This is a genomic window from Metabacillus malikii (assembly GCF_030813355.1).
Lineage (GTDB): Bacteria > Bacillota > Bacilli > Bacillales > Bacillaceae > Metabacillus > Metabacillus malikii.
The window spans coordinates 57,672-173,014 of record NZ_JAUSUD010000006.1 but is presented as its reverse complement, the minus strand read 5'-3'; the positions used below and the strand labels follow the sequence as shown (position 1 = coordinate 173,014).

Genomic DNA, 115,343 nt, shown 5'->3' with positions numbered 1-115,343 from the left:
GAGCCTGTTTATTCCGTTAAGGGTAAATTGACTGTTAAAGGGATGAGGAAATTTGTCTCCCTAGCGCTACGGGATTACTTGGATGATATTGAAGAAATACTTCCAGACGACATATTGGCTAAATATAAACTAGTATCACGTAAAGAAGCAATCATGCTAATCCATCAGCCGAAAGAGAATGCACAATTAAAACAAGCTAGACGACGATTTGTTTATGAGGAATTTTTGTTGTTCCAATTAAAAATGCAAGCTCTTAGGAAAATACAGCGCACACAATCGGAAGGAATTGTCCATCAATTTCCAGAAAAAAGCTTAGAAGATTTTATTTTAAAGCTCCCCTTCCCGTTAACAAATGCACAACAGCGAGTAGTGAACGAAATTATCACAGATTTACAATCACCGTATCGAATGAATCGATTACTGCAAGGTGATGTAGGTTCTGGTAAAACGATAGTTGCGGCAATTGCCTTTTATGCTACTGTGTTATCAGGTTATCAAGGTGCATTAATGGTACCGACAGAAATACTTGCCGAACAGCATGAATCGTCACTGCAAGAATTATTTGCACCATTTAATATAGAAGTTGCATTATTAACAAGTTCTGTCAAAGGGAAAAAGCGGAGAGAACTTATTGAAAGAATAAAGAATAATCAAATTCATATTTTGATTGGTACACATGCCTTAATCCAAGATGATATTGACTTCCATAAATTAGGACTGGTCATTACAGACGAACAACATCGCTTTGGTGTTGAACAGCGTCGTTTGTTACGAGAAAAGGGTGAGGGTACAGATGTATTATTTATGACAGCTACTCCGATCCCGCGAACTTTGGCAATTACAGCATTTGGTGAAATGGATGTTTCGGTCATCGACGAACTGCCTGCTGGGAGGAAAACAATTGAAACATATTGGGTGAAACCAAATATGTTAGATCGTATTTTAGTATTTATTGAAAAAGAAGTAGCGAAAGGCCGACAAGCTTATGTGATTTGTCCATTAATAGAAGAATCAGATAAACTTGATGTGCAAAATGCTTTAGATGTCCATAGTATGCTTACTGAGTATTTTCGAGGAAAATTTAAGGTAGGGTTAATGCATGGAAGGCTTACATCGGTAGAGAAAGATGAGGTTATGCGTAGTTTTAGCGAAAATAAAGTAGAAATATTGGTATCAACAACTGTTGTGGAAGTTGGTGTTAATGTTCCTAATGCAACAACTATGGTTATTTATGATGCGGAAAGATTCGGATTATCGCAGCTTCATCAATTACGTGGTCGCGTTGGTAGAGGGAGTGAGCAATCATATTGTATTCTGCTTGCTGATCCTAAGTCAGAAACTGGAAAAGAAAGAATGAGAATTATGACGGAAACGAATGATGGCTTTGTGCTATCGGAACGGGACCTTGAATTGAGAGGTCCAGGGGACTTTTTTGGAAAAAAACAAAGTGGAGTACCAATATTTAAAGTAGCCGATATGGTCCATGATTACCGTGCACTAGAAGTTGCGAGACAAGATGCAGTAACCCTCATCCATTCGGACTCATTTTGGACAGACAGTCAATACGAATCGTTAAGGTTATATTTAGAAGAGAGTGGGATATTAAGTGGTGAGAAGTTAGATTAAAAACATAGTGAAATGATGTATTTCATTGATTTTCAAGCTCATAAGATAAGCTCTATAGTTTCACATATTAGTTAGGCTCGCATCCAGGTTATCTATGAGCGCCCACAATGCCTCACACAAATAGTTTATTATAAGACAAAAAGAGTGTATATTTAACTGATTTTTATAAACGGTTGGTTGGGGCGGAAAGCGATTAGTTTGCTGCAACCAATCCACCCCGCGGAAAGCGAGTACTGTAAGCGAAAAGCCACCTAAAACAACAAGAAACTATGTTTGCGAAAACAGCATTGAAAATAACAAAGATAAGCTAGTTTAAACTTAAGATTCCTATGAAATGTATTGCTTTCTTCATAGGATAATTATATACTACTATTAGTACCTAGTCTTAATAGTTCGGACGGTGTCATAGTGATATGAGAAGAAATAAAAAAGAGAGACAGAAGTTGCTTCAGGATACTATTGTTGAGACTCCATTTATTACGGATGAGGAACTAGCTGAGAAATTCAGTGTCAGTATCCAAACAATTAGGTTAGACCGCTTGGAATTATCAATCCCAGAACTAAGAGAACGAATTAAACATGTTGCTGAGAGAAAGTTAGATGATGAAGTTAAGTCACTACATATAGAAGAAGTTATCGGTGAAATTATTGATCTTCAGTTAGACCAATCGGCGATTTCAATCTTAGAAATTAATAAAGAACATGTGTTTAGCCGAAATCAAATTGCAAGGGGTCATCATATATTTGCGCAGGCAAATTCATTAGCAGTTGCAGTAATTGATGATGAGTTAGCACTAACAGCTAAAGCGAATATTCGATTCACTAGACAAGTTAAGGAAAGTGAACGTGTAATTGCTAAAGCTAAGGTAGTTAGCGGTGATTCTGAAAAGGGCCGAACAATCGTTGAAGTGAGTAGTTATGTAGGAAACGAATTAGTGTTCTCTGGTCAATTCGAAATGTATCGCTCAAATACAACACAAAGGTAGGTTACATTGATGAAGTTAGCTATCGATGCAATGGGTGGAGATCATGCCCCAGATGCTGTCGTTAAAGGTGTCATGCTTGCGGTTAACGCATTTGCTGATTTAGAAATTACTCTCGTTGGTGATGAAACGAAAATAAAACCAATTTTAACTGACAGTACTAGAATAAACATTTTACATACTGATGAATTTATTGAAGGAACGGAAGAGCCTGTTCGTGCCGTAAGAAGAAAGAAAAACTCCTCGATGGTGCTAATGGCAGCTGAGGTAAAAGAAGGTAGAGCAGATGGATGTATTTCAGCAGGGAATACAGGTGCATTAATGACAGCTGGTTTACTTCATATTGGAAGAATTGAAGGCATTGAACGACCAGCATTATCACCAACTTTACCGACTTTAGACGGGAAAGGTTTCTTATTTTTGGATGTTGGTGCAAATGTTGATGCTAAACCAGAGCATTTACAACAGTACGCATTAATGGGTTCAATTTATGCTGAGAAAGTGCGCGGCATTAAAAACCCTCGAGTTGGCTTGCTAAATGTAGGAACAGAAGATAAAAAAGGAAATGAATTGACAAAACAAGCATTTACTTTGCTTAAAAGTGCACCTGTTAATTTTATCGGAAATGTAGAATCACGGGATTTAATGGAATCAGTTGCTGATGTAGTCGTGACGGATGGTTTTACTGGAAATGTTGCGTTGAAAACGATTGAAGGTACAGCATTATCAGTGTTTTCAATGTTGAAGTCTGCCTTAACGAGTAATTTAAAGTCAAAACTTGCAGCAGGTATATTGAAGCCACAATTAAAAGTCATAAAACAGCAAATGGATTATTCTGAATATGGTGGTGCAGCGCTCTTTGGACTTAAGGCACCTGTGATTAAAGCACATGGTTCATCAGATCCAAATGCTATTTATAATGCAATTCGTCAAACGAGAGACATGGTTACGAACAACGTAACAGAAACAATCTATAAATCACTAAAACAATAGGAATTACGGGGGGAAATCGATGACAAAAATAGCGTTTGTTTTTCCAGGACAAGGCTCGCAAGCTGTTGGAATGGGGAAAGAACTTTATGACCAAGTCGAAGAAGCAAGACATATATTTATAACAGCAGATGAGCGCCTAAATGAAGATTTATCTAAGGTGATTTTTGAAGGACCACAAGAAACCTTAACGTTGACATATAATGCGCAACCAGCACTGTTAACAACTAGCATTGCTATATTAAATGAATTTGCAAAACATGGGATAAAAGCAGATTATGTAGCAGGACATAGTCTAGGTGAATATACTGCTTTAGTGGCTGCACGGGTGCTTTCATTCGAGGATGCAGTTTTTGCGGTGAAAAAACGTGGTGAATTAATGGATGAAGCTGTGCCTGCAGGTCAAGGAGCAATGGCGGCCATATTAGGCATGGATGCAGCAGAGTTGGAAAACGTAACGTCTGATATCACAAAATTAGGCTTTTCTGTTCAAATCGCAAATCTAAATTGTCCAGGACAAATTGTCATATCAGGTACTGCTGAAGGTGTAGAGAGAGCTTCAAATTTAGCGAAGGAAAAAGGGGCAAAGCGCGTTATACCACTTGTTGTAAGTGGACCTTTTCATTCGGAACTTATGAAACCTGCAGCTAGCAAATTAAAAGAAGTTCTTTCAAACATTACATTCCAGGATGCGGAAATCCCATTAATTGCAAATGTGAACGCAGAACCGGTACAAAGTCAACAACTAATAAAAAGTCTGCTAGTTGAACAATTATATTCTCCTGTTAGATGGGAACAATCAGTAAGAAAGATGTTAGATAATGGTGTGACGACGTTTATAGAGATAGGGCCAGGCAAAGTATTATCTGGACTAATAAAAAAAATAAATCGTAAAGCGAATGTTCATGCTGTTTCGGATCTAGACTCAATTCAAGAAACGGTTGTTAAGCTAAAGGGGGATGTATAATATGCTAGATAAAAAGGTAGCTCTTGTAACGGGTGCATCACGCGGTATTGGTAAAGCGATTGCTTTAGACTTAGCAAAAAATGGTGCAAGTGTTGCCATAAATTATGCAGGAAATGAAGCGAAGGCAAACGAAGTTGTGGAAGAAATCACTGCAAATGGTGGCGATGCTATTGCTATTCAAGCAGATGTATCGAATTCAGAATCAGTTACTGATATGATTAAACAAGTTATTAGTCATTTTGGTCAAATTGATATTCTCGTAAATAATGCTGGGATTACACGCGATAATTTGTTAATGCGTATGAAAGAAGCAGAATGGGATGACGTCATTAATACGAACCTTAAAGGTGTATTTTTATGTACAAAGGGCGTTACTCGTCAAATGATGAAACAAAGAAATGGTCGAATAATTAATATTACCTCTGTAGTAGGTGTTAGTGGCAATGCTGGTCAGGCAAATTATGTTGCAGCTAAAGCTGGAGTTATCGGATTAACGAAAACGACAGCAAAGGAACTTGCGTCAAGAAATATTACTGTCAATGCTGTTGCACCAGGATTTATTACAACTGATATGACAGATGAACTGACAGAGGATTTAAAAGCAGAGATGCTCAAACAAATTCCTTTGGCTAAACTAGGTGAGCCAAGTGATATTGCAAATATGGTTACATTCTTAGCTTCAGATAAAAGCAAATACATAACCGGTCAAACATTCCATATTAATGGTGGCATGGTCATGTAAGTATTAATTAATCGAAAAGAAAAACATACATTTTTAATCGTTTTCAGAATAACATCACATAGATGTAAATGGTAATGAACTTAAAAATGATTAAACGAAACCTAGTTTTTCTTTCGTTTTTCACTTATAATACTTGAGGGGAGGTGAAGGATAATGGCAGATGTATTAGAACGTGTAACAAAGATTATCGTAGACCGCTTAGGTGTGGATGAAGCAGAAGTAAAATTAGAATCTTCTTTCAAAGATGATCTTGGTGCAGATTCCCTTGATGTAGTTGAATTAGTTATGGAACTTGAAGATGAGTTCGATATGGAAATTTCTGATGAAGATGCAGAAAAAATCGGTACAGTGGGTGACGCTGTTAACTACATAAATAGCAAACAGTAATTTTAGATTAAGGAGACTGTCATTTTGGGTAGTTAAAGATGACAGTCTCTTGTCTATTACATAAAAATGAAGGTTAATGATAAAAGTAAATACAACAATTCGTTAAGTTCATAAGCCCCTCCATAATTAAAGGTCGCTACCTTTTATTATGGAGTGACTTATCGCTTTTACGAACGATCGAATGCAGGTAAGATGGAGGTTATTATGCCAAAACATATTAATTATAGAGAGAGAAGAATATTTGTAAAAAAGGCAGAAGAATTCAAAAAGTTTCAGGAGCGGATAAATCACTTTTTTGAAAATGAAAAGTTATTATATCAGGCTTTCACACATTCTTCATATGTAAATGAACATCGTAAAAAACCATATGAGGATAATGAAAGATTAGAATTCTTAGGTGATGCAGTATTAGAATTAACGATATCACAATTTTTATATAAAAAATATCCAATGATGAGTGAAGGTGAATTAACAAAGCTACGTGCTGCTATTGTTTGTGAACCTTCCCTTGTTTCATTTGCTAACTCTTTATCTTTTGGTTCATTAGTATTATTAGGTAAGGGTGAGGAAATGACGGGTGGTCGTACACGCCCTGCATTGCTTGCTGATGTATTTGAAGCATTTATCGGTGCCTTATACTTAGACCAAGGGTTAGACGCTGTTGTACAGTTTTTAGATGACTTCGTAATACCAAAAATCAACGATGGTGCATTTTCACATGTAATGGATTTCAAAAGCCAGCTGCAGGAACTAGTGCAAAGAGATTCAAAAGGCTTATTAGAATATAAAATTCTCCATGAAAGAGGCCCGGCTCATAATCGCGAATTTGTATCAACTGTATCACTTAATGGAGAGGTATTCGGTACAGGCAGTGGTAGGTCGAAAAAAGAGGCTGAACAACACGCAGCACAAGAAGCATTATCTAAACTTCAACAAATTAATAAATAATCTCATTAAGTAAGAGGCTATCATTCATTTCCTTTGTTTATTAAATAAGCATATGAAGATGGCCTTTTTTATATTTCCTTTTGGATTAGTGATAAATATTTCATTAATTAGTTCCCACATGCTTTATTAATAAAAATACTCACCTTTTACTCGACAGATTGTGATAAAATATGAAAAGATCTGTCATAGATTAATATGGATGACAATGATAATGATAAGGATTTGTATAGACAAATATATATTATATCACTGTTTAACAGAGCCTTAAATAAGAAGAAATAGTAAGGAGGATCACAATGTTCCTCAAACGATTGGATATTGTAGGATTCAAGTCCTTTGCTGAACGTGTAACCGTTGATTTTGATAAAGGTGTTACCGCTGTAGTAGGACCCAATGGAAGTGGAAAAAGTAATATTACAGATGGAATTCGCTGGGTTTTAGGCGAGCAATCTGCCAAATCATTACGTGGTACAAAAATGGAAGATATCATCTTCGCAGGTAGTGATTCTAGAAAAGGTTTAAATGTTGCAGAGGTTACACTTACGTTAGATAATGAAGATCATTTTCTTCCAATTGATTACCAGGAAGTGAGTGTAACAAGAAGAGTATACCGCTCTGGTGAGAGTGAATTTTATATTAATAAACAAAACTGCCGATTAAAGGATATTATTGATTTATTCATGGATTCAGGTCTTGGAAAAGAGGCTTTCTCTATTATAAGTCAAGGTAAAGTAGAGGAAATACTAAGCAGTAAAGCTGAAGAGCGGAGAAGTATATTTGAAGAAGCGGCGGGAGTATTAAAATATAAAACAAGAAAGAAAAAGGCAGAGTATAAGTTAGCTGAAACACAAGAGAATTTAAATCGTGTTGAAGATATTCTCCATGAGTTAGAAAGTCAAGTAGAGCCCTTAAAAATACAAGCGTCTATTGCGAAAGATTATTTAGAACAAAAAGAGGAACTTGAAAATATCGAGGTTGCACTTACAGTTTATGAGATTGAAGAGCTCCACGAAAAGTACGAAAATTTAGCTAATTCCGTTGAAGAAAGTAACGACCAAGTTCTCCAACTAACCACTAGCATACAAAAGAAAGAAGCACATGTAGAAAAAATTCGTGAACATATTATAGCATTAGACGATTCAATTAATGACCTACAGCAAGTTCTTCTATTTGCAAGTGAAGAACTAGAAAAATTAGAGGGAAGAAAAGAAGTTCTTAAAGAGCGAAAAAAAAACGCCCACCAAAATAAGGAACAACTTGAAAAATCAATTAAAGAGCTATCAGCTCGACAAAATGATTTACTACAAGAAAAAAAGGTGCAAGAGTCATTATTTGATTCCTCGAAGCAAGAATTAAAAGAGATGAAACAGGTACTTGAAGAAAAGCAGAAGCTTATGGCAACGTATAATCAAAATATTGCTGAAATGATTGAAGATTTAAAGAATGACTATTTTGATCTCTTAAACGAACAAGCGGCTGCACGAAACGAATTGCAGTATATCGAGGAACAGCTAGGGCAGCAAGAGATAAAAAAATCAAGATTGTTAGAAACGAATAAGAGATATGTAACAGAGCGTGAACAAATAGCGAATCAAAGTGAGAAGATAAAGGAAAGATATTCACAACTTGAAAAACAGCTGTCAGAGCAAATAAAAAATTTCCGAGATTCTCAAGCTAAACTTGAGAATCTAAAAAATGCTTATCAAAAGAAAGAATCAACACTTTATCAAGCATATCAAATCCTACAGCAGACTAGGTCTAGAAAAGAAGTTTTAGAATCAATGCAAGAGGATTATGCAGGATTTTTTCAAGGTGTTAAAGAAATATTAAAAGCAAGTGACCGCCTAGAAGGTATTCACGGAGCAGTTGCTGAATTAATTACGACAGATAAGCAATATGAAACAGCAATTGAGATTGCCTTAAGTAGTTCACTACAGCATGTGGTCGTTGAGAATGAGTTAGCTGCAAGAAATGCGATACAATATTTAAAACAACATTCATTTGGACGGGCTACCTTTTTACCTTTATCTGTTATGAAGGAACGGTTGCTGAATGCACATGACTTGAGAATGATTGAATCGCATCCTGCATTTGTAGGTGTTGCTAAAAACTTAGTGAATTACAATGTGAAATATAAAATGATTATTGGTAATCTTTTAGGGACAGTTATCGTTACATCTGATTTAAAAGGTGCAAATGAGATCGCAAAGCTGATGAATTATCGCTATCGTCTCGTCACGCTATCGGGAGATGTAGTGAATCCTGGTGGCTCGATGACAGGTGGAGCTGTAAAACAAAAAAACAACTCATTGTTAAGCCGCTCACGAGAGTTAGAAACGATAAATGAAAAGTTAGCTGAAATGGAAGAAAAAACGATTAAACTAGAAAATGATGTTAAAGCAACGAAAACAGCGATTACAGAACACGAGCAAAGATTAGAAGTACTTCGTTCTGAAGGTGAGAAACTGAGAATCGATGAACAACAGGTCCGGAGTGAAATGAGAGAAATCGAGTTAAATGAAAAAAATATAAATGATCATTTAAAATTATATGATGAAGAACGGATGTCTTTTGAAACAGATAAGGAAAGGTTTCAAACAAGAATAAATGAATTAAATCGTAAACTCGTTACACTAGCTGAAAAGTTAGCAAGACTCGATGAAGATATATCAGCGATGTCGAAAAAGAAAGAAACAGAACAACTATCAAAAGAAGAATTACAAAATGAGTTAACTGATTTAAAGGTCATCTTAGCAAGTAAACAACAAGTGTATGAGAATCAGCAAGAGAAGCTTGAGAGGATTAATCAAGAGCTTGATCAAGTTAGTCAAAAATATAAGGACGTAAAAGATGACTATTCGTTACTCTCTTCCGAAATGGACACTAGCTCTTCAGGAGAAGAAAAACTTGAAGAAGCAGCAAAGAAAAAACTCCAAGATAAAACGAAAACTATTGAACTCATTGCTTCTAGACGGGAAGAACGTCTTCAGTTACAAACAAACTTGGACGATGAAGAAAGAGAATTAAAGGAATTAAAACGCAGGGAAAAACAGTTTCATGATAGTTTAAAAGATGAGGAAGTTAAGTTAAACAGATTAGATGTTGAGCTCGATAATCGCTTGAATCATCTTCGTGAAGAATATATGCTTACTTTTGAGGCAGCTAAAGAGCAATATAAACTAGAAGTTGAAATAACCGAAGCTAAGAAACGTGTAAAGCTTATTAAACTGGCAATTGAAGAGCTTGGAACGGTTAATTTAGGCGCGATTGATGAATTTGAGCGTGTTTATGAACGTTATACATTTTTAACAGAACAGCGTGATGATTTAACACAAGCTAAGGATACACTTTACCAAGTTATTGATGAAATGGATGATGAGATGAAAAAACGTTTCCAAGAGACGTTTTACGAAATTAGTGCCCAATTTCAGCCCGTGTTTCAAGCACTTTTCGGTGGGGGGCGTGCGGAGTTAAAGCTAACAGACCCAAGCGATTTATTAAATACAGGGGTAGAAATTGTCGCACAACCGCCTGGTAAGAAGCTTCAAAATCTCGGGTTATTATCTGGTGGCGAACGGGCACTAACAGCAATTGCCTTGTTATTTTCCATTATTAAAGTTAGACCTGTCCCATTCTGTGTTCTTGATGAAGTTGAAGCAGCACTTGATGAGGCAAATGTCTATCGATTTGCCCAATATTTAAAGAGTTTTAGTCATGAAACTCAATTTATTGTGATTACACATCGGAAGGGTACGATGGAAGAAGCAGACGTTTTATATGGTGTAACAATGCAAGAATCTGGAGTTTCAAAGTTAGTTTCGGTAAGACTAGAAGAAACAAATGAATTAGTACAATCGAGCTGAAAGGACGTTTTAATATGAGTTTTTTCAAGAAGTTAAAAGAAAAGATTACGCAACAGACAGATGCTGTAACAGAAAAATTCAAAGAAGGCTTAACGAAAACAAGAGACTCCTTTGCGGAAAAAATGAATGACCTTGTAGCAAAATATCGTAAGGTAGATGAGGACTTCTTTGAAGAGCTTGAGGAGCTTCTCATTACAGCTGATGTTGGGGTTTCTACGGTTATGGATTTAATCGATGAACTTAAAATGGAAGTGAAACGCCGTAATATTCAGGATACGAAAGATGTTCAAGCCGTCATTTCTGAGAAGCTAGTCGAAATATACGAAGGCGATAATTCTGAAGAAGATAATAATCTTAACATTCAAGATGGTCAGTTAAATGTTGTATTATTTGTAGGTGTAAACGGTGTTGGGAAAACAACTACGATCGGTAAATTGGCACATAAATTAAAAAGTGAAGGAAAATCTGTCCTTTTGGCTGCTGGGGACACATTTAGAGCTGGTGCTATAGAACAGTTGGAAGTATGGGGAGAACGTGTAGGTGTTGATGTCATTAAACAATCTGAAGGTTCAGATCCTGCGGCTGTAATGTATGATGCTGTTCAGGCTGCAAAAGCACGTAAGGTTGATGTTTTACTTTGTGATACAGCTGGTAGACTGCAAAATAAAGTAAATCTTATGAAAGAGCTAGAAAAAGTAAAACGAGTTATTGAAAAAGAAATACCTGGGGCTCCACATGAAGTGTTACTCGTTTTAGATGCTACGACAGGACAAAATGCGATGACACAAGCAAAACAATTCTCTCAAGCTACAAATGTAACTGGAATCGTCCTGACGAAACTAGATGGTACCGCCAAAGGTGGAATCGTATTAGCGATTAAATCAGAACTAAATATTCCTGTTAAGCTCGTTGGATTAGGTGAAAAGATGGATGACCTTCAGCAGTTTAATACAGCTCAGTATGTTTATAGTTTATTTTCAAGTATCATTGAAGAGCAAGATGAACAATCTAGTTAGACACTATGAACTGAGAATTACTTTAAACGTATGATTCAGAAAATCAATTCTCTTTTCAGCGTTATGAAACATGCTTACTTTGCTTTTATAGCTAAAAGATTGCTGACCTACAAATGGGGGTCAGCCTCTTTTTCGTATTCAATTAAAACAATACTTGACAAGGCAATATTAGGATTGTAGACTATTAAAGTGTAAAGGTAATTCACTTAACAAAGGAGTGAGACGACATGATGCTTGAAAAAACGACTAGGCTTAATTATTTGTTTGATTTTTATCAATCGTTGTTAACGCCTAAGCAAAAAAGCTATATGTCGTTATATTATTTGGATGATTACTCCCTTGGTGAAATTGCGGAAGAGTATAATGTTAGCAGACAAGCTGTCTATGACAACATTAAACGTACTGAAGCAATGCTGGAGCAATATGAAGAAAAGCTATTATTATTCCAAAAATTCCAACGACGTCAAGAGATAATGACAAAATTACGCAAGTACACGGTCTCACATGAGAAAACAAACGAGATTGAAGCATTGCTAGTTGAACTTGAGAAATTGGATTAGGAGGCGGCATTTATGGCATTTGAAGGATTAGCCGACCGACTGCAAAATACGATGGCGAAAATACGCGGTAAAGGGAAAGTTTCTGAAGCTGATGTAAAAGAAATGATGAGGGAAGTTCGCCTCGCACTTTTAGAAGCAGATGTTAACTTTAAAGTTGTAAAAGACTTCATAAAACGCGTAAGTGAACGTGCTGTTGGTCAAGAGGTAATGAAAAGCTTAACCCCAGGCCAACAAGTAATTAAGGTTGTAAAAGAAGAGTTAACAGATTTAATGGGTGGCGAGCAAAGTAAAATAGCTGTTTCTAATAAACCACCTACAGTCATCATGATGGTTGGGTTACAAGGTGCCGGTAAAACAACGACATCTGGTAAACTTGCGAATTTATTACGAAAAAAATATAATCGTAAACCATTGCTTGTTGCTGCGGATATTTATCGTCCTGCTGCTATTAAGCAACTTGAGACTTTAGGAAAGCAATTAGACATGCCTGTTTTCGCATTAGGTGACCAAGTAAGTCCAGTTGAAATTGCAACGAAAGCACTTGAGTTTGCGAAAGCTGAACATCATGACTACGTCCTAATTGATACTGCTGGGCGTCTGCACATTGATGAAACGCTTATGGATGAGCTAGAAAAAGTGAAAGAAATTTCAAAACCTGATGAAATTTTCTTAGTCGTTGATGCAATGACGGGTCAGGATGCAGTGAATGTTGCGAAAAGTTTTAATGAACAGCTTGGACTAACTGGTGTTGTTTTGACAAAACTTGATGGTGATACTCGTGGCGGGGCAGCATTATCAATCCGCTCAGTTACTCAGACACCGATCAAATTTGTAGGTTTAGGTGAAAAACTAGATGCACTTGAAGCTTTTCATCCAGAACGTATGGCATCTAGAATACTCGGTATGGGGGATGTCTTAACCCTAATTGAAAAGGCTCAAACAAATGTTGATGCTGAGAAGGCTAAGGAACTCGAACAAAAAATGAGGACTGCCTCATTTACATTTGATGATTTCTTAGAACAGCTCGGACAAGTTCGTAATATGGGTCCTTTAGAAGATTTACTTGGCATGCTCCCTGGTGCAAACAAAATGAAGGGGTTAAAAAATGTCCAAGTAGACGAGAAACAAATAAGTCATGTTGAGGCAATCATCAAATCAATGACTAAAGCTGAAAAGCAAAACCCTGAAATCATGAACGCTTCACGTAAGAAACGAATTGCAAAAGGTAGCGGTACATCTGTCCAAGAGGTAAACCGTCTATTAAAACAGTTTGAAGATATGAAGAAAATGATGAAGCAAATGACGTCCATGACGAAGGGTAAGAAAAAAGGAATTAAGTTTCCATTCATGTAATGGAGAGGGTTGTTTTCGATAAAATATGCGAAAACGTACCTAATATATGTATTTTTAAAGGTAATTTTCTTCTGACAAGAAAAAAACCTTTACATCGTGAAAAAACTTTGATAATATACTATCTTGTTGAAACATTTTCGGAGGTGCTTTAAAAATGGCAGTAAAAATTCGTTTAAAACGTATGGGAGCAAAAAAATCTCCTTTTTATCGTATTGTAGTAGCAGATTCTCGTTCACCACGTGATGGACGTTATATTGAAGTAGTTGGAACTTATAATCCAGTTGCTCAACCTGCAGAAGTTAAAATCAACGAAGAACTAGCGTTGAAATGGATGCAAGATGGTGCTAAACCATCTGATACAGTGCGTAACTTGTTCTCTAAACAAGGTATCATGGAGAAATTCCATAACGCAAAAAATAGCAAGTAATGACTGTGAATGAGATGAAGGAATTAATCGAAGCAATTGTTACACCACTTGTAGATGCTCCAGATAAAATGGTGATTACTGAACTGGAAACAGATAAACAAGTTACCTATCGCCTAAGTGTTGATAAATGTGACATTGGCAAGGTAATTGGTAAACAAGGACGTATAGCAAAAGCGATTCGAACTGTTGTTTATGCAGCGAGTTCTAATTCATCTAAACGAGTTCAACTTGAAATTAATGACTAAAAAAGGGTGAGGAGGAGTCCTCCCCCTTTTTTGTATTATTTTTTAAAACTTTTCTGAAAACTGATAATTTATACAATTGTACATAGGCTGATAGGATTAGTTTGAGACTCCTGAAAGATAGGAATATGTAGGAGAGGTAAAATGTATGGGTACGTTTTATGCCAAAGGTGCTCATAATAATCCAGTAATCTACCGAACGCAAACTTCATCAATTTATAGGATACGAAGGTTCGAGAAAAGAAGCTATCGTCATAAAGTTGACTTTCACTCGTGTATGCTTAGTATGAAGTATATAAAGGGGAGGAAGAATAATGTATATACTCCACCAAGTGACCGTTAAGCAAGTTTTGACAGAGAAAAGTAAAAAAGAACTAACAACACATTTTTTAAATAAAAAGCAATTACTAGAGCAAGAGTGTGACCAGTTGTATTTTGAATATAAAAAGATCGAAAAAACTAGTAAGCAGTTAGCTAGTCAATTTTTAAAAGAAATAGATAAACGACGTGAGAAAATAAAATTGGTAGAATTTCAATTAGAGCAAATGAATACATTACCAATTGGTAGTGAGTTAAAAGAGAAAGAAGTTCAAGCTGTAGTGGATATAAATATAGGAGACAATTGGGATGAGTTAATGGGTGAGAAGACGATTGTCATACGTGATGGAATTGTTGAACAAATACGATTGAGGTGAAGAAAATGACCGAAAAATGGTTTAATGTTGGGAAGATTGTAAATACACATGGGATTAGAGGAGAAGTCCGTGTTATCTCAAAAACTGATTTTGCTGATGAAAGGTATGAACCGGGTAATATACTATACATATTCAAGGATGATGATAACCAACCGATCGAAGTAAAAGTTGAAAGTCATCGTGTACATAAAAACTTTGATCTTCTAACGTTCGAAGGATTGAATTCAATACAAGACGTTGAACAGTTTAAAGGGTCATTGCTTAAAGTCTCAGAAGAGCAATTGTCAGAATTAGATGACGGTGAATATTACTTTCATGAAATTATTGGTTGTAAAATGATAACAGATCAAGGCGAAGAAATTGGTACAATTCGTGAAATTTTATCTACTGGAGCAAACGACGTCTGGGTAGTTAAGCGTAGAGTAGGTAAGGATTTATTGGTCCCTTATATTGATGAAATTGTTAAAGAAATTAGCATTGAAAATAAACAAGTAATCATTAGCCCAATGGAAGGATTATTGGATTTATGAGAATTGACTTTTTAACATTGTTTCCGAGTATGTTTGAAGGAATATTAAATGAATCAATCTTAAAAAAGGCTCAAGAAAAGGATGCTGTACAATTTCGTGTCATTAACTTCAGGGAATTCTCAGATAATAAGCATAAAACGGTCGATGATTACCCATACGGTGGCGGGGCTGGGATGGTCTTAAAACCACAACCTATCTTTAGTGCAGTAGAATCAATTAAAAAGGAAACGAAAACAGCACCAAAAGTGATTCTTGTTTGTCCACAAGGTGAAAGATATACACAAAAAAAAGCAGAGGAATTATCAAAAGAGGAGCATCTGTTATTTATTTGTGGACATTATGAGGGATACGATGAGCGAATAAGGGAACATCTCGTGACAGAGGAGATTTCCATTGGGGATTTTGTTCTAACTGGTGGGGAACTTGCGTCTATGGTTATCGCTGATAGTGTTGTCCGACTGTTACCAGGCGTGTTAGGTAATGAGGATTCACCGATACTAGATTCTTATAGCTCGGGTCTTCTAGAGCACCCTCATTATACAAGACCTGCTGACTTTAATGGATATAAAGTGCCTGATGTGCTTGTTTCAGGGGATCATAAAAAAATAGCGGAATGGCGCGAAACAGAATCTTTACGAAGAACCTATTTTAGAAGACCAGATTTATTAGAGACATATCCTTTAACAGAAAAACAAAAATCTTTAATAAAACAATGGAAAAATCAGAACTAGCTATTGTTTTCAATGATTCATTATGGTAAGATAAATCTCGTGACTTACTAACCCACTGTTAGTAGTCTGTAAAACGATGTTCCGCTGCAATGAGTAATATTGGAATGAGCATCTGTTGGAAGGAGTTGAAAACGATGCAAAAACTAATTGAAGAAATCACAAAAGAACAATTAAAAACAGATTTACCTTCTTTCCGTCCTGGAGATACAGTACGTGTACACGTTAAAGTTGTTGAGGGTACTCGTGAGCGTATTCAGATATTTGAAGGTGTTGTGATTAAGCGTCGTGGTGGTGGAATTAGCGAAACTTTCACTGTTCGTAAGATTTCTTACGGAGTTGGTGTTGAGCGTACATTCCCTGTACACACACCTAAAATCGCGAAATTAGAAGTTATGCGTCGCGGTAAAGTTCGCCGTGCGAAACTTTATTACCTACGTAAATTACGTGGTAAAGCTGCACGTATTAAAGAAATTCGATAAGATAGCTTAGTTCTTACTAAGTCAAAAATATATGGCAGTAGCAGGCTGCTGTCCGTATAATGAAAAGGAGCTTGTTTATATACAAGCTCCTTTTTATCTTTGACTCGTTTCTTTAGGCCTTTTTAAAAGAAAGCATGTCGGATCAATACCAAATGATTATAGAGGTAATATTTTAAAAATAACGATAGTTTTGATTAGCTAGTATTTCGGCTTGATAAGGGGAATAGTAGGAATAGACTGAGGTCATAATTATTGACTAGAGTAGGTGTATATATGACAAAAAAGAAAAATGAAATCTTTGACTGGCTCAAAGCTCTTGTGATAGCCATGCTGTTAGCTGCTATAATAAGATACTTCTTTTTTGCTCCGATTGTAGTAGATGGCTATTCAATGATGCCAACATTACACTCTCAGGACCGAATGATTGTTAATAAATTTGCATATAAAGTGGGTAAACCAAAACGTTTTGATATTATCGTTTTCCATGCAACAGCTGAAAAGGATTATATTAAACGTGTCATAGGTTTGCCTGGTGATGATGTTGAATACATAGATGATACACTCTATATTAATGGAAAAGAATATGATGAACCTTATCTAGACCAATATAAAAAGCAATTAATAGATGGCCCTTTAACAGAACCATTCAAATTAGAAAGAATAACTGGTAAAGAAACAGTTCCAGAAGGGCATATTTTTGTCATGGGTGATAACCGCAGACAAAGTAAAGATAGCAGACATATCGGAACAGTACCAATGAATCAAGTGATGGGTAAGGCAAGCATCGTGTATTGGCCAGTTTCAAGCTTTAGATTCGAATAGTGAAAAGAAGGTGTAAACATGACAATTCAATGGTTTCCTGGTCATATGGCAAAAGCGCGGAGGCAAGTAACAGAAAAACTAAAACTAATTGATATTGTTTTTGAACTTGTTGATGCTAGAATACCAATGTCCTCAAGAAATCCGATGATTGACGAAATTGTATCTTCAAAGCCTCGAATTGTTTTATTAAATAAAGCGGACAAGGCAGATGAAGCAACAACTAAGAAATGGTTAAATTATTTTAAAGATAAGGATATAGCTGCAATTGCAATTGACGCTCAAAATGGAACAGGATTAAAACAAATAACATCCTTATCAAAAGAGTTATTAAAAGAAAAATTTGATAAAATGGCTGCAAAAGGAATTAAACCAAGAGCGATACGAGCGCTTATCATTGGTATACCAAATGTAGGAAAATCAACATTGATTAACCGGCTAGCTAAGCGAAATATTACGAAAACTGGTGACAGACCAGGTGTAACGACTGCTCAGCAATGGGTAAAAGTCGGTAAAGAACTTGAACTGCTTGATACACCTGGGATATTATGGCCGAAGTTTGAGGATGAGATGGTTGGTTTTAAGCTAGCAACAACGGGTGCAATTAAAGATACAATTTTAAATTTACAAGAAATTACTGTATTTGCTCTGAATTTTTTAAAGGAACACTATCCAAAGCGGCTATTGGAACGGTATGGCTTAGAGGAGCTTCCTGAAGATATTGTAGAACTCTTCGATGAAATCGCCAAGAAACGCGGCTGTGTGATGTCTGGGGGCTATATTGATTATGATAAGACTTCAGAACTCGTTCTTAGAGAAATTCGTGCTGATAAATTAGGCAGACTTTCTTTCGAAACACCTACAGAGTATCAAGAAATATAAAGATTAAGACTCGCAATTAAATGCGGGTTTTTTATTTGGGACGCAACTGGAAAGTGGAAAAAATATATACGAAATGAATGACTTAGTAAGTTGGAATATGAATCTACATATATAAAAATTAATACCGATAATAGATATATAAGGATATGTAAGGTGATGAAATAATGCAATTAACGACAAAAGAAATCCAGATAAAATTAGCTAACACAAAAACGATTGAGGACCCATTTATTGAGGAATGCAAGGCTGACAGTCGAAAAGGGGTTCAACAACTTGTAACTAAATGGATAAAACAATACGAACATGAAAAGAGATTGCACGAGCAATTTCACCAAATGCTTCACTATGAACAACAAGCAAAGCAAAAAGGACATCGTTTAATAGCGGGAATTGATGAGGTAGGCCGTGGCCCATTAGCTGGTCCAGTTGTTGCTGCAGCTGTTATTTTAAATGATAATTGCTATTTACCTGGATTAACAGACTCTAAAAAACTATCAATTTCTGCTAGAGAAACATTTTTTGAGTTAATTAAGGAAAACGCTGTTTCAATCGGAATTGGTATTGTCTCTGCTCCTAAAATTGATGAATTAAATATATACGAGGCGACTAAACATGCAATGAAATTGGCTATTGAGGACTTACAATTTGCTCCAGACTACTTGTTAATAGACGCGATGAAATTAGATGTACCAATTACACAACAATCAATCATTAAAGGAGACCAAAAAAGCATTTCGATTGCAGCTAGCTCTGTTATTGCAAAGGTGACACGTGACAGGATTATGGTAGATATCGCTAAGAAATATAAAGAATATGGATTTGACCAAAATATGGGCTACGGAACAAAAATCCACCTTGAAGCCTTAAAACAATTTGGAGTGACAAAGCATCATCGGAAATCTTTTGCTCCAGTACGTGATAGTCTCTAATTTTTAGTTATAGGAGGAAAGAATGGAACAAACAACGGTATTAAGTGCTCTTTTTAAACAAGCAATGTCACAAATTCCAAATGCAGAGAACCAGTTAACGTTGAAAGAAAACCAAGTTGTGTTAGGAAATGTTCTTAAGTTGTTTCCTAATCAAAAGGCACTAATACAAGTAGGACAGACCTCGCTAATCGCACAACTTGAAACTGCGATTGAAGCAAATGAAAATTATTGGTTTACAGTTAAAGGTTCAACCGATACTGGATTACAGCTTAAAATGATGAAGAAATTGCATGGTGAGACTAATAATGAAATGAATACGGCGAAACAATTATTAAGTATGTTCCAAATCCGTGCTACAAAACAAAATTTGGCATTCATAAATCAGGTCATGGACGAGAATGTACCGATTACGAAAAAGCAAATTCAAGCTAGTACAGATATATTAACTGTTCTTCCAAAGGATATGACGGATGATGCAATTGATGCGATCGTGACAGCAGTAAAAAAAGATTATCCTCTTACAGAAAACATTATTAAGTCAATATTGGCAAGTCAGTCATCAAAACCTTTAGTAGAACAAATTGAGTCACTGTTAAGTGAGTTACAACATGTCAAGAACAAGACGGCTATCCAAAATATATTAACAAATCAATTGAAAAATGTAACACAACAGCAATCAGAATTACTTGTCAAAACCATAATTGAATTATTAAACAACCCGATTGAAATGAAAACTATAACAACTTCAGAACAACAGTTAATAACGCAAATTAATACAAAACTTAGCAAACTTGATAATAATCAAGTACAACAAGTATTATTTGATACAATTCAGTTTAACCTTGGAGAAAAGCATAAAAATGTTACCCCTCATTTTTTTACCTTTGAAGAAATGGAAACGATAGGTAAAATAGCAACTAATGCATCGTTATTTACTAACAAAGATGAGGTCATACAATTATTTAAAGCAATTGAGGCAAATATAGGATTGAAAGATGAACTATTATTATGGAAAAAACTATCAACGGGTGAGAATATTGATGATTTACATTCATTAAAAAATAACTTGATTACTGTCAGTGGAGATACAGTCCCACCGCTTTTAAAAGAACAGATCGATCAATTAATTCTGAGACTTAACGGTCAACCTTTATTGCAAAATGAGAATGGGCCAATTCAACAATTTATTACACAAATCCCGTTGTTTATGCTTAATCATCAAACTGACCTAACGATTCAATGGACTGGTAAGAAACGAGCAGATGGTAAAATTGACCCAGATTATTGCCGAATTGTTTTTTATTTACAATTACCGAAACTTAACGATATTATGATTGATGTTCAAAATCAAAATCGTATTATGTCAATTACGATAAAAAATGACCATCCTACATTATCTACTTTAGTTAATCGCGCGAGTACAGATTTAAAAGAAGCCTTAAAAACTATGAACTATCACGTCTCATCTATTCAAGTAAAACCATTCGTAGAAACACCGATGATAGATGAACAGCGAGTATTAAAATCAGGTACTAAAGAATATCCATTTTCATATATGGGAGTAGACTTAAAAATATGAACAATTCGAAAGATATTATAAAACGAGCAATTGCATTAAGATATGATACAAGTAAAGAAACAGCTCCAAGAATCATTGCGAAAGGCAATGGTCTTGCAGCTGACAAAATAGTAGAAAAGGCAAAGCAAAATAATATTCATATACAAGAGGACCCAGCCTTAATTGAATTATTATCAAAATTAGACATACACCAGCAAATCCCTGATGAGCTATACGAAGCAGTCGCTGAAATATTTGCATTTATTTATAAATTGGATAAAGTTCTTGATTGATATTATCTTAAAATTATGTTTTTTAATAAAATAAAATATTTTTAGTTAGATGACTAGATGAATTTATACGGAATGGTAGACAATGTATCGAAGATTAATATAAAATGAAAGCGCAGTATATTTTTATTCTTGTAAATTTGTTAGGAGGATGGCAAATGAATATCCATGAGTACCAAGGGAAGGAACTCCTTAGAAAATATGGAGTATCAGTCCCAAACGGACGAGTGGCTTTCACTGTTGAAGAAGCAGTAGAAGCTGCAAAAGAACTCGGAACTAGTGTAGTAGTTGTGAAAGCGCAAATTCATGCAGGTGGACGCGGTAAAGCTGGTGGGGTAAAAGTTGCTAAAAACCTTGATGAAACTCGTACATATGCCGAAGAAATTCTCGGAAAAACGTTAGTAACACACCAAACAGGTCCTGAAGGTAAGGAAGTAAAACGCTTACTTATTGAAGAAGGCTGTGATATTAAAAAAGAATATTATGTAGGACTAGTGTTAGATCGCGCAACATCACGTGTTGTTCTAATGGCTTCTGAAGAAGGTGGAACAGAGATTGAAGAAGTTGCAGAGAAGACACCTGAAAAAATATTTAAAGAAGTGATCGATCCTGCTGTTGGTCTCCAAGGCTATCAAGCTAGAAGAATAGCTTTTAATATTAATATACCAAAAGAGTTAGTTGGGAAAGCTGTTAAATTTATGATGGGCTTATACCAAGTATTTGTTGAGAAAGACTGCTCCATAGCTGAAATTAACCCATTAGTTGTGACAGGCGATGGAAATGTAATGGCGCTTGATGCTAAATTAAATTTTGATTCAAATGCATTATATCGTCATAAAGATATTGTTGAATACCGTGACTTAGAGGAAGAGGACCCTAAGGAAATTGAAGCATCTAAATTTGACCTAAGCTATATTTCATTAGATGGAAATATCGGTTGTATGGTAAATGGTGCCGGGCTTGCAATGTCTACAATGGATATTATTAAATACTATGGCGGAGAACCTGCTAACTTCCTTGACGTTGGGGGCGGTGCAACTGCTGAAAAGGTAACTGAAGCATTTAAAATCATTTTATCTGATGAAAATGTTAAAGGGATTTTTGTCAATATCTTTGGCGGAATCATGAAATGTGATGTTATTGCAGAAGGTGTCGTAGAAGCTACAAAGCAAGTAGGCTTAGAAATTCCTTTAGTAGTTCGTTTAGAAGGTACAAATGTAGAGCTAGGTAAGCAGATATTGAATGAGTCTGGACTTAACATAACTTCTGCAGAATCTATGGCTGACGGCGCACAAAAAATCGTATCATTAGTAGGGTAAGAAAGGCAGGGGACAAAAATGAGTGTATTTATAAACAAAGATACGAAAGTTATCGTTCAAGGTATCACTGGTTCAACAGCACTTTTTCATACTAAGCAAATGTTAGAATATGGTACGAATATTGTCGGTGGAGTAACTCCGGGTAAAGGTGGTACTGAAGTAGAAGGTGTACCTGTATTTAATACAGTAGAAGAAGCAGTGAAAACGACAGGTGCAAATGCTTCTGTTATTTATGTTCCTGCTCCATTTGCAGCAGATGCAATTATGGAAGGTGTAGATGCTGAACTAGATATAGTTATTTGTATAACTGAACATATTCCTGTAATGGATATGGTAAAAGTGAAACGCTATATGGAAGGGAAAAATACTAGACTTGTAGGTCCTAACTGTCCTGGTGTTATTACACCTGAAGAATGTAAAATTGGTATTATGCCAGGCTACATTCACAAGAAAGGTCATGTTGGTGTCGTATCACGTTCTGGTACACTTACATATGAAGCAGTTCATCAATTGTCACAAGAAGGCATCGGTCAATCGACTGCAGTAGGTATCGGCGGGGACCCTGTTAATGGTACAAACTTTATTGATGTATTGAAAGCTTTCAATGATGATGAAGAAACATATGCAGTTATTATGATCGGTGAAATCGGTGGTACCGCTGAGGAAGAAGCAGCAGAGTGGGTAAAAGCGAATATGACTAAACCGGTTGTCGGTTTTATCGGTGGCCAAACCGCACCTCCAGGTAAACGCATGGGGCATGCTGGTGCGATTATTTCAGGAGGAAAAGGTACTGCTGAAGAAAAAATTAAAACAATGAATGCTTGTGGTATTAAAGTAGCAGAAACTCCATCAGTAATGGGTGAAACATTAATTAGCGTTCTTAAAGAGCAAGGGTTATTTGATAAATGTAAAACACACTAAAACCATATTGAGGGTGACTTAATACATAGAAATCTGACACCTAAAACACGAATCTAGTATAAAAGTAATGTATTTGTTTTATATTGTTTTGTGTCTGTTTTTGGGGTCAGATTTCTTTTGGTCACCCCTATTAAATTCCTTTAATTCTTCAATTACTAAGGAGGATAAGATGAATTTAGTAACAAAGAAACTTTTTTTATTATCGCATTGTAAAAGTTTAAACCAACGTTTGCTTCTTGAGATAATAAAGAAAGACCCGACATTACAATTTATTGATTCAGAGCATATATGGCCTAATATTGGCTTGAGTAATAAGCAGTTACATTTAATAAGAAACGAATATCTCACATTGTCCTTCAATTCATTATATAATTACTATAAGCAAGAAAAAATCTCGTTCCTGCCTATATTTGATGCTAACTATCCTCCATTGTTAAAAGAAATTCCAGACCCCCCGCCATTTTTATATTACAAAGGAAATATAAACATCCTTAACACGAAATTAATGATCAGTGTTGTTGGGACTAGATATCCTACAGCTTACGGACGGAGAGCTCTAGAATTTATCCTAAAGCCACTTGTGTATGAGAGGTGGGTGATAGTAAGTGGGATGGCTAAGGGAATCGATACATTGGCACACAAAGCTTCAATAAATGACGGTGGTAAAACAGTTGCTGTTATTGCAGGTGGTTTAAATAACGTATATCCTAAAGAAAATATTGAACTTGCGAGTGAGTTAGCAGCCAACCATTTAATTCTTTCAGAACATACCCCTTCAACCGAACCCCAAAAATGGCACTTTCCTATGAGAAACCGGATTATAAGTGGGCTGTCCCTCGGAACAATTATTATCCAAGCAAAGAAGAGGAGTGGTTCATTAATTACAGCGAATCAAGCATTAGAGCAAAATCGCGAGGTATTTGCAATACCTGGATCAATATTTGATGAATGTAGTGCAGGTACTAATGAACTGATTAAATCCGGTGCTAAGTTAGTTCAACATCCTTTGGACATCATTGAGGAATTTGTTTCATTATAATTTTTACTTATTAGTCTCTTTTTCGAATAATTCTAAAACAGAAAATACAAAATGAGACAACAGGTTTATAGTTGTTATTTAATGACTGAGTCTTGTACGTGATGAAACTAAGTTAACTAAGTTGTCAACAATATAAAAAGAACATAATAAGTTAATTAGTCAGAAATCATTCGAATTTGCTTTATTTATATAGTAAAAATTCATGAAATAGTCATAAATACCAGAAAATTATCGTATGAAATACAATAATCTATTATATTAATGTTTGACAAAACATATAAGAATATTTAATAATAGTGGAGATTTATAACAACAATTAGTTGGTTATTTTTACTAATTTGTAAAAGCTACCTTTTTTCTACTTATATGAATGTCATATTCTAATAATAGAATTTAATTGTAAATATTGTGATGCTGTTGTGAAACAATTTATCCCATAAAAAAATAACCATTCAATACAAAATTAATAATTTTAAAAGACACTTTTGGCTCTTAAAGAGATTGTGAATATAGCTGTAGAGGATATTAGCTATCATCACTTCGAGTCAGCAATAGGAAACGAATAATTAAAGAGAGAATACCTCTTAAGGAGGATATATGCATGGCGGATTATTTAGTCATCGTTGAATCACCTGCGAAAGCAAAAACGATTGAACGTTACTTAGGAAAAAAATATAAAGTAAAAGCTTCAATGGGACATGTACGTGACTTACCAAAGAGTCAAATAGGTGTGAATGTTGAGGAGAATTTCGAACCGAAATATATTACGATTCGTGGTAAAGGTTCTGTACTTAAAGAGCTAAAAACAGCAGCAAAAAAAGCAAAAAAAGTCTTTCTCGCAGCTGACCCGGATCGCGAAGGGGAAGCGATTGCTTGGCATTTAGCTCATAGTTTAGATTTAGATGTACATTCTGACTGTCGGGTCGTTTTTAATGAAATAACTAAAGATGCGATAAAAGAATCTTTTAAATCACCACGATCAATAAATATGGATTTGGTGGATGCACAACAAGCGCGCAGAATTCTTGATCGACTTGTCGGATATAAGATTAGTCCTATACTATGGAAGAAAGTCAAAAAAGGATTAAGTGCAGGTCGAGTTCAATCGGTTGCAGTACGATTAATTATCGATAGAGAAAAAGAAATAAATGATTTTGTACCCGAAGAATATTGGTCTATTGATAGTCAATTTTTAAAAGGGCAGAAAGAATTTGATGCTTCCTTTTATGGTATTGGCGGTGAAAAACGGGAATTAAAATCAGAGGCTGATGTGAAATCTATCTTAAATGAAATAAAAGGCAACACCTTTCATGTTGATAAAGTAACGAAAAAGGAACGTAAACGAAATCCAGCTGTTCCTTTTACAACATCAACTCTACAACAAGAAGCAGCAAGGAAACTTAATTTTCGGGCTAAAAAGACAATGATGATTGCTCAGCAGCTATATGAAGGTATCGAATTAGGAAAAGATGGTACTGTTGGTTTAATCACTTACATGAGAACGGATTCGACACGTATTTCAGAAACGGCTCAAGTCGAGGCAGCTAGTTATATTGAAGATAAATTTGGTAAAGAATTTCATGGTGCTCAAGCAAAATCTGCAAAGAAGAACACAAATGCGCAAGATGCACATGAAGCCATTCGACCAACATCAACATTACGTGAGCCAGCATCTTTAAAGACGTTTTTAAGCAGAGATCAATTAAGATTATATAAATTAATCTGGGAACGTTTCGTAGCTAGTCAAATGGCTTCAGCTATCTTAGATACTATGAGTGTTGATTTATCAAATAATGGTGTAATCTTTAGAGCGACAGGGTCGAAAGTGAAATTCCCAGGGTTTATGAAAGTGTATGTAGAAGGGAACGACGACCAAACAGAGGAAAAGGACCGGATGTTACCAGATTTAGAAGAAGGAGACGAGGTCTTTTCTAAGGATATTGAGCCAACTCAGCACTTTACCCAGCCTCCTCCACGGTATACAGAGGCAAGATTGGTTAAAACTCTTGAAGAATTAGGGATTGGTCGTCCATCAACATACGCTCCAACATTAGATACCATTCAAAAAAGGGGCTATGTATCCCTAGACAATAAACGGTTTATCCCGACTGAGTTAGGAGAAATTGTTGCAGAATTAATCATGGAATTCTTCCCGGAAATAATAAATGTAGAGTTTACTGCTAATATGGAACAAAATCTTGATAAAGTAGAAGAAGGCAATATCGAGTGGAAAAAAATTATTGATAACTTTTATAAAGATTTTTTACCTAGACTTGAAAAAGCAGAAAACGAGATGGAAAAGATTGAAATAAAGGATGAACCGGCAGGTATTGATTGTGAAGAATGCGGCCATCCAATGGTCTATAAAATGGGAAGATACGGGAAATTTATGGCTTGTTCAAACTTTCCAGATTGTCGAAATACAAAACCTATCGTGAAAGATATTGGTGTGGAATGTCCAAGCTGTAAAGACGGTTCAATCGTTGAACGAAAATCGAAGAAACGTAGAATTTTCTATGGCTGTAGTAATTATCCGGAATGTGAATTTCTATCGTGGGATAAACCTGTAGCGAGAAGTTGTCCAAAATGTAATCAAATGCTAGTAGAGAAGAAGTTGAAAAAAGGTGTTCAAGTTCAATGTGTTGAGTGTGATTATAAGGAAGAACAACAAAAGTAGGTGAGCCACTTTCAGCTCACCTCTTTCACATCATAGGAATTTAGATTGTAAAATGATCAGATTTTTAATGCACATGAAAAGTTGAACTGGTGCATTTTTAACAGCATGGAGGGTATAAAAATAAATGAATAATGAAGTTGTAGTAAATGTAATTGGTGCTGGTTTAGCGGGTAGTGAGGCTGCATGGCAATTAGCAAAAAGAGGTATTAAAGTAAATTTATACGAGATGAGACCCGTGAAGCAAACACCTGCTCATCACACAGATAAATTTGCAGAATTAGTGTGTAGTAATTCATTACGAGCTAACCAACTGACAAATGCGGTAGGTGTTCTTAAAGAAGAGATGAGATATCTTGATTCTGTCATCATTAAAGCAGCAGATGAATGTGCGGTTCCAGCAGGTGGAGCATTAGCTGTAGACCGCCACGAATTTGCTGCAAAGGTAACAGAAATGGTAAAAGGGCACCCAAATGTAAAAGTTTTTAATGAAGAGGTTGCAGAAATTCCATCAGGACCAACGATTATTTCAACTGGTCCATTAACTTCAAAAAAGTTATCTGAACAATTAGCTTCATTAACTGGTGAAGAGTATTTATATTTTTACGATGCAGCAGCTCCAATCATTGAAAAAGATAGTATTGACATGAATAAGGTATATCTAAAGTCCCGTTACGATAAAGGGGAAGCAGCTTACTTAAATTGTCCGATGACAGAAGAAGAATTTGATCGGTTTTATGAAGCATTAATTTCAGCAGAAACCGTCCCATTGAAAGAATTCGAGAAGGAAATCTTCTTCGAAGGCTGCATGCCCATTGAAGTAATGGCACAAAGAGGTAAAAAAACAATGTTATTCGGACCTCTTAAGCCAGTAGGTTTAGAAGATCCAAAAACGGGGAAAAGACCTTATGCAGTCGTACAACTACGGCAGGATGATGCAGCAGGTACACTTTATAACATTGTAGGTTTTCAAACTCATTTAAAGTGGGGGCCTCAAAAAGAGGTATTATCGTTAATACCAGGACTTGAGAATGCGGAAATTGTAAGGTATGGTGTCATGCATCGAAATACTTTTATAAATTCTCCAAAACTTTTAAAGCCGACGTATCAATATAAAGAGCGTGAAGATTTGTTTTTTGCTGGTCAAATGACTGGAGTAGAAGGATATGTAGAATCGGCGGCATCAGGATTAGTTGCTGGTATTAATGCAGCAAGACTTGTCCAGGGGAAAGAACTTGTTGAATTTACAAATGAAACAGCGATCGGAAGTATGGCACATTATATTACAAATACGAACGCAAAAACATTCCAACCAATGAATGCTAACTTCGGTATTTTTGCTGATTTACCTGTTCGGATAAAAGGGAAAAAAGAGAGAAATGAGATGCATGCAAATCGTGCGCTAGAAACAATTCAAAAAATTTCGAAAACTTTATAGAAATCATTTGCAAGGGCTACTAAAGGTATGATAACATTTAGTAGCCCTTGTGAGGTGTATATATTGGAAAATGTTAAGGTTTATTTACATTTGTTTGTTGAATATTTACAAATAGAGAAAAATTACTCACAATATACAGTTGTGAGCTATGTATCTGATATTGAAGATTTTTTTTTATTTATGAATGAGCAAGTAATTCATCAGCTTAAAGACATTACATATCATGATATTCGTCTATACTTAACAACGTTACATACTAAAAAATATTCTAGAAGGACAATATCTAAGAAAATATCCTCTCTTAGGAGTTTTTTTAAGTTTCTTGTGAGGGAAAATGCACTGAGCGATAATCCTTTTTTACTCGTATCCTTGCCGAAAAGAGAATTGATTATACCGAACTTCCTCTATGAAGAAGAAATAAATAAGCTATTTACGATCTCCGACTGTGAGAAACCGCTGGGGCAAAGAAACCAAGCGTTAATAGAAGTCTTATATGGTACAGGAATTCGTGTGAGTGAATGCTGTCAAATTCAATTAACAGATATTGATATGTCAATCGGTACTATACTCATCAATGGAAAAGGTGGAAAGCAGCGCTATGTCCCAATTGGTAGTTACGCACATGATGCAATTTCATTGTACATAAGACAAGGACGAGATAAACTATTGGGGAAGCTAAATCAAGCTAAACATCATTCTTACTTATTTGTTAATAATAGAGGAGAACCATTATCAGATCGAGGAATCCGTTACATCCTTAATGATATGATAAAAAGAACATCTTTAACATTGCAGATACATCCTCATATGTTTAGACATACATTTGCAACACATTTATTGAATGAAGGTGCAGATATGAGGAGTGTACAAGAATTACTTGGTCATGCTCATTTATCATCAACACAAGTATATACTCACGTTACGAAGGACCATTTAAAAAGAACGTACATGAGGCATCATCCCCGTGCATAATGAAGATCTTAGGAGGTATAAAAATTGACTCAATTTCATGCAACGACTATATTTGCTATTCATCATAAAGGAAAAGCTGCAATGGCTGGTGATGGTCAAGTGACTTTTGGAAATGCAGTTGTAATGAAACATACAGCTAAAAAGGTTCGTAAAATCTTCAACGGAAAAGTGATTGCCGGATTTGCCGGTTCAGTAGCAGATGCCTTCACACTATTTGAGTTATTTGAAAGCAGACTTGAAGAATATAATGGTAATCTGCAACGGGCTGCAGTAGAACTAGCAAAAGAATGGCGTAGTGACAAAGTATTAAGAAGGCTTGAAGCGATGTTAATAGTTATGAATGAAGAGCATTTATTACTAGTATCGGGTACTGGAGAAGTAATTGAACCAGATGATGGAATATTAGCAATTGGATCTGGCGGTAACTATGCTTTATCAGCAGGTAGAGCATTGAAAAGGTTTTCAGGTGAAAGTTTAACTGCGAAAGAAATTGCTAAAAATGCCTTAACGATCGCAGGCGAAATTTGTGTATATACCAATCAAAATATTATTGTTGAAGAACTTTAATAGAGGAGGCTATTGCATTGAGTAAAGAACTTACACCGAAACAAATTGTTGAGCGCTTAGATCAATTTATTGTTGGACAGAAGGCAGCTAAAAAAGCTGTTGCTGTCGCATTGCGAAATCGTTATCGAAGAAGTTTATTGAATGACAAATTACGTGATGAAGTTGTTCCAAAAAATATTCTCATGATTGGTCCAACGGGTGTTGGGAAAACAGAAATAGCAAGAAGGATTGCTAAGTTAACTCGAGCACCATTTATAAAAGTAGAAGCAACTAAATTTACTGAGGTTGGTTATGTAGGCCGAGACGTTGAATCTATGGTAAGAGACTTAGTTGAAACAGCCGTTCGTCTTGTCAAGGAAGAGAAAATATCTGATGTAAAAGCAGTAGCAGAAGAAAATGCAAACAAACGACTAGTAGAATTACTAGTTCCTGGTAAAAAGAAGCAAGCAACAGCGAAAAATCCATTAGAAATGCTATTTGGCGGTGCTACAAACCAGACGAGCGAGCAAGACGATGTGAACGATGATGAAACTAGTATTAAAGAAAAACGGAGACGCACAGCTCATCAGCTAGCTCTAGGTGAATTAGAGGATTATTATGTAACAATTGAGGTTGATGAACAACAGCCTTCAATGTTTGACATGCTTCAAGGTTCTGGTATGGAACAAATGGGAATGAATATGCAAGATGCACTCGGAAGTTTAATGCCAAAACGTAAGAAAAAACGCAAACTCACTGTCCGTGAGGCTAGGAAAGTTTTAACTAATGAAGAAGCTAGTAAGTTAATTGATATGGATGAAGTGACACAAGAAGCGATCATTCGTGCAGAACAGACTGGTATGATTTTTATAGATGAAATTGATAAAATTGCTGGAAAATCGAAAGGTGGATCTGCGGATGTCTCTCGAGAAGGTGTCCAACGTGATATTTTACCAATCGTTGAAGGTTCCACTGTTGTAACAAAATACGGCTCTGTAAAAACAGACCATGTCTTATTCATTGCCGCAGGGGCATTCCATATTGCGAAACCATCGGACTTAATACCTGAACTACAAGGTCGATTTCCAATTCGTGTCGAGTTAACAAAATTAAGTGTGGACGATTTTGTTAAAATCTTAGTTGAACCCGATAATGCTCTATTAAAGCAGTACGAGGCATTAATTGAGACAGAAGGTATACAATTAGAATTTTCTGACGATGCTATACGTAAGATTGCTGAAGTAGCACACGATGTCAATCAAAACACGGATAATATTGGTGCGAGAAGATTACATACAATTCTTGAACGTTTATTAGAAGATTTATCATTTGAAGCACCAGATATAAATTTAGAGAAAATTGTAATTACCCCACAATACGTAGAAGACAAATTAGGGGAAATATCAAAAAATAAAGACTTAAGTCAATTTATATTATAACAACTTAATACAAGAGGAACCATTCATGGCTCTATTACAAAAAACCCGTAAAATTAATGCGATGCTTCAAAGAGCTGCGGGTAAACCAGTTAACTTTAAAGAAATGTCAGAAACACTTAGCGAAGTAATTACAGCAAATATCTTTGTTGTTAGTCGCAGGGGTAAGTTATTAGGATTTGCAGTTAATCAACAAATTGAAAATGATCGTATGAAAAAGATGTTAGAAGATCGTCAATTTCCAGAAGAATATACAAACAATCTATTTAATATTACAGAAACATCTTCAAATATTGATGTGAATAGTGAGTATACAGCATTCCCGGTAGAAAATCGTGAATTATTTAAAGATGGATTGACAACAATTGTACCAATTATTGGTGGCGGAGAACGTCTAGGTACATTAATTCTAGCACGTGTTCAAGAAAAGTTTTTAGATGAGGACTTAATTCTTGCAGAATACGGTGCTACTGTTGTTGGGATGGAGATACTTCGTGAGAAATCAGAAGAAATTGAAGAAGAGGCACGAAGTAAGGCTGTTGTTCAAATGGCAATTAGTTCATTATCTTATAGTGAGTTAGAAGCGATTGAACATATATTTGAAGAATTAAATGGTAATGAAGGTTTGTTAGTTGCTAGTAAGATAGCTGACAGAGTTGGTATTACCCGTTCTGTCATCGTCAATGCACTTCGAAAACTAGAAAGTGCTGGTGTTATTGAATCACGTTCTCTAGGTATGAAAGGGACATATATTAAAGTGCTGAATGACAAATTTCTTATTGAGTTAGAAAAGCTTAAAACGAACTAATAATTATGGAACAACTTGTGAATATAAGGTGACTGTCTGAGTTAATACACTCGGGCAGTCTTTTTTTATTTACCGTTTAGTTAGTAAGATAGTATGAAAAATATACTCTAAATTGAAATATTTTGAGTCATAATCGAAAATTGGAAAAAAATTTTCATCTATATTTGTCGAAATATGTGTTATTTTGTATATAGAGTTTAAAACCCCGCAACATATGAAATCCTTCTTTGCCAATATACTAAGATTCTAGTGAATATATATAGGACTATTTTACTTATTTTATCTAAAAAGTGTAATTTCGACTTTTTTTTATAAGAGTTCATAGACTTTATTACTATAATTTCATACAATAAAACTTACGTACTACATGATTCGACACAATGATTTAAGCTATTTACGATAGAGGTGAAACCTATGAATCTATTTTCAAATTCAATTAGTACTTTAGAACGTGCGATCGGCCAATCTGTAACTAAGCAAAAAGTAATATCTAACAATATTGCAAATGTTGACACTCCAAATTATAAAGCGCAAGAAGTTCGCTTTCAAAATACATTAAATGGTGAAATTGATAGGCTACATGCGTTTAAGACAAATGAGAAACATATTGAGTTTAGCGGCACAACACGAGGATATCAAATTAAAACGAGCAATCAAACAGCATATCAACAAAATGGCAATAGTGTTGATATTGATAAAGAAATGACTGAAATGGCAAAGAATCAAATTCAATATAATGCCCTAATTGACCGTTTAAGTAGTAAATTCAACTCGTTAAAAACTGTTATAAAAGGTGGAAATTAAGAATGTCTATATTTCAATCTATTAATACATCTGCGTCAGCCCTAACGGCACAAAGGCTTAGAATGGACGTTATTTCATCAAACATGGCGAATATGGATACGACACGTGGTGAATTCGTTGATGGTGAATGGCAGCCTTATCGTAGGAAAATGGTTGTGACTCAACCACAGGGGAATCAATTCTCATCTTACTTAAATAAGGCTATGGGCACGGGTGATAAATCAAATGGTGTAAAAGTCACGAATGTTGTAGAGGATGAAACGCCTTTTGAACTAATTTATGATCCGGAACATCCGGATGCTAATGAAGAAGGTTACGTGGCAATGCCGAACGTCGATCCCTTAAAGGAAATGGTGGATTTAATTAGTAGTACAAGGTCATATGAGGCAAACGTAACTGCAATGAATGCAACAAAAGGTATGCTAATGAAAGCATTAGAAATTGGGAAATAGGTGAAATGACATGATAAATGGTTTAAATGGTATAAGCCCTTTTCAAATAAACACTAATAGTATACAAACTGAACAGAAAGCGAAGCTTAGTTCTCAGTTAACAAATAAAACAAGTTTCTCTGATTCATTGAAACTAGCAATTGACCAAGTAAATAAATCACAAGTTGAATCTGATAAAATGACGGAAGCTCTTGCTTCAGGAAAAAATGTTGAACTTCATGATGTAATGATAACTGCACAAAAAGCAAGTGTAACAATGACACTTGCTGTAGAGGTGCGTAATAAAGCAATTGAAGCATACCAAGAAATGATGAGGATGCAAGTGTAGCACCAACCTTTAATCTTAACGGTTTATAGGTTAAGGTTACTACATTCAATGACATCTAGACCGGGGGACTTTATGGAATGAATGAGAAATTACAGAAATCGTGGCAAAAGTTTACGGAAATGTGGCAACGTAATTCTACATTGAAAAAATCGTTAATTCTATCTGGTCTCCTATTATTTTTCGTTGTTGCTGGGGTTTTTACTTACTTTATTTCAAAGCCTAATTTGGTTCCGTTATATTCTAATTTAACTCCAGCTGAAACAGGGCAAATAAAGGAAACATTAGATAGTAAAGGAATACAATCTGAAATAACAAACAACGGTACAACTATTACAGTTCCTAAAGAGCAGGTTGACACCTTAATGGTTGAGTTAGCAGCTGAAGGTGTTCCTGATTCAGGTACAATTGATTATTCCTTCTTTGGACAAAATTCTGGTTTTGGAATGTCTGATAAAGAATTTGATGTTATCAAGTTAAAGGCGACGCAAACAGAATTAGCGAATTTAATGAAGGGAATTGATGGGGTTAATGATGCGAAAGTAATGATTAACCTGCCAGCGGAGTCTGTATTTGTTGGAGAACAGGTAGAAGGTTCATCAGCATCTGTTGTATTAGATTTAAAACCTGGTGCACAACTTGACCAAGATAAAGTCAATGCACTTTTTCACTTAGTATCAAAAAGTGTGCCAAGTCTTTCTACTGATAATATCGTCATTATGGATCAAAACTTTAATTATTACGACCTTAATAATGGAAATAATTCGAGTGTTGGAGGCAACTATGCTTCCCAACAGGAGATTAAAGCACAAATTGAACAAGATATACAAAGAGATGTTCAAAAGCTATTAGGAACTATGATGGGTCAAGATAAAGTTGTAGTGGCTGTAACAACGGATATTGATTTCACTCAAGAAACCAGAGAAGAAAGTCTTGTTTCACCAGTTACTGAAGATAGTGATGAAGGAATAGCGGTTAGTGTAGAAAGAATTACCGAAGCTTATACCGGAAATGGAGCACAAGCAGCTGGTGGAGTAAATGGTACAGGACAAGAAGACGTACCTGGTTATGAAGCAACGACAGAAACTTCTGGTGATGGAGATTATGAACGAATTGAAGAACGTATTAATAATGAGGTAAATCGAATTAACAAACAAATCGTTGAAAGTCCTTATAAAATCCGTGATCTTGGCATTCAAGTAATGGTAGAACCGCCGAATCCTGAGGATCCAGGTTCATTTACAGCACAACGGGAAGAGGATATTCAGCAAATATTATCTACAGTTATTCGTACATCGATAAACAAAGACCAAAACGAGGCACCTTTAACAGAGGAAGAGGTTGCTGAGAAAGTAGTAGTGTCTGTCCAACAATTTGCTGGAAAATTACAAGAGACTGAAGCAGAGACTACACAGACTATCCCATTATGGGTTTATATTGTTGCCGGAGTGTTAGTTTTAGCAATTATCGCTTTAATAATTCTTTTAATAAGAAAGAAAAAACAAGCAGATGATGAGTTAGTTGAAGAACTTGAGGAATCAATTCAAACACCTATTAATCTTCAAGATATAAATGATGAGGTAGAAACAGAGGGAACAGTTCGTAAAAAACAACTTGAAAAGATGGCAAAAGAAAAACCTGAAGATTTTGCAAAATTACTACGTAGTTGGATTTCAGAGGAATAGGAGGTTAAGATTACATGGCTAGAAAAGAAAATCAAACATTAACAGGTAAGCAGAAGGCTGCCATTCTCTTAATCTCTTTAGGCCCAGAAGTTTCTGCCTCGATTTATAAACATTTGTCAGAAGAAGAAATTGAGAAACTTACATTAGAGATTTCTGGAGTTAGGAAAGTGGAATCAAATAAAAAGGAAGAAATTATTGAAGAATTTCACGAAATCGCAATGGCTCAAGATTATATCTCACAAGGTGGTATCGGCTACGCAAAACAGGTGTTAGAAAAAGCATTAGGTGAAGAAAAAGCATCGAGCATCATTCATAGACTTACTTCATCTTTACAGGTGAAACCTTTTGACTTTGCTAGAAAAGCTGATCCATCACAAATTTTGAACTTTATTCAAAATGAACATCCGCAAACTATTGCATTAGTTCTCTCCTATTTAGAACCAAGTCAATCAGGACAGATACTATCTGAATTACCGCAAGAGCTCCAAGCGGATGTTGCAAGAAGAATTGCGATGATGGACCGTACATCACCTGAAATCATTAACGAGATTGAACAAGTACTCGAACGGAAGCTATCATCGACTGTTACTCAAGATTACACACAAACAGGTGGTATTGAAGCAGTTGTCGAGGTTTTAAATGGTGTTGACCGATCAACTGAAAGAACGATTCTTGATTCACTAGAAATTCAAGATCCAGTACTCGCGGAAGAAATTAAGAAGCGAATGTTTGTCTTTGAAGACATTGTTACGCTTGATAATCGAGCAATTCAAAGAGTAATACGCGATGTCGAAAATGATGATTTAATGCTATCACTTAAAGTAGCAAGTGAAGAAGTTCGCGATGTCGTGTTTAAAAACATGTCCAATCGTATGGTGGATACATTTAAAGAAGAAATGGAATTTATGGGACCAGTACGTTTACGAGATGTTGAAGAAGCACAATCAAGAATTGTCGGTGTGATAAGAAGACTTGAAGAAGCTGGTGAAATCGTCATTGCTCGTGGTGGAGGAGATGATATTATTGTCTAGGCTAATAAAGTCTCAATTTGCTTTTAAAGATGAAGAGAAAAAGCAAACAATTTCCGTACTTCCTACTGAAAAGCTATTCTTACAAAAATTTAATGATGCTGAACAAATAGACCCGGAAATTGCAAAACAGAATAATTATCTAATTGAAACCGCAAAGAAAGAGGCTGAACAAATCATTGCATCTGCTCAAACTGAGTATCAAACCATTCTAAACAATCTCGAGGAAGAACGTTCAAATTGGCATTTGGAAAGAGAACAAATGCTAGAACAAGCTCGGCAAGAAGGATATGCGGAAGGCCTTGAGCTAGGTCGAAGGGATGCGATCACACAATTTGAGGATTTAATTTCTGAATCTCAAAGAATTGTAGAATTATCAAAACGTGAGTTTGATGAAAAAATTCAAGCTGCAGAAAGTGTCATTTTATCTTTAGCAATAAATATTGCAGAGAAGGTAATCGCGCAAAAAATTGATGATTCAGCAGATAACTTCCTTTCATTAGTAAAACAAGGTCTTCAAGAAGTAAAGGACTATAAGAATATAAAAATCTTTGTTCATCCAGCCCTATATGAATTCGTGTTAAGTCAAAAGAATGAGCTAGAGCAGCTTCTAACTAATGATACTGATTTGAGCTTTTATGCAAATGTAGAGTTAGAAGAGGATGCATGTTACATTGAGTCTTCGTTTGGTCGAATTGATGTAAGTGTAGATACACAATTACAGCAACTTAAACAACAGCTATTGCAAATCCTTGATGAGGGGTGAGAACCAATTGAGAGCCTATGACTTGCTTGGAACAATTAACAACTTAGATTCCTATAAACGTTACGGAAAAGTGAACAAAGTAGTCGGTTTGATGATTGAGTCAAGAGGACCTAATAGCTCAATTGGTGATTTATGCTACATCTATACAGGTGTGAATAAACAGGAAAAGATACCGGCAGAAGTAGTCGGTTTTAAAGATGAAAATGTACTTCTAATGCCATATTACCAAGTTACTGATATTGCTCCAGGGAGTATTGTGGAAGCGACTGATGCTCCGTTAAAAGTCAAGGTTGGAGCAGGATTGGTTGGTAAAGTTGTCGATGCGTTTGGACAGACATTAGATGATTCTGCATTGCCAAGAGGGTTAACGTACGTCCCTACTGACCAATCACCGCCAAATCCAATGAAGAGACCACCTATTCATGAAAAAATAGAAGTGGGTGTTCGAGTGATCGATAGTCTCTTGACGGTAGGCAAGGGACAGCGTGTCGGTATATTCGCTGGTAGTGGTGTTGGTAAGAGTACTCTTATGGGAATGATTGCAAGGAATACTAATGCAGATATAAATGTTATTGCATTAATTGGTGAACGTGGTCGAGAAGTAAGGGAATTTATCGACCGTGATTTAGGCCCTGAAGGATTAAAAAGGTCGATAGTAATCGTTGCAACGTCTGACCAGCCTGCATTAATGAGATTAAAAGCATCATACACTGCGACTGCAATAGCAGAATACTTTCGTGACAAAGGATTAAGCGTCATGTTCATGATGGATTCAGTAACACGTGTAGCAATGGCGCAACGTGAAATAGGATTAGCTGTCGGTGAACCACCAACTACAAAAGGTTATACTCCTTCAGTATTCGCAATCTTACCAAAGTTGCTGGAAAGGACAGGAACGAATGAACTAGGTTCAATAACTGCCTTTTATACTGTACTAGTAGATGGTGATGATATGAACGAGCCAATTTCCGATACCGTGCGTGGAATACTTGATGGTCATATCGTATTAGACAGGGACCTTGCAAACAAAGGGCAATTTCCTGCAATTAATGTTTTAAAAAGCATAAGTCGTGTCATGAACAACATTGTTGATAGTGAACATAAAGTCTCTGCAACAAAATTGCGAGATTTATTATCAACCTATTTAAATTCAGAGGACTTAATTAATATTGGTGCTTATAAACGTGGTTCATCACGAGAAATTGATGAGGCAATAAAATACTATCCGAAAATTGTCTCGTTTTTAAAACAAAATGTCGAAGATAAGGTGACAATCGAGCAAAGTATTCATGCGCTTGTACAATTAGTAGAAAAAGGTGAGTTTTAATGTCATATCAATTTCGCTTTCAAAAAATCATGGACATAAAAGAAAACGAAAAGGAAAAATCTTTAGCAGAATACAATCAGTCTGTAAACGACTTTGAAAATGTTGCACATAAGCTCTTTGATTCACTGAAACAAAAGGAAGAATTAGAGGAAAATACAATATCGAAGTTAAATGGTGGTATGTCTGTACAAGAAATTAGACATTATCAACAATTTGTCACAAACCTTGAGAAAACAATATCACATTACCAAAAGCTTGTTCAAGTAACACGAACCCGTATGAATGAAAAACAAGTAAAACTTATGCAGCACAACATAGAAGTGAAAAAGTATGAGAAATTAAAAGAAAAACAAAAACAGAAATATACGTTTTCAATAAATCATTCAGAAAATAAGCATATGGATGATCTTTCAATTCAATCTTACATGTTTAGAGGAAATTAGGTGAAAAGAACAAATGGAGAACGAAAAGCAAGAATTCGGCAAATTCCAGTGGTTTTTCTTCGTAATATTTATACCTATAATCTTCACATTTACATTGGTCGTCATTATCCTGTCAGTTGCCGGTTTTGATGTACTTGGAAAGACAAAGGCTGTTCTTGCAGAAGTACCTATAGTTGAAAAACTGATTGTAGATGAAAAAGAGAAAAAACAGGCTGATGAGGCAGAGTTAGAGGCGAAAAAAGAAGTCAGACATAATGAAGAAAAGAAAAAACTCGAAGAAACGATCAATGAACAAACAAGTATTATAAGTGGGCTTGAATCAGATGTAGCAAATAAAGATAGTGAAATTCAAAATTTACAACAAGAAATTAAATCTTTAGAAGCACAGTTAGAGGAAATAACGAATTCTGAATCTGAAACAAATGCAAAAGATATATCAAAATTATACAACAATATGTCTAGTAAAAAAGCGGCTGAAATCATTCCGAATTTAAATGAGAATGATGCAATGTTAATCTTAACTTCTTTAAACGATAAACAAGTTGGTGACATATTGTCTAAAATGGCTGTTGAAGATGCAGTTAAGTTTACAAATTTATTAGCATCTACATCTGAATAGGAAAGGAGGTGAATAAGTGAATATAGCAGCACTTTCTCAATTAATGAACCAGCCTAGTGATGGTCAATTAAATAAGAAAGCTCAAGCCAATCATAACTCGTTTAATCAACTCTTATTAAAAACTTCTAATCTATTAACGAACTCAACTAAAGAAACGACGCAAGTGGACCTCAATCCAAAACAAGTTGAGCAAACTAATATAGATTTAGATAGTGTAATGAATAAATTAAAAAAGCTTATATCTAACGATACCCAAAATGGAGTAGATTTAAACATAAATTTTTCAACTATTCATCAAAATATAAAAAATATGAATAGTGACAAAGATAGTGAGATTCGACAATTACTTTTAACCAATATAAACGATCAGTCGTCAAAGATACACAATGTTGATGAATTAATGGAGAACATTGAAGACAATCCTAGTCTAATTAATGTGCTTACAATGATGATTGCACTAGAGGACAATTCGGAAAGTATGAAAGGGCCTTTGTTACATGACATTAATCATATGTTAAACAAGGAGTTCTCAAGTTACCAGGTAATTGATTCATCGAGTGTAGATGATATCATATCAGGATTAGAACAATTAAATCAATCTGACCGAACTAAATTAGAGGGTCAAATTATACTAAATAATTGGTTTTACGAAGATGTGAATAACAGGTTCGACAAACTAGATGTAATGTTATCTACATCCTCACTTATATCCGAATCAAAACAAGTAGTTAATAAAAGTGATATCATATCCAAGCTTGATACGGTTGATCCTATGTTACCTAAGGATGTGAAGATGATAATCAACAAACTTGATTTGTCAGCCTTAAGTGAACTATTTAACCAACTGACAAGTCAATATATTGATGACAATGAAACATCTCACTTAAATAAATTCGAGCAACATAATCAAGATATGTCTGTCGTTAATAAATTGAATTTCACTAAAATAAATGAGGGTATAGCAAGTTTATTAGCGTTCTTTCGGGATGTAAGTGGAACTATTGAAGGTGAGAATCTAACACTTGTTAATGAATTGTCTTCCTTTATGACTGAGGAGATTAAGAAACGAGACTATCAACAAACAAGTTCATTTGGGAAGATAGAGGAAAATTTCTTACAAATAACTTCATTATTAACTAATCTAAAAGATTCATTGCTGAATACATCACATAGTAGAATCGACCAAATGACGTTGACATTTTCAAATAATACGCTGTCAACAGTTATGAATAATGATATAAGTTCTGTGAATTACAAACAGGTAAACCAAGAAAATGGTTATGAGAAATTGATATCTGTACTAACAGAACTAAAACAATTAGTTAATAAGATTAAACCAACTGATTATCTTGCTAAAGGGGTTTTGGCTAGTTCTATTGCTAATGCTGAACCCAATTTATTGTTGAAGATTTCAGATTTAAAGAAAATAATCAACGATTTTTCCAACAATTATCATGGCACATCTGAAGAAGAATTGGTCAATTCCGATAGTAGTCAAGGACTGATTTCAAAAGAGGCGGGACAGCAAGGTTTTACTAGCATTAGTCAAAGTAATCAATCGATTCCTTTAACTAATGCTTCAGGAGAGATTATTTCATCAAATCTAAAAGAACAACAGTTTACAATAGAGTTAAGCCAATTTAATCAAACAGATAGTTCTAAAACAGGAGAAGCTAAATTTGAACAACCACAGAGACAAGAATTTAGTCATCAGCTCGTACAAGCTTTTAGGACAAGTAGATTTGCACAGATGCCAAATGGAGCAAATCGCTTAGTGATTAGATTAAATCCTGATCACCTTGGCTCATTAACAGTAAAGCTAGTGCAAAGAAATGGTGAAATGGTTGCGAAAATTATCACATCTACAAATTCGGCAAAAGAACTGTTAGATCATAGTGTACATCAGTTAAAGCAAGTACTACCTAACGTACAAATAGAAATTGAGAGATTTGAGGTACCTACCCAACAGCAACAAAATGCTAGTAAAGAGCAATCTGAACAAAAGGAACAAAAACAACAACACTTAGATAAGTCCCAAACTGACGATGATGTTGAGGAAAACACAAGCTTTATCGATTCGTTAAATGAGGTACTTAATACATCCGTTTAAGGAGGGACGATAATGACAACGATTGATCCAAATTTATTGTTAACAAATGTTCAAAACAGGAAAACAACAGGTAACTCAAGCTTGGGAAAAGATGAGTTTTTAAAAATACTAATGACTCAATTACAAAATCAAGACCCTTTAAATCCGATGGAAGATAAAGAATTCATCGCACAGATGGCACAGTTTTCAACCCTTGAACAAACGACTAATATGGCAAGTACGCTAGAGAAATTCATTAATCTCCAATCAGGAGATTCGTTACTAAAATATTCCGAAATGATTGGGAAAAACATTGAATGGAAAAGTGATGCAGAATCAGGTTCTGGCATTATAAAATCCATTAAGAAAACTGAAGCTGGAATTATGTTGGAGCTTGAAAGTGGCAAAGAAATTAATAGCAGTCTTGTAACTAAAGTTAGTAAATTAGAAGAATAATAGGTTTAACAGTGTTATGAAAATAAATATAAATCACATAAATCAATATCAGCCACATAATGACTTCACTAAATGTGGACAGCAAAAAATATCATTTAAACATTTACTGAGCGATAATCTTCACGATACGAATATCCAGCTGAAGATTAGCAAACACGCTCAAGAGAGATTAACTCAAAGAGACATTGTCCTCTCTGATGATGATTGGGCCTCTATTAAAGAAAAAGTTAACGAGGCACGATTAAAAGGGGTTAATGATTCACTTGTTTTGGTCAATGATGCAGCACTAATTATAAATGCGCAAAATAGTACAGTTATTACTGCGCTTGATAGGGAAGAAGCTAAATCTCAATTATTCACGAACATTACAGGTGCTATTATTATGGATTAACCGGCTGGACCGCAATGCGGAAGCTGCTAGTTGTGAACTGACAGAAGCAACTAAAAAATATTATTTATTTAAAGGGAGAGAAATATATATGTTACGTTCATTATATTCAGGAATCAGTGGGATGAAAAATTTCCAAACAAAATTAGATGTAATTGGTAATAATATTGCTAACGTAAATACGTATGGCTTTAAGAAATCACGTACAACTTTTTCTGATATATTTAGTCAGCAGGTAACAGGTGCTAACGGTGCAAATGGCGGGAGAGCTGGAACAAATGCCAAAGAAGTCGGCTTAGGTTCTCAATTAGCTTCAATTGATACGATTCATACGACGGGTTCCACACAGATGACTTCAAGAACTTTGGACCTTTCACTTAATGGTGATGGAATGTTTGTAGTTGGTACTATCAAAAACGCTGCTGCAGTCAACATTGATACAGATGGACAAACTGGAAATAATAAAATAACAGGAAATAATATAGATGATGCAATCGATTTAAATTATACAAGAGCAGGTAACTTTTACTTAGATGATAAAGGGTATTTAGTTACTGCAGAAGGGATGTATGTAATAGGTGCTGCAGCTGAAAAGACTGCTACAGGTTTTGGAACAGCTCCTAGTAATGACGCTGGTCTAATCCAAGTTCCATTAGATGCACAAAGTTTTAGCATTGGACCAAATGGAACTGTCGAATTTGTCAACGCTGCTGGTGAATTAAATGTTGCAGGTCAAATTAGAGTTGTTAACTTTGCTAATGAAGGTGGATTAGTTAAGGCGGGGGGAAATCTTTATAGAGAATCCAATAACTCTGGAACTGTTGATAAAAATAATGATGGTGTTCAACTAGGCGAACTATCTATTGCGGGTCAAGACGGAACAGCTTCAATCATTTCAGGTGCACTTGAAATGTCCAACGTTGATTTAGCAGAAGAATTCACAGACATGATTGTAGCACAACGTGGATTCCAGTCTAATACAAAAATTATTACAACATCAGATGAAGTATTACAAGAATTAATGGGACTAAAACGTTAATAAGGGGGCATGAGGCTGGCTGAATGAAGATCATTCAGACAGTCAGTCTCACTAGTTAAATGATACAGCTAACGAAATTAAATGGAAAAGTGTTCTCATTGAATGCACTTTATATCGAAGTTATTGAGTCATTTCCAGATACTACAATTACCTTAACGAATGGTCATAAATATGTTGTTAAAGAGCCAGAGCAAGAAGTTATTGATAAGATGACTTTATTTTATAGAAATATAAATGTTCTGTCCGTAAGTAAAGGCTCGGAGGTTTTGGAACATGAATAAGAAATTACTTAGTATTATGCTTGTCATTATTGTATCAATAACACTAATTGGTGTTACTGCACTCGTCGTTGTTATGAAATTTATGGGAGAAGATGAACCGAAAGTACCTACTGCGAAAGAGATTGTAGAGGCATCAGTAGACATTCCTGAGATAACTACAAATATATCCAGTGGAAATATAGTACGGTTGTCATTTAAAATTGAAACAGATTCAACGAAAGCAAAAGAAGAGTTAGCGCAACGGGAATTTCAAGTTCGTGACTTAATTATTGCTGAGTTAGCAAACATGACAGCGGATGAGTTAAATGGTAATGAAGGTATGAATAAACTGAAAGAATCAATTAAAGAGAAGACTAATAAATTAATGCAAGAAGGCAAGGTCAATAAGGTATATACCACTTCCTATATCCTTCAATAACATAGAAAATAGCTAGGAGGTGAGAACTTTGGCTGGTGATATATTATCACAAAATGAAATTGATGCCTTGCTGTCTGCGATATCAACTGGTGAGATGGACGCGGACGAGCTGAAAAAAGAAGAGTCTAGTAAAAAAGTGAAGGTTTATGATTTTAAACGGGCACTTCGATTTTCTAAAGACCAAATCCGAAGTTTAACGCGGATACATGATAATTTTGCAAGATTATTGACAACTTATTTTTCTGCTCAGTTAAGAACCTATATACAAATTACATTAGGATCAGTCGATCAATTACCATATGAAGAATTTATTCGTTCAATCCCAAAAATGACTGTTCTTAATGTGTTTGAAATGAGACCATTAGAAGGCAGAGTATTAATGGAAGTAAACCCTAATATAGCATACGCTATGATGGATCGAATTATGGGTGGAATAGGTTCAAATATGAATAAAATTGATAACTTGACAGAGATCGAAACGAAGATTATTTCCAATATTTTTGAAAAATCACTCGATAATTATCAGGAAGCATGGGATTCAATTGTTGAGATTGAACCATTCATGGAAGAGTTTGAAGTTAATCCCCAGTTTTTACAAATGGTATCACCTAATGAAACAGTTGTTGTTATTTCATTAAATATACAAGTTGGTGAAACAAGTGGGATGATTAACCTATGTATTCCACATGTTGTCTTAGAACCAATTATTCCAAGACTATCTGTTCATTATTGGATGCAATCAGACCGAAAAGAGCCAAAGCCTGATGAGATTGATGCTCTTAAGAAACATATTAAGTTAGCAGACATCCCAATTTCTGCTGAACTAGGATCCTCTGAGTTGTCGATTCAAGAGTTCCTTCAGTTGCAAATTGGTGACGTCATTCAATTAGAACGCTCCATCGATCAACCATTAGTGGTTAAAATAGGTGATAAGCCAAAGTTTACTGGACAACCAGGAAAATTAAACAAAAAATTAGCGGTTCAAATTATTGACCACTTATCAAGAGGTGACGAGGATGGTGAGTAATGACATGTTATCTCAGGATGAAATAGATGCTCTATTAAAAGGAGCAGGAAGTGATGACAGCGATACTCCTGAAGGAAAAACGGAAGATGAAAAGTTAAATATTAGAGATTATTTCAGTGAAATGGAAGAAGATGCAATAGGAGAGATAGGAAATATCTCCTTTGGTAGTTCGGCTACAGCTTTATCCACACTATTGCAGCAAAAGGTAGAGATTACGACTCCTAGTGTATCTGTTGTACAAAAGAGTAAGCTTGGTGACCAGTTTCAGCATCCATATGTTGCGATTGAAGTCAATTATACAGAAGGTTTCTCAGGTAGCAATCTATTAGTGATTAAACAAAGCGATGCAGCAATTATTGCTGATTTGATGATTGGTGGTGACGGAACAAATCCTGATGAAATGCTCGGTGAGATTCAAGTAAGTGCTGTTCAAGAAGCAATGAATCAAATGATGGGTTCTGCAGCAACATCAATGTCGACAGTATTTAATAAGAAAGTTGATATTTCACCTCCGAGCGTTGAATTACTAGATGCCAATGATATGGAAGATGCAAAAACAATTCCTGATGAGGATTTGTTCGTTCAAGTTTCATTTCGATTAAAAATTGGGATACTCATCGACTCAAATATCATGCAACTACTACCACTACACTTTGCGAAAAAATTAATTGATGAGTTGATAAATCCACAAGAAGAAGTTGCCGTTACAGCTGAAGCGGTTAAAGAGGTTGTTCCAGAACATGTTGAAAATGTTGTACAGCAGCATTATCAAGAGCCTTCACAAATGCACGGTGGCCAACAACAATCACAACAATATGCTCAGCAACCAAGTAATTCATCTTATCATGGTCAAACTCAACAACAAGCTAATTATGGTAGACAACAATCACAACCAACTGTAAATGTTAAACCTGCAGATTTTGCAGCATTTGAGCCAGTACAATATCAGCAACAGGATATTCAAAATCTCGATATGCTACTTGATATACCTTTAAAAGTAACCGTAGAACTTGGTAGAACAAAGCGTTCTGTTAAAGAAATATTAGAACTATCATCAGGTTCAATTATTGAACTGGATAAACTTGCCGGTGAGCCTGTTGATATCCTAGTTAATAGCAAAATTGTTGCAAAAGGTGAAGTAGTCGTTATAGATGAGAACTTTGGTGTTCGAGTGACAGATATTGTTAGTCAAACAGAGCGGTTAAATAAGTTAAAATAAATATAGATAAATAAATTATTATAAGTATTAGGAGTGGGAAACTATGGCACACAAGATTATGATCGTTGACGATGCGGCATTTATGAGAATGATGATTAAAGACATTTTAACAAAGAATGGTTATGAAGTAGTAGCAGAAGCAGCAGATGGTGCACAAGCAGTTGAGAAATACAAAGAGCACCAACCAGATTTAGTGACAATGGACATTACAATGCCTGAAATGGACGGGATTGCTGCACTTAAGGAAATAAAAAATATTAACCCTAATGCAAAAATCATCATGTGTTCAGCAATGGGGCAGCAGGCTATGGTTATTGATGCTATCCAAGCTGGTGCTAAAGATTTTATCGTGAAACCTTTCCAAGCTGACCGTGTATTAGAGGCGATTGGGAAAACATTAAGTTAAAAGGTGGAGTGAAATTGCTTCTAAGAAGATATTCCTTCATAATTGTATCCTTTTTATTCATATTCCTTTCTCCGCAAGCTTCTCAAGTAGTACTTGCGGAGGAATCAATGAACGATAGTGTTTGGCAAAATTTGAATAAAGAAGAGCAATCAAATATACAAAAGGAAAATGATAATATAGAAAACAGCGCTGAAACCGAAACTGAGGAAGATAAACAAAATCATGTAGAAAATGAGTCATTAGGTGTCACTGTTTTTGACTTCATGAAGATGTTTGTAGCCTTGGCATTTGTTCTTGCTTTAGTTTATTTCTTATTAAAGTTTGTGACTAAGAGGAATCGCTTCATTAATCAGGGACAAGCAATTGTGAATCTAGGTGGAACAAGCCTTGGACAAAACAAGTCTATCCAAATGGTGAAAGTTGGAGAACGAGTTTTAGTTGTTGGGGTTGGCGAGTCCATTTCTCTACTAAAGGAAATTGACGATGAGCATGAAAGAATTGAATTTATCAAATCCCATGAACTAAAACAGGAACAAATGGTCGCTCCAAAGGATTTAATGAAAAAAGTTACAACAATGCTTAACGCAAATCATAATAGACAAAATCATTCCCAAAAAACGAAAAGTATTCCCTTTTCAAAAGCTTTTAATGAGCAGTTAGAAAATCTCAAGAAAGAGAGAACAAAACAGTTAGATGATGTGAAAAGAAGGGGTTTAGACAAGAATGAATGAATTTATGGAGTTTTTTAATAATAGTGACGCAGAGAGTGTAAGTACTTCTGTAAGATTGCTATTATTACTTACAGTGCTATCCATTGCCCCTAGTATATTAATATTAATGACTAGTTTCACCCGAATTATTATCGTTCTTTCTTTCGTTAGAACTTCACTTGCAACTCAATCAATGCCGCCAAACCAAGTGCTAATCGGCATTGCAATGTTCTTAACGTTCTTTATTATGGCACCAACATTTTCTGAAGTTAATGAACAGGCATTAACGCCTTTATTTAATGAGGAAATAAACTTAGAAGAGGCATATGACCGTGCAGCAGTTCCATTTAAAGAATTTATGAGCAAACATACAAGGCATAAAGACTTGGCCTTATTTTTAAATTATGCAGGAATTGAGAATCCGTCTTCGATTGAAGACATTCCATTAACTGCACTTGTTCCAGCGTTTGCGATTAGTGAAATTAAGACTGCTTTTCAAATAGGTTTTATGATTTTTATTCCTTTTTTAGTTATCGATATGGTTGTAGCAAGTGTCCTCATGTCGATGGGGATGATGATGCTACCTCCTGTTATGATCTCGTTACCATTTAAAATACTACTATTTGTATTAGTTGATGGTTGGTATTTAATTATAAAGTCATTATTACAAAGTTTTTAGAATGGGTGTGAATAATGAGTTCAGAATTTGTTATATCACTAGCAGAAAAAGCAGTTTATACTGTATTAATTATATGTGGTCCATTATTACTGTTAGCATTAGTCATCGGGCTGGTCGTTAGTATTTTTCAAGCGACAACTCAAATTCAAGAACAAACATTAGCATTTATACCAAAAATAGTTGCTGTTTTACTTGGTTTGATTTTCTTTGGTCCATGGATGCTTACAACATTAGTTTCTTATGCACAAGATATTTTTGGGAATTTGAATAGGTTTGTTGGATAAATATGACGATACTAGATAATTTTCCTGCATTTTTGTTAGTTTTCATGAGGGTAAGTGCCTTTTTTGTAACATTACCTTTATTTTCATACCGAAATATTCCAAATATCTTCAAAATTGGTTTTTCATTTTTTTTAGCATGGATTATGCTATTAACATTGGATCCTCCAGTCATTCCTATCGATGGTAACTTCTTTTTACTCATTTTAAAAGAGGCATTCATCGGTTTAGCGATCGGATTTATAGCATATCTCATTCTGGCTGCTGTACAAATCGCAGGTAGTTTTATTGATTTCCAAATGGGTTTTGCGATTGCAAATGTAATTGACCCTCAAACAGGAACGCAAAGTCCATTAATTGGTCAATTTTTATATACATTCGCTTTATTCTTAATGATTAGTCTTAATGCGCATCATCTATTACTTGATGGTGTTTATTATAGCTATCAATTTATGCCTATAGATGCCTTTTTATCGTTAGAAAATGAGAACATTGCGAAATTTATTATACAGTCTTTTAATTCTATGTTTATTATTGCTTTCCAAATGTCGATTCCTGTCGTCGGGTCGCTATTTTTAGTTGATATAGCACTAGGCATTGTTGCAAGAACTGTACCTCAGTTAAATATCTTTGTAGTTGGTTTACCATTAAAAATTGGTGTTAGTTTCATCATGCTCATCTTCGTGATGGGTGGTTTATTCGTGTTGATGCAACACCTGTTTGAAACGATGACAATTACAATGAGGGGCCTTATGGAATTGTTTGGAGGGGTAGGTAATGGAATGGATTAAATTAGATTTACAGTTTTTCTCCGGTGAAAAAACGGAGAAAGCAACACCGAAGAAAAAACAAGATTCCAGGAAAAAGGGTCAGGTCGCTAAAAGTGCAGATGTAAATACCGCATTATCACTTTTAACTATTTTCCTTTCCTTTTTATTTATCGGTGCATTTATGAAAGATAAACTCCTGCTCTTAATGACTGGTATGTTTCAAGATTATTTATTAATGGATATTACGGACGAGAACATTCAAGATTTATTTATCACTTTAGCATATCAAGCAGGTATGATTCTTGCTCCGATTATGGGTGTTGCCTTAGTGGCAGGTGTTGTTAGCAATTATATGCAGGTAGGTTTTTTATTCTCCACAGAGGCAATCCAAATGAAGTTAAATAAACTTGACCCGATAAAGGGCTTTAAAAGAATTTATTCTATGAGAGCAATTGTGGAATTGTTAAAATCACTTTTAAAAATATCTTTTGTAGGTTTTGTCACCTTTTTTGTCCTATGGCTAGATATTGATAGTATTTTACGTTTATCGCAACTGACAGTAGAGCAATCTTTTCGCTTTATTGCTTCACTTACTGTTAAAATGGGGCTATTTGCTTCAGGGGCTTTACTTTTTCTATCTTTATTAGACTATCTTTATCAACGATACGATTATGAAAAAAACTTAAGAATGTCAAAGCAAGATATTAAAGATGAACATAAGAAGTCCGAAGGGGACCCTTTAATAAAATCGAAAATCAAGCAAAAGCAAAGAGAGATGGCGATGCGTAGAATGATGCAAGATGTTCCAACTGCTGATGTTGTCATAACAAATCCAACTCACTATGCGATTGCTTTAAAATATGATGAAACAAAAATGGATGCACCCTTTGTTGTTGCAATGGGTGTTGACTTAGTTGCCCAAAAAATTAAACAAATAGCAAAAGATAATGAAGTGATGACGGTAGAAAACCGGCCACTAGCAAGGGCACTTTATGCGCAAGTTGATATTGGACAAGCAGTACCAGAGGAGTTCTTTCAAGCAGTGGCGGAGATTATTGCATATGTCTATCAATCTAAATCGATTATTTAGTACGAATGATTGAATATCTTAAGTGTTAATAGAAATAAGTGCGGACTTGATTTTAAGGAGAGGTAAAAATATGAAAGCAAGAGATTTATCAGTTTTACTTAGTGTTATTTTAATTATTGCCATGCTTATCATTCCATTTCCAGGATGGTTGCTAAGCTTTTTGATTATTATCAATATTTCTCTTGCATTGTTAGTAATCCTTACATCAATGAATATGAGTGAACCGTTACAATTTTCAATTTTTCCTTCCTTAATATTATTATTAACATTATTTAGATTAGGGCTAAATGTATCAACAACACGTGCAATATTAGCTGAAGGTGATGCAGGAAAGGTTGTTGAAACGTTCGGTACATTCGTAACCGGTGGAAATGTATTAGTAGGTATGGTTGTATTTATCATATTAATTATCATTCAATTCGTTGTTATAACAAAAGGTTCTGAGCGTGTTTCTGAAGTAGCTGCGAGGTTCACTCTAGATGCGATGCCAGGGAAACAGATGAGTATTGATGCGGATTTGAATGCAGGTATGATTTCTGAGCAACAAGCTAGAGAACGCCGTGAAAAGGTAGCGAACGAAGCGGATTTTTATGGTGCAATGGACGGAGCTAGTAAATTCGTTAAAGGTGACGCGATTGCAGGGATTATTATGGTATTAATTAATATCATATTTGGAATCATAATTGGGATGATGCAAAAAGGACTTTCAATTGGTGAGGCTGCTTCACTTTACACAACACTTACAGTTGGGGATGGGATAGTGAGCCAAATACCAGCCCTATTAATTTCTACAGCAACAGGTATTGTTGTGACAAGAGCGGCTTCCGAAGGAAATTTAGGATCAGATATTACATCACAGTTGTTTGCTTTCCCAAAGATGCTGTACGTAGCAGGTGGTACGATCTTTTTGCTAGGAATATTCACACCAATTGGACTATTATTAACTTTACCAATTGCTGGGTTATTAGCATTTGGAGGGTACATGATTTCTAAATCTAAGGATACACCTGCACAAGACGAGGAAGAAGTTGAACAAGAAATTGAAATGGATGAGATGAAGAGTCCGGAAAGTGTTGTCAACTTATTAAATATTGACCCAATCGAATTTGAATTTGGATATGGATTAATTCCGTTAGCAGATACAAATCAAGGTGGAGACCTTCTCGATCGCGTTGTCATGATTAGACGACAACTTGCAATTGAATTTGGTATCGTCATTCCAGTTGTGAGAATACGTGATAACATTCAACTACAGCCAAATGAGTACCGCTTAAAAATAAAAGGTAATGAAGTAGCAAAAGGTGAAATCTTACTAGACCATTATTTAGCAATGGCACCAGGAATAGAGGAAGATTCAATAGAAGGTATTGATACTGTAGAACCATCTTTCGGTCTCCCTGCAAAATGGATAACAGAGGAAACGAAAGATACAGCTGAAATGTTTGGCTATACAGTTGTTGATCCACCTTCTGTTGTCTCGACACATATTACAGAAGTGATAAAACAAAATGCACATGAATTATTGGGAAGACAAGAAACGAAACAATTAATTGATCACTTGAAGGAATCATATCCAATTCTTGTGGAAGAAGTTACTCCAACACCATTAAGTATCGGTGATATTCAAAAGGTTCTTGCAAAACTTTTACGTGAAAAAGTTTCGATTCGTAATTTACCGATTATTTTTGAAACATTAGCTGACTTTGGAAAAATGACAGCTGATACAGAGCTCTTAGGGGAATATGTAAGACAAGCTTTGGCAAAACAAATAACAACACAATACGTTGATCAAGACCAGCTATTGAAGGTCGTAACATTATCCGGGAAAGTAGAAAAAATGATTGCAGAAGGTGTTCAACAAACTGAGCATGGAAATTACTTGTCATTGAGCCCGGAGATATCTCAAGCTATTATTGAAGCGATAGCAAAAGAAGTAGAGAGTCTGTCCTTACAACAGCAAACACCGATTTTATTATGTTCACCTGCTGTTCGCATGTATGTAAGACAACTAACAGATAGGTATTTCCCACAAGTACCGATATTATCTTATAATGAACTAGAAGCAAATGTTGAAGTACAGAGTGTTGGAGTGGTGAATGTAGAATGAAGGTAAAAAAATTTGTCGCACCATCTATGCAAGAAGCAATGAAAAAAATCAGAACTGAGATGGGAAATGACGCAGTTATATTAAATTCTAAGGTAATTAATACTGGAGGATTTCTAGGTTTATTTACGAAGAAAAAAATTGAAGTTATTGCTGCAATTGACCCAGATATGCCAGTAGATGATAAAAAAATGTCTAGACCTTCTTATACTAGTAAAGCCAAACAACACGAACTAGAGAGAATAGATGCAACACAATCAAAAGGGTCAATTCAGACGAACGAAATAAATCCATATTTATTAGCAGAAGTGAAAGAACTAAAAAGCTTAATTCAATCAATGTCAAATCAGGAACAAATTAGTTTATATCCTGAACCATTAAAAAGATTATTAGAAAAGATGACGAAGCAGGAAATCAATGTATCTCTAAGAAATCAGGCAATGTCAGAACTTTTAGCTTTTTGGTATCAACAAAATGAAAATCCTAGTACGGAACAACTAGAGGATAAACAAAGAGAATACTTTGAATCCCAGCTTAGCGATTTATCCTTCGGAGGAATTACTTATCAAAAAAAATATATAAATGTTATTGGTCCTACAGGAGTAGGTAAAACAACAACATTAGCAAAGCTAGCAGCTGAATGCGTTATTCAAAAAAAGAAAAAGGTAGCTTTTATTACAACTGACACATACCGAATTGCTGCAATAGACCAATTAAAAACGTATGCAAAAATATTAAATATCCCAATAGAGGTTTGTTATAATCTTGAAGATTTTAAACAAGCGAAGCAAAAATTGCATTCTTACGATTATATCTTAATTGACACTGCTGGAAGAAACTTTTTAGAGTCCCAATATGTAACAGACTTGCAAAAAATCATCGATTTCAATGAGGATATGGAAACATTTCTTGTGTTAGCAGCAACTGCGAAGTCAACTGATATGTTAGCTGTTTATAAGCAGTTTTCCATTATCCCTATAGATAAGTTAATCATAACAAAGCTAGATGAAACGGCTACGAGAGGTCCTTTATTTGATGTGATGATTCAAACGAAAAAAGGCATCGCTTATACAACACATGGTCAAAATGTTCCAGATGACATCGAGGAATCTACGAGAAAACATATTGTCGAACAGATATTGAGGTAGTGATATGATGAATGATCAAGCAGCACGTTTAAGAGAGCGACTAAAATCATTAAAATCACAAGCGAAGTCAGTAGCGGTAATGAGCGGCAAGGGCGGTGTAGGTAAATCTAACTTTTCGTTAAATTTTGCTATAGCTCTTGGAAAAGCTCATAAACGAGTTTTGTTATTCGATTTAGATATCGGCATGGGGAATATTGATATATTAATCGGTGAAAGTTCAAAATACTCGATTGTGGATTATTTTGAACAAAAAATCCCTTTAACCGACCTTATAACTAATGACCCTAAAACAGACCTCGACTATATATCAGGAGGCACTGGGTTAGGTTCTATCTTTAAGATAAATGACGACCAGTTTCAGAGGTTTACAGCAGAACTGGAATATTTATTTAAAGCATATGATTATATCATTTTTGACATGGGAGCAGGAATTTCAGAAGAAAGCTTAAGATTTATTTTGTCAGTTGATGAAATTATTGTCATTACTACACCAGAACCAACTGCAATGACAGATGCATATGCTGCGATGAAACAAGTTTCAATACACGATTCTACGATACCGCTTACGCTTGTGATTAACCGAGTTTATAATCGCAAAATAGGTGAAATTACGTTTAAAAGATTATCAAATACAATGATTAACTTTATGAAACGAGAGGTTACTTATTTAGGAACAATTCCTGACGATTCAACGATTATGAAGGCAGTTATTAACCAGCAGCCTTTCATCAATTTTCAGCCAAACTGTCCGGCAAGTAGAGCAATAGTAAATATATCTGAAGAATTTATAAATAAAAGTAGTATGAATGAAACAGTCGAACAATCAACGACACCTTTTATTACGAAATTTAAGCATTTCTTCATGAAAGGTAGGTAACAAAATGAATAAAGTTAGAGTTCTTGTCGTAGATGATTCTGCTTTCATGAGGAAATTAATTTCTGATTTTCTACAGGAAGATGAACAAATTGAAGTGATAGGTATTGCTAGAAATGGAAAGGATGCTCTTGCTAAGGTAGAACTTCTAAATCCAGACGTTATTACATTAGATGTAGAAATGCCTCTTATGAATGGCTTAGAAGCTTTAAAGACAATTATGGAACGCTTTCCTAGACCTGTTATCATGCTATCAAGTACAACTAAAGAAGGTACAGAAAATACAATCAAGTCATTACAGTACGGTGCATTTGATTTTATATCAAAACCTTCAGGAGCTATATCTTTAGACCTATACAAAATAAAAGAGCAATTAATTAGTATAGTAAAAACTGCTGTAAAAGCAAACTTGAAAAATATACATGTTAAAAATACAAAAATTTATCCCCAACAAAAGGTTAGATATAGTAAAATAGACACATATAGAGAAGAAAGTACTATTTCTTCTGTCAAAAGCAAACTAAACAAAACAATTGTATGTATTGGCACCTCAACGGGCGGCCCCAGAGCATTACAGCATGTATTACCAAAGTTACCTGCAGAAATAGAAGCACCTATATTAATTGTTCAGCATATGCCTCCGGGCTTTACACACTCTTTAGCAAATAGGTTAAATACATTATGTGCAATTACTGTTAAAGAAGCTGAGGAAGGCGAAATTGTCCAAAACGGGACAGCTTATATTGCACCTGGTGGTTCTCATTTAAAAGTGTTGAAATCAAGTAATTCGTTAGTAATAAAAATAGATAAATCAGAAATTCGAAATGGTCATCGTCCTTCTGTAGATGTTATGTTTGAATCTTTAAGTATGATTCAAGATTATCGTAAAGTAGCGGTCATTATGACTGGTATGGGTACTGATGGGACAGAAGGATTAAAACGTTTAAAATCAACAGGAGAGGTCAGTGCCATTTCTGAGTCAGAACAAACAGCTGTTGTATATGGCATGCCTAAATCAGCAGTCGGAACAAATCTTGTTGATAAAGTGGAAGTTGTCGATGAAATAGCGACTTCTATAATGAAATATATCCGAAATTAAGGGGTGTAACCTTATGGAAATGAATCAATACTTAGAAGTCTTTATTGAAGAAAGTAAGGAACATTTACAATCTTGTAATGAAAAAATATTAGAATTAGAAAAAAATCCAAGTGACTTATCGATTGTTAATGAGATATTCCGTTCTGCACATACATTGAAAGGTATGAGTGCAACAATGGGATATGAGGACTTAGCAAATCTAACACATCAAATGGAAAATGTATTAGACGCGATTCGTAACGGAAAACTTCATGTGACATCAGAAATTTTTGATGCGGTTTTCGCTGCCATTGACGACTTAGAAGAAATGGTCTTGTCAATTGCTGATGGTGGAGATGGAAAGAAAGATGTTACAACAGTAGTTGAGATGCTTAAAGCGATTGAAAGTGGAGACACAAGTAATCTAGTAAAAACTCAAACAGCTGCTACGCTTGAGAAAACGAATCTAGCAAGTCAAGAGTATGATGACTTCGAATTTACCGTTATTCAACAATCTAGTGAACAAGGTTTTTCTGCATATGAATTAACAGTATCCTTACGTGAAGATTGTTTATTAAAAGCTGCTCGTGTATATATGGTTTTTGAAATTCTTGAACAGCTTGGTGAAGTGATTAAATCAGTACCAGCTGTTGATTTATTAGAAGAAGAGAAGTTTGATTCTCAATTTACAGTATCTATTGTTTCAAAGGAATCTGCTGATGATATAAAGCAAAAAGTAATGAAAGTTTCTGAAATTGATGAAGCAACAGTTGTCCTTCTTGACCCGTCATCCTTATCTGTCTCAGGTAAAACGCAAAAGAATCTACCTCAACAAGAAGCTACCGGACAGGTAAATGAAGTAGTAGATTCAGATAAGACACCAAACAGTAATAGTCAGGAACAAGCTTCTAAAGTCACAGCTAAGTCAAGTTCTAAAACAATTCGAGTAAACATTGAACGATTAGACATTTTAATGAATCTATTTGAAGAACTTGTTATCGATAGAGGTAGACTCGAGCAAATATCAAAGGATCTAAATAATAGTGAACTAGATGAAACAGTAGAGAGAATGTCAAGAATTTCAGGAGACTTGCAAAATATAATTCTAAACATGCGAATGGTTCCAGTGGAGACTGTTTTCAACAGATTTCCACGTATGATTCGTCAATTAGCTAAAGATTTAAACAAAAAAATCAACTTAGATATTTCGGGTGCAGAAACAGAGTTAGATAGAACAGTTATTGATGAGATTGGTGACCCGTTGGTGCATCTGTTAAGAAATGCAATTGACCATGGTGTTGAAATGCCAGCTGAGCGTTTAAAAAATGGCAAACCGGAAACAGGAAATGTTTATTTAAGAGCTTACCATAGTGGAAACCATGTCTTTATTGAAATTGAAGATGATGGAGCTGGGATAAGTCGAGAAAGAGTCTTAAAAAAGGCGCTTGACAGAGGTGTAGTAACTGAACAAATAGCTGCTACTCTTACGGACAAACAAGTATATGAGCTAATCTTTTCTTCAGGCTTTTCAACGGCTGATAAAATATCAGATATTTCTGGCCGTGGTGTTGGGTTAGATGTAGTTAAAAGCACAATTGAGTCACTTGGTGGAACAGTTTCTATTGATGCAGAAGAAGGAAAGGGTTCACTATTTTCGATTCAATTGCCATTAACTCTTTCAATTATTTCTGTCATGCTTGTAGAATTACAAAAAGAGAAATATGCAATTCCATTATCTTCAATAATTGAAACTGCAGTTATTAAAAAAGAAGATATATTACAAGCACATAATCAAAAAGTAATTGACTTCCGTGGGAAGATTGTCCCACTCGTTGATTTAAATGAAATTTTTGAAGTCCCTCAAGAAAATGAAAATGATGATTTTGTATCGCTTATCATTGTAAGAAAGGGAGAAAAAATGGCGGCCCTTGTCGTGGACTCGTTTATAGGCCAACAAGAGATCGTTCTAAAGTCATTAGGTAATTACTTAGATTCTGTGTTTGCAATCTCAGGTGCAACCATTTTAGGTGACGGTCAAGTCGCATTAATTGTAGATTGCAATTCTTTAATTAAATAATTTTTTAGTCTACATGAAATGATTAGTTTAATAGAAATAGATTTAAAAGGTTTACTGAATCTGTAATAAGGCTAAACGTGTAGAAAGGGGCCTAACCAATGAGTGAGAATTTATCGGATAATATGAAAGTGATTGTTTTTCAACTGCAAGACGAGGAATATGGATTACCTGTACAGCAGGTACAGTCTATAGAGAAAGTGGAACATATTACACGTGTCCCAAAAACTGCACCATATTTAAAAGGAGTCATTAACCTTCGCGGTGTTGTGACCCCAGTTATTGATTTAAGAATCCGTTTTGGCTTAAAAAGCGATGAGATAACAGAGCATACTCGGATGATTATTGTCACAAAAGATGATATCGATGTTGGCTTCATTGTCGATGCTGCTAACGATGTTCTCGATATACCTTCAGATGTTATTGAACCAGCACCAGAAGTAGTTGGTTCTATAGAAGTGGAATATATTAAAGGTGTTGCAAAGTTAGATAAGCGACTAATTGTGATGATTGATTTAAATGAGGTTTTAAAGGTGAAAGAAAGAGGAACATTGCTAAGTGTATAGGTGGTTTAGCTAATGGACTACATGAATCGTATTTCTTCTAAACATTTGGACGTCTTAAAAGAGATTGGGAATATTGGAGCAGGTCACTCAGCAACTGCACTTTCGAAATTACTAGATAAAAAAATTGACATGAATGTCCCGAATGTCAAAATCGTATCATTCAATGAGTTAATGGAGTGGGTTGGCGGACCTGAGGTTGTTATAGCTGGTGTGTTTTTAAGAATTGAGGGAGAAATCCCGGGCTCTTTATTCTTTGTTCTAAGCATAGAACAAGCAGAACGATTTATAAAACAACTATTAAACGATGACCTTTTTTCCTTTCATAAAACTGATTACGATGAAATTGGATTTTCTGCTTTGCAAGAACTTGGGAATATTCTTACTGGTTCATACTTATCATCTTTATCGGATTTAACAGATTTATCAATCTACCCCTCAGTTCCAGCATTATCAATTGATATGTTTGGCGCTGTCATTAGCCATGGCTTAATTGAATTATCGCACGTCAGTGACTTTGCGATAGTCATTGATACAATTATTAAAGAAGATGACCCATGTGAAGAACATGTAGATTCTGTTAAAGGACATTTCTTCTTACTCCCTGATCCTGATTCATTTAAAAAGCTTTTTGATGCTTTAGGTGTAAGTGATGAAACCTGAATCAGTTGAAATTATTAAAGTTGGAATTGCTGATCTTAATATTGTAAGGTCACCTAATCTGATAAGAACATCTGGACTAGGCTCATGTGTCGGGTTAATTATCTATGACAAAGTGCAAGAGATTGCTGGACTAGCTCATATTATGTTACCTGATTCATCGCTAGCAAATAAGGATACGATAAAACTTGCTAAATATGCCGATACAGCTATTCCTGAATTAATATCGAAACTTTCAGAATCAGGTGCAAGAAAATGTCATTTATCAGCAAAAATGGCCGGGGGGGCACAAATGTTTCACTTTCAAGCATCGACTGACATGATGAGAATTGGACCTAGGAATGTAGAAGCAATTAAACTACATCTTGCAAACTACAATATTAAGATAGTAAGTGAGGATGTCGGGGGAAACAGTGGCAGAACGATAGAATTTAATCCTAAAACATCTGAATTGATGATAAGAACGGTTAATCAAGGTACAAAAATGATATGAAATTATTAGGTAAGTTTGTAGCTTTTTGTGAGGGGGATTATTTTGAGTCAATTAACATTAAATGAAGAACAGGCGATATGGCAAAAATGGATAGATGTACGTGACACACATGCAGGCGATGTTCTCATCAAAAGATACATGCCCCTTGTTTCTTATCATGTACAGCGAATTTCTGTTGGTTTACCTAAAAGTGTTAGCAAAGATGATTTAATGAGTCTCGGACTTTTTGGTTTGTATGATGCCCTTGAGAAATTCGATCCGAATCGTGATTTGAAATTTGATACGTATGCTTCGTTCCGTGTGCGTGGAGCGATAATCGATGGTCTCAGAAAAGAGGATTGGTTACCACGTAGTTCAAGGGAAAAGGCTAAACGTGTAGAAGCGATGATTGATAGATTAGAACAAAAGCATTTAAGAAATGTGACATCTAAAGAAATCGCAAGTGAATTAGGTTTATCTGAAGGCGAAGTTGTGAATGTTATGAATGAGGGATTTTTTGCGAATGTCCTCTCAATTGATGAACAATTGTTTGACCAAGAAGATGGCGAAGGTATTGGCTTCACAATTAAAGATGATAATCAACAAACACCTGAAGAAAAAATGCTGAAAGATGAATTAATTGCCCAATTATCTGAAGTAATTACACAACTAAGTGAAAAAGAACAGCTTGTAATTAGTTTTTTCTACAAGGAAGAATTAACATTAACAGAAATCGGACAAGTTATGAATTTATCAACATCTAGAATTTCACAAATTCATTCAAAGGCCTTATTTAAATTAAGAAAAATTTTAGAAAATGTCGTACATTAATATTCGATAGAAAAGTAGCGCCTTATTAGGGCGCTCTATTTTTATATAAGACAGCTCGTTCGTTGCCGCCTGAGCTATGAGGCTCACCACCCACCCTGCTATTGCTGTGTACTGAAGTGGAGATAAACAGTAAACAACAGCTTAGTTAAAAGCAAATCTTTACGAAAACAGCCTAACAAATAAAGAAGCTCAAGTAGATTGGAGTTTTAGCACATGAGTTTAAAAAGTATTGAATTGCAAATAGCTATACCGAGAACCCATGATGCAGGTAAATTACAAGAGCAGTTTAATCAAAGAGGACAACTGATTCATGACCAACTAGCAGATACGATTAAAAAAGAAGATGACATAAAAAAAACGCAAGTACCAGAAAATAATGATAGTGAAAAAATAAAGCTAAAACAGGAGAATTCTAATCAAAACCAGCAACAACAAAAAAAGCAAAAGAAAGAAGAAGAACAAAACGAGCAATCTGAGCATCCTTACAAAGGAAAATCGATTGACTTTTTTGGTTAAGTGAGGCGTTGTATGAATACTTTTTTATTTATGATTAGTTTACTATTACATATTGTTGCATTTTATTTTATCGTTGTCTTATTTACACGATATTCCGCAATGAAAAATGTTGCTGAAACACAAAGTACAATGCTCGAGGAGGCTGAGAATTCTTTAACTAATTTTCTTATTGAAATGAAAGATGAGAATAATCGGCTAATTCAGCAATTAACAAGTAATTCTGCAGCTAGTGTGCAAGAAAACAGTTCCGAGCATGTTGGAAAACACAGTAAAAATACAGATGAGAAAAACAGTGAGTTAGAGTTAGATAGTAATAATGGTGCAAATGACTTATTGGATTTGCCAAATTATCTTCAAGATTTATCCGATATTAAAGATGTTGTAGAGATTAAGACAGAACAAGTTGAAGATAAACCATTACCATTTGAAAAAAAGGTAATTGACCTCTATGAAAAAGGGTATAGTATAGAGAAAATTGCCAAACAGCTAAATAAAGGAAAAACCGAGATTGAATTACTACTGAAATTTCAACAAAAGCATTAAAAGTAAAATTTTAAAGCAGAGTACTGAACAATTTATTTATAGAAGTTTTACTTTAATCTTGATTGTCGGATTTTGTTATGGTATATTAATTTTTGGTGTTATTACACACGTTTATAGATTTAAGCATTGGTGCTGTTAATACAGTTATGTTTAAAGATGATATAAGCGGAGGATTATCAAAACCATTAGGAGGAAATTACACATGTCAGTTATCTCAATGAAGCAATTGCTTGAAGCTGGTGTTCACTTCGGTCATCAAACTCGCCGTTGGAACCCAAAAATGAAACGTTACATCTTTACAGAGCGTAACGGAATTTATATCATCGACCTTCAAAAAACAGTTAAAAAGGTTGAAGAAGCTTACAAATTCGTAAAAGAACTTGGAGCAGAAGGCGGTACAATCCTATTTGTAGGAACTAAAAAACAAGCACAGGATTCAGTTAAAGAAGAAGCTGAACGTTCTGGAATGTACTATGTTAACCAACGTTGGTTAGGTGGTACATTAACAAACTTTGAAACAATCCAAAAGCGTATTAAACGTTTAAAAGATATTCAAAGAATGCAGGAAGATGGTACTTTTGAAGTTCTTCCTAAAAAAGAAGTTGTTCAACTTAATAAGGAACTTGAAAGACTTGAAAAATTCCTTGGTGGAATTAAAGATATGAAGCAATTACCAGATGCATTATTTATTATCGATCCTCGTAAAGAGCGTATCGCTGTAGCAGAAGCACGTAAACTTAACATCCCGATCGTTGGTATTGTTGATACTAACTGTGATCCAGATGAAATTGATTATGTAATCCCTGCAAATGATGATGCAATTCGCGCTGTTAAGCTTCTAACTGCAAAAATTGCGGATGCAATTTTAGAATCTAAACAAGGTGAAGAAACAACACCTGCTTAATGTGCAAAAAGGTGATAAGGGGATTTGGCCTTTTATCACCTTTTTTTAAGCAAATTACATAGACAATACAAACAAGTACTTAGAATCTATGAAGTACAACTAGTAGATAGAACTCATAAATATAATAGATGCCACTACTAATGACATCTTATAGTAAGTTATGATGTTTGATGTACTAGCAAAATGATAATGATAACATTATACGACTTTCAAGGAGGAATACCGTTATGGCAGTAACCGCTCAAATGGTAAAAGAACTACGTGAAAAAACAGGCGCTGGAATGATGGATTGTAAAAAGGCGTTAACTGAAACAAATGGAGATATGGATCAAGCGATTGATTATCTTCGTGAAAAAGGTATTGCTAAGGCTGCAAAAAAATCAGACCGTATTGCTGCAGAAGGTTCTGCTTCAGTTAAAGTAAGTGGAAATGAAGCTGTCATTTTAGAAGTGAACTCTGAAACTGACTTCGTTGCAAAAAATGAAGGTTTTAAAGAGTTAATTAATGGATTAGCGGATTTCCTTTTAGCTAAAAAACCAGCTGATGTTGATGCTGCTTTAGCTGAAACTATGGATAATGGCTCAACTGTTGCGGATTACATCAATGCTGCAATTGCTAAAATCGGAGAAAAAATTACGCTTCGTCGTTTTACAATTGTAGAGAAATCAGATAATGATGCATTTGGTGCATATCTTCATATGGGAGGCCGAATCGGTGTATTAACACTATTAGAAGGTACTACTGATGAAGATGCTGCTAAAGATGTTGCGATGCATGTTGCTGCTGTTAATCCTAAATACATTTCACGTGACCAAGTTTCTGCTGAAGAAGCTGAGCATGAACGTAAAATTTTAACTGAACAAGCATTAAACGAAGGAAAACCAGAAAACATCGTTGCTAAAATGGTTGAAGGCCGCCTTGGTAAATATTTTGAAGAAATTTGTTTACTAGATCAAAGCTTTGTTAAAAACCCTGATCAAAAAGTAAAACAATTTGTTGAGTCAAAAGGTGGAACTGTTAAAACGTTTATCCGTTATGAAGTTGGCGAAGGAATTGAAAAACGTCAAGATAACTTCGCAGAAGAAGTTATGAACCAAGTGAAAAAATAAATTCCTATCTAAGTAGTGGTATCGTGACACTGCTACTTATCATACATGACTTGAAATCAAAGAGGGAACACTTGTTGTGTTCCCTTCTTTAAAAGATAAACGTTTTTTTTAGAAAAAAGTTATTTTTATAACTAGAGTAATTGCTTGTACTATATAGAATGCTTTTTTCTAAAATTAGGTATTTAGTGAAATTAGTTGGAGGTAGTTATGAGTAATCCAAAATATCAACGAATTGTTTTAAAATTAAGTGGTGAAGCACTTGCAGGTGATAATGGCTTTGGAATTAATCCTTCAGTTATTCAATCGATTGCAAAGCAAGTTAAAGAAATTGCAGAATTAGATGTTGAAGTTGCCGTTGTTGTTGGAGGCGGAAATATTTGGCGTGGTAAAATCGGTAGTGAAATGGGAATGGACCGTGCAACAGCTGACTATATGGGTATGCTAGCAACTGTCATGAATTCATTGGCACTTCAAGATAGTTTAGAAACACAAGGGATCCAAACACGTGTACAAACATCGATTGAAATGAGACAGGTTGCAGAACCTTACATACGAAGAAAAGCAATTCGCCACTTAGAGAAAAAGCGTGTAGTCATTTTTGCTGCAGGTACAGGTAATCCATATTTTTCTACTGATACAACGGCTGCTTTACGTGCTGCAGAAATAGAAGCAGATGTTATTTTAATGGCAAAAAATAATGTTGATGGAGTATATAGTGCAGACCCACGTGTTGATAAAAATGCGGTTAAATATGATACATTATCTTATTTAGATGTACTTAAAGAAGGTTTAGCTGTAATGGATTCGACTGCATCCTCATTATGTATGGATAATGATATACCACTTATCGTTTTTTCTATTATGGAAGAAGGAAATATCAAGCGTGCCGTAACAGGCGAAAATATCGGAACAATCGTTAGGGGGAAATAACCTTGGCAAAACAAGTATTAGATCATACTAAAGAGAAAATGGAAAAAGCAGTTTCAGCTTTAAGTCGTGAATTAGCTACCGTTCGTGCAGGTAGAGCCAGTGCAAACTTATTAGACAAAATATCTGTAGATTATTATGGTGCACCAACACCAATAAATCAACTTGCATCTATAAGTATTCCTGAAGCACGTTTACTAGTTATTCAACCATATGATAAGTCAATTCTTAGTGAAATTGAAAAAGCGATTCAAAGATCAGATTTAGGACTTACACCTTCAAATGACGGTTCACTTATTCGCTTATCTATACCAGCATTAACAGAAGAGCGAAGAAAAGAACTTGTTAAGCTTGTGAAAAAATATGCTGAAGAAGCAAAAGTTGCTGTTCGAAATATTCGACGTGATGGAAATGATGAGTTGAAAAAGCTGGAGAAAAACGGTGAAATTACTGAAGATGAATTAAGAAGCAATACAGATAGCGTTCAAAAGTTAACAGATGATTTTATCGTCAAAGTTGACCAAGTTGCAAAAGATAAAGAAAAAGAAATCATGGAAGTTTAAGTCGAAAATAGGTACAATAGATCATGTTAAGACCCTCTAATGTTTACAGGGGGTTTTTTTGTTAATACTGTTAACATCGTCATAATAGAATGAAAATCATGAATTTATTGGGTGATGGAGGAATCACATGCTCAACTTATTTAAAAAGTGGAAAGGTCATCCTCAATCAGGAGCACAGCAACATGTAATGAAAGAGGATATCTTAAAGGGTGAAATTCCTGAACATATTGCAATTATTATGGACGGTAATGGAAGATGGGCTAAGAAACGAGCGCTTCCAAGAATTGCAGGACATCATGAAGGAATGAAAGTAGTTCGTAAAATTACGAAACAGGCAAATAATTTAGGGGTTAAGGCTTTAACTTTATACGCCTTTTCTACAGAAAATTGGAAACGGCCAAAAACAGAGGTCGAATATATAATGAAACTTCCTGAAGAGTTTTTAAATACCTATTTGCCTGAACTTATTAAAGAAAATGTTCAAGTTAGGATTATCGGTGATAGGCAAAAATTGCCAGAACATACTTTGAGGGCTGTGAATAGAGCGATAAATGATACAAAAAATAATACTGGTTTAATTTTAAATTTTGCATTGAATTATGGTAGTCGTGCGGAAATACTAAATGCGGTTCAAAGTATGATTAAAGACGTTAAAACAGGTAAGTTAGCTGAAACTGATATTGATGAAAAGCTTTTTTCTGACTATTTAATGACCCATTTCTTACAGGATCCTGATTTGTTAATTAGAACTAGTGGAGAGATAAGGTTAAGTAATTTTATGCTATGGCAATTAGCTTATACAGAATTTTGGTTTACTGATGTGTTATGGCCAGATTTTAGTGAGCAGGATCTATTAAAAGCTATCTATACATATCAACAAAGAGGACGCAGATTTGGCGGCATATAAATAAAGGTGATGAAGTCAACGATGAAACAACGTATTTTAACTGCAGTTTTAGCTGCAGCTGTTTTTCTACCATTCGTAATTTATGGAGAATTACCATTTACTATAATGGTCTATTTATTAGGGTCAATAGCATTATATGAATTATTAAAAATGAAAAAAATCTCGTTAGTAAGCATTCCAGGTATCGTAAGTTTAATAATATTATGGGTACTTTTATTACCAACAAATTACCTCTCAATATTAGGTGATAAGTTTTCCAAAGATGAGTTTGCTTTACTTGCCTTGCTACTGTTATTAACATATACAGTAGTTACGAAGAATAAATTTACATTTGAAGATGTTGGGTTCCTCGTCATTGCGATATTTTACTTAGGTATCGGGTTTTATTTTTTAATAGAAACAAGAAATATTCCTGTTCATGGTCTAGAACTTGTCTTTTTTGCATTATTATTGATATGGGTAACAGATTCTGGTGCTTATTTCGTCGGGCGAGCAATGGGGAAAAAGAAACTGTGGCCTGAAATAAGTCCGAATAAAACAGTTGAAGGTGCAGTTGGTGGAGTCTTATTTGCGGTGCTTTTCGCATGTATATACCATTATTTTACAGGAGTTCTTGATAATTACGTAACAGTAACCTTTATAACGATATTGTTATCTATTTTTGGACAAATTGGTGATTTAGTCGAATCAGCACTTAAACGTCATTATCAAGTGAAAGACTCAGGGAACATTCTGCCCGGGCATGGTGGTATATTAGACCGATTTGACAGCTTATTATTCGTTTTACCATTGCTGCATTTTTTAATTCGTCTGTTTGTCTAATCTTCAAAAAAGGGTTGTTAAGGTAGAATTTAAATTATCGATGTTTACTATGTTTAAACTGATTTCATCTTCAGTAAAAGCTTTGTTTAAGGCTCTTTTCTAAGAGATTGTGGATTTATGCATTAACTTTTTTAATGGTTTGTTGGTGCTTAAAGTGCGAGACTCCTGAGACGTGAGCAGGCGTTTACGCTGAGGAATACGAAAAGCGTAGGCGGCTTGCCCATCGACGTACAAACTGGAGGGGCATCGACTGAAATAAAGGAATCACGATGAGCCGAATGGCGAATCGACGATGACTTATCGTAGGGAGATGACAGGCTCACCACCCACCCCGCGGAAAGCGAGTACTGTAGCGGAGACCAACCCTAAACGACAACTGAGTTAAAAGCAACAAAGTTTACGAAAACAGCCTTGTTTAAAGATAGGTTGTGAAATAAAGACATGGGAATATCATTATCAAGCCTACAACCAGTACAGAAGCGATTAGTTACAACTACAAGTTATTAAGGATTATTTTTTGATTGGACGTGAGTGTTTACGTGAAAAAGATAAGTTTGTTAGGTGCTACAGGCTCTATTGGAATACAAACGTTAGATGTTATCGCATCACATCCGAATGAGTTTAATCTTGTGTCCATGTCTTTTGGTTCAAATGTAAAATCAGGTATTGATATTATTAAAAAATTCAAGCCGAAGTTTGTTGCTGTAAAAGATAAGGACACATATTCATTATTAATCGACACTTTTGGAAGCGGAGATATTACTTTTCATTATGGTCAAGATGGATTAATTGAAGCTGCAGTATTTGATGATGTAGACATTTTAGTGAATGCCGTTGTTGGTAGTGTTGGATTAGTTCCTACTTTAAAAGCGATTGAACACGGTATTACAATTGCCCTAGCAAATAAAGAAACATTAGTAACTGCCGGTCATATTGTGATGGAGCTCGCTAATCAATATAATGTGCCAATATTGCCTGTGGATAGTGAGCATTCCGCTATTTATCAATGCTTGCAAGGAGAAGATACAAAAGCAATTGATAAACTCATTATAACTGCATCTGGAGGAAGCTTTCGGGATAAAACGAGAGACGAATTAAAAGGAGTTACTGTTGAACAAGCATTAAATCATCCAAATTGGTCAATGGGTGCAAAAATAACTATTGATTCAGCAACGATGATGAATAAAGGACTAGAAGTGATTGAGGCACATTGGCTGTTTCAAATGCCTTATGAGAAAATTGAAGTTCTGCTTCATAAGGAAAGTATCATTCATTCGATGGTACAATTTGAAGATTATAGTGTAATTGCCCAGCTAGGTACACCTGATATGAGGGTTCCGATCCAGTATGCACTTTCATATCCTAATAGATTGCCCATTCATAATGGCAATAGGTTAAACCTTAGTGAAATTGGTCTACTGCATTTCGAACAAATGGATTTTGATAGATTTCGTTCTTTATATTTAGCGTTTGAATCAGGTAAGAGCGGCGGGACAATGCCGACTGTTTTAAATGCTTCAAATGAAGTAGCTGTTGCAGCTTTTTTAAAAGGGCAAATTTCATTTTTGAAAATTGATGAGATAATTGAAAAAGCTTTGGACAGTCATGCTAATATTACACATCCAACCTTGGAGCAAATTCAAGAAGTTGATAAGCTAACACGTACATATGTACAATCATTAATCTCATAAAGGTGGTCATACAAGAATGAATACGGTGATAGCGTTTATCCTGATTTTCGGTGCTCTTGTATTCTTCCATGAGCTTGGACATTTAATGCTTGCAAAGCGTGCAGGAATCTTATGTCGTGAGTTTGCAATTGGGTTTGGGCCGAAAATCTTATCTTTCAAAAAGAACGAAACGGTATATACAATAAGATTGTTACCTATAGGTGGTTTTGTTAGAATGGCCGGTGAAGATCCTGAAGTTATAGAGGTTAAACCAGGTCATAATGTTGGATTGCTATTCAATAGTGAAAACAAAGTAGAAAAAATCATATTAAATAACAAAGAAAAATATCCTCAAGCACGAATCATTGAGGTGGAAAATGTAGATTTAGAACATAACATGTTTCTTTCGGGATATGAGCATGGAGAAGAAGATTTCTTGAAACGTTTTGATGTTAGTGAAACTTCTTACTTTGTGATGGATGGGCAGGAGATTCAAATTGCCCCATATAATCGCCAATTCCAATCAAAAAAGGTTGGCGAAAGAATTGCTGCTATCTTTGCAGGTCCGTTAATGAATTTTATTTTAGCTTTTGTTATATTAGTTGCATTAGGATTTATTCAAGGGGCGCCAGTTAATGACCCGAGACTTGGAGAACTTACAAACGATGGTTCTGCAAAAGAGGCCGGGTTACAAGAAGGGGATGTTATCCATTCAATTGAAGGCCAAGCTACCGCTTCATGGCAAGAGGTTGTGGAAATAATTAAAGATAATCCTGATACTGAATTAACATTTGAAGTAGAGCGTGGCGGTGAAGTTCTATCTATCGAAGTTGTACCTGACTCGGCGACAGTTGGAGATGAAACGATCGGTCGGATTGGAGCATATAACCCTGTCGATAAATCCTTTGTAAGCTCATTTAAATATGGTTTTACTGAAACATATACTTGGACTAAAGAAATATTGATTGGATTTGGTAAACTTGTAACTGGCCAGTTTTCAATTGATATGTTATCAGGTCCAGTAGGTATATATGATATAACCGACCAGGTTGCTGAATCTGGTACAATCAATTTATTAAGATGGGCAGCATTATTGAGTATTAATTTAGGAATTGTAAACTTATTACCGATTCCAGCTCTTGATGGAGGCAGATTATTGTTTCTATTTGTAGAAGCATTACGAGGTAAGCCGATTGATAGGCAAAAAGAAGGGATTGTCCATTTCATTGGTTTTTCACTATTAATGCTATTAATGCTTGTTGTAACATGGAATGATATTCAACGATTATTCCTTTAAGAAAGGATTCTAAAGAGGGTTTATCTAAATTATTTATAGTTTTATTACAATGATAAAGGCTCTTTTCTAAAAGATTGTGGCTTTTTGCACGAACCTTTTTAATGGTTTGTTGGAGCTGGCCTAAGAGACTCCTGCGGGATGCGTGGGAGAGGTGAGACGTGAGCAAGCGTTAACGCTGAGGAGTACGAAAAGCGTAGGCGCTTGCCCAAGGATGTATAAACTCAGACGGGCATCGACTAAGGCCAAAGGAATCACGATGAGCCGAATGGCGAATCGTTCTGATTTATCCTAGGGAGCTGACCTGAAGCTTGATAGCAGGTAGCCGCAAGGAGCTATGAGGCTCACCACCCACCCCGCTACCCGTGAGTACTGCAAGAGGAGACAAACCCTAAACGACAACTCAGTTAAAAGCAACAATGTTTACGAAAATAGCCTTGATTTAATAGTGTATACAATTATTCATATCCTAGGTAACCCTTAACTAAAGATAGAGGTGCGCGTTATGAAACAAAGTATGACATTTATTCCAACTCTTAGAGAAGTACCTGCTGATGCCGAAGTGAAAAGTCATCAGTTAATGTTACGAGCTGGTTTTATTAGACAAAATACTAGTGGAGTTTACAGTTATTTACCGTTAGCACATAAAGTATTAAAAAAAATAGAACAAATTGTTCGAGAAGAAATGGACAAGGCAGGTGCAAGTGAATTATTTATGCCTGCTTTGCAACAAGCTGAATTATGGCAGGAATCAGGCCGTTGGTATTCTTATGGACCTGAATTAATGAGATTAAAAGACCGACATGGTCGAGAGTTTGCGCTAGGGGCTACACATGAAGAGGTCATTACAAGCTTAGTAAGAGATGAAGTGAAATCGTACAAACGTCTACCACTTAGCCTATATCAGATTCAAACGAAATTCCGTGATGAAAAGCGCCCACGTTTTGGTATTTTGCGGGGAAGAGAATTCATTATGAAAGATGCATATTCATTCCATGCAACTTCTGAGAGTTTAGATGAAGGCTACCAGAAAATGTTTAATGCATATCAAAATATATTTTCACGTTGTGGATTAGATTTTAGAGCAGTTATAGCTGATTCTGGCGCAATGGGTGGTAAAGATACACATGAGTTCATGGTACTTTCAGATATTGGAGAAGACACAATTGCCTATTCTGATACATCTCAATATGCTGCAAACATCGAAATGGCACCAGTTATCGATTCTTATGAAGAAAGCATTGGAGAAATGGAACAACTTGAAAAAATTGAAACACCAAACCAAAAAACGATTGAAGAAATCTCAGCTTATTTGACAGTAGAACGTGAAAAATGTATTAAATCAATTTTGTTTAAAGTAGATGACCGGTTTGTGTTAGTACTTGTACGTGGTGACCACGAGGTAAATGATATAAAAGTTAAAAATTTATACGGTGCAACAGTAGTTGATATTGCAACAGCAGAAGAAGTTATCGAAAATGTAAAATGTGTGGCAGGATTTATTGGCCCAATTAATGTAAAATCAGATATTGAAATAATTGCTGACAATGCAGTTAAGTCCATTAGCAATGGAGTTTGTGGAGCAAATGAGGAAGGTTTCCACTATAAAGGTGTAAATTTAAAACGTGATGCCAAAATTGACAAATATGCGGATCTTCGCTTTATTCAAGAAGGTGACAAATCACCTGATGGAGAAGGTACAATTAAATTTGCAAAAGGAATCGAGGTTGGACATGTTTTCAAACTTGGTACTAGATATAGTGAGGCAATGGGTGCCACTTTCTTAGATGAAAACGGACGTACCCAACCAATGATTATGGGATGCTATGGAATTGGTGTATCTAGAACATTAGCGGCGATCATTGAACAACATAATGATGAAAATGGAATTGTATGGCCTACGACAATTGCGCCTTACCAAATCCATATTATCCCAGTTAATGTTAAAAATGATTCCCAAAAGAATTTAGCAGAGTCACTATATAATCAATTTATCCAATCAGGTTTTGAAGTATTACTAGATGACCGCCAGGAACGTGTCGGAGTGAAATTTGCGGACGCGGATTTAATAGGACTTCCTGTACGAATTACTGTTGGAAAAAAGGCAGAAGAGGGTATAGTTGAAGTGAAAGTCCGTAAAACAGGGGAAGCTTTTGAATTGGCAGTTACAGAGTTACAGAGCAAAGTAAAGCAAATACTTGGTAACGAAAAGTAGTATCGACAGGTTCAAAACCATGTTAAAATAGATGTAGATCGAAAGAGAGGCTGACTCGAAAAAAGTAAACAAATCTTACTTAGATTTTGTTTATTAATGAGGCAGCCTTTTCTATTTCACGGTTCGCTTAATATAAGGGAAAAGCAACATGTCTATTAAAATAGCCTTGAATTTAGGTAGAAGAATAGGTAGAAATAATGGAGAGAGGGGATACTATGGATACACAATTTAATCAGAGAGAACGATTGCAACTCCTGCTCCAACAAATACAACTAACAGAAGATGCTGCAATCGGACATTTTCGAAATGGAGTCATTTCAAAATTAACAGTGCATAAGCAAAGTAAAAAATGGCATTTCCATTTCCATTTCGAGAAAATTTTACCCTTTGATGTATTTCAATTATTTCATGCAAAACTAGTTAAAGCTTTTTCACATATTGCAGAGACTACTTTTTCAATAGAAACCGCAGATACTAGTTTTGATGAAAAACTTATCCAAGACTATTGGTCTATTTGCATTCAACAAATGGACGGGATTTCACCACCAATGCTCGCATTATTGAATGAACAAAGACCTTCAGTTCATGGATTAAAGGTTATTGTTAAAACAAAAAATGATACTGAAGCAATGACTATTAAACGTAAATATGCAGGACTTATCCAGGATAGTTTTACACAGTTTGGCTTTCCGACGATACAATTAGATACGACTGTTGCCGTATCTGCAGATGAAATAAAAAAATTCCAAGAGATGAAGCTGCAGGAAGATAAAGAAAGAGGACTTCAAGCACTAACGGATATGGTGAATGCAGAGAAAGAGGATGCGAGTCAACCTCAATTTTCTGGTCCTTTAACAATTGGTTATACAATTAAAAACGATGAAGAAATTCGAACACTGGCATCGATAGAAGATGAAGAACGTAGAACGACGATACAAGGGTATGTGTTTGATGCTGAAACAAAAGAACTAAGAAGCGGTCGAACATTACTAACATTTAAAATCACTGATTATACAAGCTCAATACTAGTTAAAATGTTTGCTAGAGATAAAGAAGATGCTGCCTTAGTCCAAGCTGTCAAAAAAGGTATGTGGCTAAAGGTTAGAGGTAGTATTCAAAATGATACATTTGTTAGGGATCTAGTCATGATAGCAAATGATATCAATGAAGTAGCACCAAGGGAAAGAGTAGATAAATCCCCTGAGAATGAGAAAAGAGTAGAGCTTCATTTACACTCTCCAATGAGTCAGATGGATGCTGTCACATCAGTTAGTAAGTATGTAGAGCAGGCAAGTAAGTGGGGGCATAAAGCGATCGCGTTAACAGACCATGCGGTTGTTCAATCTTTCCCTGAAGCTTATGCTGCCGGTAAAAAGAACGGTGTGAAAATCTTATATGGGGTAGAAATAAATTTGGTTGATGATGGGGTGCCGATTGCCTACAATGAATCTGATCGCAATCTTGAAGATGAGACGTTTGTTGTATTTGACGTAGAAACAACAGGTCTTTCTGCAGTTTATGATTCAATAATTGAATTAGCCGCTGTAAAAGTACGCGGCGGTGAAGTGATAGATAAGTTTGAAGCATTTGCTAATCCACATCATCCCTTATCGGCAACAACTATTGAATTAACTGGAATTACAGATGATATGGTAAAAAATGCTCCAGACATCGATGAAGTTTTAGCGAAGTTTAAACAGTGGGTTGGCGATGATACTCTAGTAGCTCATAATGCAAGCTTTGACATGGGCTTTTTAAATGTCGGGTATAAAAAACATTTAAAAGAGGAAAAAGCGAAAAATCCTGTTATCGATACACTAGAATTAGGTCGATTTTTATATCCTGAATTAAAGAACCATCGCTTAAATACGCTATGTAAAAGATTTGATATTGAATTAACACAGCATCACCGTGCAATTTATGATGCAGAAGCGACTGGTTACCTACTCATTAAGATGCTCAAAGATGCTAGTGAAAAGGGAATCGAAAACCATAACCAACTAAATGAAAATATGGGAAAAGGTAATGCTTATCAGAGGTCACGTCCATATCATGCGACGATTTTAGCTAAAAATGAAGTGGGTCTAAAAAACTTATTTAAGTTAGTATCAATAGCTCATCTTAATTACTTTTATCGAGTACCACGAATTCCACGTTCCTTATTAACGAAATATCGTGAAGGCTTACTTGTCGGTTCAGGTTGTGACAAGGGTGAGGTTTTTGAAGGAATGATGCAGAAATCTCCTGAAGAGGTTGAAGAAACTGCAACATTTTATGACTATTTAGAAGTGCACCCGTTAGAAGTATATAACCACCTTATCCACTTAGACTATATAAAGGATGAGGCTTCCCTAAAAGAAATTGTTGCTAACATTGTAAAATTAGGAGAAAAACTTGAAAAACCAGTCGTTGCTACTGGTAATGTTCATTATTTAAATCCGATAGATAAAATTTACCGTAAAATTCTAATAAGTTCTCAAGGTGGAGCAAATCCGCTTAATCGACATGAACTTCCGAACGTACACTTTCGTACGACCGATGAAATGTTGGATGGATTTTCATTCTTAGGCAGTGATAGGGCGAAGGAAATCGTAGTCGAAAACACTAACAAAATTGCTGACATGATTGAAGAAATTAAGCCCATTAAGGATGACTTGTACACTCCAAAAATCGAAGGTGCTGACGAAGAAGTAAGGGCAATGAGCTATTCTCGTGCACGAAGTATCTACGGAGAAGAACTTCCGGAATTAGTAGAAGCTAGGTTAGAAAAAGAGTTGAAAAGTATCATTGGTCATGGTTTCGCCGTAATATATCTCATTTCACATAAGCTTGTTAAAAAATCGCTAGATGATGGTTATCTCGTAGGTTCTCGTGGGTCAGTAGGATCTTCTTTTGTAGCAACAATGACAGAAATAACTGAAGTAAATCCTTTGCCACCTCATTATGTATGTCCGGAATGTCAACATTCTGAGTTTTTTAATGATGGATCTGTCGGATCTGGCTTTGACTTACCAAACAAAGAATGTCCACAATGTGGTGCGCAATATGAGAAAGATGGTCATGATATTCCATTTGAAACATTCCTAGGATTTAAAGGTGATAAAGTTCCTGATATTGATTTAAACTTCTCGGGAGAGTATCAACCCGTAGCCCATAACTATACGAAGGTTCTCTTTGGTGAGGACAATGTATATCGGGCAGGTACGATTGGTACTGTAGCAGAAAAAACAGCCTATGGATATGTAAAGGGCTATGCAAATGACCATAACTTAGTTTTACGTGGTGCTGAAGTAGATAGACTTGTACAAGGTTGTACAGGAGTTAAACGTACGACTGGTCAGCACCCTGGTGGTATTATCGTTGTACCTGATTATATGGATATTTTTGATTTTTCACCGATACAATTTCCTGCAGATGCGACAGGGTCTGAATGGAGAACGACACATTTTGACTTCCATTCAATCCATGATAACCTTCTAAAACTAGATATACTTGGTCATGATGATCCAACCGTGATTCGGATGCTTCAAGATTTAAGCGGGATCGACCCGAAAACGATACCGACCGATGACCCAGAAGTAATGAAAATATTTAGCGGTACAGAATCGTTAGGTGTAACTGAGGAACAAATAATGTGTAAAACGGGTACATTAGGTATTCCGGAATTTGGGACAAGGTTCGTTCGCCAAATGCTTGAGGATACGAAACCTACAACATTCTCTGAACTAGTGCAAATTTCTGGTTTATCACATGGTACAGATGTTTGGTTAGGAAATGCTCAAGAGCTAATTCATAACAACATATGCACACTTAGTGAAGTAATTGGATGTCGTGATGATATTATGGTTTATTTAATATATCAAGGATTAGACCCGTCATTTGCATTTAAAATTATGGAATCAGTCCGTAAAGGTAAAGGCTTGACGGATGAAATGGAAGAAGAAATGAAAAAACAAAATGTCCCAGATTGGTATATTGACTCATGCCTTAAAATTAAATATATGTTCCCGAAGGCACATGCTGCGGCCTATGTATTAATGGCTGTTCGTATAGCCTGGTTTAAGGTGCATCTCCCACTATTATATTATGCAGCTTACTTTACGGTTCGCGCAGATGATTTTGATATCGATACAATGGTGAAGGGGTCAACGCCAATTAAAGCTAAGATAGAGGAAATTAACGCCAAAGGCTTAGATGCATCTCCAAAAGAAAAAAATCTACTTACTGTTTTAGAACTCGCTCTTGAAATGTGTGAGAGAGGATTCTCTTTCCAAAAAGTAGATTTATACCGTTCAAGTGCAGATGAATTTATAATTGATGGGAACACATTGATTCCACCATTTAATTCAATTCCAGGTCTTGGTACAAATGCTGCCATTAATATTGTTAAGGCAAGAGAAGATGGTGAATTCTTATCTAAAGAAGACCTACAACGCCGTGGTAAAGTATCTAAAACAATTATTGAGTATTTAAATACACATGGCTGTCTTGATGAACTACCTGATCAAAATCAATTATCGTTGTTCTAGGTACCTATTAACGTATTTGCAATAAAAGTATGGTTATGTTATGCTTTTAATGGAAATGCTAACGATAAGCAGAGGAAAAGAGAGTGGGGAAACCCACTCTTTCGTATTGTAATCAACCTCGTGTCATTCCAATTTGTTGTACTTACCACCCCCTGCTATAGAAAAGGCAGGGTTTTTCAGCAACTATATGGTAAAGTACTTTGGAATCAAACTAATAATGGGTATGTAAAGGGTATTGAGTCATTAGATATTGCTATTATTTAATGCTGTTTATGAATATGGCTCATTTAAATAAATATGGCTGTTTTTTGTGAAATGATACAAGTAAATGAATCCAGCTAATAATTAACAGTAACGCAGCTTACATTGCCCTAAAGCTTTCTTAGCAAGGAGGAAGAGAATGAGTAAGAAAGTAACTGAAATTGTTGAACAACTAACGACACCAATCGTCAATGAAATGGGATTAGAGTTAATCGATATTGAATATGTAAAAGAAGGCTCTAATTGGTTCCTACGGGTTTTTATTGACTCAGAGTCTGGGGTAGATATCGAAGAATGTGGGATTGTCAGTGAAAAATTAAGTGAAAAGTTAGATGAGCTTGATCCTATCCAACATAATTATTTCTTAGAAGTTTCATCTCCTGGTGCTGAAAGACCATTAAAAAAACCGGAAGATATAAAGAAAGCGATTGGTAAGCAAGTTCATATAAAAACATATGAACCAATTAATGGTGAAAAGGTATTCGAAGGGTTACTCTCAGATTTTGACGGTCAACTTATTACTGTTACTGTTACCGTAAAAACTAGAAAGAAGAATATTGAAATACCATATAATAAGGTGGCGAAAGCTCGCCTAGCAGTTACATTTAATTAATATTTGAAGATATTACATAGTTTTGCAAAAAAGTAGAGAATACTTTCCTAAAGATATATCTATGAATATTGCGAATTATTTCCTCTTACTTCTTATGGGTTTGTTAGATATCCAATTAATCGAAGAAGAAGGACCAAACTTTAGCTTATATTTAAGGGGGAAGTCGTTAAAATGAGTAGTGAATTATTAGATGCTTTAACAATATTAGAAAAGGAAAAGGGCATCAGTAAAGAAATCATTATCGAGGCAATTGAAGCAGCTCTAATTTCAGCATATAAAAGAAATTTCAATCAAGCACAAAATGTTCGCGTTGACTTAAATCGCGAGACTGGTACTATGAAAGTTTTTGCGCGAAAAGATGTTGTTGATGAGGTTTACGACCCGCGCTTAGAGATATCGTTAAGTGAAGCACAAGGGATTAATCCAAATTATGTGCTAAATGATGTTATCGAAATGGAAGTAACGCCAAAAGATTTCGGAAGAATTGCGGCCCAAACCGCAAAGCAAGTGGTTACACAGCGTGTTAGAGAAGCAGAACGTGGTGTAATATACAGTGAATTTATTGACCGTGAAGAGGATATTATGACAGGAATCGTGCAAAGAATTGATTCTAAGTTCATTTATGTAAGCTTAGGAAAGATTGAAGCGCTTCTGCCGGTTAGTGAACAAATGCCCAATGAAACATATCAGCCTCATGATAGAATTAAAGTTTTTATCACAAAAGTTGAAAAAACGACTAAAGGACCACAAATCTTTGTTTCTAGGACACATCCTGGCTTATTAAAGCGACTATTTGAGATTGAAGTTCCAGAAATTTTTGATGGGACTGTAGAAATCAAATCGGTTTCACGAGAAGCTGGTGATCGTTCTAAAATATCTGTTCATTCAGAAAATCCTGAAGTAGATCCTGTCGGTTCTTGTGTAGGACCAAAGGGACAACGAGTACAAGCCATTGTTAATGAATTAAAAGGTGAAAAAATTGATATTGTAAGATGGTCACAAGACCCAATTGAATTTGTAGCGAATGCATTAAGTCCTTCAAAAGTAGTTGAGGTTTTAGTAAATGAAGACGATAAGGCAACGACGGTTATAGTACCTGATTATCAATTATCATTAGCAATAGGTAAACGTGGACAGAACGCACGCTTAGCGGCAAAGTTAACAGGTTGGAAAATTGATATTAAAAGTGAAACAGATGCTAAAAAAGCAGGGATTTTTCCAAATCAATCCTCAGCTGACCTTGAAGAAGAGTATGTTGATGAACCTTTATTAACAAGTATCCACGAGTCAGAGGTTAGTGAATAAGAGGTGAACCATATGAATAATCGCAAAATTCCTTTACGTAAATGTGTTGCAACAGGAGAAATGAAGTCAAAGAAAGACCTCATTCGTGTTGTCCGTTCTAAGGAAGGCGATGTTTCAGTCGACTTAACTGGTAAAAAGAACGGGCGAGGTGCTTATATTACTCTTGATAAAGAGTGTATTCTTTTAGCAAAGAAGAAGAACATTCTTGCCAATCACTTAAAGACAACTATAGATGAATCATTATATGATGAACTTTTAGTGTTGGCTGAGAAGGAGAAATAAATGAACAATGAGCAACAATGGACGTCTTTATTAGGCTTAGCAAATCGAGCACGGAAAGTTATCTCTGGAGAGGAACTTGTTGTTAAAGAAGTGAGACAGAGACGTGCAAAACTAGTTTTACTCTCACAGGATGCATCTGCAAATACGATGAAAAAGGTAACAGATAAATGTAATTTTTATCAGGTCCCCTTTAGAAAAGTTGATAATCGCTATATATTAGGACAATCAATCGGCAAGGAAGCAAGAGTTGTCGTAGCGGTTAATGATGCAGGCTTTGCTGCAAAGCTTAAAAACTTGCTCGATTAATATTTTTGGGGGTGAACGTATGACAAAAATGAGAGTATATGAATACGCAAAACAAACAAATGTTTCGAGTAAAGATATAATTAATGCTCTAAAGGAAATTAATATTGAAGTAAATAATCACATGTCTACGATTGAGGCTGATGTGATTGTCAAGTTAGATCAAAAATTTAAAAAATCTCAATCAGAATCATTAAAGAAACCGGGGAATCAAGTGAATAATACAAATCAAAACACAAACAAACCAGAAAATAACAAACAATCTCAAGGCAACAAGCCTTCAAATTCAAATAATAAATCACCAAAACCAGGTAATAACCAAAATAAAGACAATAAAAAAAATCAACAGTTTAATAATAGACCAAATCAAAACAAAGGCAAAAAAGGGAATCAAAATAAGAAGCATAAAGGTAATGCAGTACAACAACAAGTCCAACCGAAACCAAAGAAAGAACTACCAAGTAAAATTACATTTTCAGGTAGTTTAACTGTAGGTGAACTTGCAGCAAAACTTGGTAAAGAACCTTCTGAAATTATCAAAAAGCTTCTACTTCTCGGAACTATGGCGACAATTAATCAAGAACTTGACAAAGATTCAATTGAATTAATAGCAGGTGAGTATGGTGTAGAAGTAGAAGAGGAAATCATTTTTGAGAAAACGGAATTCGAAAAATATGAAGAAGAAGATAAAGAAGAAGACTTACTCATTCGTCCAGCTGTTGTAACAATCATGGGGCATGTTGACCACGGTAAAACAACTTTACTTGATTCGATTCGTAATACAAAAGTTACGGCTGGTGAAGCTGGTGGAATTACACAACATATTGGAGCGTATCAAATTGTTGCTAATGACCAAAAGATCACTTTCTTAGATACACCAGGACATGCAGCCTTTACGACAATGCGTGCACGTGGAGCGCAAGTGACGGATATAACAATCCTAGTTGTTGCTGCTGATGATGGTGTAATGCCTCAAACGGTTGAAGCAATTAATCATGCGAAAGCTGCTGAAGTACCGATTATTGTTGCGGTAAATAAGGTTGATAAACCAACTGCAAATCCAGATCGCGTGATGCAAGAATTAACAGAACATGGATTAGTACCAGAGGCATGGGGTGGAGATACTATTTTTGTACCTGTCTCAGCTTTAACAGGGCAAGGTATCGATGAATTACTTGAAATGATTTTATTAGTTACTGAAGTAGAGGAATTGAAAGCAAACCCTAATCGTCGCGCTACAGGTACTGTTATCGAAGCACAACTTGATAAAGGCCGTGGTTCTGTTGCTACGCTATTAGTTCAAAACGGAACATTACGTGTAGGAGACCCTATCGTTGTCGGTAATACATTTGGTCGTGTCCGCGCAATGGTCAATGATGTCGGTCGTCGTGTAAAAGAAGCTGAACCTTCAACACCAGTAGAAATCACTGGTTTAAATGAAGTTCCTCAAGCTGGAGATCAATTTATGGTGTTCGAAGATGAGAAACAAGCTCGTCAAGTAGGTGAAGCTAGAGCGCAAAAACAACTTGATGAACAACGTAGTGAGGGCTCTAAACTTAGCCTTGATGATTTATTTGAACAAATTAAACAAGGTGAAATTAAAGATATCAATCTAATTGTGAAAGCTGATGTTCAAGGTTCTGTTGAAGCATTAGCAGCAGCACTCCAAAAGATTGATGTTGAAGGTGTAAGAGTTAAAATTATTCATACTGGTGTTGGGGCAATCACTGAGTCAGATATCATACTTGCAGCAGCTTCAAATGCAATCGTTATTGGATTTAATGTTCGCCCTGATAGTGGAGCTAAGAAAACAGCTGCTGATGAGGAAGTAGATATTCGTTTACACCGGATTATATATAAAGTTATCGAAGAAATTGAGTCAGCAATGAAAGGGATGCTTGACCCAGAATTTGAAGAAAAAGTTATTGGTCAAGTTGAAGTAAGACAAACATTTAAAGTTTCCAAAATCGGTACGATAGCAGGTTGTTATGTTACGGAAGGAAAAATCACACGTGATAGCGGTATTCGATTGATTCGTGATGGAATTGTCATTTTTGAAGGTGAAATTGATACATTAAAACGATTCAAAGATGATGTGAAAGAAGTCGCTCGAAACTACGAATGTGGTATCACAATTAAGAACTATAATGACCTTAAAGAGGGAGACATTATTGAGGCTTATGTGATGGAGGAAATCGAACGTAAATGATTGGATATGTAGATTGTGAGTGCATAATATATGACGCACAGTCTTTGAAGGATAAAAGAGCTGTTTTACAAAGAGTTCTTACAAGAATCAAACAAAGGTTTAATATTTCAATATCAGAGGTGGAGTTTCAAGATTCATGGCAGCATACGAAACTTGCAATTGTTTCGATTAGCTCATCAAAAGTGCAGACAGAAAGAGAACTGCACAATGTCTTGAATTTCATTGACTCATTTCCTGAAATTGAACGTACAGTAACGCAGTTTGAATGGTTGTAAATAAAGAGGTGGATGACATGAGCTTAAGAGCGAACCGTGTCGGTGAACAGATGAAAAAAGAATTAGGCGATATTATAGGGAGAAAAATAAAAGACCCACGTATCGGCTTTGTAACTGTGACAGATGTTAGTGTTTCAGGAGATCTGCAAATAGCAAAGGTGTATATCTCTGTCTTAGGTGATGAAGAACAAAGACAGAATACGTTAAAAGGCCTTGCAAAGGCAAAAGGGTTTATCCGTTCTGAAATTGGGCAAAGAATTCGGTTAAGAAAAACACCAGAAATACAATTTGAATTCGATGAGTCAATTGATTACGGAAATAGAATTGAAACATTACTGCATGAGTTAAACTCTCAACCTAAAGAGGGAGAATAACTCCTTTAAGGGATAGACACCTCGTCTATCCCTTAATTATTCTTTAGAATTGTATGTGTATGGCAAGGATGTCGCATTTCAATTACATACGGTTCTACAAACAAATGCATCGTTTAAGTACTAACTTTTTCCAAAGTGAAAATCCTAATAACAATCCGGGTTTTTATATATATTATTTTAAATAACGGCTGTTTTCGTAAACATTGTTGCTTTTTAATGAGTTATCGGTTTAGGGTTGGTCTGCCGCTAAAGTACTCGCTTTCTGCGGGGTGATAGGTGAGCCTCCTCAGCGTAAACGCCTGCGGGGTCTCACTTCTCCCACGCATCTCGCAGGAGTCTCGCACTTACGCTCCAACCAACCGTTAAAAAATTCCGTGCAAAAACCACAATTTTTTAGAAAAGAGCCTTAATAAATAAAATTAGGGGGATATGAATGGAAGGAGTATTATTTCTAAACAAACCAGCTGGTATGACTTCTCATGATTGTGTGGCAAAAATGAGAAGGCTAGCTAGAACAAAAAAGATAGGTCATACGGGAACATTAGACCCAGATGTAACAGGTGTCTTACCGATTTGTATTGGGCGGGCAACAAAAATTGTTGAATATTTAACAGCTTCCTCTAAGACATATGAAGCAGAAGTAACAATTGGTATTGCTACAACGACAGAGGATGCAAGTGGTGACGTAGTAAATCGTAAGGCAGTTACAAAACCAATCACGAAAAATGAAATAGATGAAGTATTTCATTCAATGGTAGGAACAATTGAACAAATACCACCAATGTACTCGGCTGTAAAAGTAAATGGAAAAAAACTTTATGAATATGCAAGAGCAGGAATTGAAATCGAAAGACCTGTCCGTAAGATTACAATAACAGAATTATGTCAACTAGACGAAATTGTACATGAAGAAAATATTGCTCGCTTTCGCTTTCGTGTTACTTGTTCGAAAGGTACATACGTCCGTACATTAGCAGTGATGATTGGAGAAAAATTAGGTTATCCTGCACATATGTCACATTTGATTCGTACTAAATCAGGTCGGTTTCATATAGATGATTGTTTTACATTTGAAGAAATTGAAGAAAAAGTTACAAAAGGAATATTACAGGAAGTACTTCTTCCGATTGGGGAAGCGTTAAAAGATTTGCCGAAAATTTATATACATGATAATCTTACAGAGAAAGTGAAGAATGGTGCTGTTCTTGATTTACCAAAAGAATTTCTCGATTATGAGGTTGGTTCGCCAATTGTTATTTACGATAATTCTATGCGTTGTTTAGCTATTTATGCAAAACATCCAACTAAACCGCATTTAATGAAGCCAACCAAGGTATTAATGAACGTTTGAAACGAGCTGTTTCATCCTAGAAAAAGGTGAAGTTGACTGTGAAAATTATTAAACTTTCTCATCCACATCATTTTACAAGAGATGACTTTGATGAAATGACGTTAGCATTAGGATATTTCGATGGAGTCCATAAAGGCCATCAACGGGTAATATTAAAGGCTAAAGAAATAGCAAGTGCAAATGGAATGAAAAGTGCTGTTATGACATTCCATCCACACCCGCTTGTTGTACTTCGAAAACAAAAGCAATTAGATTCCCTTACCACTTTATCTGAGAAGATAAAACTAATTGAGGAACTTGGTATTGATATTTTATTCATTGTTGAATTTACAAACGAATTTGCTTCATTACTGCCACAACAATTTGTTGACGATTATATCATTAGTTTTAATGTGAAACATGTAGTTGCAGGATTTGACTTTACATATGGACACTTAGGGAAAGGGACGATGGAAACTTTGCCATTTCATTCAAGAAAAGAGTTTCTACATACGACTGTAGAAAAACAGACAGATGATGATAAAAAAATTAGTTCATCCTTGATTCGAAACGTTATAAAGACTGGCGAGATGGAATACGCACACAAGCTATTAGGACGTCCTTATACAGTTAATGGTGTAGTTATACACGGGGATAAGCGTGGTCGAACAATCGGTTTTCCAACAGCAAATATTGATGTCGATGATAGCATTCTTGTTCCAGAAACAGGAGTGTACGCAGTAACATTCTCCCTAAACGAAAAAGAGTATAAAGGTGTTTGTAATATAGGGTATAAACCTACTTTCGAACAGGAACAAAAACCGAAGCCAAGTATCGAAGTTAACATTTTTGAGTTTAATGATGAGATTTATGGTGAAAAAGCATCTATTTCGTTTTATAAGCGATTAAGAAGTGAACAAAAGTTTTCAAGTATCGAGGCACTAATTAATCAAATTACAAAAGATAAAGAAGAAGCATTAAAATATTTTGAGAAAAACTAGACAAATCCTTGCAATACTATAAAAAAAATAGTATTCTTATTGATGTAACTTAAAACCATTGCTTGGCAAATCGATTCACCACCGATTGCTCGGTAATTGGGGTTTTTGAAAATTAAGGAGGTGAAAAGGATGGCTATCACACAAGAGCGTAAAAATGAACTTATTGCTGAGTACAAAACACATGAATCTGATACAGGTTCACCAGAGGTTCAAATTGCTATCCTTACTGAGGACATCAATAACTTAAATGAACATTTACGAGTTCACAAAAAAGACCACCATTCACGTCGCGGTCTATTAAAAATGGTAGGTAAACGTCGTAATTTATTAACATACCTACGTAATAAAGACGTAACTCGTTATCGCGAGTTAATCAACAAGCTTGGTTTACGTCGATAATACTTTTAAAAGCGGGAATTTTCCCGCTTTTTTAGTGTAAACTTTTTTGTTTTGAAAATAGTCTACGCTAAAAAAGACTTTTATCTACCTATAATAGTCTCAACTATTCAATTACCTTATAACTTGGTTGGAGCTGATTGCGAGACTCCTTGAGGGGATAGGGAATCAGCCAATATTTCATACATACATATCTAAATCTTTTCATTCAAGATAAATAGAGGTAGTCTTTATTTTTATGAAATGATATGATTATAAATTGAACAACAGTCGTGTTTTAGAATTTTAGTTTCATACTTGTTGGAATAGGCAAGACTAATAATGAACAATCACCATCATATTATGAAAGTTTACTAAATAGGTTAAGAAGAAATATAAGACGTCAAGAAAACATAGTGATATGTTGGAATTACATTGTTCATACTAATACATAACGTTGACATTTTAGGGAGGAGTTTTACATATATGGGACAAGACAAGCAAATATTTTCCATAGATTGGGCTGGAAGAAATCTAACTGTAGAAATAGGGCAGCTCGCTAAACAAGCAAATGGTGCTGTATTAATACGCTATGGTGATACAGCTGTTTTAAGTACTGCAACAGCATCGAAGGAACCAAAACCATTAGACTTTTTTCCGTTAACAGTTAATTATGAGGAACGCTTATATGCTGTTGGGAAAATTCCAGGTGGTTTTATCAAAAGAGAGGGTCGTCCGAGCGAAAAAGCGATTTTAGCAAGTCGTCTTATTGACCGCCCGATCAGACCATTATTTGCAGACGGATTTAGAAATGAAGTACAGGTTATCAGCATTGTAATGAGTGTTGACCAAGACTGCTCATCAGAGATGGCTGCAATGTTTGGTTCGTCATTATCACTATGTGTTTCAGACATTCCGTTTGAAGGTCCTATCGCTGGTGTTACCGTAGGTCGGATTAATAATGAGTTCGTTATTAACCCAACAGTTGAGCAGGCCGAAAAAAGTGACATCCATTTAGTTGTAGCAGGAACGAAAAATGCAATAAATATGGTTGAAGCTGGAGCAAAAGAAGTCTCTGAAGAAACAATGCTTGAAGCGATTATGTATGGCCATGAAGAAATAAAAAGGCTTATTGCGTTCCAAGAAGAAATAGCAGCTGCTGTTGGAAAAGAAAAAATGGAAATCCAACTTTTTGAACTAGACGAGCAGATTGAGAAAGAAATTAAGGAAATGGCTGAAAAGGATTTACTTAATGCGATTCAAGTTCAAGAGAAGCATGCGAGAGAAGATGCCATTTCAGCAGTTAAAAATTCAGTTATTGAGAAGTTTGTTGAAAAAGAAGCAGACGAAGATACATTAAAACAAGTAAAGCAAATCTTAAGTAAGCTTGTTAAAGCAGAGGTTCGTCGATTAATTACGGAAGAAAAGGTTAGACCTGATGGACGTGGAGTTGATGAAATAAGACCACTTTCTTCAGAGGTTAATTTATTGTCTAGAACACATGGTTCAGGTCTATTTACAAGAGGACAAACACAAGCATTAAGTATTTGTACGTTAGGTGCACTTGGGGATGTACAAATATTAGATGGTTTAGGAATAGAAGAGTCAAAAAGATTTATGCACCATTATAACTTCCCACAATTTAGTGTAGGTGAAACAGGTCCAATGAGAGGGCCAGGCCGTCGTGAAATTGGCCACGGTGCACTTGGTGAACGAGCACTTGAACCGATTATTCCATCGGAAAAAGATTTCCCTTATACGATAAGACTCGTATCAGAAGTTCTTGAATCGAATGGATCTACTTCTCAAGCTAGTATTTGCGCAAGTACATTAGCTATGATGGATGCAGGTGTTCCAATTAAAGCTCCAGTAGCTGGTATCGCAATGGGTCTCGTTATGTCTGGTGAACATTATACTGTTCTAACTGATATCCAGGGTATGGAAGATGCTCTTGGTGATATGGACTTTAAGGTGGCTGGAACAGAGAATGGTGTTACTGCTTTACAAATGGATATAAAAATTGCAGGATTATCTCGTGAAATCCTTGAAGAAGCATTGCAACAGGCGAAAAAGGGCCGAATTGAAATCTTGAAATCAATGCTAGCGACAATTTCTACTCCAAAACACGAGCTTTCTCAATATGCTCCAAAAATCTTAACAATGGCGATTAATCCTGATAAGATTAGGGATGTTATTGGACCGAGCGGCAAGCAAATTAATAAGATTATTGAAGAAACAGGCGTTAAGATTGATATAGAACAAGATGGAACAGTGTTTATCTCTTCTGTGCATGAAGACATGAATCAAAAGGCTAAGAAAATCATTGAAGATATCGTTAGAGAAGTTGTCGTTGGACAAATGTATTTAGGTAAAGTAAAACGTATCGAGAAATTTGGTGCTTTTGTAGAAATCTTTAATGGTAAAGACGGATTAGTACACATTTCTGAATTAGCTGAAGAACGAGTTGGAAAAGTCGAAGATGTGCTATCTTTAGGTGATGAAATTCTTGTGAAGGTTACTGAGATTGATAAACAAGGTCGAGTGAACCTATCTAGAAAGGCAGTCTTGAAAGAACAAAAAGAAAAAGAGATCCAAGAAGGATAAAAATAGAGGCCGGGAAACCAGGCTTCTTTTCCATTTTTAGAGAAGGTAGCTTTCAAAGGTGTTCATTTTTACTAGCTTGAATTGTGTTGTTATTTTGCATTAGCATGAGGAATCTGTGTAACAGTTACCATTAAAGAAAGGCTATTTAATCGGCATGCTTTAAAAACGTTTTCTTGTTCTACCTTGTCCCTTTTATACATAATTTTTAGTATAAAGGGGGATAAATAATGCAAAGGAAGCTACTTCAGGTTGTAGGGTTTTTATTTATCTTAACGATTACTATAGGCTTTTTTAAAAATCCTTATACGACTACTTTTACTCAAGATATTAAACAAGTAAATCAAACTGTTATGAAGCAACAAAATCATTTGTATAACGAAATTGTTTCAAAGGCTAAAGAATATAATATACCTCCACAAAATGCAGAGATACATAAAGTTTGGAAAGCAACTCCTGGATATAATGGATTAGAAGTTGATATAGAACAATCATATAAACGAATGAAAGATAAAGGCGAATTTGATGAGAAGATGTTAATTTATCGTCAGGTGAAGCCTAAAGTACATCTTGAAGATTTACCTGCTGAACCCATTTATCGTGGAAATCCAGAAAAGCCGATGGTTTCATTTATTGTAAATGTTGCTTGGGGAAATGAGTTCATACCAGATATGCTAGATACACTGAATAAATATCATGTCAAATCTACATTTTTTCTTGAAGGTAGATGGGTTAAAGAAAATCCTGAAATGGCTAAAATGATAGTTGATGCAGGTCATGAAATAGGTAATCATTCATATACACATCCTGATATGAGTAAATTATCTTCTGCAAATATTCGGGAACAATTATTAAAGACAAATGAAGTGATTAAATCAGTTACGGAAGTTACACCGTCTTGGTTTGCACCTCCTAGTGGCAGCATTCGGGAAGAGGTAGTAAGTATAGCGGATGAATATAAGATGAAAACGGTTATGTGGAGTGTTGATACGATAGATTGGCAACGACCAGAGCCACATGTTATTGTGGATCGTGTACTAAACAAAGTTCATAATGGTGCAATTATTTTAATGCATCCAACATCGTCAACTTCAGATAGTTTAGAAACATTAATTGTATCTATTAAAAGAAAAGGTTATTCATTTGGTTCATTATCAATGCTTATGGATGAGGAGAGACTTTTACAAGGGAAGTCTACTCAAGATAAGAAACTAGAGTGAACAACATAGAAGGAGGAACTCAATTGATTAAAAAATATACTTGTCAAAATGGAGTAAGAATTGTACTAGAAAATATACCAACTGTCCGTTCAGTTGCAATTGGAGTTTGGATTGGGACTGGGTCAAGGAATGAAAATGCAGAAAATAATGGAGTTTCTCACTTTTTGGAGCATATGTTTTTTAAAGGGACAAAGACGAGAACTGCCAGAGAAATTGCTGAATCCTTTGATAGTATTGGCGGTCAAGTAAATGCATTTACTTCAAAAGAATACACTTGCTATTATGCAAAAGTATTAGACGACCATGCCAGCTATGCATTAGATGTATTAGCAGACATGTTTTTTCATTCAACTTTTGATGAAGAGGAATTAAAAAAGGAAAAAAATGTTGTTGGTGAAGAAATTAAAATGTATGAGGATACACCAGATGATATTGTCCATGACTTGCTAAGTAGAGCTGTATACGGGAACCATCCGCTCGGTTATCCTATTCTCGGAACAGAAGAAACATTAGAATCTTTTAATGGCGATACGTTAAGAGGCTATATGGAGGAGTACTATACTCCGGATAATGTCGTGATTTCAATTGCGGGTAACGTTACTGAAGACTTTATCAAACAAGTTGAAAAGCATTTTGGCTCTTATGAAACTGCGTACTCAAAAAAAGATATCGAAAAACCTGGCTTTATGACCCAAAATATAGCTAGAAAAAAAGATACTGAACAAGCACATTTATGTATCGGTTTTAATGGATTAAAAGCAGGTCATGATGATATATATAATTTAATTGTCTTAAATAATATTCTAGGGGGCAGTATGAGTTCAAGATTGTTCCAAGATGTTAGGGAACAACGGGGCTTGGCCTACTCGGTATTTTCATATCATTCTTCATATATGGATAACGGAATGTTAACGATTTATGGAGGAACTGGTAAGAATCAATTAAATTTGTTATTCGATACCATTCAAGAAACGTTGGCAACACTTAAGTCTGAAGGAATATCCGATAAGGAATTAGCTAATAGTAAAGAACAAATGAAGGGCAGCTTAATGTTAAGTCTAGAAAGTACAAATAGTCGTATGAGTCGAAACGGGAAAAATGAATTAATGCTTGGTCGTCATCGCTCATTAGATTCAATTATTGAATTAGTGAATGCCGTAACTGTGGACAGCGTTAATTCACTTGCGAATGAAATTTTCACAGATACATATTCTGTTTCATTAATTAGTCCTGATGGAAAGCTTCCTGATAACATAAAGCAATAGCATATATCATCGCTTAACTGCCTACAAATTTAATTTTGTAGGCATTTTTTTCTCCTATTGAACGATATGATATATAAAGGGGGGAAGGACATGAGGTTAAGTGAATTAAGCGGTAAGGAGATTGTTGATGTGAAAAGAGCAGAACGCTTAGGTGTTCTTGGTCAAACAGACCTTGAGATAAATGAACAAGGTCAAATTACAACACTAATAATTCCTTCATTAAAGTGGTTTGGATTAAGGAAGCAAGGTCAGGAAATACGCGTACCTTGGCAACATATTAAAAAAATCGGAACGGATATGATTATTTTAGACATTCCTGACGAACAAATCGAACATATCGAGTAATTATCAAAGATTGGCATATAGCCAATCTTTTTTTTATCTTATCAATAGGCTCCTTTCTAAAAGATTATTGCTTTTAGGACAAACTTTATGAAGTGTTGGTTGGAGCTTAGAGTGCGAGAATCCTGCGGGATGCGTGCTGAGACGTGAGCAGGGGCGTTTACGCTGAGGAGAACGAAAAACGTAGGCGGCTTGCCCATCGACGTACAAACTAGAGACTGGCATCGACTAAGACCAAAGGAATCACGATGAGCCGAATGGCGAATCGATGATGACCTATCGTAGGGAGATGACCTGATGTTTGATAGGCAGATAGCCGCAAGGGCTATGAGGCTTATCACCCACCCCGCTACCTGTGAGTACTGCACGAGGAGACCAACCCAAAACGCCAACTATGCATAAAGCAACAATGTCTACAAATTCAGCCTATCAATATAAAAAAACACTTTAACAAATTCCCCCCTAAAATTACCTGAGTAAATTAACCGCTGATACATTTGTAACAAATGCTCCTATATACCATATACGTAATAAGAAATGTACTAATTTAAATCTGTGCCAAGTGTCCACTAAGTAAATTTCCCTAACTTATTCACCCAATCAGATATATTTACATAGTATGTTGAAGTAAGATATCCAAAAAAATGTTGAAATGAAAACAGATAACAAGCCAAAAAAGAAGGTGAACATTCAACATGTTAACAGGATTAAACGTAGCTGTTATCGGTGGAGATGCAAGACAGCTGGAAGTTATACGAAAACTAACTGAATTAGATGCCAAACTATTTCTTATTGGTTTTGACCAACTAGATCATGGTTTTACTGGTGCAAATAAAGTGAAGATAGATGAGATTCAATTTGAAGAATTGGATGCGATTATCTTACCTATCCCTGGAACAAATCAGGAAGGGTTAGTTGATACAGTATTTTCAAATGAAAAAATAAAATTAACTGAGCAACAATTAAAAAAGACACCTTCACATTGTGTCGTTTATTCTGGAATTTCGAACTCTTACTTAAATACCATTATAGAATCATCAAATCGGAAGTTAGTGCAACTCTTTGAACGTGATGATGTAGCCATCTATAATTCAATTCCTACAGTTGAAGGGACGATTATGATGGTCATCCAACACACTGACATTACGATTCACGGCTCTAAAGTAGCTGTGCTTGGTCTAGGTAGGGTCGGCATGAGCGTTGCCAGAGCATTTTCAGCACTAGGTGCAGATGTGAAGGTTGGTGCGAGAGACTCTGCGCATTTAGCACGAGTTACTGAAATGGGCTTACACCCATTTCCATTAGAGCAATTAAAAGATGAAGTGATGGATATTGACGTTTGTATTAACACCATACCACATCAAATTATTACCGCTAGTGTACTTTCAAGAATGCCTGCTCACACATTGATCGTTGATTTAGCATCTAAACCAGGTGGTACTGATTTTCGGTATGCAGAAAAACGAGGAATAAAAGCATTGTTAGCACCAGGATTACCTGGAATTGTCGCTCCTAAATCTGCAGGTCAAATTATTGCTAATGTTCTTTCCCAACTTTTAAACGAATTATTAATAGATGGAAAGGGGTTATCATCATGAAGTTAACTGGAAAACGTATAGGTTTTGGAATTACTGGCTCCCACTGCACTTATGAAGAAATATACCCGCAAATTAAGGTATTATTAGATGAGGGAGCAGATGTAATCCCTGTTGTCACATTTACAGTTAAAAACACAAGTACTAGATTTGGAGCAGCAGGTGAATGGGTAGAAAAAGTTGAAAAACTAACAGGAAATAAAGTAATTGATTCAATTGTCGCAGCTGAACCACTAGGACCTAAACTCCCGTTAGATTGTATGGTAATCGCTCCTTTAACTGGTAATTCGATGAGTAAATTAGCAAATGCACTTACAGATTCCCCGGTGCTTATGGCAGCTAAAGCAACACTTAGAACACATCGTCCAGTTGTTCTAGGAATTTCTACAAATGATGCACTCGGTTTAAACGGAATAAATTTAATGAGACTAATGGCAACTAAAGATATTTATTTCATCCCATTTGGTCAAGATGCGCCAAATAGCAAGCCAAATTCAATGGTAGCAAGAATGGAATCGTTGCTAGAAACTGTATTGGCAGCATTGGAAGGAAGACAATTTCAACCAGTTGTTGTCGAAAAATTCCGTGATTTAGAAAAATAATTAAAAAATTCAATATAATTATATGAAAATGTAAAGACCATTTGATAACTAATATGATAGAATAGTACGTAAAAGATTTAGCGCTATTTTATTGTGAAATAGCTGGAAGGAGCTAGTAATAATGGAAGCAAGAGGTTATCATGTAGCATTAGTCGGAGCAACAGGAGCTGTGGGGCAGCAAATGCTTCTTACTTTAGAAAAACGTAATTTTCCTATTTCTAAACTTACTTTGCTTTCTTCTGAACGTTCAGCAGGAAAAAAAATCACGTTCAGAAACGAAGAATATACTGTAGAAGCAACAACTCCAGAAAGTTTTGAAGGAGTACAAATCGCATTATTCAGTGCAGGTGGCAGTGTTTCAAAACAATTTGCACCCGAGGCAGTAAAACGAGGTGCAATTGTTATCGATAATACAAGTGCATACCGTATGGACGAAAATGTTCCATTAGTTGTACCTGAAGTTAATGAAGGTGCATTAAAAAATCATAACGGAATCATCGCGAACCCTAACTGTTCAACAATACAAATGGTTGTTGCATTAGAACCATTACGTAAAGAATATGGACTAAATAAAGTGATCGTTTCTACTTACCAGGCTGTTTCAGGTGCAGGTGCTGCTGCGATCAATGAATTAAAAGAGCAATCACAGGCAATTTTAAATGGTGAAGTATTCACACCAGAAATTCTCCCGGTAAAAGGTGATGAAAAACATTATCAAATTGCTTTTAATGCAATTCCTCAAATTGATAAATTCCAAGATAACGGGTTTACATTTGAAGAAATGAAAATGATTAATGAAACAAAAAAAATCATGAGTATGCCTGATTTGCAAGTAGCAGCAACTTGTGTCCGTCTGCCAGTGGAAACAGGTCACTCTGAATCTGTCTATGTAGAAATTGAAAAGACAGATGTTACAGCTGAGAATATTAAAGATTTGTTAAAAAATTCAGATGGTATTACATTGCAAGATGACCCTGCAAATCAAATCTATCCGATGCCTGCATATAGTGTTGGTAAAAATGATGTATTTGTGGGAAGAATCCGTAAAGATTTAGATTGTCAAACTGGCTTCCATATGTGGATCGTTTCTGATAACCTATTAAAAGGTGCTGCATGGAATTCGGTACAAATTGCGGAAAGTCTTGTAAAATTAAAATTAGTTTAATCTTATTTTAGAAGAGAGCAGGCTTAAACTAGCTCTCTTCTCTCACGTCTATAGTTGAGGTGCTTTCGATGAAAATTATTGTTCAAAAGTTTGGCGGTACTTCTGTTAAAGATAACCAAGGGCGCGAAATGGCACTTTACCATGTCAAAGAAGCAATAGAACAAGGCTATAAAGTAGTTGTTGTTGTGTCTGCAATGGGAAGAAAAGGCGCCCCATATGCAACAGATACATTGTTAGATTTATTGTACGGTGGTACCGAAATGGTATCTAATCGTGAACAGGATATGCTTTTATCTTGTGGAGAAGTAATATCTTCAATTGTTTTTTCTAGTATGTTAAATGAAGCAGGAATAAAGTCTACAGCACTAAATGGTGCGCAAGCTGGTTTTATTACGAGCAATGAACATACGAATGCAAAAATTCTTGAGATGAAATGTGAAAGATTGCAGCAGGAATTAGAGTCATGTGATGTTGTTGTTGTGGCAGGATTTCAAGGCGCCTCGATTTCAAATGGAGATATTACAACCATTGGTAGAGGCGGAAGTGATACTTCTGCAGCAGCTTTAGGAGCTGCACTCGGAGCTGAATTTGTTGATATTTTCACAGATGTTGAAGGTGTGATGACAGCTGATCCAAACATAGTCGAAAATGCACAACCGCTTTCGAATGTAACTTATACTGAAATTGTGAATCTTGCATATCAAGGTGCTAAAGTTATCCATCCAAGAGCTATTGAAATTGCGATGCAATCAGAAGTTCCGATGCGTGTTAGATCAACTTATTCTAAATCTCCTGGTACGTTAGTTAAAGCAAAACAATCCTCTAAAAGAGGTAGTGATGTACGTGAGCGTCTAATAACAGGGATCGCTCAAGTATCGAATGTAACTCAATTGAAAGTTTCTGCAAAAGAAGGGCAATACAACGTCCAATCAGAAGTTTTTAAAGCGATGGCAAACGCTGGAATAAGTGTTGACTTTTTTAATATCACACCAATGGGTGTTGTCTATACAGTGACAGAGAATGTTACTGAGCGTGCAGTAACAATATTGAAAGATTTAGGTTATGAGCCGACAATAACTAGAAATTGCGCTAAAGTATCAACTGTAGGTGCTGGAATTATGGGTGTTCCAGGTGTGACAGCAAAAATTGTTACGACATTGTCGGAAAATGGGATACAAATCCTACAATCTGCAGACAGTCATACAACAATTTGGGTATTAGTTAAAGAAGAAGATATGACAAGGGCTGTTAATGCACTACATGATGCTTTTAATTTATCGCAGATTAATGGAAATGATTAATATTTAGCTAATTGTATGGCTATATGACGTTGGGGCAGTAAAAGGAGTGAGAGGAATATGAGTCATTTTGGAAAACTTTCTACAGCGATGGTGACTCCGTTTGATAAAAACGGAAATATTGATTTTCAAAAAACATCGACACTTATTGATTATTTAATCAACCAAGGAACAGATTCACTGGTTGTTGCAGGTACTACTGGCGAATCCCCTACTTTAAGTAATGAGGAAAAAATTGCACTAATTAAGCATACAGTTAAGGAAGTTAATGGTAGAATACCTGTCATTGCAGGGACCGGCAGTAACAATACTGCAGCTTCAATTTCCTTAACTAAGCAAGCTGAAGCTGCTGGAGCTGATGCGGTGATGCTTGTTGTTCCATATTACAATAAGCCAAATCAAGAAGGATTATATCATCATTTTAAAGCTATTGCTGAATCAACAAAACTACCGGTAATGCTTTATAATATTCCAAGTCGAAGCGTTATTAATATGAATATTGATACAATAGTGAGATTATCTGAAATACCGAATATTGTGGCGATTAAAGAAGCAAGTGGTAATTTAGATGCAATGGCAGAAATTATCACAAAAACAAATGATGCTTTCTCACTTTATTCAGGGGATGACGGATTAACTTTACCTACCTTATCTATCGGTGGAGCAGGTGTAGTATCTGTAGCTTCTCACATTATCGGACCAGAAATGAAAGAAATGATCTCTCTCTTTTTGAATGGGGACCATGAAGCTGCTGCCAAACAACACCGTTCACTATTACCAATAATGAAACAGTTATTTACATCACCAAACCCTGTACCAGTAAAAACTGCTTTACAACTCAAAGGTTTGGATGTAGGAACTGTAAGACTACCTCTAATTCCATTAACAAATGATGAAAGATTACAATTACAAGATATACTAGAAAATAAATAAAATAGAAGGGCTTGATACTTGTTATCAAGCTTTTTTAGATCCATTAATAACAAATAGATTTCAGCCTAAACATATATTAAGCTCACAATCCGAATCACGGAAGAACTTTTATGAAGACCAAACGATTACCTACATAGTATAAGCAATTTCGATGATAACTTATCGTATGAGAGGAGCTGAAGTTTGTTCGCGGGTAGCCGCAGGAGCTAAACAGGCTCACTCCCACCCGTACCGTAGCCCGTGAGTACTGCAAGAGCAGATAAACCCTAAACGACAACTCAGTTAAAAGCAACAATGTTTACAAAAACAGCCTAATGTTTAAATTCATACCGCTTAATCGGGGTATTTCTGCTCATAAATTGTAGAGTGGAATACAAGGATGTTAAAAATTCAAGTTTACGGTTACTTTTTATTATACAAATAAAATTACCTTGTATTCCAATTCTTTCATCAGGTATAATGTTTCTAAGTGACGTTGAACGGGTACTTCAGTGGGGAGGATTAATGTAATCATGGAAAAGACAGAGAATATAAAAATCATCGCTTTAGGTGGTGTAGGAGAAGTCGGCAAGAATATGTTCATTGTTGAAATTAATTCAAGCATATTCGTTATTGATGCCGGACTAATGTATCCAGAAGGAGAAATGTTAGGGATCGATATGGTAATCCCTGATATAAGCTATTTAAAAGACAATAAAGACCGGGTAAAAGGGATATTTTTAACTCATGGGCATGATGAAAGCATAGGTAGTATATTTTATTTATTAAATTACATACAAGTTCCGATTTACGGAACAAAACTAACCCTTGCCTTAGTTGGTGAAAAACTTAAAGAAAATCGTATGAAGGATAACGTATTAGTTAAAGAAGTAGATGCTAATACAGTTCTGTCTTTTAAAGATACTAATATTACGTTTTTCCAAACAAATCATAGTATCCCTGATTCGGTCGGAATCAGTTTTTCTACTACAATGGGGTCAATTGTACATACAGGTGATTTTAAATTTGATCAAACACCAGTTTCATCGCGTTATATGGATATCGGAAAAATCGCCAAAATAGGTGATGAAGGAGTACTATGCCTCCTGTCTGATAGTGTAAATGCAGAGAAACCAGGTTATTCCGGTTCTGAAGCCATTGTGAGTAATGAAATTTTAGATGTTATTTATAATGCGAAAAATAGGGTTATCGTCTCTGTCTTTGCTTCTAATTTATTACGTATACAGCAAATCATGGATGCTACTGCTAAAAATAAGCGGAAACTAGCTATAGTAGGAAAAAATATGAGGAACATTCTTAACTTAGCAATAAGTTTAGGCTATATTAGGGTCGATGAGGACATGCTAATATCAGTAAATGATATTAATAAATATCCTTTAAATGAGGTTGTTATTTTAACGACGAGTAATCAAGGAGACCCTTTATCTGTATTATCAAGAATGGCTAAACAATCACATAAGCAAATTAATGTAATCGAGGGTGATACAGTTCTTATTGCTGCTACTCCAATACCTGGGCATGAGCTTGTATTTTCTAAGACAATTGACCTTTTATTCCGTGCAGGTGCCAATGTCATCTTTGGAAAGATTCATGTCTCTGGACATGGGCATCAAGAAGAATTAAAGATGATGATTAATCTTACTAAACCAAAGTACTTCATTCCAATCCATGGAGAGTACAAAATGCAAAAGGCACATGCGAACATTGCGGTCGAAGTTGGCGTTCATAAAGATAATGTCTTTATTATAGAAAAAGGCGATGTAATTGAATTTAAAGGAACTAACATTATAACAAGTGGGAAAGTACCTTCAGGGAATGTGTTAATTGATGGTCTTGGTGTCGGCGACGTTGGAAATATTGTTCTTCGTGACCGTCGTTTATTATCACAAGATGGTATATTAATTGTTGTCGTAACATTAGATAAACAGAAAAAGCAAATTATCTCTGGTCCTGAAGTAATCACTAGAGGTTTTGTATATGTCAGAGAATCAGAGGAATTAATTGTTAAAGCGACTGGGATTGTCTCAGACATAGTAAATCGCAGTATGCGTGACCAAACGCTCGAATGGTCTTCATTGAAATTAAGTATTAGGGAATCACTGAATCAGTTCCTATATGAAAAGACAAAAAGAAGACCAATGATATTACCTATTATCATGGAAATATAAAAATAAAGTGATTAGAATGACATAGAATATATCTATGTCATTTTTCTGTTTGCGCTCTACTTTATAATCTAATTTGTAGTAAGTTCACGTAATATGGATATATAAGTTTAACAACGCTTGAGAGGCTTCATCCTTATGCAGCTCATGAGTCTAACAAAGTCTAGAACATTTCTCTATGCGAATACCATTCTAATTTCCACTAAAACGACTTCAAATTAAGTAACGATATTCATTCGCATGAAATCAGACTCGATGTAAATACTACAAAGAGAATGATAGAGAAAGGATGAAAATAATGACGAATGAAGGTAACTACATAAATGGAAAAAATCAAAATGAGGGTGGGGATAAAGTAGAAGGAAAGGAAAGTTCAATCGTTGAAAAAATTCAACAACTTGGGCAAACGAACGTTCCTCAAATGGGGCAAGATTCTAAAATCCATTGTTTAACAATTGTAGGTCAAATTGAAGGTCATATCCAACTACCACCACAAAATAAAACGACTAAATATGAGCATGTCATTCCTCAAATCGTCGCAATAGAACAAAATCCAAATATCGAAGGTTTGTTAGTTATACTAAATACAGTTGGTGGAGATGTTGAGGCAGGTTTAGCAATTGCTGAAATGTTAGCATCTATTTCGAAGCCGACTGTTTCGATTGTATTAGGTGGAGGCCATTCAATTGGTGTTCCAATTGCCGTGTCATGTGACCACTCTTTTATCGTAGAGACTGCAACAATGACGATACATCCTGTTCGTTTAACCGGCTTAGTTATTGGGGTTCCCCAAACTTTTGAATATTTGGATAAAATGCAAGATCGGGTAGTTAATTTTGTTACGAAACATTCAAATATTACTGAGGAAAAATTTAAAGAACTGATGTTTTCAAAAGGGAATTTAACAAGGGATATTGGAACAAATGTTGTCGGTAAGGATGCTGTTGCATACGGGTTAATTGATGATGTCGGTGGTGTAGGACAAGCAATACAAAAGCTCAATAGTATGTTAGACAGTCAACATGATAACAAGCAGGTGTTACAATGATTTATTATACAATGATGCCAGAAGAGCTAATGTTTCCTACTCATGAAGAAGAATATAAAAAGCAAACAATAATTGAAAAAAATGGCGTTCAACTTTTAGTTCAACAAGCAAGCCATTCTCAATATGAAATCTTAAGAGTATTGAGTAGTAACCCAAGTCATTATCTTGATGAACAATATTGTCCTGGGCAAAAAATAATCATGGGCGTTACCGAACAATGAACTAATTATGATATAATTAAATAACAAAGTCTAGGCAGCCCATTTTCAGGCTGCCTTCTTCACATGTATATGTGATACATAAATAAATTTAAGTCGAACGATAACGAGTAATAGGTGATTTTATGGCAAAACAAAAAAGAAAACAAAGAAAAACAAAAGATGACTGGAAAAGAACTGTAAAGTATGAACTTTCAGGTTTGGCGATATTAGCAATCGTGCTCATTGCGATGTCAAAACTTGGATTTGTAGGAATGACATTTGTTCACATGTTTCGGTTTTTTAGTGGTGAATGGTATATGTTGTTTTTATTTGAAATACTTATCTTTTCATTTTATCTTATTTGGAAACGTGAAGTACCATCACTATTAAGTCGGAAGATGGTTGGTTTACATTTTATTACCGCAGCTATTCTATTATTAAGTCATGTAAAGCTTTTTGAATTACTTTCAAACAATGGAACTTTCGTTACACCAAGTGTCATTAGCAATACTTTTTCACTTTTTTGGCTAGATGTAAATGGTGATGTATCTTCTCAAGATTTAGGTGGAGGCATGCTAGGAGCTATTTTGTATGCAGCATCCTTTTATCTATTTGCCGAGGCGGGTTCGAAAATTATCGCGTTTTTCTTAATTGTAATCGGGATTATTTTAATTACAGGCCGTTCACTACAAGCAACATTAGAAAAAATGAGTAGCCCGTTAGGTGCGTTTATGAAAAAACAAACTACAGGATTTTTTGAAGATATAAAAGAAATACCGAGTGCTATTAAACAAAAAAGAGCTGCACACAAACAAAAAAGACAGGAATTAGCAGAAGCAAGGGAAGCTGAGAAAGCAAAAATTGAAGAAGAAGAAGAGACTCCACCAATTATTTCAAGCTTCTCAGACAAAGGAGAGGTGAAGGAAGAAGAGGAAATGATTATTCACACGATGGAGGATACGATTCTTCATAACCGAAATGATAGTTATGTGAATAATGATAAGCAAGAACTAGAAGATAATCATGTTGAAAAAAGTCAAGATGATTTGCAACCAATTACGTTTGTTGAATTAGAAAACAAGGATTATGAATTACCACCAATTGACTTATTGCATCCACCTAAACATAATTCTCAACAGACAGATAAGAAAAATATATATGAAAATGCTCGAAAATTAGAAAAAACATTTCAAAGCTTTGGAGTGAAAGCGAAAGTTACTCAGGTTCATTTAGGACCAGCTGTTACTAAATATGAAGTTTATCCTGATGTCGGTGTGAAGGTTAGTAAAATTGTAAATTTAAGTGATGACATTGCTTTAGCATTAGCTGCAAAGGATATTCGAATTGAAGCACCTATACCTGGGAAATCAGCTGTTGGTATAGAGGTTCCAAACTCAGAGATCGCCATGGTTTCGCTTAGAGAGGTACTTGAATCAAAAGCAAATGACAAACCAGATGCCAAGCTACTAATAGGATTAGGCCGGGATATTTCAGGTGATGCAGTATTGGCAGAGCTTAATAAAATGCCACACTTGCTAGTAGCAGGCTCAACCGGTAGTGGAAAAAGTGTTTGTATAAATGGTATTATTACAAGTATTTTAATGAGGGCTAAGCCACATGAAGTGAAACTGATGATGATTGATCCGAAGATGGTAGAGCTAAATGTTTACAACGGAGTTCCACACCTGTTGGCCCCGGTAGTAACTAATCCGAAAAAAGCATCACAGGCATTAAAGAAAGTAGTCAATGAAATGGAACGCCGATATGAGCTATTCTCTCATACGGGTACTCGTAATATCGAAGGGTATAATGAAATTATTAAGAAAAATAATATCGACAGCGATGCTAAACAGCCAGAATTACCGTATATTGTTGTCATTGTGGACGAGCTTGCAGATTTAATGATGGTTGCATCATCAGATGTAGAGGATTCTATTACAAGATTATCCCAGATGGCACGTGCAGCTGGGATACACCTTATTATTGCTACTCAACGGCCTTCAGTTGATGTCATAACAGGTGTTATTAAAGCTAATATACCTTCAAGAATTGCATTTAGTGTATCTTCACAAACGGATTCGCGCACAATTCTTGATATGGGTGGGGCAGAAAAGCTATTAGGTCGCGGTGACATGCTCTTTTTACCAGTGGGTGCTTCAAAGCCAGTTCGAGTACAAGGAGCATTTTTATCAGATGATGAAGTTGAAAAAACTGTTGATTTTGTTATCTCACAACAAAAAGCACAATATCAAGAGGAAATGATGCCGACAGAAATTACAGAGGATTCGCCGAGTGAGGTTCAAGATGACCTATATGACGACGCAGTACAATTAGTTATTGACATGCAAACAGCATCAGTATCATTACTTCAGAGAAGATTCAGAGTGGGTTACACGAGAGCAGCAAGGTTAATTGATGCAATGGAGGAACGAGGAGTAGTTGGACCTTACGAAGGAAGTAAACCTCGTGAAGTATTAATTGCTAAAAATAGTCAGGATGAACTAACATCATAACCAAGAGAAATAAGATGAAAGACTGCTGCATTGACGGCAGTCTTTTATGACAGTGTATTTTGAATTTAGGTAAATTTGTTCAAATTTGTCTTAATGAGTGTCCTTTATTGCTGTTTAAAGTTACTATTGTAGTTTACTTTTACTAGGGCTTCTCTTCATAGCCCAAAACGTCGATAAGAAGTATACTTCTACTGTTTTCGACAAATTGGAATGATTCTATTTATTTATAAGTTGAAACATGATATAGTAATTTCGATTAGAATGGTGTAAAACATCAGGTGTCTGATCTCTTATATTTCTTGAAAAAAGCGGAGGCAACTTATGAGCATAAAGGCTGATAATCGGCATTTATATTTACAAGTAATTGATAAAATTAAAGAAGATATAGAACGTGGAAAATATAAAGAAAAGGAAAAACTACCTTCAGAATTTGAACTATCCAATGAATTAGGAGTCAGTAGAGCAACGCTTAGAGAAGCCTTAAGAATTCTCGAAGAAGAGAATGTCATTATTAGGAGGCATGGAGTCGGAACCTTTGTTAATGCAACTCCGAGGTTTTCATCAGGTATTGAGCAATTAAATAGTGTAACGGATATGATAAAAAATGCCAATCTTACACCAGGAACCGTCTTTCTCTCTTCTTCAATCACAGGTGCAACTGATGACGATGTTAAAAGGTTTAAATGCAATAAAGAAGAAGAAATCTTCTTACTTGAACGAGTTCGTACCTCAAACAATGAACCTGTTGTATATTGTGTCGATAAAATTCCTACTAATGTTTTACCTAATACATTTGACCACAAACAAGAGTCTTTATTTAAATTATTAGAAGAGAAGGCTAATATTTATATAAGTTCAGCTATTACGAATATTGAACCAATCGGTTACCATGAAAAGATTTCACCTATTTTAGAATGTGATCCTGAAACAGCATTACTCCTTTTAAAACAAATTCATTATGATGCTAATGATAAACCAGTACTTTATTCCTTAAATTATTTTAGAGCAGATCATTTTAGTTTTCATGTCGTTAGAAAACGCTTATAAAAATTTTTGAACTTATTATTTTTTTACTTAATATATTTTGAATATTCCAAAAAGGGTAGACGAAATACGGTCTCACCCTTTTTTATGTGCGAAAGTATAAATTATTACCTATATTTCTTCAGTACTTAGGAGGTCATTTGACATATTAGAAAATGAACGGTTTCATTTTTAAATCTTTATATGCTTGCCCGGTTGTACATGGAGCTTGCGCTTTCGTTCTGTTACATACTACCAGTATATGTTTTACTCGAACAACACATAATGAGATTGTGTTAAAAATAATGTAAATAAAAGGTGAAGCAAAGATGAATGGAAAAAAGAAGCTTGATTTATTAGCACTATCATCTGTTCCACTTGTGATGACATTAGGAAATTCAATGTTAATTCCAGTTCTACCTATGATAGCAAAACAATTGAATATTAACTCATTTCAAGTATCACTTATTATTACGGTATACTCAATCGTTGCAATTGTGTTAATCCCAATTGCAGGTTACTTATCAGATCGTTATGGTAGAAAGATGGTAATGGTACCGTGCTTAATAATTGCTGGTATTGGTGGAGCAGTTTGTGGTTGGGCTTCTTGGAAAATGGATAATGCATTTCTATTCATAATAATTGGTAGGGTATTACAAGGGATAGGATCCGCTGGGGCAGCACCTGTTGTTATCCCGTTAGTCGGTGATATGTTTAAAGACGATGAAGAAGTTAGTGCAGGCTTAGGAATAACGGAAACAGCAAATACTGCTGGTAAAGTACTTAGTCCAATAATTGGTGCTACGTTAGCATCATTTATTTGGTTTCTTCCGTTTTGGTTTATACCATTTTTTAGTCTTATCAGTGTGCTATTAGTGTTTTTCTTGGTGAAAGTGCCAAAACATAAAAATGAAGAAAAACAATCAGTCGGCGAATTTTTTCAAGGTATAAAAAAAGTCTTTAAGCACAATGGTAGATGGATATTTGCTGTTTTTTCAGTGGGTTGTATTATCTTTTTTGTTTTATTTGGTATATTGTTTTATTTATCGGACATGTTGGAAAAGCAATATCATATCGACGGGATAAAAAAAGGTTTAGTACTAGCTATTCCTTTACTGGCACTTTCATTAAGTTCATTTATAGCTGGGAAGAAAATTGGCAAGAGTAAAAGCTTAATGAAAACTGTGACAGTTATCGGAATGGGATTAGTGACCATATCGTTTATTGCCTTACGAGTCCAACATTCATTGTACTATTTAATTGCCTTCTTAGTTATAACAGGGATTGGTATTGGTATGACATTACCTAGCTTAGATGCGATTATAACTGAAGGTATTAAAAAAGAACAACGAGGAACGATAACATCTATCTATAGCTCAATGCGGTTTATAGGAGTCGCAATTGGTCCTCCAGTTTATTCTTATATTATGGGGAAATCAGAACATCTTGTTTATTATTTTTCGGGTGGTATTAGTCTATTAGCGGTGCTCATTGTGTTACTATTTATCAAACCGAAAAAAGATACACAGAAAGAAGCGAAGACAAAAAGAATGCCTAAGCTTGCATAAAATGAGGTTATCTCATGCTAGGTTTTTCCTAAGCCGGAGATAGCCTCATATTTCTTTTCTCGTGAATATAGAAGGTTTTTTATAGAAAGAATAGAAATATAAAAGGGTAACATTATTTTTATTGGCTCTTTTCTAAAAGATTGTGGCTTTTTGTACTAACCTTTTTAAGGGTTTGTTGGAGCTTAATGTGCGAGACTCCTGCGGGATGCGTGGGAGAGGTGAGGCGTGAGAAGGGCGTTTACGCTGAGGAGTATGAAAAGCGAAGGCGGCTTGCCCGTCGACGTTCAAACTGGAGGGGCATCGACTAAGACCAAAGAAATCACGACTAGCTGAATGGCGAATCGATGATGAGTTATCGTAGGGAGATGAACCTGAAGTTTGCTTTTTCGTGCCGCAAGGAGATATGAGGCTCACCACCCACCCCGCTACCCGTGAGTACTGCAAGAGGAGACAAACCCTAAACGACAATTCAGTTAAAAGCAACAATGTTTACGAAAACAGCCTTTTTATTTTATTGAATATGTTGACTAAGCTAAGGCTAAGGAAAAGAAAAAAAGGAGGGTGTACATGTCATATATTAATGAGAAGATAAACCAATTAAACGGTTTATCACTGCATACAATTACTACCTCGAAATTTAAAACGAACACGATTGTTTTAAAATTATTATCTCCTTTAAATGAAAAGGATGTTACATATCGTGCTTTACTTCCATATGTACTACAAAGAGGCACACAAAGCTTTCCGAGTAGTACAAGATTAAGATCGTATTTAGATGAACTATATGGAGCAACTTTACATGTTGACTTAGCTAAAAAAGGTGAAAATCATATCATCTCAATTCGGATGGAAATAGCAAATGAAAAGTTTTTGTCGAATAAAGAACCATTGTTAGAAAAAGGAATAAAGCTTCTGGCAGAAATATTACTTCACCCAATTGTTGAAGGAGATTCATTTAACGAAGAAATCGTAACTCAGGAAAAGCGTACATTAAAGCAACGAATACAAGCGGTTTATGACGATAAGATGAGGTATTCTAATTTGCGTCTAGTGCAAGAAATGTGTAAGGATGAATCTTACGCTCTTCATGTCAATGGTGAAATCGACGATATCGAGCAAATTACCGCACAATCACTTTATAAATATTATCAGAATGCGATTGAGAACGACAAAATTGATTTATATGTTGTTGGTGACTTAGCCCAACAAGATGTTGAGACATATGTGGGTAAATACTTCACATTGAATAATCAGAGTGCGTTTACACCTGTAACAGCTAAAAACGTACAAGTAAAAGAAAAAGAAGTAATTGAAAAACAAGATGTTAAGCAGGGTAAATTAAATATTGGGTACCGTACAAATTCTACTTACAAAGACAATGATTATTATGCACTTCAAGTATTTAATGGTATATTCGGTGGATTTTCTCATTCTAAACTTTTTATTAACGTCCGTGAGAAAGCAAGCCTAGCTTATTACGCAGCATCAAGAGTAGAAAGTCACAAAGGTCTGTTAATGGTCATGTCTGGAATAGAAGAGCAAAATTACAACCAAGCAGTAACAATCATTAAAGACCAAATGGCAGCTATGAAAAATGGAGACTTCACTGAGCAGGAAATGAGCCAAACAAAGGCCGTTTTGCGTAATCAACTTTTAGAAACGATAGATACCCCATATGGGTTAGTAGAAATTGTTTATCACAATGTCGTTGCCCAAATTGACCGTTCATTTGATGATTATTTAAATGGAATTGAAAAAGTAACAAAGCAAGAAATATTAGATATTGCAGGAAAGGTCGAGTTAGATACGATTTACTTTTTAAAAGGATTGGGGGGAAATGTATGACAAATCCGATTCAATTTGAACAATTACAAGAAGAACTTTACTATGAAAAAATGGAAAATGGACTTGATGTTTACGTATTACCGAAGAAGGGTTTTAATAAGACATATGCTACATTTACAACGAAATATGGCTCAATTGACAATCGGTTTGTTCCGTTAAATAGTAATGAAATGAAAACTGTTCCTGATGGGATTGCTCACTTTTTAGAGCATAAACTTTTTGAAAAAGAAGATGGCGATGTATTTCAACAATTTAGTCAACAAGGAGCATCTGCCAATGCCTTTACATCTTTTACTAGAACAGCATATTTGTTTTCAAGTACAAGCAATGTAGAGAGAAATCTTGAAACACTAATTGACTTTGTACAAACGCCATATTTCTCCGAAAAAACTGTAGAAAAAGAAAAGGGGATTATTGGTCAAGAAATTAATATGTATGACGATAACCCGGACTGGCGCCTTTATTTTGGCTTAATTCAAAATTTGTATGAAAACCATCCAGTTCGAATTGATATTGCAGGGACGATTGAATCAATTGCGAAAATTACAAAAGATTCACTATACGAATGTTATCATACCTTCTATCACCCAAGTAATATGCTACTATTTATTGTAGGTGCAGTTGAACCAAAAGCTATCTTAGACCAAGTTAGAGAAAATCAACAAAAAAAGGATTTTACACCACAATCTGAAATAAAGCGGGAATTTCCAAAAGAACCAGCTACAGTGCATAAAAAAATTGAAAAATTAAAAATGAATGTTCAAAGTTCTAAGTGTCTAGTTGGGTTAAAAGCAAGAAACCCGCAGCGTACGGGGAAAGAGTTATTAAAATATGAACTTTCAATGAATATTGTTCTTGATATATTATTTAGTAAAAGTTCTAATAATTATGATAAGCTATATAGTCAAGGATTAATTGATGACACATTCAGTTACGATTATACTGAGGAGAGTGGATTTGGTTTTGCGATGATAGGCGGTGACACAGATAATCCTGATGAATTAGCAACACAAATTCAGGAAATTTTGTTAAATGCAAAACGTGACGGTATTGATTTGTCTACCTTTGATGCGGCTAAAAACAAAAAAATCGGTTCATTTTTACGTTCAATTAATTCTCCAGAATATATTGCAAATCAGTTTACAAGGTACGCTTTTAATGAGATGAATTTATTCGATGTCGTACCGATGCTTGAATCATTAACAAAAGATGATATGAAGCATGTCATAAATGAAGCAGTAGATGAGGAATTATTTACTGTATGTCAAGTAGTACCAAAATAATCATTGAAACTGAGGTTGTCTAATAAAAATAGGGTCCGGCCCCTCATTAATTAATGAGTATTAGGATTACTGCTTGAAAGTAATCTGAAGCTCATTATTAGGGGTCTGACCCCTTTGATGTTTATGGCAACTTTCTTATTAGGAGTATTAGTATGGAAAAGTATGCAGTTGTGACAGGGGCTAGCGGTGGAATTGGCCAAGCAATCGTAAAGAAACTAGTAGATGATGGATTTCATGTGTATGCCCATTATAATAAGAATAAATTGATGATCGATAGGCTAATCGATGCAAATATAATAAATGAAAAATTAATTATACCAATACATGCAGACTTAACAACAGAGGAAGGGGTGAACCAGTTAATTAGTCAAATCCATCATCCGATTGATTTAATCGTACTAAACAGTGGTATAAGTTTTTATGGATTAATTACAGATATGACAACGACCGATATTAATGACATGATCGCATTACATATAAATAGTCCGTTTCAAATTACACAGAAGCTCATACCGCCAATGGTTACTAAAAAGAAAGGCAATATTATCGTCATATCATCTATATGGGGGATAACAGGTGCATCATGTGAAGTGTTATATTCTATGGTGAAAGGGGGGCAAAATTCGTTTGTAAAGGCTTTAGCTAAAGAACTTGCCCCAAGTCAAATTCGTGTTAATGCAATTGCTCCAGGGGCAATCGACACGAAGATGCTATCACATTTCTCAGCTGAAGAACTAAATCAATTAAAAGAAGAAATTCCGTTGGGGCGATTAGGGAAACCAGAGGACGTTGCGAATAGTGTATCTTATTTAGCTTCAGACGAGGCTTCTTATATTACGGGGCAAATTATTTCAGTAAATGGTGGTTGGGTGTAAGGCAGATTTAAAATTAAATGTTAGTGTACTTCTTTGCGAAGAATTATCATGTTCATGAATAATCAACATCTGTATTTGGAACAATATGATTGTAACAATTATAAAGGAGGTACTCCTATGTCTGTTTTAGAAAATTGGAATGAATGGAAAGATTTTTTAGGTGACCGTTTACACCATGCCCAAAACGAAGGTATGGATGAACAAGTTATCAATAATTTAGCATTTGAAGTTGGGGACTACTTAGCTAAGCAAGTAGATCCGAAAAACACTCAAGAACGTGTTCTAGCTGATTTATGGAGTGTTGCAAGTGAAGAAGAGCAAAAAGCAATTGCGAGTATGATGGTTAAGCTTGTTCAAAATAATGGTTCCCATTAAGTGAAAAGAGAGGAGAGATTCCTCTCTTTTTAAATATACAAATTTATATGTTCTAATTATTAAGACTTTCCACTTTTCGTAAAATCATTTATTATTAGTAATAGTGATTATAAAGGGGGCTTACTTATGCCTTATGAGTGGTACCTTGAATACAAAATTCAAAAAAACCGGCCAGGTCTTTTAGGTGATATTTCTTCCTTATTGGGAATGTTGGCAATAAACATTATGACAATTAATGGTGTAGATGACTCCAGACGCGGTTTGTTAATGAAATGTGATAGCAACGACCAAGTCAGAAGACTTGAATCGATTCTCAATACAATGGATAATATAACTATAACAAAGTTAAGAATTCCCAAGCTTAGGGACCGTCTAGCTGTTCGCCACGGAAGATACATACAAAGAGATGCTGATGATAAAAAAACTTTCCGTTTTGTTCGTGATGAGCTTGGACTATTGGTTGACTTTATGGCAGAATTATATAAACAGGAAGGTCATAAGCTAATCGGTATAAGAGGGATGCCTAGAGTAGGGAAAACAGAATCAATTGTTGCCTCAAGTGTTTGCGCAAATAAAAAGTGGTTGTTTGTTTCGTCGACACTGCTAAAACAAACAATTCGAAGTCAATTAATTGCAGATGAGTATAATGAGGATAATGTTTTTATTATCGATGGAATTGTGTCAACACGTCGAGGCTCAGAACAACATTTGCAGCTAGTCAGAGAAATTATGAGGCTACCTGCAACAAAGGTTGTTGAACATCCAGATGTGTTCGTTCAAAATACGGAATATACGCTTGACGACTTTGATTATATAATCGAAATTCGCAACGATCCTGATGAAGAAATTACATATAGAGACTTTGAAGAAAAGCAAATGTTTATGAATTCACAAAGTCTAACAGGTTTTGAATTTTAATTATGGGGTGTTACGGTTGAGTGAATTAGGAAATCGACTGAAACTAGCTAGAGAGGAAAAAAATCTAAGCTTAAATGATCTTCAGGAAATGACGAAAATTCAGAAACGCTATCTTTTAGCATTAGAAGAAGGCAATTATGCAATTATTCCTGGGAAATTTTATGTGCGAGCATTTATTAAGCAGTATGCAGAAGCAGTAAACTTAGATCCAGATACTTTATTTGAAGAGTATAAAAGTGAAATACCAAGCACTAAAAACGATGAACTTCCTGAGAATTTGTCGAGAGTAAAAACACATAGGGAGTTACCGAAGAATGCATCCAAGTTTTTGGAAGTTATGCCAAAAATTTTAACTGTCGTTGTGATACTAGGGATTTTTGTCGCAATTTGGCTATGGAAACAAAATTCGGTTGAAACTGACCCTAAAAAGGATTCGATTACAAACCAAAGTGAAAATGAATACTCTACAAATGTGAAGAATATCTCAACGAATGATGAAAATGTAGATAATTCAACAGATGAGAATAAAGTGGAGGAAGATAAAGTTACCGAAGAAAGGCCTCCTGAACAAGAAACTCCAAAAACTGTCTTGACTAAGAAAGAAGTGGCAGGTTCAACGACAACTTTTGAACTTACCGGGGCAGAAAAACTAGAACTAGAAGTCAATGCAAAGAGTAGAACATGGGTTAGCATAAAAAATGATAAAGGTAAAACATTTTTTGCAAATTCAATAGACGAAGGAAAGTCAGAAATAGGCGATTATACTCAAGAGGCCGAACTAACTATTAGAGTTGGGAATGTTCCTGGAACAGATGTGAAAATTAATGGTGAATTAGTACCGATTGAGAACCCTAAAATAACACCACAGAACATAAAAATCATCAATAAGAAAGAGTAGGACTGAGACAAGAATATTCTTCAGCAAATTAGACGAGTATATCTGATTTGCTAAGGATATTGCTTGTGTCGTCCTTTTCTTATTGATTATAAATGGAGGAATAAAACAATGAATTTACCAAATAAAATAACAATTTCAAGAATCTTTTTAATTCCAATTTTTATGGTTATTATGCTTGCACCATTTAATTGGGGAGAATTATCTTTTGGTGCTGAGTCAATCCTCGTTACTCATTTTGTAGGGGCAATTATCTTTATCGTTGCATCAACAACAGATTGGATTGATGGCTACTATGCGCGTAAGTTAAATCAAGTAACAAACCTTGGGAAGTTTTTAGATCCGCTCGCTGACAAGCTTTTAGTATCGGCAGCATTAATTATTTTAGTACAACTTGGGCTTGCTCCTGCTTGGATGGTTATTTTAATCATAAGTCGTGAGTTCGCTGTTACTGGTCTTAGAGCAATACTTGCTGGACAAGGTGAGGTAGTTGCTGCAAATATGTTAGGGAAAATTAAAACTTGGACTCAAATTATTGCAATCTCGGCATTGCTTCTTCATAACCTGCCTTTTGAGTTTATCAATCTACCTTTTGCGAATATTGCATTATGGGTTGCTACCTTCTTTACGGTGATTTCTGGCTATGACTACTTTAATAAAAACAAGCAAATATTTATTAATTCGAAATAAGTGGGGGTACTTTCATGGATGTGCGTACAGAAATCATTGCGGTAGGTTCTGAACTGTTACTTGGACAAATTGTAAATAGTAACGCGCAATTTTTATCACAGCAATTTGCACAATTAGGAATGGGTGTTTATTATCATACGGTCGTTGGAGATAATTCAACTAGGCTTGAACACGCCATAAAAATTGCACAAAATCGCTCGAACGTGATCGTATTCACCGGAGGGTTAGGTCCGACAAAGGATGATTTAACGAAAGAAACAATTGCAACGATGCTAGGGAAAAAATTAGTTTTTGATTATGAAGCATTAGCGAGCATTGAGCAATATTTTACTAAAACAAAGCGGAAAATGTCAGAAAATAATAAGAAACAGGCGCTTGTACTTGAAGATGCTGTCATCTTGAAAAATGACCATGGGATGGCACCGGGGATGGGAATTAAAGTTGATGATATTATTTATATATTATTACCTGGACCACCAAGCGAGATGCGGCCGATGTTTCAAAACTATTGTCGAGGTTACCTTCAGCAAACACTTGGATTGCAAGAAAAAATTATCTCTCGTGTGTTACGCTACTTCGGAATTGGAGAATCTCAACTTGAAACAGATATTGAAGATTTAATTAATGAACAAACGAACCCTACAATTGCCCCACTTGCTGCTGAAGGTGAAGTTACTTTACGGCTGACAGCAAAACATATTGATGAAGCTGTTGCGAACGAAATGCTTGATGAGTTAGAATCGAAAATCAATCAAAGAGTAGGAGAATTCTTTTACGGTTATAATGATACAACGCTTATTAGCGAACTATCCAAACAGCTATCAAATAAGAAAAGAACAGTTGCTGCTGCAGAAAGTTTAACAGGAGGAATGTTCTCAGAATATATAACAGCAATTGATGGAGCCTCTAACATATTTAAAGGTAGTCTGATTACGTATACGAATGAAATGAAGGTAAACATCCTACGCGTATCTAAACAAACACTGAGCGAACATGGAGCAGTGAGTGAACAATGTGCAATCGAAATGGCAGAACAAGTTAGGGACATTGTTGGTAGTGATATTGGAATTAGTTTTACAGGTGCTGCTGGTCCAAAACCGCATGAAGGACAACCTGTCGGTACTGTGTACATAGGTGTCGCTGTTAAGGGAAAAGAAACATCAACATATAAGTTGCATTTGTCAGGTACACGACAAGGAATTCGAATTAAAACAGTAAAATATGGATGTCACTATATAGTCAAACATTTGAAGGACTTATAATGATATAATTTAATTCCATGCAATATTTCATTTAAAGGCTGTCTCAAGGTAGAGGCAGCCTTTACCTGTTCGCAGTTGAAAAATTGCCTATTTTTTAATTTTGAACAGATAGATGAAATGCCAATCTATGACCAAACGTTGATTCACTTAACTGAATAATCTTTACTATAAGATTGTTATTTTTGACTTAATAAATGGTTGGTTTTAAAACGACAACTTAAGAACAGTACAATATGGTTGTTCATCTTGTGTCACCTACCTTCGTTTTTTCTACGCGAGCGTCAGAGGTCTCTGAACACGTTAGGACCAGTTCAGGAAGTCTACCCAATATACTAGAAATAATTAGCATATCAAAAAAATCAAAGTGTTTAAAAATGAAAAGTTTGCTAGTTTTTCTATGTGATATTTCAAGTATTATTATGAGGAATTTCAACTTTGCTAAGATTTCCCTAAGTAAAAAAACGAATAAACGTTCGACTTTTTGCTTGGCAAATAGAAAGAAAAGCGTTATATTAAGTATAGAGATAATTTAAAGGAGGAAATTTAGTGAGCGACCGTCAAGCTGCCTTAGATATGGCGTTAAAACAAATAGAAAAACAATTTGGTAAAGGTTCCATTATGAAATTAGGGGAACAAACGGATAGAAAAGTCTCAACAATTTCAAGTGGTTCTCTTGCTCTTGATACAGCGTTAGGAGTAGGTGGATATCCACGTGGTAGAATTATAGAAATATATGGACCTGAAAGTTCTGGTAAAACAACAGTTGCTCTTCATGCAATTGCAGAGGTTCAGCAACAGGGCGGACAAGCTGCATTTATCGATGCAGAGCACGCACTTGACCCAGAGTATGCTCAAAAATTAGGTGTAGATATTGATGAATTATTATTATCACAACCTGATACAGGAGAACAAGCACTTGAAATAGCTGAGGCGCTTGTTCGTAGTGGAGCAGTCGATATTCTTGTCGTTGACTCAGTAGCAGCTTTAGTTCCAAAGGCAGAGATTGAGGGAGAAATGGGTGACGCGCATGTCGGCTTGCAAGCTCGATTAATGTCACAGGCTTTACGTAAATTATCAGGTGCCATAAATAAATCAAAAACAATTGCAATTTTCATCAACCAAATCCGTGAAAAGGTTGGTATCATGTTTGGAAATCCGGAAACTACACCTGGTGGTCGAGCTTTAAAGTTTTATTCAACTGTTCGTTTAGAAGTACGTCGTGCAGAAACGTTGAAACAAGGAAATGATATGGTCGGTAATAAGACAAAAATAAAAGTTGTTAAGAACAAAGTTGCCCCACCATTTAAAGTAGCCGAAGTAGATATTATGTATGGTGAAGGAATATCTAAAGAAGGGGAAATTATTGATATTGGTTCAGATCTCGACATTGTTCTAAAAAGTGGTGCATGGTATTCATATAATGAAGAGCGCTTAGGTCAAGGAAGAGAAAATGCTAAGCAATTCTTAAAAGAAAACCCTGCGCTCCGCTTAGAAATCCAAGGAAAAATCCGTCAACATTATGGATTGGATGCCGAGGTATCTGTCCCAGAGGAAAATTTAGACGAATTGAATTTATTAGAAGATTAAATGCAAAAAGGGCTGATTTAGCCCTTTTTTTGTTTATAAAAATAGGCTCTCTTCTAAAAGATTGTGGCTTTTTGCACTAACCTTTTTAAGGGTTTGTTGGAGCTTAAAGTGCGAGACTCCTGCGGGATGCGTGGGAGAGGTGAGACGTGAGCAGGCGTTTACGCTGAGGAGAAAGAAAAGCGTAGGCGGCTTGCAATCGACGTACAAACTGGAGGGGCATCGACTGAGATAAAGGAATCACGATGAGCCGAATGGCGAATCGATGATGACTTATCGTAGGGAGAAGACCTGAAGTTTGCTTGTTCGTGCCGCCGGAGCTAGACAAGCTCACCACCCACCCCGCGGAAAGCGAATACTGTAGCGGAGACAAACCCTAAACGACTACTCAGTTAAAAGCAATAATGATTACGAAAACAGTCTAAAAATATTACGCTATTATAAAATTCATTAATCAGTATAATCATGTAAAAGATTGTTCCTTTTCTATACGATGAAAGCTTAAATATATGTATGGATATAGAGGAAAATATATGTATAGAATTTGAACAATTTAGGGTATAATAATTCTATCTTACTAATTGCTATTTTCTGAATGCTCTTTTTTTAAGAGATTGTTGTTTTTTTAACTTGCATTATAGTAGCTGATTGATAATGCTGCGTACAATAGTATGTACAATCTACACTTCTTTGTGAAAACGACTATATTCAAAAATAGCACACATTTTTAGCACTAAATTCTAAATTTTGTTAAGTAAGAGATACTTAATCTTAATTACGGCCCTTTCATCGTAATGTTCACAGGCTTGACAAGAAAAATTCACACATTTACAATTAAGATGTATATTTTACAATTTTGTAGAATACTGATTGAAGCATTTTGAAAGCAAAAATGTTGGTACTTGAGTTTGTCTTTCTAACCTAATAATTCATAAGACGTAAAGTTCAACATGAAACGTAAGCTTTGAGCTGTATGTTGACAACTTAAAATTGAACAATGTACATGCCGACACTTTAATCTAGAAAAACAAGTTCATAGCAAGAGGAGGTGTAATGATGGAAATTGTATCAATACTCATCTCCATTTTGCTTGGCCTAATCGTCGGTGCAGTTGTTGGCTATTTTGTTCGTAAATCTATTGCTGAAGCAAAAATTGCTGGAGCAAACCATGCTGCTGAGCAGATAATTGAAGACGCAAAGCGTGATGCAGAGGCAACGAAAAAAGAAGCACTTCTTGAAGCGAAAGATGAAATTCATAAGTTGCGAACAGATGCAGAGAAGGAAGTTCGTGAAAGACGAAATGAGCTTCAAAAACAAGAAAATCGCTTATTACAAAAAGAAGAGAATCTAGACCGTAAGGATGAGTCTTTAGATAAACGTGAAGTTATACTAGAGAAAAAAGAAGATTCTCTAACTCAAAGACAACAGCATATTGAAGAGATGGAAAGCAAAGTGGACGAGATGGTGCGTAAGCA

Annotated in this window: 111 protein-coding genes (2 of these 111 cut by a window edge); all 111 read left to right on the top strand. The window is 35.4% G+C overall.

Annotated elements, in window-relative coordinates; genetic code table 11:
- Positions 1-1,626: the 3' portion of an ATP-dependent DNA helicase RecG gene (gene recG, locus J2S19_RS08535; RefSeq protein ID WP_307340069.1), read on the top strand. It extends 420 nt beyond the left edge of the window; 1,626 of the gene's 2,046 nt are visible here — the last part of the coding sequence; the start codon falls outside the window, past its left edge; the stop codon is at positions 1,624-1,626.
- Positions 1,627-2,039: 413 nt separating this feature from the next.
- Positions 2,040-2,612 (top strand): transcription factor FapR, encoded by a 573-nt coding sequence (gene fapR, locus J2S19_RS08530; protein WP_307340066.1) that lies wholly within the window; start codon positions 2,040-2,042, stop codon positions 2,610-2,612.
- Positions 2,613-2,621: 9 nt separating this feature from the next.
- On the top strand, positions 2,622-3,602 hold the full coding sequence (plsX, locus tag J2S19_RS08525) for a phosphate acyltransferase PlsX (protein ID WP_307340063.1): 981 nt from the start codon (positions 2,622-2,624) through the stop codon (positions 3,600-3,602).
- A gap of 19 nt (positions 3,603-3,621) precedes the next feature.
- Positions 3,622-4,566 (top strand): ACP S-malonyltransferase, encoded by a 945-nt coding sequence (gene fabD, locus J2S19_RS08520; protein WP_307340062.1) that lies wholly within the window; start codon positions 3,622-3,624, stop codon positions 4,564-4,566.
- A 1-nt stretch (position 4,567) separates the two neighbouring features.
- Positions 4,568-5,308: a 3-oxoacyl-[acyl-carrier-protein] reductase gene (gene fabG, locus J2S19_RS08515; protein WP_307340059.1), complete on the top strand. Its 741-nt coding sequence runs from the start codon at positions 4,568-4,570 to the stop codon at positions 5,306-5,308.
- Positions 5,309-5,461: 153 nt separating this feature from the next.
- Positions 5,462-5,695: an acyl carrier protein gene (gene acpP / locus J2S19_RS08510; RefSeq protein ID WP_095298738.1), complete on the top strand. Its 234-nt coding sequence runs from the start codon at positions 5,462-5,464 to the stop codon at positions 5,693-5,695.
- A gap of 204 nt (positions 5,696-5,899) precedes the next feature.
- Positions 5,900-6,643: a ribonuclease III gene (gene rnc, locus J2S19_RS08505; RefSeq protein ID WP_307340056.1), complete on the top strand. Its 744-nt coding sequence runs from the start codon at positions 5,900-5,902 to the stop codon at positions 6,641-6,643.
- 296 nt (positions 6,644-6,939) lie between these two features.
- Positions 6,940-10,506: a chromosome segregation protein SMC gene (smc, locus tag J2S19_RS08500; RefSeq protein WP_307340053.1), complete on the top strand. Its 3,567-nt coding sequence runs from the start codon at positions 6,940-6,942 to the stop codon at positions 10,504-10,506.
- A 14-nt stretch (positions 10,507-10,520) separates the two neighbouring features.
- On the top strand, positions 10,521-11,522 hold the full coding sequence (ftsY, locus tag J2S19_RS08495) for a signal recognition particle-docking protein FtsY (RefSeq protein WP_307340051.1): 1,002 nt from the start codon (positions 10,521-10,523) through the stop codon (positions 11,520-11,522).
- A 227-nt stretch (positions 11,523-11,749) separates the two neighbouring features.
- A complete protein-coding gene (locus J2S19_RS08490; protein ID WP_307340049.1) occupies positions 11,750-12,082 on the top strand; it encodes a putative DNA-binding protein in 333 nt (110 codons plus the stop codon).
- Between the two features lie 12 nt (positions 12,083-12,094).
- On the top strand, positions 12,095-13,435 hold the full coding sequence (gene ffh, locus J2S19_RS08485) for a signal recognition particle protein (protein WP_307340046.1): 1,341 nt from the start codon (positions 12,095-12,097) through the stop codon (positions 13,433-13,435).
- Positions 13,436-13,589: 154 nt separating this feature from the next.
- Positions 13,590-13,862 carry a 30S ribosomal protein S16 gene (gene rpsP, locus J2S19_RS08480; RefSeq protein WP_307340043.1) on the top strand — a complete coding sequence of 91 codons (273 nt, stop codon included), beginning with the start codon at positions 13,590-13,592 and terminating at the stop codon, positions 13,860-13,862.
- Positions 13,863-13,876: 14 nt separating this feature from the next.
- Positions 13,877-14,107, top strand: coding sequence for a KH domain-containing protein (locus J2S19_RS08475; RefSeq protein ID WP_307340040.1), 231 nt, complete (start codon positions 13,877-13,879; stop codon positions 14,105-14,107).
- A 311-nt stretch (positions 14,108-14,418) separates the two neighbouring features.
- Positions 14,419-14,799, top strand: a complete 381-nt coding sequence (locus J2S19_RS08470; RefSeq protein WP_307340037.1) for a YlqD family protein — start codon at positions 14,419-14,421, stop codon at positions 14,797-14,799.
- 5 nt (positions 14,800-14,804) lie between these two features.
- On the top strand, positions 14,805-15,329 hold the full coding sequence (gene rimM, locus J2S19_RS08465; RefSeq protein WP_307340034.1) for a ribosome maturation factor RimM: 525 nt from the start codon (positions 14,805-14,807) through the stop codon (positions 15,327-15,329).
- Positions 15,326-16,060, top strand: a complete 735-nt coding sequence (trmD, locus tag J2S19_RS08460) for a tRNA (guanosine(37)-N1)-methyltransferase TrmD (RefSeq protein WP_307340031.1) — start codon at positions 15,326-15,328, stop codon at positions 16,058-16,060. The genes rimM and trmD overlap by 4 nt, the downstream gene beginning before the upstream one ends.
- Before the next feature lie 134 nt (positions 16,061-16,194).
- Complete coding sequence (rplS, locus tag J2S19_RS08455; protein ID WP_307340029.1) at positions 16,195-16,539, top strand: 50S ribosomal protein L19; 345 nt, start codon at positions 16,195-16,197, stop codon at positions 16,537-16,539.
- Between the two features lie 273 nt (positions 16,540-16,812).
- Positions 16,813-17,361, top strand: coding sequence for a signal peptidase I (lepB, locus tag J2S19_RS08450; protein WP_307340027.1), 549 nt, complete (start codon positions 16,813-16,815; stop codon positions 17,359-17,361).
- 18 nt (positions 17,362-17,379) lie between these two features.
- Positions 17,380-18,240 (top strand): ribosome biogenesis GTPase YlqF, encoded by an 861-nt coding sequence (gene ylqF / locus J2S19_RS08445; protein ID WP_307340024.1) that lies wholly within the window; start codon positions 17,380-17,382, stop codon positions 18,238-18,240.
- Positions 18,241-18,404: 164 nt separating this feature from the next.
- A complete protein-coding gene (gene rnhB, locus J2S19_RS08440; protein ID WP_370875099.1) occupies positions 18,405-19,169 on the top strand; it encodes a ribonuclease HII in 765 nt (254 codons plus the stop codon).
- A 22-nt stretch (positions 19,170-19,191) separates the two neighbouring features.
- Positions 19,192-20,748: a hypothetical protein gene (locus J2S19_RS08435; RefSeq protein ID WP_307340021.1), complete on the top strand. Its 1,557-nt coding sequence runs from the start codon at positions 19,192-19,194 to the stop codon at positions 20,746-20,748.
- A complete protein-coding gene (locus J2S19_RS08430; protein WP_307340018.1) occupies positions 20,745-21,020 on the top strand; it encodes an EscU/YscU/HrcU family type III secretion system export apparatus switch protein in 276 nt (91 codons plus the stop codon). Before J2S19_RS08435 ends, J2S19_RS08430 begins: the two co-directional genes overlap by 4 nt.
- A 155-nt stretch (positions 21,021-21,175) precedes the next feature.
- Positions 21,176-22,336 (top strand): ADP-forming succinate--CoA ligase subunit beta, encoded by a 1,161-nt coding sequence (gene sucC, locus J2S19_RS08425; protein ID WP_307340015.1) that lies wholly within the window; start codon positions 21,176-21,178, stop codon positions 22,334-22,336.
- An 18-nt stretch (positions 22,337-22,354) separates the two neighbouring features.
- Complete coding sequence (gene sucD, locus J2S19_RS08420) at positions 22,355-23,257, top strand: succinate--CoA ligase subunit alpha (protein WP_307340012.1); 903 nt, start codon at positions 22,355-22,357, stop codon at positions 23,255-23,257.
- Positions 23,258-23,426: 169 nt separating this feature from the next.
- Positions 23,427-24,296 carry a DNA-processing protein DprA gene (gene dprA, locus J2S19_RS08415; RefSeq protein WP_307340009.1) on the top strand — a complete coding sequence of 290 codons (870 nt, stop codon included), beginning with the start codon at positions 23,427-23,429 and terminating at the stop codon, positions 24,294-24,296.
- Positions 24,297-24,897: 601 nt separating this feature from the next.
- Positions 24,898-26,973, top strand: a complete 2,076-nt coding sequence (gene topA, locus J2S19_RS08410) for a type I DNA topoisomerase (RefSeq protein ID WP_307340006.1) — start codon at positions 24,898-24,900, stop codon at positions 26,971-26,973.
- A gap of 124 nt (positions 26,974-27,097) precedes the next feature.
- Positions 27,098-28,408 carry an FADH(2)-oxidizing methylenetetrahydrofolate--tRNA-(uracil(54)-C(5))-methyltransferase TrmFO gene (gene trmFO / locus J2S19_RS08405; RefSeq protein WP_307340003.1) on the top strand — a complete coding sequence of 437 codons (1,311 nt, stop codon included), beginning with the start codon at positions 27,098-27,100 and terminating at the stop codon, positions 28,406-28,408.
- Positions 28,409-28,468: 60 nt separating this feature from the next.
- The gene (gene xerC / locus J2S19_RS08400; RefSeq protein WP_307340153.1) at positions 28,469-29,380 is read left to right on the top strand and encodes a tyrosine recombinase XerC; all 912 of its coding nucleotides are present in this window, start codon (positions 28,469-28,471) and stop codon (positions 29,378-29,380) included.
- Between the two features lie 24 nt (positions 29,381-29,404).
- Positions 29,405-29,947 (top strand): ATP-dependent protease subunit HslV, encoded by a 543-nt coding sequence (gene hslV / locus J2S19_RS08395; RefSeq protein WP_307340000.1) that lies wholly within the window; start codon positions 29,405-29,407, stop codon positions 29,945-29,947.
- 17 nt (positions 29,948-29,964) lie between these two features.
- Complete coding sequence (gene hslU, locus J2S19_RS08390; protein ID WP_307339998.1) at positions 29,965-31,365, top strand: ATP-dependent protease ATPase subunit HslU; 1,401 nt, start codon at positions 29,965-29,967, stop codon at positions 31,363-31,365.
- A 25-nt stretch (positions 31,366-31,390) separates the two neighbouring features.
- The gene (gene codY, locus J2S19_RS08385) at positions 31,391-32,170 is read left to right on the top strand and encodes a GTP-sensing pleiotropic transcriptional regulator CodY (protein ID WP_307339995.1); all 780 of its coding nucleotides are present in this window, start codon (positions 31,391-31,393) and stop codon (positions 32,168-32,170) included.
- A 414-nt stretch (positions 32,171-32,584) separates the two neighbouring features.
- Positions 32,585-32,974: a flagellar basal body rod protein FlgB gene (flgB, locus tag J2S19_RS08380; protein WP_307339992.1), complete on the top strand. Its 390-nt coding sequence runs from the start codon at positions 32,585-32,587 to the stop codon at positions 32,972-32,974.
- A gap of 2 nt (positions 32,975-32,976) precedes the next feature.
- On the top strand, positions 32,977-33,426 hold the full coding sequence (gene flgC, locus J2S19_RS08375) for a flagellar basal body rod protein FlgC (protein WP_307339988.1): 450 nt from the start codon (positions 32,977-32,979) through the stop codon (positions 33,424-33,426).
- Between the two features lie 10 nt (positions 33,427-33,436).
- Complete coding sequence (gene fliE, locus J2S19_RS08370) at positions 33,437-33,754, top strand: flagellar hook-basal body complex protein FliE (protein WP_307339985.1); 318 nt, start codon at positions 33,437-33,439, stop codon at positions 33,752-33,754.
- 77 nt (positions 33,755-33,831) lie between these two features.
- The gene (gene fliF / locus J2S19_RS08365; protein WP_307339982.1) at positions 33,832-35,436 is read left to right on the top strand and encodes a flagellar basal-body MS-ring/collar protein FliF; all 1,605 of its coding nucleotides are present in this window, start codon (positions 33,832-33,834) and stop codon (positions 35,434-35,436) included.
- Between the two features lie 14 nt (positions 35,437-35,450).
- Positions 35,451-36,467, top strand: a complete 1,017-nt coding sequence (gene fliG, locus J2S19_RS08360) for a flagellar motor switch protein FliG (protein WP_307339980.1) — start codon at positions 35,451-35,453, stop codon at positions 36,465-36,467.
- The gene (gene fliH / locus J2S19_RS08355; protein ID WP_307339977.1) at positions 36,460-37,230 is read left to right on the top strand and encodes a flagellar assembly protein FliH; all 771 of its coding nucleotides are present in this window, start codon (positions 36,460-36,462) and stop codon (positions 37,228-37,230) included. Before fliG ends, fliH begins: the two co-directional genes overlap by 8 nt.
- 7 nt (positions 37,231-37,237) lie before the next feature.
- Complete coding sequence (fliI, locus tag J2S19_RS08350) at positions 37,238-38,557, top strand: flagellar protein export ATPase FliI (protein ID WP_307339974.1); 1,320 nt, start codon at positions 37,238-37,240, stop codon at positions 38,555-38,557.
- On the top strand, positions 38,557-39,000 hold the full coding sequence (gene fliJ / locus J2S19_RS08345; RefSeq protein WP_307339971.1) for a flagellar export protein FliJ: 444 nt from the start codon (positions 38,557-38,559) through the stop codon (positions 38,998-39,000). The genes fliI and fliJ overlap by 1 nt, the downstream gene beginning before the upstream one ends.
- 13 nt (positions 39,001-39,013) lie before the next feature.
- Positions 39,014-39,619 carry a MotE family protein gene (locus J2S19_RS08340; RefSeq protein ID WP_307339968.1) on the top strand — a complete coding sequence of 202 codons (606 nt, stop codon included), beginning with the start codon at positions 39,014-39,016 and terminating at the stop codon, positions 39,617-39,619.
- 16 nt (positions 39,620-39,635) lie between these two features.
- On the top strand, positions 39,636-41,729 hold the full coding sequence (locus tag J2S19_RS08335) for a flagellar hook-length control protein FliK (RefSeq protein WP_307339966.1): 2,094 nt from the start codon (positions 39,636-39,638) through the stop codon (positions 41,727-41,729).
- A 12-nt stretch (positions 41,730-41,741) separates the two neighbouring features.
- A complete protein-coding gene (gene flgD / locus J2S19_RS08330; protein ID WP_307339963.1) occupies positions 41,742-42,164 on the top strand; it encodes a flagellar hook assembly protein FlgD in 423 nt (140 codons plus the stop codon).
- Between the two features lie 16 nt (positions 42,165-42,180).
- Positions 42,181-42,555, top strand: coding sequence for a TIGR02530 family flagellar biosynthesis protein (locus J2S19_RS08325; RefSeq protein WP_307339960.1), 375 nt, complete (start codon positions 42,181-42,183; stop codon positions 42,553-42,555).
- An 88-nt stretch (positions 42,556-42,643) separates the two neighbouring features.
- Complete coding sequence (flgG, locus tag J2S19_RS08320) at positions 42,644-43,591, top strand: flagellar basal body rod protein FlgG (RefSeq protein WP_307339957.1); 948 nt, start codon at positions 42,644-42,646, stop codon at positions 43,589-43,591.
- A 59-nt stretch (positions 43,592-43,650) separates the two neighbouring features.
- The gene (locus tag J2S19_RS08315; RefSeq protein ID WP_307339955.1) at positions 43,651-43,872 is read left to right on the top strand and encodes a flagellar FlbD family protein; all 222 of its coding nucleotides are present in this window, start codon (positions 43,651-43,653) and stop codon (positions 43,870-43,872) included.
- Complete coding sequence (gene fliL / locus J2S19_RS08310; protein WP_307339952.1) at positions 43,865-44,290, top strand: flagellar basal body-associated protein FliL; 426 nt, start codon at positions 43,865-43,867, stop codon at positions 44,288-44,290. The genes J2S19_RS08315 and fliL overlap by 8 nt, the downstream gene beginning before the upstream one ends.
- Before the next feature lie 28 nt (positions 44,291-44,318).
- Positions 44,319-45,317: a flagellar motor switch protein FliM gene (gene fliM, locus J2S19_RS08305; RefSeq protein ID WP_307339949.1), complete on the top strand. Its 999-nt coding sequence runs from the start codon at positions 44,319-44,321 to the stop codon at positions 45,315-45,317.
- A complete protein-coding gene (fliY, locus tag J2S19_RS08300; protein WP_307339946.1) occupies positions 45,307-46,536 on the top strand; it encodes a flagellar motor switch phosphatase FliY in 1,230 nt (409 codons plus the stop codon). Before fliM ends, fliY begins: the two co-directional genes overlap by 11 nt.
- A gap of 43 nt (positions 46,537-46,579) precedes the next feature.
- Positions 46,580-46,942 carry a chemotaxis protein CheY gene (gene cheY / locus J2S19_RS08295; RefSeq protein WP_307339943.1) on the top strand — a complete coding sequence of 121 codons (363 nt, stop codon included), beginning with the start codon at positions 46,580-46,582 and terminating at the stop codon, positions 46,940-46,942.
- A gap of 107 nt (positions 46,943-47,049) precedes the next feature.
- Positions 47,050-47,673 carry a flagellar biosynthetic protein FliO gene (locus tag J2S19_RS08290; protein ID WP_307339940.1) on the top strand — a complete coding sequence of 208 codons (624 nt, stop codon included), beginning with the start codon at positions 47,050-47,052 and terminating at the stop codon, positions 47,671-47,673.
- A complete protein-coding gene (gene fliP, locus J2S19_RS08285; RefSeq protein ID WP_307339938.1) occupies positions 47,666-48,331 on the top strand; it encodes a flagellar type III secretion system pore protein FliP in 666 nt (221 codons plus the stop codon). The genes J2S19_RS08290 and fliP overlap by 8 nt, the downstream gene beginning before the upstream one ends.
- Positions 48,332-48,345: 14 nt before the next feature.
- Positions 48,346-48,615: a flagellar biosynthesis protein FliQ gene (gene fliQ / locus J2S19_RS08280; RefSeq protein WP_307339933.1), complete on the top strand. Its 270-nt coding sequence runs from the start codon at positions 48,346-48,348 to the stop codon at positions 48,613-48,615.
- Between the two features lie 2 nt (positions 48,616-48,617).
- Positions 48,618-49,403 (top strand): flagellar biosynthetic protein FliR, encoded by a 786-nt coding sequence (fliR, locus tag J2S19_RS08275; protein ID WP_307339930.1) that lies wholly within the window; start codon positions 48,618-48,620, stop codon positions 49,401-49,403.
- Positions 49,390-50,472 carry a flagellar biosynthesis protein FlhB gene (gene flhB / locus J2S19_RS08270; protein ID WP_307339929.1) on the top strand — a complete coding sequence of 361 codons (1,083 nt, stop codon included), beginning with the start codon at positions 49,390-49,392 and terminating at the stop codon, positions 50,470-50,472. Before fliR ends, flhB begins: the two co-directional genes overlap by 14 nt.
- A 70-nt stretch (positions 50,473-50,542) precedes the next feature.
- Positions 50,543-52,579 (top strand): flagellar biosynthesis protein FlhA, encoded by a 2,037-nt coding sequence (gene flhA, locus J2S19_RS08265; protein ID WP_307339926.1) that lies wholly within the window; start codon positions 50,543-50,545, stop codon positions 52,577-52,579.
- The gene (flhF, locus tag J2S19_RS08260) at positions 52,576-53,724 is read left to right on the top strand and encodes a flagellar biosynthesis GTPase FlhF (protein ID WP_307339922.1); all 1,149 of its coding nucleotides are present in this window, start codon (positions 52,576-52,578) and stop codon (positions 53,722-53,724) included. The genes flhA and flhF overlap by 4 nt, the downstream gene beginning before the upstream one ends.
- Positions 53,725-53,728: 4 nt before the next feature.
- Positions 53,729-54,601 carry a MinD/ParA family protein gene (locus J2S19_RS08255; RefSeq protein WP_307339920.1) on the top strand — a complete coding sequence of 291 codons (873 nt, stop codon included), beginning with the start codon at positions 53,729-53,731 and terminating at the stop codon, positions 54,599-54,601.
- A 4-nt stretch (positions 54,602-54,605) separates the two neighbouring features.
- Positions 54,606-55,697, top strand: coding sequence for a protein-glutamate methylesterase/protein-glutamine glutaminase (locus J2S19_RS08250; RefSeq protein ID WP_307339917.1), 1,092 nt, complete (start codon positions 54,606-54,608; stop codon positions 55,695-55,697).
- A gap of 13 nt (positions 55,698-55,710) precedes the next feature.
- Entirely contained in the window at positions 55,711-57,753 is a 2,043-nt protein-coding gene (locus J2S19_RS08245; protein ID WP_307339914.1) for a chemotaxis protein CheA, read from the top strand.
- 98 nt (positions 57,754-57,851) lie between these two features.
- Positions 57,852-58,316 carry a chemotaxis protein CheW gene (locus tag J2S19_RS08240; protein ID WP_307339911.1) on the top strand — a complete coding sequence of 155 codons (465 nt, stop codon included), beginning with the start codon at positions 57,852-57,854 and terminating at the stop codon, positions 58,314-58,316.
- A gap of 12 nt (positions 58,317-58,328) precedes the next feature.
- A complete protein-coding gene (locus J2S19_RS08235; protein ID WP_307339908.1) occupies positions 58,329-58,976 on the top strand; it encodes a chemotaxis protein CheC in 648 nt (215 codons plus the stop codon).
- A complete protein-coding gene (locus J2S19_RS08230) occupies positions 58,966-59,466 on the top strand; it encodes a chemotaxis protein CheD (RefSeq protein ID WP_307339905.1) in 501 nt (166 codons plus the stop codon). Before J2S19_RS08235 ends, J2S19_RS08230 begins: the two co-directional genes overlap by 11 nt.
- A gap of 42 nt (positions 59,467-59,508) precedes the next feature.
- Complete coding sequence (locus tag J2S19_RS08225) at positions 59,509-60,276, top strand: FliA/WhiG family RNA polymerase sigma factor (RefSeq protein ID WP_307339901.1); 768 nt, start codon at positions 59,509-59,511, stop codon at positions 60,274-60,276.
- A gap of 213 nt (positions 60,277-60,489) precedes the next feature.
- A complete protein-coding gene (locus J2S19_RS08220; RefSeq protein WP_307339899.1) occupies positions 60,490-60,792 on the top strand; it encodes a hypothetical protein in 303 nt (100 codons plus the stop codon).
- A 12-nt stretch (positions 60,793-60,804) separates the two neighbouring features.
- Positions 60,805-61,335, top strand: a complete 531-nt coding sequence (locus tag J2S19_RS08215) for a hypothetical protein (protein ID WP_307339897.1) — start codon at positions 60,805-60,807, stop codon at positions 61,333-61,335.
- A 202-nt stretch (positions 61,336-61,537) separates the two neighbouring features.
- Positions 61,538-62,239, top strand: a complete 702-nt coding sequence (rpsB, locus tag J2S19_RS08210; RefSeq protein ID WP_307339895.1) for a 30S ribosomal protein S2 — start codon at positions 61,538-61,540, stop codon at positions 62,237-62,239.
- Positions 62,240-62,466: 227 nt separating this feature from the next.
- On the top strand, positions 62,467-63,348 hold the full coding sequence (tsf, locus tag J2S19_RS08205) for a translation elongation factor Ts (protein ID WP_307339892.1): 882 nt from the start codon (positions 62,467-62,469) through the stop codon (positions 63,346-63,348).
- 207 nt (positions 63,349-63,555) lie between these two features.
- On the top strand, positions 63,556-64,278 hold the full coding sequence (pyrH, locus tag J2S19_RS08200; RefSeq protein WP_307339889.1) for a UMP kinase: 723 nt from the start codon (positions 63,556-63,558) through the stop codon (positions 64,276-64,278).
- Between the two features lie 2 nt (positions 64,279-64,280).
- Complete coding sequence (frr, locus tag J2S19_RS08195; RefSeq protein WP_307339886.1) at positions 64,281-64,838, top strand: ribosome recycling factor; 558 nt, start codon at positions 64,281-64,283, stop codon at positions 64,836-64,838.
- Positions 64,839-64,965: 127 nt separating this feature from the next.
- Positions 64,966-65,745, top strand: coding sequence for an undecaprenyl pyrophosphate synthase (gene uppS / locus J2S19_RS08190; RefSeq protein WP_307339883.1), 780 nt, complete (start codon positions 64,966-64,968; stop codon positions 65,743-65,745).
- Positions 65,746-65,766: 21 nt separating this feature from the next.
- Positions 65,767-66,567, top strand: coding sequence for a phosphatidate cytidylyltransferase (locus J2S19_RS08185; RefSeq protein ID WP_307339880.1), 801 nt, complete (start codon positions 65,767-65,769; stop codon positions 66,565-66,567).
- Positions 66,568-67,106: 539 nt separating this feature from the next.
- Positions 67,107-68,258 (top strand): 1-deoxy-D-xylulose-5-phosphate reductoisomerase, encoded by a 1,152-nt coding sequence (gene dxr, locus J2S19_RS08180; protein ID WP_307339876.1) that lies wholly within the window; start codon positions 67,107-67,109, stop codon positions 68,256-68,258.
- Positions 68,259-68,274: 16 nt separating this feature from the next.
- Positions 68,275-69,534 (top strand): RIP metalloprotease RseP, encoded by a 1,260-nt coding sequence (gene rseP, locus J2S19_RS08175; protein WP_307339873.1) that lies wholly within the window; start codon positions 68,275-68,277, stop codon positions 69,532-69,534.
- 151 nt (positions 69,535-69,685) lie between these two features.
- On the top strand, positions 69,686-69,826 hold the full coding sequence (locus tag J2S19_RS08170) for a hypothetical protein (protein ID WP_307339871.1): 141 nt from the start codon (positions 69,686-69,688) through the stop codon (positions 69,824-69,826).
- 210 nt (positions 69,827-70,036) lie between these two features.
- Positions 70,037-71,746: a proline--tRNA ligase gene (locus J2S19_RS08165; RefSeq protein ID WP_307339869.1), complete on the top strand. Its 1,710-nt coding sequence runs from the start codon at positions 70,037-70,039 to the stop codon at positions 71,744-71,746.
- A 215-nt stretch (positions 71,747-71,961) separates the two neighbouring features.
- Positions 71,962-76,275 (top strand): PolC-type DNA polymerase III, encoded by a 4,314-nt coding sequence (locus J2S19_RS08160; protein WP_307339866.1) that lies wholly within the window; start codon positions 71,962-71,964, stop codon positions 76,273-76,275.
- Between the two features lie 400 nt (positions 76,276-76,675).
- Positions 76,676-77,149 carry a ribosome maturation factor RimP gene (gene rimP, locus J2S19_RS08155; protein WP_307339864.1) on the top strand — a complete coding sequence of 158 codons (474 nt, stop codon included), beginning with the start codon at positions 76,676-76,678 and terminating at the stop codon, positions 77,147-77,149.
- 171 nt (positions 77,150-77,320) lie between these two features.
- Entirely contained in the window at positions 77,321-78,454 is a 1,134-nt protein-coding gene (nusA, locus tag J2S19_RS08150; protein ID WP_307339859.1) for a transcription termination factor NusA, read from the top strand.
- A 12-nt stretch (positions 78,455-78,466) separates the two neighbouring features.
- Positions 78,467-78,736: an RNase P modulator RnpM gene (gene rnpM / locus J2S19_RS08145; RefSeq protein ID WP_307339856.1), complete on the top strand. Its 270-nt coding sequence runs from the start codon at positions 78,467-78,469 to the stop codon at positions 78,734-78,736.
- Entirely contained in the window at positions 78,737-79,042 is a 306-nt protein-coding gene (locus J2S19_RS08140; protein ID WP_307339854.1) for a YlxQ family RNA-binding protein, read from the top strand.
- 19 nt (positions 79,043-79,061) lie between these two features.
- The gene (gene infB, locus J2S19_RS08135; protein WP_307339851.1) at positions 79,062-81,248 is read left to right on the top strand and encodes a translation initiation factor IF-2; all 2,187 of its coding nucleotides are present in this window, start codon (positions 79,062-79,064) and stop codon (positions 81,246-81,248) included.
- A complete protein-coding gene (locus J2S19_RS08130) occupies positions 81,245-81,523 on the top strand; it encodes a DUF503 domain-containing protein (protein WP_307339848.1) in 279 nt (92 codons plus the stop codon). Before infB ends, J2S19_RS08130 begins: the two co-directional genes overlap by 4 nt.
- 17 nt (positions 81,524-81,540) lie before the next feature.
- The gene (gene rbfA / locus J2S19_RS08125; protein ID WP_307339846.1) at positions 81,541-81,897 is read left to right on the top strand and encodes a 30S ribosome-binding factor RbfA; all 357 of its coding nucleotides are present in this window, start codon (positions 81,541-81,543) and stop codon (positions 81,895-81,897) included.
- Positions 81,898-82,330: 433 nt separating this feature from the next.
- Entirely contained in the window at positions 82,331-83,248 is a 918-nt protein-coding gene (truB, locus tag J2S19_RS08120) for a tRNA pseudouridine(55) synthase TruB (RefSeq protein WP_307339841.1), read from the top strand.
- Between the two features lie 38 nt (positions 83,249-83,286).
- Positions 83,287-84,228 carry a bifunctional riboflavin kinase/FAD synthetase gene (gene ribF / locus J2S19_RS08115; protein ID WP_307339838.1) on the top strand — a complete coding sequence of 314 codons (942 nt, stop codon included), beginning with the start codon at positions 83,287-83,289 and terminating at the stop codon, positions 84,226-84,228.
- Positions 84,229-84,357: 129 nt separating this feature from the next.
- Positions 84,358-84,627, top strand: a complete 270-nt coding sequence (rpsO, locus tag J2S19_RS08110) for a 30S ribosomal protein S15 (protein WP_307339835.1) — start codon at positions 84,358-84,360, stop codon at positions 84,625-84,627.
- Positions 84,628-85,089: 462 nt separating this feature from the next.
- Positions 85,090-87,207, top strand: a complete 2,118-nt coding sequence (pnp, locus tag J2S19_RS08105) for a polyribonucleotide nucleotidyltransferase (RefSeq protein ID WP_307339833.1) — start codon at positions 85,090-85,092, stop codon at positions 87,205-87,207.
- 227 nt (positions 87,208-87,434) lie between these two features.
- Positions 87,435-88,424 carry a polysaccharide deacetylase family protein gene (locus J2S19_RS08100; protein WP_307339831.1) on the top strand — a complete coding sequence of 330 codons (990 nt, stop codon included), beginning with the start codon at positions 87,435-87,437 and terminating at the stop codon, positions 88,422-88,424.
- 23 nt (positions 88,425-88,447) lie between these two features.
- On the top strand, positions 88,448-89,689 hold the full coding sequence (locus tag J2S19_RS08095; protein ID WP_307339827.1) for a M16 family metallopeptidase: 1,242 nt from the start codon (positions 88,448-88,450) through the stop codon (positions 89,687-89,689).
- Positions 89,690-89,779: 90 nt separating this feature from the next.
- Positions 89,780-90,034 (top strand): YlmC/YmxH family sporulation protein, encoded by a 255-nt coding sequence (locus J2S19_RS08090; protein ID WP_307339824.1) that lies wholly within the window; start codon positions 89,780-89,782, stop codon positions 90,032-90,034.
- Between the two features lie 692 nt (positions 90,035-90,726).
- Positions 90,727-91,629 (top strand): dipicolinic acid synthetase subunit A, encoded by a 903-nt coding sequence (dpaA, locus tag J2S19_RS08085; RefSeq protein WP_307339820.1) that lies wholly within the window; start codon positions 90,727-90,729, stop codon positions 91,627-91,629.
- Positions 91,626-92,228, top strand: a complete 603-nt coding sequence (locus J2S19_RS08080) for a dipicolinate synthase subunit B (protein ID WP_307339817.1) — start codon at positions 91,626-91,628, stop codon at positions 92,226-92,228. Before dpaA ends, J2S19_RS08080 begins: the two co-directional genes overlap by 4 nt.
- Positions 92,229-92,349: 121 nt before the next feature.
- Positions 92,350-93,393: an aspartate-semialdehyde dehydrogenase gene (asd, locus tag J2S19_RS08075; RefSeq protein ID WP_307339814.1), complete on the top strand. Its 1,044-nt coding sequence runs from the start codon at positions 92,350-92,352 to the stop codon at positions 93,391-93,393.
- Positions 93,394-93,461: 68 nt separating this feature from the next.
- A complete protein-coding gene (gene dapG / locus J2S19_RS08070; protein ID WP_307339811.1) occupies positions 93,462-94,694 on the top strand; it encodes an aspartate kinase in 1,233 nt (410 codons plus the stop codon).
- 57 nt (positions 94,695-94,751) lie between these two features.
- Positions 94,752-95,624: a 4-hydroxy-tetrahydrodipicolinate synthase gene (dapA, locus tag J2S19_RS08065; protein ID WP_307339808.1), complete on the top strand. Its 873-nt coding sequence runs from the start codon at positions 94,752-94,754 to the stop codon at positions 95,622-95,624.
- Positions 95,625-96,136: 512 nt separating this feature from the next.
- Positions 96,137-97,792 (top strand): ribonuclease J, encoded by a 1,656-nt coding sequence (locus J2S19_RS08060; protein WP_307339805.1) that lies wholly within the window; start codon positions 96,137-96,139, stop codon positions 97,790-97,792.
- 295 nt (positions 97,793-98,087) lie between these two features.
- A complete protein-coding gene (locus J2S19_RS08055; protein WP_307339802.1) occupies positions 98,088-98,837 on the top strand; it encodes a ClpP family protease in 750 nt (249 codons plus the stop codon).
- Entirely contained in the window at positions 98,834-99,058 is a 225-nt protein-coding gene (locus J2S19_RS08050) for a YlzJ-like family protein (RefSeq protein WP_307339798.1), read from the top strand. The genes J2S19_RS08055 and J2S19_RS08050 overlap by 4 nt, the downstream gene beginning before the upstream one ends.
- A gap of 122 nt (positions 99,059-99,180) precedes the next feature.
- Positions 99,181-101,550 (top strand): FtsK/SpoIIIE family DNA translocase, encoded by a 2,370-nt coding sequence (locus tag J2S19_RS08045; RefSeq protein WP_307339796.1) that lies wholly within the window; start codon positions 99,181-99,183, stop codon positions 101,548-101,550.
- A 321-nt stretch (positions 101,551-101,871) separates the two neighbouring features.
- Complete coding sequence (locus J2S19_RS08040; RefSeq protein WP_307339794.1) at positions 101,872-102,597, top strand: GntR family transcriptional regulator; 726 nt, start codon at positions 101,872-101,874, stop codon at positions 102,595-102,597.
- A 305-nt stretch (positions 102,598-102,902) separates the two neighbouring features.
- On the top strand, positions 102,903-104,141 hold the full coding sequence (bcbE, locus tag J2S19_RS08035) for a bacillibactin exporter BcbE (protein WP_307339791.1): 1,239 nt from the start codon (positions 102,903-102,905) through the stop codon (positions 104,139-104,141).
- A 567-nt stretch (positions 104,142-104,708) separates the two neighbouring features.
- Positions 104,709-105,986, top strand: coding sequence for an EF-P 5-aminopentanol modification-associated protein YfmF (gene yfmF, locus J2S19_RS08030; protein ID WP_307339789.1), 1,278 nt, complete (start codon positions 104,709-104,711; stop codon positions 105,984-105,986).
- A complete protein-coding gene (gene yfmH, locus J2S19_RS08025; protein ID WP_307339787.1) occupies positions 105,983-107,269 on the top strand; it encodes an EF-P 5-aminopentanol modification-associated protein YfmH in 1,287 nt (428 codons plus the stop codon). The genes yfmF and yfmH overlap by 4 nt, the downstream gene beginning before the upstream one ends.
- 152 nt (positions 107,270-107,421) lie before the next feature.
- The gene (ymfI, locus tag J2S19_RS08020) at positions 107,422-108,144 is read left to right on the top strand and encodes an elongation factor P 5-aminopentanone reductase (RefSeq protein ID WP_307339784.1); all 723 of its coding nucleotides are present in this window, start codon (positions 107,422-107,424) and stop codon (positions 108,142-108,144) included.
- 117 nt (positions 108,145-108,261) lie between these two features.
- Positions 108,262-108,519, top strand: coding sequence for a DUF3243 domain-containing protein (locus J2S19_RS08015; RefSeq protein ID WP_307339781.1), 258 nt, complete (start codon positions 108,262-108,264; stop codon positions 108,517-108,519).
- Positions 108,520-108,645: 126 nt separating this feature from the next.
- A complete protein-coding gene (locus J2S19_RS08010; protein ID WP_307339778.1) occupies positions 108,646-109,437 on the top strand; it encodes a DUF3388 domain-containing protein in 792 nt (263 codons plus the stop codon).
- A gap of 16 nt (positions 109,438-109,453) precedes the next feature.
- Complete coding sequence (locus tag J2S19_RS08005; RefSeq protein WP_307339776.1) at positions 109,454-110,335, top strand: helix-turn-helix domain-containing protein; 882 nt, start codon at positions 109,454-109,456, stop codon at positions 110,333-110,335.
- A 108-nt stretch (positions 110,336-110,443) separates the two neighbouring features.
- Positions 110,444-111,022: a CDP-diacylglycerol--glycerol-3-phosphate 3-phosphatidyltransferase gene (pgsA, locus tag J2S19_RS08000; protein WP_307339774.1), complete on the top strand. Its 579-nt coding sequence runs from the start codon at positions 110,444-110,446 to the stop codon at positions 111,020-111,022.
- Positions 111,023-111,042: 20 nt separating this feature from the next.
- Entirely contained in the window at positions 111,043-112,284 is a 1,242-nt protein-coding gene (locus J2S19_RS07995) for a competence/damage-inducible protein A (protein ID WP_307340149.1), read from the top strand.
- A gap of 546 nt (positions 112,285-112,830) precedes the next feature.
- The gene (gene recA / locus J2S19_RS07990) at positions 112,831-113,871 is read left to right on the top strand and encodes a recombinase RecA (RefSeq protein WP_307339771.1); all 1,041 of its coding nucleotides are present in this window, start codon (positions 112,831-112,833) and stop codon (positions 113,869-113,871) included.
- A 1,053-nt stretch (positions 113,872-114,924) separates the two neighbouring features.
- On the top strand, positions 114,925-115,343 hold the 5' end (the start) of the coding sequence (gene rny / locus J2S19_RS07985; RefSeq protein WP_370875098.1) for a ribonuclease Y. The gene runs 1,144 nt beyond the window's last position; only the first 419 of its 1,563 coding nucleotides appear in the window; its start codon is at positions 114,925-114,927; the stop codon falls past the right edge of the window.

Coding starts and splice junctions, on each gene's coding strand:
- fapR (WP_307340066.1), top strand. CDS start 2,040: ATGAGAAGAAATAAAAAAGAGAGACAGAAGTTGCTTCAGGATACTATT.
- plsX (WP_307340063.1), top strand. CDS start 2,622: ATGAAGTTAGCTATCGATGCAATGGGTGGAGATCATGCCCCAGATGCT.
- fabD (WP_307340062.1), top strand. CDS start 3,622: ATGACAAAAATAGCGTTTGTTTTTCCAGGACAAGGCTCGCAAGCTGTT.
- fabG (WP_307340059.1), top strand. CDS start 4,568: ATGCTAGATAAAAAGGTAGCTCTTGTAACGGGTGCATCACGCGGTATT.
- acpP (WP_095298738.1), top strand. CDS start 5,462: ATGGCAGATGTATTAGAACGTGTAACAAAGATTATCGTAGACCGCTTA.
- rnc (WP_307340056.1), top strand. CDS start 5,900: ATGCCAAAACATATTAATTATAGAGAGAGAAGAATATTTGTAAAAAAG.
- smc (WP_307340053.1), top strand. CDS start 6,940: ATGTTCCTCAAACGATTGGATATTGTAGGATTCAAGTCCTTTGCTGAA.
- ftsY (WP_307340051.1), top strand. CDS start 10,521: ATGAGTTTTTTCAAGAAGTTAAAAGAAAAGATTACGCAACAGACAGAT.
- J2S19_RS08490 (WP_307340049.1), top strand. CDS start 11,750: ATGATGCTTGAAAAAACGACTAGGCTTAATTATTTGTTTGATTTTTAT.
- ffh (WP_307340046.1), top strand. CDS start 12,095: ATGGCATTTGAAGGATTAGCCGACCGACTGCAAAATACGATGGCGAAA.
- rpsP (WP_307340043.1), top strand. CDS start 13,590: ATGGCAGTAAAAATTCGTTTAAAACGTATGGGAGCAAAAAAATCTCCT.
- J2S19_RS08475 (WP_307340040.1), top strand. CDS start 13,877: ATGAAGGAATTAATCGAAGCAATTGTTACACCACTTGTAGATGCTCCA.
- J2S19_RS08470 (WP_307340037.1), top strand. CDS start 14,419: ATGTATATACTCCACCAAGTGACCGTTAAGCAAGTTTTGACAGAGAAA.
- rimM (WP_307340034.1), top strand. CDS start 14,805: ATGACCGAAAAATGGTTTAATGTTGGGAAGATTGTAAATACACATGGG.
- trmD (WP_307340031.1), top strand. CDS start 15,326: ATGAGAATTGACTTTTTAACATTGTTTCCGAGTATGTTTGAAGGAATA.
- rplS (WP_307340029.1), top strand. CDS start 16,195: ATGCAAAAACTAATTGAAGAAATCACAAAAGAACAATTAAAAACAGAT.
- lepB (WP_307340027.1), top strand. CDS start 16,813: ATGACAAAAAAGAAAAATGAAATCTTTGACTGGCTCAAAGCTCTTGTG.
- ylqF (WP_307340024.1), top strand. CDS start 17,380: ATGACAATTCAATGGTTTCCTGGTCATATGGCAAAAGCGCGGAGGCAA.
- rnhB (WP_370875099.1), top strand. CDS start 18,405: ATGCAATTAACGACAAAAGAAATCCAGATAAAATTAGCTAACACAAAA.
- J2S19_RS08435 (WP_307340021.1), top strand. CDS start 19,192: ATGGAACAAACAACGGTATTAAGTGCTCTTTTTAAACAAGCAATGTCA.
- J2S19_RS08430 (WP_307340018.1), top strand. CDS start 20,745: ATGAACAATTCGAAAGATATTATAAAACGAGCAATTGCATTAAGATAT.
- sucC (WP_307340015.1), top strand. CDS start 21,176: ATGAATATCCATGAGTACCAAGGGAAGGAACTCCTTAGAAAATATGGA.
- sucD (WP_307340012.1), top strand. CDS start 22,355: ATGAGTGTATTTATAAACAAAGATACGAAAGTTATCGTTCAAGGTATC.
- dprA (WP_307340009.1), top strand. CDS start 23,427: ATGAATTTAGTAACAAAGAAACTTTTTTTATTATCGCATTGTAAAAGT.
- topA (WP_307340006.1), top strand. CDS start 24,898: ATGGCGGATTATTTAGTCATCGTTGAATCACCTGCGAAAGCAAAAACG.
- trmFO (WP_307340003.1), top strand. CDS start 27,098: ATGAATAATGAAGTTGTAGTAAATGTAATTGGTGCTGGTTTAGCGGGT.
- codY (WP_307339995.1), top strand. CDS start 31,391: ATGGCTCTATTACAAAAAACCCGTAAAATTAATGCGATGCTTCAAAGA.
- flgB (WP_307339992.1), top strand. CDS start 32,585: ATGAATCTATTTTCAAATTCAATTAGTACTTTAGAACGTGCGATCGGC.
- flgC (WP_307339988.1), top strand. CDS start 32,977: ATGTCTATATTTCAATCTATTAATACATCTGCGTCAGCCCTAACGGCA.
- fliE (WP_307339985.1), top strand. CDS start 33,437: ATGATAAATGGTTTAAATGGTATAAGCCCTTTTCAAATAAACACTAAT.
- fliF (WP_307339982.1), top strand. CDS start 33,832: ATGAATGAGAAATTACAGAAATCGTGGCAAAAGTTTACGGAAATGTGG.
- fliG (WP_307339980.1), top strand. CDS start 35,451: ATGGCTAGAAAAGAAAATCAAACATTAACAGGTAAGCAGAAGGCTGCC.
- fliJ (WP_307339971.1), top strand. CDS start 38,557: ATGTCATATCAATTTCGCTTTCAAAAAATCATGGACATAAAAGAAAAC.
- J2S19_RS08340 (WP_307339968.1), top strand. CDS start 39,014: ATGGAGAACGAAAAGCAAGAATTCGGCAAATTCCAGTGGTTTTTCTTC.
- flgD (WP_307339963.1), top strand. CDS start 41,742: ATGACAACGATTGATCCAAATTTATTGTTAACAAATGTTCAAAACAGG.
- J2S19_RS08325 (WP_307339960.1), top strand. CDS start 42,181: ATGAAAATAAATATAAATCACATAAATCAATATCAGCCACATAATGAC.
- flgG (WP_307339957.1), top strand. CDS start 42,644: ATGTTACGTTCATTATATTCAGGAATCAGTGGGATGAAAAATTTCCAA.
- J2S19_RS08315 (WP_307339955.1), top strand. CDS start 43,651: ATGATACAGCTAACGAAATTAAATGGAAAAGTGTTCTCATTGAATGCA.
- fliL (WP_307339952.1), top strand. CDS start 43,865: ATGAATAAGAAATTACTTAGTATTATGCTTGTCATTATTGTATCAATA.
- fliY (WP_307339946.1), top strand. CDS start 45,307: ATGGTGAGTAATGACATGTTATCTCAGGATGAAATAGATGCTCTATTA.
- cheY (WP_307339943.1), top strand. CDS start 46,580: ATGGCACACAAGATTATGATCGTTGACGATGCGGCATTTATGAGAATG.
- J2S19_RS08290 (WP_307339940.1), top strand. CDS start 47,050: ATGAACGATAGTGTTTGGCAAAATTTGAATAAAGAAGAGCAATCAAAT.
- fliP (WP_307339938.1), top strand. CDS start 47,666: ATGAATGAATTTATGGAGTTTTTTAATAATAGTGACGCAGAGAGTGTA.
- fliQ (WP_307339933.1), top strand. CDS start 48,346: ATGAGTTCAGAATTTGTTATATCACTAGCAGAAAAAGCAGTTTATACT.
- fliR (WP_307339930.1), top strand. CDS start 48,618: ATGACGATACTAGATAATTTTCCTGCATTTTTGTTAGTTTTCATGAGG.
- flhB (WP_307339929.1), top strand. CDS start 49,390: ATGGAATGGATTAAATTAGATTTACAGTTTTTCTCCGGTGAAAAAACG.
- flhA (WP_307339926.1), top strand. CDS start 50,543: ATGAAAGCAAGAGATTTATCAGTTTTACTTAGTGTTATTTTAATTATT.
- flhF (WP_307339922.1), top strand. CDS start 52,576: ATGAAGGTAAAAAAATTTGTCGCACCATCTATGCAAGAAGCAATGAAA.
- J2S19_RS08255 (WP_307339920.1), top strand. CDS start 53,729: ATGATGAATGATCAAGCAGCACGTTTAAGAGAGCGACTAAAATCATTA.
- J2S19_RS08250 (WP_307339917.1), top strand. CDS start 54,606: ATGAATAAAGTTAGAGTTCTTGTCGTAGATGATTCTGCTTTCATGAGG.
- J2S19_RS08245 (WP_307339914.1), top strand. CDS start 55,711: ATGGAAATGAATCAATACTTAGAAGTCTTTATTGAAGAAAGTAAGGAA.
- J2S19_RS08240 (WP_307339911.1), top strand. CDS start 57,852: ATGAGTGAGAATTTATCGGATAATATGAAAGTGATTGTTTTTCAACTG.
- J2S19_RS08235 (WP_307339908.1), top strand. CDS start 58,329: ATGGACTACATGAATCGTATTTCTTCTAAACATTTGGACGTCTTAAAA.
- J2S19_RS08230 (WP_307339905.1), top strand. CDS start 58,966: ATGAAACCTGAATCAGTTGAAATTATTAAAGTTGGAATTGCTGATCTT.
- J2S19_RS08220 (WP_307339899.1), top strand. CDS start 60,490: ATGAGTTTAAAAAGTATTGAATTGCAAATAGCTATACCGAGAACCCAT.
- J2S19_RS08215 (WP_307339897.1), top strand. CDS start 60,805: ATGAATACTTTTTTATTTATGATTAGTTTACTATTACATATTGTTGCA.
- rpsB (WP_307339895.1), top strand. CDS start 61,538: ATGTCAGTTATCTCAATGAAGCAATTGCTTGAAGCTGGTGTTCACTTC.
- tsf (WP_307339892.1), top strand. CDS start 62,467: ATGGCAGTAACCGCTCAAATGGTAAAAGAACTACGTGAAAAAACAGGC.
- pyrH (WP_307339889.1), top strand. CDS start 63,556: ATGAGTAATCCAAAATATCAACGAATTGTTTTAAAATTAAGTGGTGAA.
- uppS (WP_307339883.1), top strand. CDS start 64,966: ATGCTCAACTTATTTAAAAAGTGGAAAGGTCATCCTCAATCAGGAGCA.
- J2S19_RS08185 (WP_307339880.1), top strand. CDS start 65,767: ATGAAACAACGTATTTTAACTGCAGTTTTAGCTGCAGCTGTTTTTCTA.
- rseP (WP_307339873.1), top strand. CDS start 68,275: ATGAATACGGTGATAGCGTTTATCCTGATTTTCGGTGCTCTTGTATTC.
- J2S19_RS08165 (WP_307339869.1), top strand. CDS start 70,037: ATGAAACAAAGTATGACATTTATTCCAACTCTTAGAGAAGTACCTGCT.
- J2S19_RS08160 (WP_307339866.1), top strand. CDS start 71,962: ATGGATACACAATTTAATCAGAGAGAACGATTGCAACTCCTGCTCCAA.
- rimP (WP_307339864.1), top strand. CDS start 76,676: ATGAGTAAGAAAGTAACTGAAATTGTTGAACAACTAACGACACCAATC.
- nusA (WP_307339859.1), top strand. CDS start 77,321: ATGAGTAGTGAATTATTAGATGCTTTAACAATATTAGAAAAGGAAAAG.
- rnpM (WP_307339856.1), top strand. CDS start 78,467: ATGAATAATCGCAAAATTCCTTTACGTAAATGTGTTGCAACAGGAGAA.
- J2S19_RS08140 (WP_307339854.1), top strand. CDS start 78,737: ATGAACAATGAGCAACAATGGACGTCTTTATTAGGCTTAGCAAATCGA.
- infB (WP_307339851.1), top strand. CDS start 79,062: ATGACAAAAATGAGAGTATATGAATACGCAAAACAAACAAATGTTTCG.
- J2S19_RS08130 (WP_307339848.1), top strand. CDS start 81,245: ATGATTGGATATGTAGATTGTGAGTGCATAATATATGACGCACAGTCT.
- rbfA (WP_307339846.1), top strand. CDS start 81,541: ATGAGCTTAAGAGCGAACCGTGTCGGTGAACAGATGAAAAAAGAATTA.
- truB (WP_307339841.1), top strand. CDS start 82,331: ATGGAAGGAGTATTATTTCTAAACAAACCAGCTGGTATGACTTCTCAT.
- rpsO (WP_307339835.1), top strand. CDS start 84,358: ATGGCTATCACACAAGAGCGTAAAAATGAACTTATTGCTGAGTACAAA.
- pnp (WP_307339833.1), top strand. CDS start 85,090: ATGGGACAAGACAAGCAAATATTTTCCATAGATTGGGCTGGAAGAAAT.
- J2S19_RS08100 (WP_307339831.1), top strand. CDS start 87,435: ATGCAAAGGAAGCTACTTCAGGTTGTAGGGTTTTTATTTATCTTAACG.
- J2S19_RS08090 (WP_307339824.1), top strand. CDS start 89,780: ATGAGGTTAAGTGAATTAAGCGGTAAGGAGATTGTTGATGTGAAAAGA.
- dpaA (WP_307339820.1), top strand. CDS start 90,727: ATGTTAACAGGATTAAACGTAGCTGTTATCGGTGGAGATGCAAGACAG.
- J2S19_RS08080 (WP_307339817.1), top strand. CDS start 91,626: ATGAAGTTAACTGGAAAACGTATAGGTTTTGGAATTACTGGCTCCCAC.
- asd (WP_307339814.1), top strand. CDS start 92,350: ATGGAAGCAAGAGGTTATCATGTAGCATTAGTCGGAGCAACAGGAGCT.
- dapG (WP_307339811.1), top strand. CDS start 93,462: ATGAAAATTATTGTTCAAAAGTTTGGCGGTACTTCTGTTAAAGATAAC.
- dapA (WP_307339808.1), top strand. CDS start 94,752: ATGAGTCATTTTGGAAAACTTTCTACAGCGATGGTGACTCCGTTTGAT.
- J2S19_RS08060 (WP_307339805.1), top strand. CDS start 96,137: ATGGAAAAGACAGAGAATATAAAAATCATCGCTTTAGGTGGTGTAGGA.
- J2S19_RS08055 (WP_307339802.1), top strand. CDS start 98,088: ATGACGAATGAAGGTAACTACATAAATGGAAAAAATCAAAATGAGGGT.
- J2S19_RS08050 (WP_307339798.1), top strand. CDS start 98,834: ATGATTTATTATACAATGATGCCAGAAGAGCTAATGTTTCCTACTCAT.
- J2S19_RS08045 (WP_307339796.1), top strand. CDS start 99,181: ATGGCAAAACAAAAAAGAAAACAAAGAAAAACAAAAGATGACTGGAAA.
- J2S19_RS08040 (WP_307339794.1), top strand. CDS start 101,872: ATGAGCATAAAGGCTGATAATCGGCATTTATATTTACAAGTAATTGAT.
- bcbE (WP_307339791.1), top strand. CDS start 102,903: ATGAATGGAAAAAAGAAGCTTGATTTATTAGCACTATCATCTGTTCCA.
- yfmF (WP_307339789.1), top strand. CDS start 104,709: ATGTCATATATTAATGAGAAGATAAACCAATTAAACGGTTTATCACTG.
- yfmH (WP_307339787.1), top strand. CDS start 105,983: ATGACAAATCCGATTCAATTTGAACAATTACAAGAAGAACTTTACTAT.
- ymfI (WP_307339784.1), top strand. CDS start 107,422: ATGGAAAAGTATGCAGTTGTGACAGGGGCTAGCGGTGGAATTGGCCAA.
- J2S19_RS08015 (WP_307339781.1), top strand. CDS start 108,262: ATGTCTGTTTTAGAAAATTGGAATGAATGGAAAGATTTTTTAGGTGAC.
- J2S19_RS08010 (WP_307339778.1), top strand. CDS start 108,646: ATGCCTTATGAGTGGTACCTTGAATACAAAATTCAAAAAAACCGGCCA.
- pgsA (WP_307339774.1), top strand. CDS start 110,444: ATGAATTTACCAAATAAAATAACAATTTCAAGAATCTTTTTAATTCCA.